General features: G+C 71.9%; 76 protein-coding genes and 1 pseudogene (1 of these 77 cut by a window edge). 56 read left to right on the top strand and 21 right to left on the bottom strand.

The window, feature by feature from the left end; genetic code table 11:
* Window positions 1–1,048 carry the 3' portion of a glycoside hydrolase family 13 protein gene (locus tag Mco01_RS12760; protein WP_204057100.1) on the top strand. It extends 536 nt beyond the left edge of the window, so 1,048 of the gene's 1,584 nt are visible here — the last part of the coding sequence; its start codon lies beyond the left edge, outside the window; it ends in the stop codon at window positions 1,046–1,048.
* A gap of 22 nt (window positions 1,049–1,070) precedes the next feature.
* Entirely contained in the window at window positions 1,071–3,098 is a 2,028-nt protein-coding gene (locus Mco01_RS12765) for a glycosyl hydrolase family 28-related protein (RefSeq protein ID WP_204057101.1), read from the top strand.
* A 90-nt stretch (window positions 3,099–3,188) separates the two neighbouring features.
* Here Mco01_RS12765 and Mco01_RS12770 read toward each other — a convergent pair whose 3' ends face one another.
* The 3 genes from Mco01_RS12770 to Mco01_RS12780 all read right to left on the bottom strand — a co-directional run bounded on the left by Mco01_RS12770 (window position 3,189) and on the right by Mco01_RS12780 (window position 4,738).
* Window positions 3,189–3,470 (bottom strand): DUF397 domain-containing protein, encoded by a 282-nt coding sequence (locus Mco01_RS12770; protein ID WP_307825574.1) that lies wholly within the window; start codon window positions 3,468–3,470, stop codon window positions 3,189–3,191.
* Window positions 3,471–3,526: 56 nt separating this feature from the next.
* Window positions 3,527–3,739, bottom strand: a complete 213-nt coding sequence (locus Mco01_RS12775) for a DUF397 domain-containing protein (protein ID WP_204057102.1) — start codon at window positions 3,737–3,739, stop codon at window positions 3,527–3,529.
* Window positions 3,740–3,877: 138 nt separating this feature from the next.
* Window positions 3,878–4,738: a helix-turn-helix domain-containing protein gene (locus Mco01_RS12780; RefSeq protein ID WP_204057103.1), complete on the bottom strand. Its 861-nt coding sequence runs from the start codon at window positions 4,736–4,738 to the stop codon at window positions 3,878–3,880.
* A 342-nt stretch (window positions 4,739–5,080) separates the two neighbouring features.
* Between Mco01_RS12780 and Mco01_RS12785 the strand changes: the two genes are divergently transcribed.
* Both Mco01_RS12785 and Mco01_RS12790 read left to right on the top strand, forming a co-directional pair.
* The gene (locus Mco01_RS12785) at window positions 5,081–5,359 is read left to right on the top strand and encodes a hypothetical protein (RefSeq protein ID WP_204057104.1); all 279 of its coding nucleotides are present in this window, start codon (window positions 5,081–5,083) and stop codon (window positions 5,357–5,359) included.
* Entirely contained in the window at window positions 5,356–5,958 is a 603-nt protein-coding gene (locus tag Mco01_RS12790) for a hypothetical protein (protein ID WP_204057105.1), read from the top strand. Before Mco01_RS12785 ends, Mco01_RS12790 begins: the two co-directional genes overlap by 4 nt.
* Before the next feature lie 14 nt (window positions 5,959–5,972).
* Here the strand turns inward: Mco01_RS12790 and mscL are convergent, their stop codons facing one another.
* Window positions 5,973–6,401 (bottom strand): large conductance mechanosensitive channel protein MscL, encoded by a 429-nt coding sequence (gene mscL / locus Mco01_RS12795; RefSeq protein ID WP_204057106.1) that lies wholly within the window; start codon window positions 6,399–6,401, stop codon window positions 5,973–5,975.
* 148 nt (window positions 6,402–6,549) lie between these two features.
* On the opposite strand from mscL, the gene Mco01_RS12800 reads away from it, so the two are divergent.
* Together Mco01_RS12800 and Mco01_RS12805 are read left to right on the top strand one after the other, a co-directional pair.
* Window positions 6,550–8,127 carry a beta-N-acetylhexosaminidase gene (locus Mco01_RS12800; protein ID WP_239103567.1) on the top strand — a complete coding sequence of 526 codons (1,578 nt, stop codon included), beginning with the start codon at window positions 6,550–6,552 and terminating at the stop codon, window positions 8,125–8,127.
* A gap of 204 nt (window positions 8,128–8,331) precedes the next feature.
* A complete protein-coding gene (locus Mco01_RS12805) occupies window positions 8,332–10,800 on the top strand; it encodes a PQQ-dependent sugar dehydrogenase (RefSeq protein ID WP_204057107.1) in 2,469 nt (822 codons plus the stop codon).
* Window positions 10,801–10,984: 184 nt separating this feature from the next.
* Here the strand turns inward: Mco01_RS12805 and Mco01_RS12810 are convergent, their stop codons facing one another.
* Window positions 10,985–12,439 (bottom strand): serine/threonine-protein kinase, encoded by a 1,455-nt coding sequence (locus Mco01_RS12810; RefSeq protein ID WP_204057108.1) that lies wholly within the window; start codon window positions 12,437–12,439, stop codon window positions 10,985–10,987.
* Entirely contained in the window at window positions 12,426–13,430 is a 1,005-nt protein-coding gene (locus Mco01_RS12815) for a LacI family DNA-binding transcriptional regulator (RefSeq protein WP_204057109.1), read from the bottom strand. Before Mco01_RS12815 ends, Mco01_RS12810 begins: the two co-directional genes overlap by 14 nt.
* A gap of 508 nt (window positions 13,431–13,938) precedes the next feature.
* Between Mco01_RS12815 and Mco01_RS12820 the strand changes: the two genes are divergently transcribed.
* Window positions 13,939–14,610 (top strand): DUF305 domain-containing protein, encoded by a 672-nt coding sequence (locus Mco01_RS12820; RefSeq protein WP_204057110.1) that lies wholly within the window; start codon window positions 13,939–13,941, stop codon window positions 14,608–14,610.
* A gap of 13 nt (window positions 14,611–14,623) precedes the next feature.
* Here the strand turns inward: Mco01_RS12820 and Mco01_RS12825 are convergent, their stop codons facing one another.
* Window positions 14,624–15,223 carry a hypothetical protein gene (locus tag Mco01_RS12825; RefSeq protein ID WP_204057111.1) on the bottom strand — a complete coding sequence of 200 codons (600 nt, stop codon included), beginning with the start codon at window positions 15,221–15,223 and terminating at the stop codon, window positions 14,624–14,626.
* Between the two features lie 115 nt (window positions 15,224–15,338).
* On the opposite strand from Mco01_RS12825, the gene Mco01_RS12830 reads away from it, so the two are divergent.
* The 8 genes from Mco01_RS12830 to Mco01_RS12865 all read left to right on the top strand — a co-directional run bounded on the left by Mco01_RS12830 (window position 15,339) and on the right by Mco01_RS12865 (window position 29,145).
* Window positions 15,339–16,022: a response regulator transcription factor gene (locus Mco01_RS12830; RefSeq protein ID WP_204057112.1), complete on the top strand. Its 684-nt coding sequence runs from the start codon at window positions 15,339–15,341 to the stop codon at window positions 16,020–16,022.
* A 49-nt stretch (window positions 16,023–16,071) separates the two neighbouring features.
* Window positions 16,072–17,406: an ATP-binding protein gene (locus Mco01_RS12835; RefSeq protein ID WP_204057113.1), complete on the top strand. Its 1,335-nt coding sequence runs from the start codon at window positions 16,072–16,074 to the stop codon at window positions 17,404–17,406.
* A gap of 63 nt (window positions 17,407–17,469) precedes the next feature.
* Window positions 17,470–20,679, top strand: a complete 3,210-nt coding sequence (locus tag Mco01_RS12840; RefSeq protein WP_204057114.1) for an ATP-binding protein — start codon at window positions 17,470–17,472, stop codon at window positions 20,677–20,679.
* A gap of 193 nt (window positions 20,680–20,872) precedes the next feature.
* Window positions 20,873–21,778 (top strand): TauD/TfdA dioxygenase family protein, encoded by a 906-nt coding sequence (locus tag Mco01_RS12845; RefSeq protein ID WP_204057115.1) that lies wholly within the window; start codon window positions 20,873–20,875, stop codon window positions 21,776–21,778.
* Between the two features lie 246 nt (window positions 21,779–22,024).
* Window positions 22,025–24,172: a glycogen debranching protein GlgX gene (glgX, locus tag Mco01_RS12850; protein WP_204057116.1), complete on the top strand. Its 2,148-nt coding sequence runs from the start codon at window positions 22,025–22,027 to the stop codon at window positions 24,170–24,172.
* A gap of 143 nt (window positions 24,173–24,315) precedes the next feature.
* Window positions 24,316–26,496 (top strand): malto-oligosyltrehalose synthase, encoded by a 2,181-nt coding sequence (gene treY / locus Mco01_RS12855; RefSeq protein WP_239103568.1) that lies wholly within the window; start codon window positions 24,316–24,318, stop codon window positions 26,494–26,496.
* Window positions 26,497–26,553: 57 nt separating this feature from the next.
* Window positions 26,554–28,257 (top strand): malto-oligosyltrehalose trehalohydrolase, encoded by a 1,704-nt coding sequence (treZ, locus tag Mco01_RS12860; protein WP_204057118.1) that lies wholly within the window; start codon window positions 26,554–26,556, stop codon window positions 28,255–28,257.
* A gap of 129 nt (window positions 28,258–28,386) precedes the next feature.
* On the top strand, window positions 28,387–29,145 hold the full coding sequence (locus Mco01_RS12865) for a sensor histidine kinase (protein WP_204057119.1): 759 nt from the start codon (window positions 28,387–28,389) through the stop codon (window positions 29,143–29,145).
* 4 nt (window positions 29,146–29,149) lie between these two features.
* On the opposite strand, the gene Mco01_RS12870 is transcribed toward Mco01_RS12865, so the two are convergent.
* Window positions 29,150–30,022 (bottom strand): helix-turn-helix domain-containing protein, encoded by an 873-nt coding sequence (locus Mco01_RS12870; protein WP_204057120.1) that lies wholly within the window; start codon window positions 30,020–30,022, stop codon window positions 29,150–29,152.
* Between the two features lie 159 nt (window positions 30,023–30,181).
* Here Mco01_RS12870 and Mco01_RS12875 point away from each other — a divergent pair, with 159 nt between their 5' ends.
* Window positions 30,182–31,057: a hypothetical protein gene (locus Mco01_RS12875; protein ID WP_204057121.1), complete on the top strand. Its 876-nt coding sequence runs from the start codon at window positions 30,182–30,184 to the stop codon at window positions 31,055–31,057.
* A 72-nt stretch (window positions 31,058–31,129) separates the two neighbouring features.
* Here Mco01_RS12875 and Mco01_RS12880 read toward each other — a convergent pair whose 3' ends face one another.
* Window positions 31,130–31,546: a winged helix-turn-helix transcriptional regulator gene (locus Mco01_RS12880; RefSeq protein WP_204057122.1), complete on the bottom strand. Its 417-nt coding sequence runs from the start codon at window positions 31,544–31,546 to the stop codon at window positions 31,130–31,132.
* A gap of 97 nt (window positions 31,547–31,643) precedes the next feature.
* Between Mco01_RS12880 and Mco01_RS12885 the strand changes: the two genes are divergently transcribed.
* The 3 genes from Mco01_RS12885 (at window position 31,644) to Mco01_RS12895 (ending at window position 34,427) form a co-directional block, all read left to right on the top strand.
* Window positions 31,644–32,576, top strand: coding sequence for an NADP-dependent oxidoreductase (locus tag Mco01_RS12885; protein ID WP_204057123.1), 933 nt, complete (start codon window positions 31,644–31,646; stop codon window positions 32,574–32,576).
* Window positions 32,577–32,613: 37 nt separating this feature from the next.
* A complete protein-coding gene (locus Mco01_RS12890; protein ID WP_204057124.1) occupies window positions 32,614–33,573 on the top strand; it encodes a hypothetical protein in 960 nt (319 codons plus the stop codon).
* A gap of 74 nt (window positions 33,574–33,647) precedes the next feature.
* A complete protein-coding gene (locus Mco01_RS12895) occupies window positions 33,648–34,427 on the top strand; it encodes an SAM-dependent methyltransferase (RefSeq protein ID WP_204057125.1) in 780 nt (259 codons plus the stop codon).
* 239 nt (window positions 34,428–34,666) lie between these two features.
* Here the strand turns inward: Mco01_RS12895 and Mco01_RS12900 are convergent, their stop codons facing one another.
* The 6 genes from Mco01_RS12900 to Mco01_RS12925 all read right to left on the bottom strand — a co-directional run bounded on the left by Mco01_RS12900 (window position 34,667) and on the right by Mco01_RS12925 (window position 40,879).
* Window positions 34,667–35,026: a hypothetical protein gene (locus Mco01_RS12900; protein ID WP_036327479.1), complete on the bottom strand. Its 360-nt coding sequence runs from the start codon at window positions 35,024–35,026 to the stop codon at window positions 34,667–34,669.
* Window positions 35,027–35,049: 23 nt separating this feature from the next.
* Window positions 35,050–35,727: a uracil-DNA glycosylase gene (locus Mco01_RS12905; protein WP_036327475.1), complete on the bottom strand. Its 678-nt coding sequence runs from the start codon at window positions 35,725–35,727 to the stop codon at window positions 35,050–35,052.
* Window positions 35,728–35,952: 225 nt separating this feature from the next.
* A complete protein-coding gene (locus tag Mco01_RS12910) occupies window positions 35,953–36,846 on the bottom strand; it encodes a carbohydrate ABC transporter permease (protein WP_204057126.1) in 894 nt (297 codons plus the stop codon).
* A complete protein-coding gene (locus Mco01_RS12915; protein ID WP_204057127.1) occupies window positions 36,843–38,279 on the bottom strand; it encodes an ABC transporter permease in 1,437 nt (478 codons plus the stop codon). The genes Mco01_RS12910 and Mco01_RS12915 overlap by 4 nt, the downstream gene beginning before the upstream one ends.
* A gap of 12 nt (window positions 38,280–38,291) precedes the next feature.
* Window positions 38,292–39,614 (bottom strand): ABC transporter substrate-binding protein, encoded by a 1,323-nt coding sequence (locus Mco01_RS12920; RefSeq protein WP_204057128.1) that lies wholly within the window; start codon window positions 39,612–39,614, stop codon window positions 38,292–38,294.
* Window positions 39,615–39,616: 2 nt separating this feature from the next.
* Window positions 39,617–40,879, bottom strand: coding sequence for an ABC transporter substrate-binding protein (locus Mco01_RS12925; RefSeq protein WP_239103569.1), 1,263 nt, complete (start codon window positions 40,877–40,879; stop codon window positions 39,617–39,619).
* Between the two features lie 132 nt (window positions 40,880–41,011).
* Here Mco01_RS12925 and Mco01_RS12930 point away from each other — a divergent pair, with 132 nt between their 5' ends.
* Both Mco01_RS12930 and Mco01_RS12935 read left to right on the top strand, forming a co-directional pair.
* On the top strand, window positions 41,012–41,518 hold the full coding sequence (locus Mco01_RS12930) for a PadR family transcriptional regulator (RefSeq protein ID WP_036327466.1): 507 nt from the start codon (window positions 41,012–41,014) through the stop codon (window positions 41,516–41,518).
* Window positions 41,519–41,589: 71 nt separating this feature from the next.
* Window positions 41,590–42,411, top strand: a complete 822-nt coding sequence (locus tag Mco01_RS12935; RefSeq protein ID WP_204057129.1) for a response regulator transcription factor — start codon at window positions 41,590–41,592, stop codon at window positions 42,409–42,411.
* Between the two features lie 6 nt (window positions 42,412–42,417).
* Here Mco01_RS12935 and Mco01_RS12940 read toward each other — a convergent pair whose 3' ends face one another.
* A complete protein-coding gene (locus Mco01_RS12940) occupies window positions 42,418–43,638 on the bottom strand; it encodes a cytochrome P450 (RefSeq protein WP_239103570.1) in 1,221 nt (406 codons plus the stop codon).
* A 205-nt stretch (window positions 43,639–43,843) separates the two neighbouring features.
* Here Mco01_RS12940 and Mco01_RS12945 point away from each other — a divergent pair, with 205 nt between their 5' ends.
* Window positions 43,844–44,590, top strand: coding sequence for an ABC transporter ATP-binding protein (locus Mco01_RS12945; RefSeq protein ID WP_204057131.1), 747 nt, complete (start codon window positions 43,844–43,846; stop codon window positions 44,588–44,590).
* 5 nt (window positions 44,591–44,595) lie between these two features.
* Window positions 44,596–46,950 carry an FtsX-like permease family protein gene (locus tag Mco01_RS12950; protein WP_239103571.1) on the top strand — a complete coding sequence of 785 codons (2,355 nt, stop codon included), beginning with the start codon at window positions 44,596–44,598 and terminating at the stop codon, window positions 46,948–46,950.
* Window positions 46,951–46,960: 10 nt separating this feature from the next.
* Here Mco01_RS12950 and treS read toward each other — a convergent pair whose 3' ends face one another.
* A complete protein-coding gene (gene treS, locus Mco01_RS12955) occupies window positions 46,961–48,673 on the bottom strand; it encodes a maltose alpha-D-glucosyltransferase (RefSeq protein ID WP_204057132.1) in 1,713 nt (570 codons plus the stop codon).
* A gap of 174 nt (window positions 48,674–48,847) precedes the next feature.
* Window positions 48,848–50,545, bottom strand: coding sequence for an asparagine synthetase B family protein (locus tag Mco01_RS12960; protein WP_204057133.1), 1,698 nt, complete (start codon window positions 50,543–50,545; stop codon window positions 48,848–48,850).
* 275 nt (window positions 50,546–50,820) lie between these two features.
* Between Mco01_RS12960 and Mco01_RS12965 the strand changes: the two genes are divergently transcribed.
* Entirely contained in the window at window positions 50,821–51,642 is an 822-nt protein-coding gene (locus Mco01_RS12965; protein WP_239103572.1) for an NPP1 family protein, read from the top strand.
* 44 nt (window positions 51,643–51,686) lie between these two features.
* Here Mco01_RS12965 and Mco01_RS12970 read toward each other — a convergent pair whose 3' ends face one another.
* Window positions 51,687–52,916: an ATP-binding protein gene (locus tag Mco01_RS12970; protein ID WP_239103573.1), complete on the bottom strand. Its 1,230-nt coding sequence runs from the start codon at window positions 52,914–52,916 to the stop codon at window positions 51,687–51,689.
* Window positions 52,917–53,201: 285 nt separating this feature from the next.
* Here Mco01_RS12970 and Mco01_RS12975 point away from each other — a divergent pair, with 285 nt between their 5' ends.
* The 7 genes from Mco01_RS12975 to Mco01_RS13005 all read left to right on the top strand — a co-directional run bounded on the left by Mco01_RS12975 (window position 53,202) and on the right by Mco01_RS13005 (window position 62,854).
* On the top strand, window positions 53,202–55,226 hold the full coding sequence (locus tag Mco01_RS12975; RefSeq protein WP_204057134.1) for a glycosyltransferase: 2,025 nt from the start codon (window positions 53,202–53,204) through the stop codon (window positions 55,224–55,226).
* 67 nt (window positions 55,227–55,293) lie between these two features.
* Entirely contained in the window at window positions 55,294–56,106 is an 813-nt protein-coding gene (locus Mco01_RS12980; RefSeq protein ID WP_204057135.1) for a DALR anticodon-binding domain-containing protein, read from the top strand.
* Between the two features lie 74 nt (window positions 56,107–56,180).
* Entirely contained in the window at window positions 56,181–57,590 is a 1,410-nt protein-coding gene (gene lysA, locus Mco01_RS12985) for a diaminopimelate decarboxylase (protein ID WP_372444829.1), read from the top strand.
* A gap of 46 nt (window positions 57,591–57,636) precedes the next feature.
* A complete protein-coding gene (locus Mco01_RS12990) occupies window positions 57,637–58,938 on the top strand; it encodes a homoserine dehydrogenase (RefSeq protein WP_239103574.1) in 1,302 nt (433 codons plus the stop codon).
* A gap of 156 nt (window positions 58,939–59,094) precedes the next feature.
* Window positions 59,095–60,012 carry a polysaccharide deacetylase family protein gene (locus Mco01_RS12995; protein WP_204057136.1) on the top strand — a complete coding sequence of 306 codons (918 nt, stop codon included), beginning with the start codon at window positions 59,095–59,097 and terminating at the stop codon, window positions 60,010–60,012.
* Between the two features lie 95 nt (window positions 60,013–60,107).
* Window positions 60,108–61,217 carry a glycosyltransferase family 2 protein gene (locus Mco01_RS13000; protein ID WP_204057137.1) on the top strand — a complete coding sequence of 370 codons (1,110 nt, stop codon included), beginning with the start codon at window positions 60,108–60,110 and terminating at the stop codon, window positions 61,215–61,217.
* Window positions 61,214–62,854: a glycosyltransferase family 2 protein gene (locus Mco01_RS13005; protein WP_204057138.1), complete on the top strand. Its 1,641-nt coding sequence runs from the start codon at window positions 61,214–61,216 to the stop codon at window positions 62,852–62,854. Before Mco01_RS13000 ends, Mco01_RS13005 begins: the two co-directional genes overlap by 4 nt.
* 63 nt (window positions 62,855–62,917) lie before the next feature.
* On the opposite strand, the gene Mco01_RS13010 is transcribed toward Mco01_RS13005, so the two are convergent.
* Window positions 62,918–64,591 carry a glycosyltransferase gene (locus tag Mco01_RS13010; protein ID WP_239103575.1) on the bottom strand — a complete coding sequence of 558 codons (1,674 nt, stop codon included), beginning with the start codon at window positions 64,589–64,591 and terminating at the stop codon, window positions 62,918–62,920.
* Between the two features lie 193 nt (window positions 64,592–64,784).
* Here Mco01_RS13010 and thrC point away from each other — a divergent pair, with 193 nt between their 5' ends.
* The 5 genes from thrC to Mco01_RS13035 all read left to right on the top strand — a co-directional run bounded on the left by thrC (window position 64,785) and on the right by Mco01_RS13035 (window position 71,412).
* Window positions 64,785–65,843 (top strand): threonine synthase, encoded by a 1,059-nt coding sequence (thrC, locus tag Mco01_RS13015; protein WP_036327441.1) that lies wholly within the window; start codon window positions 64,785–64,787, stop codon window positions 65,841–65,843.
* A gap of 73 nt (window positions 65,844–65,916) precedes the next feature.
* Window positions 65,917–66,840, top strand: a complete 924-nt coding sequence (gene thrB / locus Mco01_RS13020) for a homoserine kinase (protein WP_204057139.1) — start codon at window positions 65,917–65,919, stop codon at window positions 66,838–66,840.
* Window positions 66,841–67,253: 413 nt separating this feature from the next.
* Window positions 67,254–69,230, top strand: a complete 1,977-nt coding sequence (gene rho, locus Mco01_RS13025; protein ID WP_204057140.1) for a transcription termination factor Rho — start codon at window positions 67,254–67,256, stop codon at window positions 69,228–69,230.
* A 180-nt stretch (window positions 69,231–69,410) separates the two neighbouring features.
* The gene (locus Mco01_RS13030; protein ID WP_239103576.1) at window positions 69,411–70,739 is read left to right on the top strand and encodes a sensor histidine kinase; all 1,329 of its coding nucleotides are present in this window, start codon (window positions 69,411–69,413) and stop codon (window positions 70,737–70,739) included.
* A gap of 31 nt (window positions 70,740–70,770) precedes the next feature.
* Window positions 70,771–71,412, top strand: a complete 642-nt coding sequence (locus Mco01_RS13035; protein WP_204057141.1) for a response regulator — start codon at window positions 70,771–70,773, stop codon at window positions 71,410–71,412.
* A 110-nt stretch (window positions 71,413–71,522) separates the two neighbouring features.
* Here the strand turns inward: Mco01_RS13035 and Mco01_RS13040 are convergent, their stop codons facing one another.
* The gene (locus Mco01_RS13040; protein ID WP_204057142.1) at window positions 71,523–72,479 is read right to left on the bottom strand and encodes a hypothetical protein; all 957 of its coding nucleotides are present in this window, start codon (window positions 72,477–72,479) and stop codon (window positions 71,523–71,525) included.
* Window positions 72,480–72,931: 452 nt separating this feature from the next.
* On the opposite strand from Mco01_RS13040, the gene rpmE reads away from it, so the two are divergent.
* From rpmE to Mco01_RS39075, 20 genes and pseudogenes are all read left to right on the top strand, one after another.
* A complete protein-coding gene (rpmE, locus tag Mco01_RS13045) occupies window positions 72,932–73,150 on the top strand; it encodes a 50S ribosomal protein L31 (protein ID WP_036327430.1) in 219 nt (72 codons plus the stop codon).
* Between the two features lie 113 nt (window positions 73,151–73,263).
* Window positions 73,264–74,310 carry a peptide chain release factor 1 gene (prfA, locus tag Mco01_RS13050; RefSeq protein WP_036327428.1) on the top strand — a complete coding sequence of 349 codons (1,047 nt, stop codon included), beginning with the start codon at window positions 73,264–73,266 and terminating at the stop codon, window positions 74,308–74,310.
* Window positions 74,311–74,398: 88 nt separating this feature from the next.
* Window positions 74,399–75,253, top strand: a complete 855-nt coding sequence (gene prmC, locus Mco01_RS13055) for a peptide chain release factor N(5)-glutamine methyltransferase (RefSeq protein WP_204057143.1) — start codon at window positions 74,399–74,401, stop codon at window positions 75,251–75,253.
* A 78-nt stretch (window positions 75,254–75,331) separates the two neighbouring features.
* Window positions 75,332–75,979 carry an L-threonylcarbamoyladenylate synthase gene (locus Mco01_RS13060; RefSeq protein ID WP_204057144.1) on the top strand — a complete coding sequence of 216 codons (648 nt, stop codon included), beginning with the start codon at window positions 75,332–75,334 and terminating at the stop codon, window positions 75,977–75,979.
* Window positions 75,980–76,104: 125 nt separating this feature from the next.
* Complete coding sequence (locus tag Mco01_RS13065; protein WP_204057145.1) at window positions 76,105–78,327, top strand: hypothetical protein; 2,223 nt, start codon at window positions 76,105–76,107, stop codon at window positions 78,325–78,327.
* A 124-nt stretch (window positions 78,328–78,451) separates the two neighbouring features.
* Window positions 78,452–78,838, top strand: a complete 387-nt coding sequence (locus Mco01_RS13070; RefSeq protein WP_204057146.1) for a hypothetical protein — start codon at window positions 78,452–78,454, stop codon at window positions 78,836–78,838.
* 331 nt (window positions 78,839–79,169) lie between these two features.
* Entirely contained in the window at window positions 79,170–80,666 is a 1,497-nt protein-coding gene (locus tag Mco01_RS13075; RefSeq protein WP_204057147.1) for a glycosyltransferase family 4 protein, read from the top strand.
* A 104-nt stretch (window positions 80,667–80,770) separates the two neighbouring features.
* A complete protein-coding gene (locus Mco01_RS13080; RefSeq protein WP_204057148.1) occupies window positions 80,771–81,190 on the top strand; it encodes a Cg1360 family ATP-synthase-associated protein in 420 nt (139 codons plus the stop codon).
* Between the two features lie 66 nt (window positions 81,191–81,256).
* On the top strand, window positions 81,257–81,472 hold the full coding sequence (locus Mco01_RS13085; protein WP_204057149.1) for a hypothetical protein: 216 nt from the start codon (window positions 81,257–81,259) through the stop codon (window positions 81,470–81,472).
* 133 nt (window positions 81,473–81,605) lie between these two features.
* On the top strand, window positions 81,606–82,397 hold the full coding sequence (gene atpB, locus Mco01_RS13090) for a F0F1 ATP synthase subunit A (RefSeq protein WP_204057150.1): 792 nt from the start codon (window positions 81,606–81,608) through the stop codon (window positions 82,395–82,397).
* Window positions 82,398–82,478: 81 nt separating this feature from the next.
* Complete coding sequence (gene atpE / locus Mco01_RS13095) at window positions 82,479–82,712, top strand: ATP synthase F0 subunit C (protein ID WP_036327412.1); 234 nt, start codon at window positions 82,479–82,481, stop codon at window positions 82,710–82,712.
* 26 nt (window positions 82,713–82,738) lie between these two features.
* Window positions 82,739–83,287 carry a F0F1 ATP synthase subunit B gene (locus Mco01_RS13100; protein ID WP_204057151.1) on the top strand — a complete coding sequence of 183 codons (549 nt, stop codon included), beginning with the start codon at window positions 82,739–82,741 and terminating at the stop codon, window positions 83,285–83,287.
* Complete coding sequence (locus Mco01_RS13105; protein WP_204057152.1) at window positions 83,287–84,096, top strand: F0F1 ATP synthase subunit delta; 810 nt, start codon at window positions 83,287–83,289, stop codon at window positions 84,094–84,096. Before Mco01_RS13100 ends, Mco01_RS13105 begins: the two co-directional genes overlap by 1 nt.
* Before the next feature lie 25 nt (window positions 84,097–84,121).
* Window positions 84,122–85,771 carry a F0F1 ATP synthase subunit alpha gene (gene atpA / locus Mco01_RS13110; RefSeq protein WP_204057153.1) on the top strand — a complete coding sequence of 550 codons (1,650 nt, stop codon included), beginning with the start codon at window positions 84,122–84,124 and terminating at the stop codon, window positions 85,769–85,771.
* Between the two features lie 3 nt (window positions 85,772–85,774).
* A complete protein-coding gene (locus Mco01_RS13115) occupies window positions 85,775–86,674 on the top strand; it encodes a F0F1 ATP synthase subunit gamma (protein WP_204057154.1) in 900 nt (299 codons plus the stop codon).
* A 1-nt stretch (window position 86,675) separates the two neighbouring features.
* Entirely contained in the window at window positions 86,676–88,103 is a 1,428-nt protein-coding gene (atpD, locus tag Mco01_RS13120; RefSeq protein WP_204057155.1) for a F0F1 ATP synthase subunit beta, read from the top strand.
* Between the two features lie 88 nt (window positions 88,104–88,191).
* Entirely contained in the window at window positions 88,192–88,593 is a 402-nt protein-coding gene (locus Mco01_RS13125) for a F0F1 ATP synthase subunit epsilon (protein WP_036327401.1), read from the top strand.
* 21 nt (window positions 88,594–88,614) lie between these two features.
* Window positions 88,615–89,013: a DUF2550 domain-containing protein gene (locus tag Mco01_RS13130; protein ID WP_204057156.1), complete on the top strand. Its 399-nt coding sequence runs from the start codon at window positions 88,615–88,617 to the stop codon at window positions 89,011–89,013.
* Between the two features lie 2 nt (window positions 89,014–89,015).
* Window positions 89,016–89,072, top strand: a pseudogene (locus Mco01_RS40185) (hypothetical protein); the annotation flags it as partial.
* 322 nt (window positions 89,073–89,394) lie between these two features.
* The gene (locus Mco01_RS39075) at window positions 89,395–90,882 is read left to right on the top strand and encodes a hypothetical protein (RefSeq protein WP_239103577.1); all 1,488 of its coding nucleotides are present in this window, start codon (window positions 89,395–89,397) and stop codon (window positions 90,880–90,882) included.
* Window positions 90,883–90,925: the final 43 nt, after the last annotated feature.

A 90,925-nucleotide genomic window follows, 5' to 3' on the forward strand; every position in this document is an offset into this window, starting at 1 on the left:
CTTCAACTGGAACAACCCCGCCGTGCGCGAGGAGTTCCTCGACGTCCTGCGCTTCTGGTTCGACCGGGGCGTGGACGGCGTCCGCATCGACTCGGCGGCCGTCCTGGTCAAGGACCTCGACAGCGTCGAGGAGTCGTACACCGACCACGACGGCGTCCACGACATCTACCGCGAGTGGCGGCGGGTGTCCGACTCGTACGGCGGGCGGATCCTCATCGGCGAGGTGTGGCTGCCCGACCAGGACCGGTTCGCCAACTACCTGCGCGCCGACGAGCTCCACACCGCGTTCAACTTCGACTTCCTGTCGAGCGCGTGGGAGCCGGCCGCGCTGCGGGCCAGCATCGACCTCACGCTCGCCACGCACCTGTCGCTCGACGCGCCCGCCACCTGGGTGCTGTCCAACCACGACGTCGCCCGCCCCGTCACCCGGTACGGCCGGGCCGTCACGTCCTGGGACAACGCCGACCGCCGGGACGGCATGGCCTCCGACCTGGAGCTCGGCCGCCGGCGGGCCCGGGCCGCGGCCCTGCTCGCCATGGCCCTGCCGGGCAGCGTCTACGTGTACCAGGGGGAGGAGCTCGGCCTGAACGAGGTCGAGGACATCCCCGAGGAGCTCATCGACGACCCCATGTGGGAGCGTTCCGGGCACACGGTCCGCGGCCGCGACGGCTGCCGGGTGCCGCTGCCGTGGTCGGGCGACGAGCCGCCGTTCGGGTACAGCACCGGCAGCCCCTGGCTGCCCCAGCCCGCCTCCTGGCGGAACCTGACGGTCGAGGCGCAGCAGGAGGACCCCGAGTCCATGCTCTGCCTCTACCGGGCGGCCCTGCGCCTGCGCCGCCGCCTGCTCGGTGACGGCACGATCGCCTGGCTGCCCCTCGGCGACGAGGTGCTGGCCTTCGTCCGCGACTCGGGGCTGATCTGCGTGGTCAACCTCGGCTCCGCCCCCGTCGATCTCCCGGCGCACGACTCCGTCCTGCTGGCCAGCGGCCCGCTGGCCGACGGGCGGCTCCCCTCCGACACCGCTGTCTGGCTCACCCCCCTGTCCTGACGTCTCCTAAGGCGGTCGATCCATGAAGAAAGCCCTGTTAGCCGTGGCGTTGGCCGCCACCGGACTCGTCGCAGTGCAGGCCCCGGCGTCCGCCGCCGTCCACCCGGGCGACCGGGTGACGCGGGCGGGCGCCGCGAGCCCGGCCGTGACCCGCGCCGCCCTCGACCCCGCGCTCGTCGCGGGCCGGGGCGCGAGCGTCGACTTCGCCGAGCAGGAGGCGGAGAAGGCGGCCACGAACGGCGCGGTCATCGGCCCGGACCGCACGGCGTACACGCTCCCGGCGGAGGCGTCCGGCCGGTCGGCGGTCAAGCTGACGCCGGGGCAGTACGTCGAGTTCACGCTGCCGAGCGCGGCCAACGCGATCACCGTGCGCTACAGCATCCCCGACGCCCCGAACGGCGGCGGCATCACCGCCCCGCTGGACGTGACGGTCAACGGGCGCGACCGCGCGACGATGACCCTCACGTCGCAGTACGCCTGGCTGTACAACCAGTATCCGTTCTCGAACGACCCGAACGCCGGGCTGCTCCACCCCGACTGGTGGATCACCGAGTGCTCGTGCGTGCCCAGCGCCACCACCCCGGCCCCGGCGATCACCACGCCGTTCCGGCCGAGCCACTTCTACGACGAGCAGCGCCTGCTGCTGGGACACACGTACCGGGCCGGCGACAAGGTGCGGCTGACCGTCCCCTCCGGCAGCAAGGCCGCCTGGACGGTCGTCGACCTGCTCGACTCCCAGCTCGTCGGCCCGCCGAAGGTGAACGTCCTCGCGGCCGACGTGCTGGCGTTCGGCGCCGACCCCCTCGGCGGGCGCGACTCCGCCGACGCGTTCGACAAGGCCATCGCGTTCGCCAAGCGGGCCCACCTCAAGGTGTACGTCCCGCCGGGCACCTACCAGGTCAACCGGCACATCATCGTCGACAGGGTGACGATCGAGGGCGCCGGCAACTGGTACACGATCATCAAGGGCCGCCAGGTCGACCTGCCCACACCCGCCCCCGACGGCTCGGTCCACACCGGCGTCGGCTTCTACGGCAAGGACGCCTCGGCCGGCGGCAGCACCGACGTCCACCTGTCCGGCTTCGCGATCGAGGGCGACGTCCGCGAGCGCGTCGACACCGACCAGGTGAACGGCGTCGGCGGCGCGATGAGCGACTCGACCGTCGACGGCCTCTACATCCACCACACCAAGGTGGGCCTGTGGTTCGACGGCCCGATGAAGAACACCAGGATCACCAACAACGTCGTCGCCGACCAGATCGCCGACGGCCTCAACTTCCACACCGGAGTCACCGGCTCGGTCGTGTCGAACAACGTCATCCGCAACACGGGCGACGACGCCCTCGCCATGTGGTCGGAGAAGACCGCGGACGCGGGCAATACCTTCGACCACAACACCATCCAGACGCCCGTCCTCGCCAACGGCATCGCGATCTACGGCGGAACGGACAACACGGTCTCCGGGAACCTCGTCGCCGACCCGATCCGCGAGGGCAGCGCCATTCACGCCGGCACCCGGTTCGGCGCCGAGCCGTTCACCGGGACGCTCGCCATCAAGGACAACACCACGGTCCGGGCCGGCACGTTCGAGCTGAACTGGAAGATCGGCCTCGGCGCCATCTGGCTCTACGCCCTCGAGAAGAGCATGGACGCGAACGTCCAGGTGACCGGGGACAACTTCCTCGACAACACCTACAACGCGATCATGCTGGTCAGCGACTTCGGGGTGAAGGACCTGTACTCGATCACCAACGTCCACTTCAAGGACATCAAGGTGGACGGCACGGGCACCTCGGTCGTCAGCGCCCGCGTGAAGGGCTCGGCGTCCTTCGAGAACGTGGACGCCCGCAACGTCGGCGCGGTCGGCGTCAACAACTGCGGATCGTTCAACTTCCCGCCCACCGGGTCGGAGTTCTCCGTCCAGGACCTCGGTGGCAACGACGGCGGCGGCACCACCGGCCCCTGGCTGGCCGCCTGGGAACTGCCCAACACCATCACCTGCGACGACCGTCCGCCGGTGGTCGCGCCCCCGGCCCCGTCCCCCTGGTAGGCCCAAGGGGCTGACCACCCCGTAAGCCAGAGGGCTTCCCCGGTGTCCACATCCACCCGGGGAAGCCCTCTTTCACATGTCCGCCATCGCTCAGGGAAGGTCGAATCCCCCGTCCCTCACGCCACGGAGGAAGTCACCCCACTCCTCCGCCGTGAACGCCAGCACAGGACTCGCGTCGCCTTGCTTGCCGTCTCTGACGCCTACCCATCCGTCCTGGTAAGCCACCTCGACACAGTTGCCTCCATTACAGGCCCGCTGCCATGTCACGTCGGCGAATGGAGGTCGGTCAGCCATGGGCTCTCCCGGGTAGAAGTTCGCCTGGAGGGCGAGTATCGCCGGAAATAGTGTAACTTTGATGGCTTTGTGGTCCATATGCAGCGTTGGCTAGGTTGAGGTCGCCCGATCGACCTCAACCGTCGACGACGCCCTTAGGGGCGCTCCAGTTCTCCGGACTTGGCCGCCTTCAAAAAGGCTCTCCATTCGCTGGCGGAAAACGACAGAACCGGCCCTGACGCGTCCTTCGAGTCGCGCAGCGCCACTTCGTTGTCTCCGAAGGCGACTTGGACGCAGCTCCCGCCGTTGCAGTGGGAGGAGATGCGCCACTTCAGTGAAGAAGTGGGTGCGCCTTTCGGTGATTCCATAGGTGCTCCTAGGTCAGGTCGCAGTAGTATTCCACTCGCCTGAGAGTGACACTTGCCTTACCTGCCATAGGGACACGTGGAACGCAGGATAATGTCCGGTTTGATGTATAATTCGCCTTACTGGGGATGGATTCCCGTTCATAGGGCTAACACCTCTGCTGCGGCGATGATGCGGTTCATGGACTCCTGCGGGCTCAAAGCGGTGGCGCGCAGATGGTCGATGGCCTCGCGGTAACCGGCCACCTCGTCCGGCTTCTCCAGGTACTCCGAGCGGGTCAGCAACTCGAGGTGCACGACGAGGGGCACCGTCCGGTCGCCGATCTCGAACAGGACGAACGGGCTGTCGGCTCCCATGTAGGCTCCGGCGCTGTACGGGATCACCTGGACCGTGACGTGCGGCAGGTGGGCGAGCTCCACGACCTTCGCCAGTTGTTCCCTCAGCACCTTCGTGCCGCCGATCTGCCGGTGGAGCACGGCCTCGTCGACGAAGGTCCAGTACCGCGGCGGGTCGGAGCGGTGCAGGAGCCGTTGCCGCTGCATGCGCGCCTCCACGCGGCGCTCCCGGTAGTCGTCCCCGATGCGGGGGAGCATCCCGGCGATGAGCGCCCGGGCGTAATCCTCCGTCTGCAGCAGGCCGGGGACGTACGCCGTCTGGAACTCGGTGATCGCCACCGCCGCGGACTCGAGGTCGGCGTAGGTGTATATGGCGTCGTCGCCGAGATCGCCCCACTGCTGGCGCAGGCCGGGTTCGCGCGCCTCGCGCGCCCAGGTCATCAGTTGGTTGAGGACGCTCTCGTCGGTGACTCCGTAGATGCCGCACAGGTCGCGGACGTCGCGCTGGCTGACGCCTCGCTGGGCCGTCTCTATGCGACTGATCTTCGCGGGGCTGCAGAGAAGGCGTTCGGCCACCTGTTCCACGGTCATGCCGGAGCCATGGCGCATCTCTCGGAGGCGGTTCGCTAGCTGGCGCCGGCGAAGTGTCACGTTCGTCCCGGCCATACGCGGTCACCTTTGCCCGTGAAGCTTCGAGACCTGCAGGTTAACATGCTGACGGCATGTACCGCTGGAAAACGACAGATGGCAATTGCCAAATGTAGGTTGCCACCGGCAAAGGACGGGTACTGAACGAGACATAAGCCTCAACGTGGCGGCTCCCCCAGCCGGTTCCCGGAAGGAGGCGATGTCTCAGGGCCATTGGGTCTCGGCCCCTCCAAAACGCCGCTGGGCCGATGGTGGCACATCGACCCAGCGAGAAGACCACCCGACCTGCTGCACAGCAAGGGATGACCCATGCACTTTAACAACAAGGGCGTCCGTAATCGTCCCCGGACGGGATTACGGATGCGCATCGTCGCCCGGCTCTGGAGAATCAGTGAGGCCGCGTTCGCCGAGGTGGACGCCTTCGCCTGGGTTCAGGGCTGGCAGATCACCCGGACGTGGCACACCCACACATACCGCGACAGGCGGTTCGACGCGCTGATCTCCTGCCGGGCCTGCGCCGCGACCGGGCGCAGCCCGACCGACCGGCCGTGCGAGGAGTGCCGGGGCACCGGGCGGGTGAACCTCATGGAACCCCCGATCACGCGGCGTCCCGAGCAGCCTTCGGGAGGCCGCCCATGAGGCGCATGCTCCGGCGCAACGGCAACCTCGTCCTGCGGGTCCTCGAGAGCGAGCTGGCCCCCGTGGCCAGGCCGGGGCCGTTCGTCCTGCTGTGGCGGTGGCGCTACGAGGCCGCGCTCCTGGCGGGCGGGCCGGCGGTCGTCGTCCTCGCCGTACGGACGGTGGGGTGGGCACCCACGATCGCGGCGGGGGCCGTGACGGTCCTCGCCGTGGTCGTCTGGCCACAGGCCCGGCGGGAGGTGGAGGGGCGCTTCTGGTGCGTCGTCACCCCCCACCGGGTGCGGAAGGCGTGCGCCGAGGCCATGATCGTCACCCGCCGGGGGAAGCTTCCGATGATCCTGTGGACCAGGCCCGAGCCGTTCGGCGAGCGGCTGTGGGTCTGGTGCCGGGCGGGGATCAGCCCGGGCGACCTCCAGCAGGCGCACGACGTCATCGCCGCGGCCTGCTGGCTGGCGAAGGGCGTCCGCGTCCTCCGCCATCCCCGCCGCGCCTCGCTCGTGATCGTCGACGTGATCCGGCGGGACGAGCACCCGGCGCCGGAGGAGCCGGCGCCGGGGGACACCTGGGAGCGGTCCTCCACGTGGTTCTGGCGGCAGTGAGTGGCGGTGAACGGTCAGGCCGGCGGCCTGTCGGCGGCGGGGACGGTGGACAGCTCGACCGTGCAGAAGGCGCAGCGGCGGGCGTCGACGGGGATGTCGCTGAGGCACTCGGGGCACGTCTTCTCCGTGGCCTCCTTCTTGCTGTCGAACATGCTGAGGACCCGGGTCATGGGGAGCACGACCAGCCAGTAGACGACGGCGGCCACGATGGCGAACGACAGCAGGTGGTTGACGAAGTCGCCGTACTTGAAGACCGAGCCGTTCAGGGTGAACCTGTAGCTCGAGAAGTCCGGCTGGCGGCCACCGGTGATGGCGCCTATGAGGGGGGTGATGAGGTCGCCGACCAGGGCCTGGATGAGGCCGCTGAAGGTGGCGCCGACGACCACGGCGACGGCGAGCTCCACGAGGTTGCCGCGCAAGAGGAACTTCTTGAATCCGCTCATGGGGCAACGACCTATCCCGTTTGACCCCGCCTATGCAAGGGGGTGTTCACACCCGGGGGAGGGCTTGACGCGCGGAGTCGGGGAGCCTACGGTCTGGCTGCAAAAGTAAAGTTTCCTAATTATCCCCCGAGCAGCTAGGGGTGCCGTCGTGACCCGACGCCTCACCGCCGTCCTCGCCTCGGCGGCGCTGATCACCCTCTCGTGCGCCCAGCCCTCGACCGCCGCGGAGGGGCCGCCGCAGACGCGGGCGTCCGCCGTGAACGTTCCCGGACTGGTGCCCGAGCCCGTCTCCGTGCAGGCCGCCGGCGGGACGTACGAGATCACCGCGGCCACGCGGATCGTCGTGCCGACCGGGGACGGCTTCCGGGCGGCTTCCGGGCTGGCGGCCGTGCTGCGCCGGTCGACCGGGTTCCCGCTGCCGATCGTCAGGAGCGGAACCGGCATCGTGCTCGACGCGGGCGGCGGCGTGGGGCACGGCGACGAGGGGTACCGCCTGACCGTCTCCACGGACGGCGTCCTGATCAGGGCGGACTCGGGGGAGGGGCTCTTCCGGGGCGTGCAGACCCTCCGCCAGCTGCTGCCCGCCGCCGTGGAGAGCCGGACGCGGCAGCCGGGGCCGTGGAAGGTCGCCGGCGTCGAGATCGAGGACTACCCCCGCTTCGCCTACCGGGGCGCGATGCTGGACGTGGCCCGCCACTTCTTCGACGTCGGCGAGGTAAAGCGGTACATCGACCTCGCGGTCGCCTACAAGGTCAACGTGCTCCACCTGCACCTGAGCGACGACCAGGGCTGGCGGATCGCGATCAAGAGCTGGCCCCGCCTGACGACGGTCGGCGGGCGGACGGCCGTCGACGGGGACCCGGGCGGCTACTACACGCTGGCCGAGTACAAGGACATCGTGCGGTACGCCCGGGAGCGGTACGTCACCGTGGTGCCCGAGATCGACACGCCCGGCCACACCAACGCCGCGCTGGCGTCGTACGCGAAGCTGAACTGCGACGGCAAGGCGAGGAAGCCGTACACGGGGACGGACGTCGGCTTCAGCTCCCTGTGCACGGGCAAGGAGATCACCTACCGGTTCCTCGGCGACGTCGTCGGGGAGCTGGCGAAGATCACGCCCGGGCCGTACATCGACCTCGGCGGCGACGAGGCGCAGAGCACGCAGCACGCTGACTACGTCGCGTTCGTCGACCGGGTCCAGAAGATCGTGCACAGGTACGGCAAGAGCCTGATGGGCTGGGAGGAGATCGCCGGGGCCCACGTGAGCCCCGATTCGGTGGCCGAGCACTGGAACCCGGTCACCGGCACCCAGGAGGGCACGGAGAACGCCCGCGAGGCGGCCGCGAAGGGCGTGAAGCTGGTGATGGCGCCGGCCGACCACGCGTACCTGGACATGAAGTACACCGCCTCGACGCCGCTCGGTCAGGACTGGGCAGGGCTGGTCGAGGCGCGCGACTCCTACGACTGGGACCCGGCCCGGCTGATCACCGGCGTGGGGGAGGACGACGTCCTCGGGGTCGAGGCGCCGATCTGGACGGAGACCCTGCGCAAGCCGGCGGACCTGGAGTTCATGGCCTACCCCCGGCTGCCCGGCATCGCCGAGATCGGCTGGTCGCCCGCGTCGAGTCACTCCTGGGCCGACTACCGCACCCGCGTCGCCGCCCAGGGCCCGCGCTGGACCGCCGCCTCGGTGGACTTCTACCGGTCGCCCCAGATCCCGTTCTGAGCGCCGGAGCCCGCCCCGGTACGGCGTGCCGTACCGGGGTCGGCGCATGCCGTGACCTGCGCGAAGGGCGGAAAATTGGGCCTTGACCGGGGTGCCGGGTGCCACTTCCATTGCTCTAGTTAGGAATCTTTCCTAACTCGCATCGGATCACGCCGGCCCCACGCCCTCGCAGACAGGCGCGACGGGGCCCGGCAGAGAGGGCATATGGTGACACCTCGCACCCTCCGACGGCCCCTGGTCCTGCTGGCCTCGCTCGCCGCGCTGGCCGGCGTCCACCTCGTCGCCCTCGCCGGGCCCGCCGCGGCGGCCACCCGGTACGAGGCCGAGAACGCCACGATCTCCCAGGGCGTGGTGGAGTCGAACCACACCGGCTTCTCCGGGACCGGGTTCGTCAACGGCGACAACGTCGCCGGCAGCTACACGCAGTTCACCTTCACGGCGGCGAGCGCGGGCACGGCGACGCTCGTCCTCCGGTACGCCAACGGGACCGGGGCGGCCCGCACGGCGGACGTCGCGGTCGACGGCACGGTCGTGGCGGCCGGCCGCTCGTTCGCGGCCACGGCCGACTGGGACACCTGGGCGAGCGCGACGTTCACGGCCGACGTGGCCGCGGGCTCCCACACGCTCCGGGTCACCGCGACCGGCGCCGGCGGCAACCCGAACCTCGACTACCTGGACGTCACGGTGGCCGCTCCCTCCGCGGTGTACCAGGCGGAGAACGCGACGCTGTCGCAGGCCGACGTGGCCACCAACCACACGGGCTACACGGGCGGCGGGTTCGTCGACTACGTGAACACGACCGGCGGCTACATCGAGTGGAACGTCACCGCGGCCTCGGCGGGCGCCGCCACGGTGACCCTGCGGTACGCCAACGGGACGTCGATCGACCGGCCGTTAGCGCTCACGGTCAACGGCGCGGCGGCGGGCACCCGGTCCTACCCGGCGACGGCGAACTGGGACACCTGGGCCGACGACGCGTTCACGGTGAACCTGGCCGCCGGGGCGAACACGATCAGGGCCACGGCGACCACGGCCAACGGCGGCCCGAACGTCGACAAGATCACGATCTCGGCGGCCGGCGGCGGCGACACCCAGCCGCCCACGACGCCGGGCACCCCGTCGTGCGGCTCGATCACCACCACCGGCCTGACCCTGAGCTGGGGCGCCTCCACCGACAACGTGGGCGTGGTGGCGTACGACATCTACAACGACGGCAACAAGCTCGCCGAGGCGCCGGGCAGCCAGACCTCGACGGCGCTGACGGGTCTCACGCCGAACACCCAGTACCGCCTGTCGGTCTTCGGCCGCGACGCCGCCGGCAACGTGTCGATCGGCAGCCAGACCGTCGCCTGCACCACCCTGGCCGCCACGGACGGCCAGGCGCCCACCGCGCCCTCCGGGCTGACCGCTTCGAACGTGACGGCCAACAGCGTCAGGCTGGCGTGGACGGGGTCCACCGACAACGTGGGGGTCACCTCCTACGAGGTGCGCAGCGGCGACTCGGTCTACGCGACCGTCACCGGCACGCCGCCGGCGGCCTCGGCGACCGTCACCGGGCTCGCCTGCGCCTCGCCGTACACGCTGGCCGTGGTGGCCCTGGACGCGGCGGGCAACGTCTCCGCGGCGAGCAACGCGGTCAGCTTCACGACCTCGGCCTGCGGGAGCTCGGACGGCGGCGTGCCGTCGAGCGTCAGCACGATCTCCTCGGGCTGGACGATCCCATGGGGGCTGTACTGGATGCCCGACGGGCAGTCGGCGCTGGCCACCGAGCGGGACGACAAGGTGACCTCGGGACAGTTCAAGGTCTTCAAGGTCTCGCTCACCGGCGCGCGGACCCAGGTCGGCACCGTGCCCAACGTCGTGACGACCGGGGGCGAGGGCGGCCTGCTCGGCGTGGCCGTCGACCCGAACTGGGCCTCCAACCACTACGTGTACTTCTTCCACACGGCCTCGGAGGGCAACCGGATCGTCCGGATGACCTACAACGGCACCTCGCTGAGCGGCTACACGATCCTGGTCCAGGGGATCAAGAAGAACAAGTACCACAACGGCGGCCGGCTGGCCTTCGGCCCCGACGGCTATCTGTACGCCTCCACCGGCGACGCCCAGACGTCGAGCCTCGCGCAGGACACGACCTCGCTGAACGGCAAGATCCTGCGGATGAGGACCGACGGCACCCCGGCGCCGGGCAACCCGTTCGGGACCCTCGTCTACAGCTACGGCCACCGCAACCCGCAGGGGCTGGCCTTCGACCGCAACGGCCGCCTGTGGGAGGCCGAGTTCGGCAACAGCCAGTACGACGAGCTCAACCTGATCAAGCCGGGCGCCGACTACGGATGGCCGACCTGTGAGGGCACCTGCGGCGTCTCCGGCATGACCAACCCCAAGAAGACCTGGCCGGTCGACCAGGCCTCGCCCAGCGGCATCGCCATCGTCCGCAACGTGATCTACATGGCGGCGCTGCGCGGCGAGCGGCTCTGGCGCATCCCGATCAGCGGCGACACCGAGAACGTCGGCACGGCGACGGCCTACTACGTCGGCACCTACGGGCGCCTGCGGACCGTCGTCAAGGTCCCCGGCGCCGACCAGCTGTGGCTGACCACGACCAACTGCGACAACAACGGCAACGCGGCGAACGGGTCCGACAAGGTCTTCCGGATCTCGATCACCTGACGCGGCCGCCCCCGGTCCCGGCACGCCTGGCCGTACGGGACCGGGGGCCCGCACGTACGCCCCGGTTCTCACGCGTGCACGGAGCTCTTCGCGGGGGAGACGGGATGACACACGGGCGCTGCCGCCGGTTCCCCGGCGGCAGCGTAACAATGTTTCGGTAGCGCGTCTGGGAGCGCTCCCACTATCATGTGCCGCTCGCCTGGGCCAGGGCCGTCTCCACCTTCGTGAGGGCCGCTTCCAGCTCCTGCTTCAGCAGCGCGGGGAGCCGTCCCTCGCCGTAGCGCACCGTCAGCTTGTCCCGGACCGCGGCGACGCCCTCACCGTTCGCGACCGCGTTGCGCAGCACCTGCTTCAGGTCGAGCGCCACGTCCTCGTCGATGTCGTGCGTGGCCTCCGCGCCGTCCACCAGGGTGGCGAAGCGGGTGAGCGCCGCGTCCAGGGCGACCGGCGCCGGCGCCGTGGCCAGCGGCAACGTCGAGACGTCCGGCCTGCGGGCCGTGGAGGGCGCCTTCGCCGCCACGCCGCGCCGCTCATGGCGGATCCCGCGGGTGGGATGAGGGGTGGGCGCCCCGGACGCGTAGCCGGACGAGGAACCGGAGCCCGTGCCGGGCTCGGCGACCGCCTCGACCCGGGGGACGTCCGGAGTGATCACAGGCTGCGCCGTCTCGGCGATGGGCGACGGGCTGGGCAGCGCGACGGCGCGGTTCCCGCCCAGGTCACCGGCGTGCTGGGCGAACCACAGCAGGGCGCCGATGGCGACCGCGCCGACGGCGGCGGCCCCCCACCCGGCCCCGCGCGGCCCGGGCGGCCGCCCGCCCGACGAGAGCGCCGCCGCGACCGCCCGCGCGCTCGGCCGGTCGGCCGGGTCGGTGGCCAGGCAGCGGCGGCAGACGTCGGCCACCTCCTGCGGGAGGCCGGGCACCCCCTGCGGGCTGGGTGGGGGACCCTCGCGCCGGGCCGCCTCGATCGCCTCCCAGGTGGTCTCCGGGTACGGCGGGGCGCCGGTCAGCATCTCGAACAGCAGCACGCCGAGGGCGTACACGTCCACGGCCGGGTCCGCGGTCGTCCCCTTGAGCCGTTCAGGGGCGACGTACGGCGGGGTGCCGAAGTCGGCCACCACCTGGTCGTCCGCGTCGCCGGTGAACGCGGCGATCCCGAAGTCGAGCAGTTTGGGGCCGTCGGCGGCCAGCAGGACGTTCTCCGGCGTCACGTCGCGGTGGACGATGCCGCGGTCGTGGGCCGCCGCGAGGACCTCGGCCACCCCGGCCGCGATGGCCACCGCCTCGGGCCACGGCAACGGCCCCTGCACGATCCGGTCCGCCAGGGGCCGGCCTTCCAGCAGGCGCATCACCACGAACGCCGCGAGCCTGCCGCCGTGGGTGACGGTCTCGCCGTAGTCGTACACCTCGATGGCGTCGGGATGGATGAGCCGGGCGGTGGCCCTGGCCTCCCGGCGGATCAGCTCCCGGCCGGGGTTCTCGTCGTCGAGGGAGCCGTCCAGGACCTTGATCGCGACCATCCGCTGGAGCGCCTGGTCGAAGGCGCGCCAGATGACCGACATCCCACCCGTCGCGATCCGCTCCTTGAGCTGATAGCGACGGGTCAGGACGTCGCCTTCTTTGAGCTCAGGCCGATTCACGAACCACCAGTTCCGTGGGCAGCACGGGATTGCCCTTGGGCTTGTCCTCGTCGCCCAGCGCCATGAGCAGCAGACGGGCGGCGAGGGTCGCCATCTCCTCCACGGGCTGGCGGACCGTGGTCAACGACGGCGAGGTGTGCCGGGCGACCGGGGCGTCGTCGTAGCCGATCACGGCCACGTCGTCGGGCACCTTGCGGCCGGCGCGCCGCAGCGTCTGCATGGCCCCGGCCGCCATCACGTCCGACGCCGCGAACACGGCGTCGAGGTGCGGCGCCCGCTGGAGCAGCCACTGCATGGCGTGCGCTCCCGACGCGTGGGTGAAGTCGCCGTACGCCACCGGCATGTCGAGCACGCCGGCGTCGCGGAGCGTCTGCCGGAAGCCCTCCAGCCGGTCGCGGGCGGCCGGCAGCGTGGGCGGCCCGGCGATCGTCGCGATGGCCCTGCGGTTGTTGAGCAGCAGGTGCTCGGCCGCCTGCCGGCCTCCGTCGACGTTGTCCATGTCGACGAACGGCAGGTCGATGCCGTCCGGCGGCCGGCCGGCGCAGCGCACCGGTATGCCGGACGCGGCCAGCGTGACCGCGAGCGGGTGCCGGGCCCGCGCGCCGACCAGGAGGACGGCGTCCGCGGCGCCCGCGACCAGCGGCGGGGCGGCGATCGAGGCGGTGGCGGGGGTCGCCGTCATCAGGACCAGCGGGACCCCGTGACTCGCGAGGACCTCCTCGCAGGCCGACAGCAGTCGCGCGTAGAAGGGCTCGCTGAACAGGCGTGGACTGTGCTCGCAGACGACGGCCGCGATGATCTGCTCGGCCCGCCTGCCGGCCGAGCCCCGGGGGGCCCGGCGCCGGACGTAGCCCAGGCGCGACATCGCGTCGTGGACCTGCCGGCGGGTCGATGTGGTCACGCGTACCGAGCCGGTCAGGACCCGGGAAGCTGTTGCCGGGGAGACGCCGGCTGCGGCGGCTACCTCTGCGAGGGTGGGAAGATCGGCCATCCGGTCTCCTCGGCCCGAAGTTTCACACGGCTTGGGAGCGCTCCCAAGCGAAAGTATCACTGTTTCGCTCGTGTCAACAGAGGTTTCCTCGGTGTGAAACCTTTCGTAGAGTTTCATGGCCCAAGCGCACGGTTGGAGGCTAGAGCACGTCTCCCGCGCAGCGGAACCAGAACCCTAGATTTAATAGGTGAATAATCCCATTATGTCGGGAAATAGCTTGTTTTTCCGGTGTGATCGCTATCATCCGGGCCCGGAGTGAGGGCCGCCTCCGGCACGCGGCGCGGCGGTAGGGTCCTGGTCTGAGGGATCACCCGGAGAGCGGGCGCACCGTCTCCGACCTGCGGTCCCTCGGTACGGGCAGCCGATCCGACGGCCGGCCCCGCCCGTTCCCGCTCGGCTCGAACGTGCTCGGTCTCGGGGGTTCCCGGCCGCGCCGGGGCCTTCCCCCGCAAGAACCGGAAAGGCGCAACAAGTGACGAAACCCCTCCGCCGGACCCTTCCGACCGGTGTGACGAGCACGTTAACCGGCGTGCTCGCGATCGCCCTGCTGGCCGGCTGCGGCGGCTCGGACGGGAAGGACGCCGCCGCCCCTCCGGCGTCCCCTTCGACCGCCGTCTCCGTCGCTCCCTCGGAGGCCGTGACGTCCCCCGTCCAGGAGACGCCGGTCCAGGAGACGCCGGCGCCCGGCGCCACGACTCCCGGCGCGGCGGCTCCCGAGACGCCGGCCGCCGGATACAACGCCGCGGACGTCTCGTTCGCCCGGATGGTGATCCCCCACCACCTCCAGGCCATCGACATGGCGACGCTCGCGCAGACGCACGCGATGGACCCCTGGATCAGGGACCTGGCGTCCCGGGTCATCGACGCGCAGGACCCCGAGATCCGCACGCTCAAGGGGTGGCTCGACAAGTGGGGGGAGGAGCCGCTGCCGCGCGACCACCGGATGCCGGGGATGCAGTCGCCCGCGGAGATCGCGGCGCTCGCCAAGGCGTCGGGCAGCGCGTTCGACAAGATGTTCGTCACGATGATGATCGAGCACCACGGCGGGGCGATCCGGCTCGCCGACACCGAGCAGGCCCGCGGTGTGTACGCGGACGCCAAGCAGATGGCCGCCTCGATCTCGGCCACGCAGGCCGCCGAGGTGAAGGAGATGCGCTCCTACCTCGCCAAGCTCAAGTGAGCGAGGGCCGGGATCAGTTCTCGTAGGTGTCCAGGCGCGGCGGCAGGGCGTTCCAGGTGCAGAACGCGGACGACTCGTGGGGCGCCTGGAGGAAGGCGACCCTGAGCCAGCTGTCCGTCTCCCAGACCCTGACCTCGTAGCCGTCGTTCGGCGTCGCGGTCACCACCCGGCAGTCCCTGGCGGTGACCGCGATCGTCGCCCGGCCGCCCTTGAGCGTGAAGGTGTGCAGAGTCTCGCCGCTCGCGGCCGCCTTCGCGGTGGGCGGGGCGGCCGTACGGGACGGGCGCGGAGTCACCGTGGGCCGCGCGCTCCTGGCGGGAGAGGGGGACGGGCGGCCGCCCGGGCGCGCGGACGGCGTCGGGCGGACCGGAGGCGGGGACGGGGACGGGGGCTCGCCCGCGGGCTCCTCCGTCGCCCGGTCCGCGGCCGGAGTCCCGATGGCCGTGACCCCGGCGCCTGAAGGGCTCGCCGCGGCGACGGCGACGAGCGGGGCGAGGGGCGCCTCGTCGAGCACCGCGCTGCGCAGCACGTCGCGCACGCCCAGCCACGAGACGCCGACGGCGAGCGCGGTCGCCCCGCACCAGGCGAGTGTGTAGCCGAGAGCCCGTTTCATCGGCCGCTCACTCTAGTGGCCCCCGTGGTCATCCGCCGGGGACATCGGCGGACAAAGCTTCCTTGCCCCGGCAAAGCGGTACGAGCCGTGGTGCGTCCGTGTACGTTTCTGGGCCATGGCGACCGTTCTGCTGGTGGAGGACGACGAGTTCGTCCGTTCCGCGATCATCCGCGACCTGACCGGCCGGAGCCATGTCGTCCGCAGCGCGGGCCGCGCGCTCGACGCGCTGCGGGAGGTCGCGCATGCGGCTCCCGACGTGGTCGTGCTCGACCTCGGGCTGCCCGACCTCGACGGCGCGGAGGCGCTCAAGATGCTGCGGGCGATCTCCGACGTGCCGGTGATCGTGGCCACGGCCCGGGACGACGAGGCCGAGATCGTCCGGCTGCTTCGGGACGGCGCGGACGACTACCTGGTCAAACCGTTCTCCGGCGACCACCTGAACGCCCGGCTGGAGGCCGTGCTGCGCAGGGCCAGGGCGGCGGCGCCGTCACGGGTCGTCCGGGTGGGCGGCCTCGTCGTCGACGCGGACCGCAGGGAGGCCCGCCTCGACGGGACCGCGCTCGATCTCACCCGGCGGGAGTTCGACCTGCTCGCCTACCTGTGCGCCCGGCCGGACCGGGTGGTCTCCCGCAAGGAGCTGCTGACCGAGGTGTGGCGGCAGTCGTACGGCGACGACCAGACGATCGACGTCCACCTGTCGTGGCTGCGCCGCAAGCTGGGGGAGAGCGCGTCGCGGCCCCGCTACCTGCACACCGTCCGGGGGGTCGGCGTCCGGCTCACCGCTCCCGCGGCGCCGTGACCGCCGTACGCCGCGCGCGGCGGCCGGGCGGGGAGAGCCGGGGCGGGCCGTGAGGCGGAGCCTGGCCCTGGTGGCGGTGGCGGTCACCGCGATGGTGGCGCTGGCCTTCCTCATCCCGCTGGCCGTGGCCGTGAAGGAGATCGCGGAGACCCGGGCGCTCGCGGACGCCGAGCGGCAGGCGGGCACGATCGTCCCCGCCCTCGTCGTGACCGACGACGCCGTCGCGCTCGAGCGCGCGCTGGCCAGCACGCCCGCCGGGACCGACCGCATCGCCGTCCACCTGCCGGGCGGCGCCACCGTCGGCTCGTCGCGGGTCTCGCCGGCCGACGTGGCCGGGGCGTGGGAGCGCTCGCGGACCGTGCCGGTGCGCGACGGGTACGTGCTGCTCAGGCCGGTGGCCCTGGAGGGGTCGCGCCGCGCCGTGGTCGAGGTGTACGCCCCGGGGGACGCCGCCTCCCGTGGCGTCACCACCTCCTGGGCGGTGCTGACCGGTGTGGCGCTCACCCTGGTCGCGGGCTCGGTCGTGGTGGCCGACCGGCTGGGGGCGAGGGTCGTACGGGCCGCGCGGCGGCTTGGCGACGCGGCCGCGTCGCTCGGAGCGGGCGACCTGAGCGTGCGCATCAGGCCCGACGGCCCGCCGGAGCTGGTGGCGGCGGGCAGGGCCTTCAACACGATGGCCGACCAGGTGGCCGGGCTGCTCGCGGCGGAACGGGAGCTGGCCGCCGACCTGTCCCACCGCCTGCGCACGCCGCTGACGGCGCTGCGGCTCAACCTCGGCGGGGGGACGGGGCCGGAGGCCGAGGAGCGGCGGCTCGCGATCGACCGGCTGGAGCGGGCGGTCGACGAGATCATCGAGGCGGCCCGGCGGCCGTCCCGGCCGGCGCAGGCCCGCTGCGACGCGGCCGAGGTGCTGCGGGAGCGGCTGTCGTTCTGGTCGGCGCTGGCGGAGGACCAGGACCGGCCCTGGCAGCTGGTGGGAGCCGAGGCGCCCAGCCCCGTGCCGGTGGCCGCGGCAGAGCTGGGGGCGGCCGTCGACGTGCTGCTCGGCAACGTGTTCCGGCACACCCCGCACGGGGCGGCCTTCCGCGTCACCCTGCACCGGGGGGCCGGCATGGTGGGCGTCCTCGTCGCCGACGCCGGGCCGGGCATCGCCGACCCCGAGGGCGCGCTGAGGCGCGGGCACAGCGGCGCGGGCTCGACGGGGCTCGGCCTGGACATCGCCCGCCGCCTCGCCGAGTCGACCGGCGGCGGCGTGCGCATCGAGCCCTCCTCGCTCGGCGGCACGGGGGTCGGACTCTGGCTGAGGACAGACGGCCGAGCCGCCGCCCCGCGCGGCGGCCTGCTGCGGCGCCGCCGGGCCGGGCGCCGGCACGCCGGCCTCTGACGCCGGAGGGTCATGCCTCCCCGGGCGGATACGCTCGCGGGAGACGCGGACGAGGGAGACGTGGTGGAGTTCCGGCTTCTCGGACCGGTGACCGTCCTCGACGAGGAGGGAACGCCGCTCGACGCCGGGCCGTCCCAGCAGCGCGCAGTGCTGGCGCTGTGCCTGCTCGCCGCGCCGCGCCCGGTCAGCACGGCGGCCGTCATCGGCGCGCTGTGGCCCGGTGGCGCCCCGGGCGGCGCCGTCACCACCGTCCAGGCGTACGTGTCGAAGCTGCGCCGGGTCCTCGAACCCGGGCGGACCCGCAGGAGCGCGTCGTCCGTGCTGGTCAGCAGGCCGGGCGGGTACGCGATGGAGATCCCGGCCGGCGCGCTCGACCTGACCAGGGCGACCGCCCGGCTCGCCGAGGGCAGGCGGCTGCTGACTGCGGGCGACCACGCCGGCGGCTCCCGTGAGCTGCGGCTGGCCCTCAGCGAGTGGCGGGGAGAGCCGCTGACCGGGTTCGAAGGCGAGGCGTGGGCCCGCGACGAGATCACCCACCTCACCGAGCTGCGGCTGACGATCCTGGAGGACGCGGCCGAGGCGGACCTCGCGCGCGGGCTCGGCCCGGAGCTCGTGCCCGAGCTCGCCCGGCTCACCGGCGCCCACCCGCTGCGCGAGCGCCTGGGCCGCCTGCACGCCCACGCGCTCTATCAGGCCGGGCGGCAGGCCGAGGCGCTGGCGTTCCTGGCGGAGGGCCGCCGCGTGCTCGTGACGGAGCTGGGGCTCGACCCCGATCCCCGCTCCCGCGACCTCGAACGGCGGATCCTCGCGCAGGACCCCTCGCTCACGCCCCGGGCCCCCGCCGCGCCCATGGGGGCGGACGGCCGTCTGGTCGGACGCGCGGCCGAGCACGAGGTGCTGCGCCGGGCGGCCGGGGCGGGGGAGGACCGGATGGTCCTGCTCGCCGGGGAGCCCGGCATCGGCAAGACGGCCCTCGCCGAGGAGGCGGCCCGCCTGGCGCCCCGCTCCGCGACCGGCCGCTGCTGGGACGGCCCGGGCGCGCCGCCCTTCTGGCCCTGGGCCCAGGCCGTACGGCGGCTCACCGGGCGGCGGGGCGAGCTGGCCGAGATGCTGGGGGCGAAGGGGGAGTTCGCCCTGTACGACGCGTTCGCCCGGCTGATGGGCGACGTCGGCCGGGTCCTGGTCGTGCTCGACGACATCCAGTGGGCCGACCCGTCGTCGCTCCGGCTGCTGGAGTTCCTGGCCACGACCCGTCCGTGTCCGGGGCTGACCGTGGTCGCGACGTACCGGGACACCGAGGTGGGCGCCCCGCTGGCGCGGACCCTCGGCACGCTCGTCCGGCTCCCGCAGGTCGAGCGGGTGACGCTGGGCGGCCTGGGGGAGGACGACGTCGCCGAGTACCTGCGCAGGGCGGGCGCCGACGCCGCGCGGGCGGCGGAGGTGGCCAGGCGGACCGGCGGCAACCCGTTCTTCCTCGGCGAGGTCGCCCACCTGGGGGAGGACGCGCCCGGCGCGGTCGCCGACGTGGTCGCGGCCCGGGTGGCGGCGCTGCCGCCGGGCGCCTCCGAGGTCCTGGCGGCCGCCGCGCTGCTCGGCCGCGAGGCGGGCCTGGACGTCCTGCTCGACGTGGCCGGCGTGCCGCGCGACGCGGCGCTCGACGTGCTCGACGCCGCGGTCCGGGCACGGCTGCTCGTCGAGCGCGACCTGGTGTACCGGTTCGCCCACGACATCGTGCGCGAGGCCCTGCGCGACGGCCTCCCGCCGCTGGGCCGGCGCAGGGTCCACGCGCGGATCGCCGCCGCGCTCGAACGGCGCGGCACCCATCCCGCGGAGCTGGCCCACCACTACCGCGAGGGGCTGCCGGTCTCCGGCACGCCGGAGGTGGCGATCGCCTGCGCGCGCCGGGCCGCCGCCCACGCGACCACCCAGTTCGCCCACGAGGACGCCGCGGGGCACCTGCGGGAGGCCGTCGCGCTCGTCGACCGGCTCTCCCCGGCGGACCCGGCGCTCCACTGCGACCTGCTGCTGGACCTGGCCGACGCGCTGTCGGCGGCCGGGTCGACGGGCCGGGCGCACGCCGCGCTGGAGGAGGCGGCCGGGATCGCCGCGCGCCTCGGCGACGACGAGCGGCTCGCCCGCGCCGCCCTCGGCCGCTCCGATCCGCTCTCCTGGGCGGGGTACGAGGAGTGGGCGGCGGGCGGCTCCCTCGCCGCCGGGATCGAGGCGGCCCTGCGGGCCCAGCGGGACGACCGCTCGCCCTGGCGGGCTCAGCTCCTCGCCGCCTCCGCGGTCACCGGCTACTTCTCCCGTCCCGTCGAGGAGAGCGTCGCCCTCGCGTCCGAGGCCGTACGACTGGCCCGGCGGCGCGGCGACGACCGGGCGCTGCTGCGCGGGCTCAGCGCGTACGAGATCCTGTCGCGCGGCGTGGCAGGGCACGCCGAGCGGCAGGCCGCGATCGACGAGATGGCCGAGGTCGCGGCGCGCACGGGCGACCTGGTCGCCGAGTGGCTGGCGCGGGAGGCGGAGTACTTCGAGCTGGTCAAGCAGGGCGAGACGGTGGCGGCCGACCCCCTCCTGGAGTGGCTGGCGGACACGGCCCGCAGGGTGCGGCAGCCCGCCCTGCTCAGCCTCGCGGCCTGGCTGTCCGCCGTCCGGGCCTACCTGGGCGGCGACCTCGACCGGGCGCTCGCGGAGGCCGCGGAGTCGGCCCGGGTCCATCCCGAGGGCGGCCTCGGGCGCGACGACGCCGAGCTGCGCGCCCGCGTCTTCCGCTGCGTGGTCGCACGGGCGCGCGGCGACGCGGCGCGGGCGCTCGACCTGGCCGGCCGGGCGCTGGAGGACCGCCCCGGCCAGCCGGGCTGGCGGGTGCTGCGCTGCGCCGCACTGCTCGACCTCGGCAGGCTCGCGGAGGCCGCGGAGGCGTTCGCCGGGCTGGCCCGCGACGGCTTCGCCGACGTGGAGGGCGACCTGGCGTACCGGTTCATCCCCGACGTGCTCAGCGAGGTCTGCCTCTCCCTGGCGTCCGCGGATCCGGCGGTCCGCGCCGCCGTGGACGTCGGAAGGGCGGCCAGGGACCTCCGGGACCGGCTGGCGCCGAACGCGGGACGGCTGCTCGGGTGGTCGGTGGCCGATCTGTGCCTCGGCCGCCTGGCGCTGGCCCTCGGCGAGCGGGAGGAGGCGGCCGCCCGCCTGCGGTCGGCCCTCGGCTTCGTCCGCCGGTCCGGCGCGCTCGTGTACGAGCGGGCCGTCCTCGACCTGCTCGCCGGACCATAACCAGCAAAACCTACTTGCTTTACATGGAATACCGGGTTAGCGTCGGTCCCATGACGCCATCCGAGGGGCTCACCCGGCGCGGCCACGTGGACTTCTGCCGCGTGGCCAGCGCCCTGTGTCGCACCGCCTGATCCCCGCTCTCCCCTTCGTACGGCGAGGCCGTACTGGACGACAAAGGAAAGGCGCTCAAGACATGTCCGATGACCTGCACATCTCTCCTGTCGCCGGCCGCATCGGGGCGACCGTCTCCGGCGTGAAGCTCGGAGGCGACCTGGACGGGGCCACCCTGAAGGAGATCAGGAACGCGCTGCTCCGGTACAAGGTGATCTTCTTCCGGGGGCAGGACCACCTCGACGCCGAGGGGCAGGTGGCCTTCGCCGGGCTGCTCGGCCCGCTCACGACGGCGCACCCGACCGTGCCCTCGCTCGACGGGCACCGCAACATCCTCGACCTCGACTACCGCAGCGGCCAGAAGGTGGACCGCTGGCACACCGACGTCACGTTCGTTGACCGGCCGCCGCAGGCGTCGGTGCTGCGCGCGATCGAGGTGCCGTCCGCCGGGGGCGACACCCTGTGGGCCAACACCGTGGCCGCCTACCTCGACCTTCCGGCCGAGCTGCGCGAGCTGGTGGAACGGCTGCGTGCGGTGCACACCAACGCCTACGACTACGCCCGCATCGCGTTCGCCGACGACCCGGAGCGGGCGAAGGCGCACGCCGAGGTCTTCGCCTCCACCGTGTACGAGACCGAGCACCCGGTCGTCCGGGTCCACCCCGAGACGGGGGAGCGGTCGATCCTGCTCGGCGACTTCGCGCGGCGGATCGCCGGCCACCCCTCCGACGTGTCGGAGGCGGTCATCCGGCTGATCCAGCAGCAGGTGACCAAGGTCGAGAACACGGTCCGCTGGCACTGGGCGCCCGGCGACGTCGCGGTCTGGGACAACCGGGCGACCCAGCACCGGGTGATCCACGACTTCGGCGCCCAGCCGCGGCGGCTGCAGCGCGTGACCGTCGCCGGGGACGTTCCGGTGGGCGTCGACGGGCGCCCCTCGACCGTCCTGCGCGGAGACGCCGCGGAGTATTCCGAGGTCGCGGCCTGATTTCGGGGAGATCACAGGGGTGAACGCCCATTTGCGGCGTTCACCCCTTTCCAATACCCGCAGTTAACGTGGCGGGACTGTCGAAGGCTTTTCTGGGCAGGCACGATGTCTTGTGAACCACTGTCACCTACACGATCTTGTGAGCGGGCACCCTGGGAGGGGGCTCGGCAGCGAGCGCGACCATAGAGCCGGTGGGCGCCGGGACCTTCCCGTGTGGACCGCCGAGCCAGAGGGCGAGGAGGTCCCGTGAGGGAGATCTGGCCGGGGGACTCCTATCCCCTCGGAGCGACCTACGACGGCGCCGGCACCAACTTCGCGCTGTTCAGCGAGGTGGCCGAGCGCGTCGAGCTGTGCCTGTTCGACGACCACGGCAACGAGGAGCGGGTGGCGCTCACCGAGGTCGACGGCTTCGTCTGGCACTGCTACCTGCCCGGGGTGGGGCCCGGCCAGCGGTACGGCTACCGCGTCCACGGGCCGTACTCCCCGGGCGAGGGGCTGCGGTGCAACCCCAGCAAGCTGCTGCTCGACCCGTATGCCAAGGCGGTCGACGGCGCGGTCCAGTGGGACCAGGCCGTGTACGGCTACCGCTTCGGCGAGCCGGACAGCCGCGACGACAGTGACTCCGCGCCGTACGTCCCGCGGTCCATCGTGGTCAACCCGTTCTTCGGCTGGGGGCACGACCGGCCGCCGGCGACGCCGTACCACGACACGGTGATCTACGAGGCCCACGTGCGGGGCCTGACGATCAATCACCCGAGGATCCCGGAGCGGATCCGGGGCACCTACGCGGCGCTCGGCCACCCGGAGATCATCGACCACCTGACGAGCCTCGGCGTGACGGCGATCGAGCTCATGCCGGTGCACCAGTTCGTCACCGACCACATGCTGGAGAAGCGGGGGCTGTCGAACTACTGGGGCTACAACACCATCGGCTTCTTCGCGCCGCACAACGCGTACGCCAGCTCGCAGGAGCGCGGCGGGCAGGTGCTGGAATTCAAGGCGATGGTCAAGGCCCTCCACGAGGCCGGCATCGAGGTGATCCTCGACGTGGTCTACAACCACACGGCCGAGGGCAACCATCTGGGCCCGACCCTGTCCATGCGGGGCATCGACAACGCCAACTACTACCGGCTCGTCGAGGACGACCGCCGCTACTACATGGACACCACGGGCACCGGCAACAGCCTGCAGATGCGCAGCCCGCACTCGCTGCAGCTGATCATGGACTCGCTGCGCTACTGGGTGCGCGACATGCACGTGGACGGCTTCCGCTTCGACCTGGCCGCCTCGCTGGCGCGCGAGCTGCACGAGGTCGACCGGCTGAGCGCGTTCTTCGACCTCGTTCAGCAGGACCCGGTCCTGTCGCAGGTCAAGCTCATCGCCGAGCCGTGGGACGTCGGCCCCGGCGGCTACCAGGTCGGCAACTTCCCGGCCCGCTGGACCGAGTGGAACGGCCGCTACCGCGACACGATCCGCGACCTGTGGCGGGGCGAGCCGGCCGCGCTGCCCGAGTTCGCCTCGCGGCTGACCGGGTCGAGCGACCTCTACCAGGACGACAGCCGGCGCCCGGCCGCGTCGATCAACTTCGTCACCTGCCACGACGGGTTCACCCTGCAGGACCTCGTGTCGTACAACGACAAGCACAACGAGGCGAACGGCGAGGACAACCGCGACGGCGCCGACGACAACCGCTCCTGGAACTGCGGGGTCGAGGGCCCGGCCACCGGGCCGGTGGCCCAGCTGCGCGAGCGGCAGAAGCGCAACTTCCTGACCACGCTGTTCCTGTCGCAGGGCGTGCCGATGCTGTCCCACGGCGACGAGATCAGCCGCACCCAGGGCGGCAACAACAACTCGTACTGCCAGGACAACGACATCAGCTGGGTGGACTGGTCGGCGATCTTCGACGAGGGCGACGGCTCGGTGGACGACGCCGAGGTCAGGGAGAAGCGGCAGCTGCTCGAGTTCACCCGGCGGCTCGCCCGGCTGCGCCGCGACCACCCGGTCTTCCGCCGCCGCCGCTTCTTCTACGGCAGGCCGGTGCGGGGCTCGCACGACCAGCTCAGCGACATCGCGTGGCTCACGCCCTCCGGGACGGAGATGGCGGACGCCGACTGGCACAACGGGTACGCCAAGGCGCTCGCGGTGTTCCTGAACGGCGCCGCGATCACCGAGCCCGACCGCCGCGGCAGGCGGATCAGCGACGACTCGTTCCTGCTGCTGTTCAACGCGCACCACGAGGTGATCAAATTCACCGTGCCCAAGGACTACGGCGAGATGTGGGCGACCGAGCTGGACACGGCCACGCCGATGCCGGGCGAGTCGCGCGTGTGCCGGGCCGGCGAGGGCGTGCCGGTCGCCGGCCGCTCGGTCCGGGTCCTGCGCCGCGTCGAGTGACCCCGGGCGCCGGTTGTCCACAGGGCGGCCGATCTCGGTCGGGCGTCCGATGAAAGGCACGTAGCCTGGGCGGAGGTCCTGTCCCGCCGCGCTTTCCGGTGCGCGGGCGGGGCCGCCGGCCAGTCGACTCGAAGGGCGGTTCCGTGACATCCACCTACCGTGTCCAGCTCACGCCGGACTTCGGCTTCGCGGAGGCCGCCGACCTCGTGGACTACCTGCGGGAGCTCGGGGCCGGCCGTCTCTACCTGTCGCCGATCCTGCAGGCCGTCCGCGAGTCGCGGCACGGCTACGACGTCGTCGACCACGCCCGGATCCGCGACGAGTTCGGCGGCGAGGAGGGGCTGCGGGCGCTGGCCGCACGGGGGATGCCGCTGATCTCCGACATCGTGCCCAACCACATGACGGTCCCGCTGCCGGAGTCGGAGAACGTCCAGCTCTGGTCGGCCCTGCGCGACGGACCCGAGTCGCCGCACGCCCGCTGGTTCGACTTCCAGTGGCCGGTGGCGCTCCCCGTGCTCGGCGACGAGCCGGGCGGCCTCGTGGTCGACGGGGAGGTCCTGCGCTACTACGACCACGAGTTCCCCATCCGCCCGGGCACCGGGCACCTGCCGCTGCCGGAGCTGCTGGAGGCCCAGCACTACCGGCTGGTCAACTGGCGGGAGAGCCCGGGATACCGCCGGTTCTTCGACGTGTCGTCGCTGATGGGCCTGCGCGTGGAGGACCCGGAGGTGTTCCAGGCCACCCACGCCGTGACCTTCCGCCTCATCGACGACGGGGTCATCGAGGGCCTGCGGGTCGACCACCCCGACGGCCTGGCCGACCCCCGCGGCTACCTGCGGCGGCTGCGTCCCCACGTGCCCGGGCCGCTGTGGGTGGAGAAGATCCTCATCGACGACGAGCGGCTCCCGTCCGACTGGCCGTGCGACGGCACGACGGGATACGACGCGCTCAACATGATCACCCGGCTGCTCGTCGACCCGTCCTCGCGCGAACGGCTGATCGAGACGTTCGCCCGCCACACCGGCGTGCGGGACGGCTACGAGGACGTGCGGCACGAGTCGAAGAAGCACGTCATCGAGCTGTTCTTCCGCGGCGAGGTCGACCGGCTGACCGCGGACCTCGGCGACCCCGGCCTGCGCGACGCCGTCGCCGAGCTGCTGGCCGCCATGCCCGTCTACCGGGCGTACGTCAACCCGGGGGAGCAGCCGCCGGAGGAGTCGGTGCGGCTGATCCAGGAGGCCGCCCGCGAGGCGGCGGCGCGCACCGACCCCGACGCCGTCGCCAAGACCGCCAACCTCGTCCTGTACGGCCCGCCCGAGGCGGTGACGAGGTTCCAGCAGACCTGCGGGCCGGTGATGGCCAAGGGCGTGGAGGACACGGCGCTCTACCGCTGGTATCCGCTGGCCTGCCTCAACGAGGTGGGCGGTGAGCCCGACCGGTTCGGGGTGACGCCGGACGAGTTCCACGCCTTCGCCGCCGGGCTCCCGCCCCGGACGATGACCACGCTGTCCACCCACGACACCAAGCGCTCGGAGGACGTCCGGGCCCGCCTCGCCGTCCTGTCGGAGATGCCGGAGGAGTGGGCGCTCGCCGTCGACTCCTGGGCGGCGTCGGTGTCCTTCGACCCCCGGCTCGACTACCTCGCCTGGCAGTCGCTCATGGCGGCCTGGCCCATCTCGGTCGAGCGTTTCACCGACTACCTCCTCAAGGGGGCCCGCGAGGCCAAGACCACGATCTCCTGGATGAACCCCGACCCGGCCTACGAGGACGGCGTCAGGGAGTTCGCCCGCCGGGCGATCGAGGTGTGCGGCTACTCCGTGGCCTCGTTCACCGAGGTGGTGGACCGGTACGCCCGGGTCAACTCGCTGGGCCAGAAGGTCGTCCAGCTGCTGATGCCGGGCGTGCCCGACGTCTACCAGGGCAACGAGATCACCGACTTCTCCCTGGTGGACCCCGACAACCGGCGGCCCGTCGACTTCGAGCGGCGGCGCCGGCTGCTGGCCGCCCCCGACGACAGCTGGGACGGCCAGAAGCTGCTCGTCACCACCACCGCCCTCAAGCTGCGGCAGCGGTTCGACCCGGAGGCGGCGTACACGCCGATCGAGGCGGGGGAGCACGCGATCGCCTTCGCCCGCGGCGACCGGGCGGTCGCGGTGGCGACCCGGCTGCCGGTCGGGCTGGAGCGGCGCGGCGGCTGGGGGAGCGAGACCCTCGCGCTGCCGCCCGGCCGCTGGCGCGACCTGCTGACCGGGGCGGAGCACACCGGCCGGATCCCCATGGCCCACCTGCTGTCCCGTTACCCCATCGCGATCCTAGAAGGGTGAATATCGCCGCACATCAGGGAAAGTCGGTGGTGCACGGCTACGGCAGGGGGAGTGAGCATGTTCGAGGTCTGGGCGCCCCAGGCGACGCGCGTCGAGGTCGAGTACAGGGGCGACCGGCACGACATGACCTCGGGTGAGGGCGGCTGGTGGACCGCCCCCGGCGACGAGCACGGCCTCGACTACGCCTTCTACGTCGACGGCGACGGTCCGTTCCCCGACCCCCGCACCCGGCAGCAGCCGTACGGCGTGAACGGGCCGAGCCGGGTCCACGACCACGGCCGGTACACCTGGGGCGACCAGGACTGGCACGGCCGCGACCTGCGGGGTTCGGTCATCTACGAGCTGCACGTCGGCACCTTCAGCCCGGAGGGCACGTTCCGCGGGGCGGCCAAGAAGCTCGACCACCTGGTCGACCTGGGCGTCGATTTCGTGGAGATCATGCCGGTCGCTCCGGTGCCCGGCACCCGCAACTGGGGCTACGACGGCGTCGACCTCTACGCGGTGTTCGAGGAGTACGGCGGCCCCGACGGGCTGAAGAGCTTCGTCGACACCTGCCACCAGGCGGGCCTCGGGGTGATCCTCGACGTCGTCTACAACCACCTCGGCCCCTCCGGCAACTACCTGGCCAAGTTCGGGCCGTACTTCCACGACGCGAAGGGGTCCTACTGGGGCGACGCGGTCAACCTCGACGGCCCCGGCTCGGACGGCGTGCGGCGCTACTTCATCGAGAACGCGCTGCAGTGGCTGCGCGACTACCACGTCGACGGGCTGCGGATCGACGCCGTGCACGCGCTGCACGACAAGCGCGCCGTCCACTTCCTGGAGGAGCTGTCGGCCGAGGTCGACGCACTGTCCGCGATCGTCGGCCGGCCGCTCACGCTGATCGCCGAGTCCGACCTCAACGACCCCCGCATGGTCACCCCTCGCGAGGCGGGCGGCCTCGGCATGCACGCGAGCTGGAACGACGACGTCCACCACGCGATCCACGCCGCAGTCACCGGCGAGACCCAGGCCTACTACTGCGACTTCGGGGCACTGTCGGCCCTGGCCAAGGTGCTCACCTCGGCGTACTTCCACGACGGGACCTACTCCAGCTTCCGTGGGCGCAGCCATGGCCGGCCGGCGACGGGCGTCCCGGGCTACCGGTTCGTCTGCTGCGTGCAGAACCACGACCAGATCGGCAACCGGCCCGAGGGCGACCGGATGGAGCCCGAGCACCTCTGGGTCGCCGCCGGCCTGCTGCTGACCTCGCCGTTCACGCCGATGCTGTTCATGGGCGAGGAGTGGGGCGCGAGCACGCCGTTCTACTTCTTCACCGACCACTTCGAGCCGCATCTGGCCGAGGGTGAGGGCGAGCGGCGCCGGAAGGAGTTCGAGGGCTTCGGCTACGACTGGAAGGCCCCCGAGCCGGGCGACGAGGAGACGTTCCTGCGCTCCAAGCTCGACTGGAACGAGCTGTCGGAGGACGGCCACGCCTCGCTGCTCGGCTGGTACCGCGACCTGATCGCGCTGCGCAAGTCGCACCCCGACCTCGCCGATCCCCGACTCGACCGGGTCGGGGTCCGCGTCGACGAGGACCGCCACTTCATCGTGGTGGAGCGCGGCTCGCTGCGGGTCGTCGCCAACGTCGGCTCCCTCCCCGTCCCCGTACGGCTCTCGCCGGGCGCCACCCGGATCGTCCTCGCCTCCGACGAGGCCGTCCGCACGATCGACGGCGACGTCTACCTGCCCGCTCAGTCCCTCGCGATCGTCCAGGTGTGACCGGAGCCGTTCCGGAGCCCCGCTCGCCCCGTCATGCCGTCAGCGGTTTATCCGCGAAAGCGGGAGAAGAGGCGGGTATGTAGCTCTTTGGGGTAATTCATCGTGCCGGTCAGGGGAAGGAGCCCGGCGATGACATCACTCCGCCACCTGCGTGAGTGCCTCGGCGAACTCGATGAGCTGGAACGCAGCATCAAGCGCGGCATCGACACCATGTCGGGCCGGCTGTACCGGGCCATCGACTGGCAGCGGCGGTTCGAGGCCGACGTGTCCCACGAGCTGCGCACGCCCATCGCGGGGCTGCGGGCCCAGCTGGAGGAGGCCCGCCTGCATCCGGGCGAGATCGACGTGGACGACCTGCTCGAACGGGCGCTCGGCGACGTGGAACGACTGCAGTCACTGGTCGACGACCTCTACCTGCTGGCCCAGCTCCAGGCCGCCGCCCAGCCGGCCGAGCCGGTCCTGCTGGACCTGGGCGAGCTGGTCCGGACCGAGCTGGCCCGGCGCGCCGACCGGCTCGACGTCAAGGTGCACGCCGAGCCGGGAGTGCTGGTGCGAGGCATGGTCGCGAGGCTCCGGCGGATGATCTCGGAGCTGCTCGACAACGCGCAGCGGCACGCGAGGACCCTCGTGCTCGTCCGTGTCTGCCCCACCGGCGCGGCGGCGCAGCTCGTCGTGGCCGACGACGGGGACGGCATCGGCGAGGCGGACCGGGAGCGGATCTTCGACCGCTTCACCCGCCTGGACGCCGCCCGGTCCCGCGAGCGCGGCGGGACCGGGCTCGGCCTGGCGATCGTGCGCAACATCGTGTACGGCCACGAGGGCGACGTGCACGTGGAGCGGTCGGCGGCGGGCGGGGCGGCCTTCGTGGTCCGGCTGCCGCGAGCCTGACCGGTCATCTGCGGGGGCGGTCCTCGTCCCGTACGCGCTCCTCGCGGGAGACGGCGAGGGTGCCGAGGAGCGCGAGGGCGTCGGCCGAGGGGGATGCGGGCTCGGCCTGGTACACGATGAGCTGCTGTCCGGGGGAGCTGTTGACCGCGAACGCCTCGTAGTGGAGGTCGAGGTCGCCGACCTCGGGGTGGCGGAAGGCCTTGGCCTCGGAGGTCTTGCAGGTGAGGTCGTGGCGGCCCCACAGGCGCCGGAACGCGCTGCTCTTCATCGACAGCTCGCCCACGAGCGCCGTGAGGCGGGGATCGTCGGGCATCCGCGCGGCCGGCGGGCGCAGGGCGGCCACCACGGATTGCGCGGCGCGCTCCCAGTCGCGGTAGAAGTCGTGGGCCGCGGGGTCGAGGAACACCATCCGGGCCAGGTTGTCGGCCTCGGCGAAGCAGCCCAGGAGCATGGCGGCCAGCCGGTTGCGGGCCAGGATGTCGTACGCGTGCCCGAGGACGAAGGCCGGGTGACGTCCCAGGTCGTCCATGAGCCGCAGCAGATGGGGGCTCACCCGCTCGCCGCGCGGTCGCACGTTCCGCGTGAGGGACCGGGCCAGCATCTCCAGCTTCGCCCGCGACGGCTCGTCGAACCGGAGCGCGTGGGCCACGGCCCGCAGCGCCTCGGGCGAGGGGTTGCGCTCCCGTCCCTGCTCCAGTCTCGTGTAGTAGCCGGTGCTCAGCCCGGCCCGCATAGCCACCTCCTCGCGCCGCAGGCCCCTCACCTGGCGGCGACCCTGGGAGACGATGCCGTACTGCTCCGGCTTGGCGAGCGCGCGCCGCTCCCGCAGGAACGCGCCCAGCGCATTCTCGCCACCGGCAACGTCCGGATTCTCCATGAATCCGAGGGTAAAGCGGTCAACTTGGTTGAAGGGGTCGGGAGGGAGGGTGCGCTTCACCCAGGATGCGTACCGGTTTTCCACAGAACGCGGTTCGGCCGGGAGGGGCCAGGAGCCGGAGAGGCACTCTGGGGCCTCCAGCGAACGGAGGAGGCGCGCATGAAGATCAGCTACTCGGTTCCGGCGGAGACGACGTCCGTGTTCGTCGTGGCCGCGGACCGCACACCCACGGAGCTGTCGTCCATCGTCCCGTGGCGGATGGGACGGGCGCACCGGCGCCGCGCCATGGACGCGCTCGGCACGTCCCGGCTGGAGATCGAGGCGTACCGGCAGGGCCGGTCGCCCTGGCGCGGGACGGACCTGCCCGCCGGTCCACATGAACAGGTCCGCAGGTCCCGCTACCACGTCGTGGTGTCGAGCACCGCCCCCGTGACCGAGCAACCCGAGGCGGCACAGGCGGCCAGGGCGGCCGCCCGCGGGGTCGCCGAAGCCTATGGCGGGGTGATCGTCGATCCCCTGACGGCAGCCGTGGTGGACCACTGTCCCGACTGCCCGGGGGAGCGGCAGGAGTTCCGGATCGGCGACGACTGGCTCGGCTGGGCCGTGGACGTCGACGAGAGCCGCTCGGGCGCCGCCTGCGACCCGCTCGGCGCCGGCGTGTGCACGTGCCTGCGGGTGTCGAGCCGGGGCCTGAGCCGGTTCGGTCTCCCGGAGGTCGTCCTGGACGGCGGGCCCTGCCCGCACAGCCTGTGCGCCGTCTCGACCCTGCTCCCCGTCGCCGAGCACCTGCTTTCCGGCCATCTGGCCTGGCTCGCCCGCGAACCGCACGCCCTCCTCCGGACGATCGACCGGCGGATCCGGATGGCCGGCCGCGAGGTGGCCGAGGTCGCCGGGTCGCCCGATCCGGCGGGCGACCCGTTCCTGGTGCGGCTCACACCCGCCGCGGCCGGCCGCGCCTGCTTGAGAGTCGGTCTCCCCGCGGACGGCACAACGGGCGACCGCCCGCACCACACACCCGGCCTCCTCGCCGCCTGACGGACCTTCGGAGCGGACGAAAGGGGCCGAGGTGATCGCGCTGATCTGGTCGGGTCTCGGGCGGGGCGGTGGTCAGATCGGCGGGACGGGGCGCGGCTCCTCGGCCGCCCGGCGTTCGAACTCCTCTCGCGCCGCCATGATCTCCGAGACGTGGTCCTCCGACCAGCGCCGGATCCCCTCCATGAGGGTGACGAGGCTGTGGCCGAGGTCTGTCAGGGCGTACTCGACACGGGGCGGGATGGTGGGGTACACGGTGCGGATCACCATGCCGTCGCGTTCGAGGGCGCGCAGGGTCTGCGTCAGGCTCTTCTGCGTGATGCCGTCGAGGCGGCGCCGCAGGGCGCCGAAGCGCACCGGCCCGTCCTGGAGGGCGTCGACCAGCAGGCACGTCCACTTGTTGGCGATGGCGTCCAGGACCTTCCGCGACGCGCACTCCCTCAGGTACGCGTCGGCCGCTCCCCGGGCTCTCAGCCGTGGCATGGTTTCCATGAGGTACCTATACAACCAAAAGGTGGCTTCTTTCGATTAGATACCGGAATCGCGCACGATTGACGCCGGGACAGTTCCCTCACTCGAGGAGTACGAGATGCGAGCCATCACGCAGTCCGCCTTCGGCGACCCCTCCGTGCTGCGGGCGGAGGAGACGGACCGGCCCGAGCCCGGCCCCGGGCAGGTTCTGCTCAGAGTCGGGGCCGCCGGCTACAACCCGGTGGACGCCGTGGTGCGGTCCGGCTACTACCCGCTGCTCGGCGACCCGCCGTTCGTCCTGGGCTGGGACGCCGCGGGCACGATCGAGGAGACGGGCGCAGGCGTGTCGGCCTTCGCCCCAGGCGACGAGGTCCTGGGCCTGCTGGCCTATCCGGCCGAGGCGGGCGCCTACGCCGAGTACGCGGTCGCCTCGGCCGACGAGATCGTCCGCAGGCCTGCGGGCCTGACCGTCGAGCAGGCGGGAGCGCTCCCGCTGGCGGGCCTCACCGCCTGGCAGGCGCTCGTCGGGATCGCCCGGCTGGAGGAGGGGCAGCGCGTGCTCATCCACCGGGCCGCCGGGGGCGTCGGCCACCTGGCGGTCCAGATCGCCAAGGCGCGCGGCGCCCACGTCATCGGCACCGCCAGTGCGGCCAAGCACGACTTCCTCCGCGGCCTCGGCGCCGACGAGCTGATCGACTACACGACGGCCGACTTCGTCTCGGAGACCGGCCCGGTGGACGTGGTGTTCGACCTGGTCGGCGGGGAGTACGGCGAGCGGTCGGCCCGGGTGCTGAGGCCCGGCGGCCTGCTCGTGGGCGCGCTCCCCGCCAATCTCGGGATCACGCCCGAGGACGCCGCGGAGCGGGGAGTGCGGGTGGAGGCCGTCAGCGTCCGGCCGTCGGCCGCGGACCTCGCCCAGCTCACCGCCCTCGTCGAGGCCGGGCGGCTCACCGTCCACGTCGACCAGGTGATCCCGCTCGACGAGGTCGCCAAGGCGCACGAGCTGGGCGCGACCGGGCACGTGACCGGAAAGATCGTTCTCGTGCCCTGACACCCCTCCCGGACATGGGGAACGTTCCGGGCGGGCCGTGCGTCTGCAGATTGTGACCGACTTCGCCGCGATCGACGATGAGATCCGTCAGGCCCGCGACCGGGCCCGCCGCCGGGACCAGCTGACCCGGCAACGCGTCACCCTGCTGGGGCAGATCGACGAGGTCGGGAACCTCCTCGTCGGGCTGGAACGCCAGCTGGCCAAGGAGGACAGGGACGTCGTGAAGCTGGAGCAGGGCGGCTTCTCGGCCTTCCTGTCCGGGCTGACCGGGAACAAGGAGGAGAGGCTGGCCAGGGAGCGGGCGGAGGCGGCGGCCGCGCGGCAGCGCGTGGCCGGTCAGCGGTCCCGCCTGGAGTGGCTCACCTCCGACCTCCGGACCACCGACCAGGAACTCGCCGCGCTGGGCGCCCCGCAGCACGAGCTGGAGGTGCTGCTGGCCCGCAAGGAGCGGATGCTGGTCGAGTCGGGCGACCCCCGGGGCCGCGACCTGGCCGACCTCGCCGCCCGCCTCGCCGACACGACGGCCGACCTGCGCGAGCACCAGGAGGCCCACCAGGCCGGCATGGCCGCCAGCCAGGCGGTCGGCTACGTCCTGCGGCATCTGGGCAGCGCCCGGGGCGCCTCGACGTTCGACATGTTCGGTGCCGGAGGCGGTTTCGCGGACATGGTGGAGCACGGCCACCTGCGGCAGGCGGACGAGGCGGCCTGGCACGCCCAGCGCGAGCTCGACCGGTTCTCCCGGGAGCTGGCCGACATCGGGGTGGCCGCCTCCCCGCAGCTGCCGAAGGTGGACACCCGCTGGTTCGCGGACGTCTTCTTCGACAACATCATCACCGACGCCCTGAAGCACCAGCGGATCGCGCGCACCGCCGAGGCGGTCCGCGAGGTCGCCGAATGGGTCGGCGGCATGGTCAACCAGCTCGGCGCCCGCTGCGCGGACCTCTCCCGCCGGCAGGAACAGCTCGCCCAGCGGCGCGAGCAGCTGCTGAGCTCGTGACGGAACCGAGGATCATCGGGTTTGGTGTCCGGAAACGCCCCTCTCCGCCGGTCCGGGACGAATATGATCCGGGCATGGCGGACCGTGATCCCCCTCGGGGCATAGACGTCTCTACGCCCAACGCCGCCCGCATCTACGACTACATGCTGGGCGGGAAGGACAACTTCGCCGCCGACCGCGAGGCGGCGGAGAAGATCCTCACGATGTTCCCCGAGTCGCGCGACGGGGTGCGGCACAACCGTCGCTTCCTTGGGCAGACGGTCCGTCATCTGGCGGGGGAGACGGGCATCCGCCAGTTCCTGGACATCGGGGCGGGCCTGCCCACGCAGGACAACGTGCACGAGGCCGCCCGGTCCGTGAACCCCGCCGCCCGCACCGTCTACGTGGACAACGACCCCGTGGTGTGCGTGCACGGACGCGCGATCCTGGCCGGCTCACCGGGCGTCGCCGTGCTGGAGGGCGACCTCCGCGAGCCTGAGAAGATCGTCTCGGAGGCGGCGGCGACGGGGCTGGTCGACTGGGCGGAGCCGGTCGCCGTCCTCCTCGTGGCGGTGCTCCACTTCCTGCCCGATCCGTACGAGCAGGTCGCCCTGCTGCGCGACGCGATGGCCCCGGGCAGCCACCTCGTCATCACCCACATGACGCGCACCGAGCAGCGGGCCCTCGACACCGAGCAGGTCCAGGACGTCTACGCCGCGAGTTCGTCGAACCTCTTCCCCCGTACGGTCGCCGAGGTCGCCGGGTTCTTCGGCGACTTCGAGATGATCGACCAGAGCGGGTTCATCGAGCCGGCCCTGCAGCGGAAGTTCGCGGTCCTCGGGATGTCGGGCGTGGGGCGCAAGACCGCTCCTTGACGCGAGCGCTACCCCAGGCCCACGCCCTCGTTCAGAGCGCGACCCCGCATGGCACGGCCCGCGGGTCCACTACCAGCGCGCGCGGCCCCGTGCGGTACGCCCCGCGGGTCCACTCCCTCCGGCGCACGCGGCCCCGCGCGGTATGCCGCACGGGGCCGTGAGCAGACGCCGCGGACGCGTGCCGGCGACGGAGGAGGCCGCCCCGGCACGCGTCCGGACGAGGTACGCGGGGGGAAGGGTCAGGCGAGGTGGCCAGGGCCGTCGTGATCGTGATCGTGATCGTGGCCGTCCTCGTCCTCGTCGAGGACGCCGTCGGACGGCTCGACGCCCAGCATGGCCTCCCGGGGCTCCACCTCGGTCACGTGCTCGACCAGGCCCAGCACGTGGTCGGGCTCGATGAGCCACTGCAGCGCAGCGGCTCCGGTCTCATCGGAGTTGACCAGCTCGATCTGCTCCTGGCGCTCGGCGTCGTCCAGTTCGGTCTGGGGGTCCCGGATCTCGCTCAGCGCCGCCGCCTGCAGCGCGCCGACATCGAGGACCTCGACCACCAGGTCGACGGTGAGGCGGAGATAGCGAGCCGTGTCCGTTCCATCGCTCATGGTGGTGATCCTATCGGCAGCCATCAGGGCAGTTTCCACTCGACGGGAGCCGCGCCCTGCTGCTCCAGAAGCTGGTTGGCGCGGCTGAACGGCCGGGAGCCGAAGAAGCCGCTGCGCGCCGACAGCGGGCTCGGGTGGGCCGACTCGATGCACGGCACCTGGCCGAGCATGGGCCGAAGGTTGCGGGCGTCGCGGCCCCACAGGATCGCCACGAGCGGACCGCCGCGGGCGACCAGCGCCGTGATGGCCTGCTCGGTGACCTCCTCCCAACCCTTGCCCCGGTGGGAGGCGGGCTTGCCCGGCATGACCGTCAGCACCCTGTTGAGCAGCAGGACGCCCTGCTCCGTCCAGGGGGTGAGATCGCCGTTGGACGGCGGGGGATAGCCGAGGTCGGCCATGTACTCCTTGAAGATGTTCACCAGGCTGCCCGGCAGCGGGCGGACGTCGGGGGCGACCGAGAAGCTCAGGCCCACCGGATGCCCGGGTGTGGGGTAGGGGTCTTGGCCCACGATCAGCACCCGTACGTCGGACAGCGGCTGCTGGAACGCGCGCAGGACGTTCGGGCCGGCCGGGAGGTACTGCCGGCCCTCGGCGATCTCCTGCCGGAGGAAGTCGCCCATCGCGGCGATCCGCTCCGCGACGGGGGCGAGGGCCTCGGCCCATCCGGCTTCGACGACTTCGTGCAACGGACGTCCTGCCATGGTCGCGCACTCTATCGGCTTTTCCAGTGTCGCACGGCGTCGCTCACGAAAAGATCGGATGCCCGCCTACCCCCGTGAAGGCGGGCATCCGACGCCTCATCCCCGGAACCCCCTGAGGTTGCCGATCTCGGGACAATGCGGGTTCCAGCCGTACACAATGGGGCCTAGTCCGGATGCGCGCTTATTCCCCCGTGAAGCGCGCATCCGGACACCATTCAGGCGCTCCTACTTGACCGAGCCCGCGAGCAGGCCCTGGACGAAGTACCGCTGGAAGGCGAAGAACAGCACCAGCGGGATGATCAGCGACAGGAAGGCTCCTGGCGCGAGGATGTCCACGTTGGTGCCGAACTGCCGCATCTGGGATTGCAGGGCCTTGGTCATCGGCTGGTTGTCGGTGTCGGCGAAGACCAGCGCGACGAGCAGGTCGTTCCAGACCCACAGGAACTGGAAGATCCCGAGCGACGCGATCGCCGGCTTGGCCAGGGGGAACACGACGGTCGCGAAGATCCGCCACTCCGGGGCGCCGTCCATCCGCGCCGCCTCCAGCAGCTCACGCGGGATGCCCACGAAGAAGTTGCGGAGCAGGAAGATCGCGAACGGCAGGCCGAAGGCCACATGGAAGAGGACCACGCCCAAAATCGAGCCGAAGATCCCGAGGAACCCGTAGAGCTTGGCGATCGGGATCAGCGCGATCTGCACCGGGACCACGAGCAGGGCGATGACCACGAGGAAGACCGCGTCCCTGCCCGGGAACTCGATCCACGCGAACGCGTACGCCGCCATCGCCGCGATGCCGATCACCAGCAGCGTCGCGGGCACCGTGATCAGCACGGTGTTCCAGAACGACTGTCCGAACCCCGACGCCAGCAGGTTCGAGTAGTTCTTGAAGGTGATCTCCGCCGGCTTCGTGAGCAGCGTCCACCAGCCCGTGGAGTTGTTCGCCGTCTCGCTGCGCAGCGACACGATGAGCAGCCCGAGCGTGGGGACCAGCCAGAAGACGGCGACCAGGACCAGGAAGACCTGGACGACCCCGCCGCCCAGGCGGTCCATGATCCTGCCCGCGACGCCGCGCTGGATCGCCATCGCGTGCCGCGGCTGCTCGGCCACGGTCGTCGTCATGACTCGTCCCTCCTGAACCGGCGGATGTTGAAGATCATGAACGGCACCACCAGCAGCAGAAGGAAGATGGACAGGGCGCTGCCGAGGCCCTGGTTGCCGCCGCCGCCGAACGACACCCGCCACATCTCCAGGGCGATGACGTTCGCCTGCGGCTGCACCGAGCCGGGCGCGATGATGAAGACCAGGTCGAAGACCTTCAGCACGTTGATGACCATCGTGACGAAGACCACGAGCAGGACCGGCGCGAGCAGCGGCACGGTGATCCGGCGGAACACCTGCCACTCGGTGGCGCCGTCGATCCTCGCGGCCTCAAGCGCGTCCCGGGGGATCGCCGACAGGCCGGCCGCGATCAGCACCATGGCGAACCCGGCCCACACCCAGATGTACGCCCCGATGATCGCGGGCGTGATCAGCGCCGGGCCGAGCCAGGTCACGCCGTTGAACGGCGCCGTGAAGTTCGACTGCGGCAGCCGGATGACATAGGACCCGGCGGGCAGGCCGGAGAAGCGGAAGGTGCCGTCGTCGGCGGTCTCGGTGGTCGCCTTGACCGTGCTGCCGGAGACGGCCTCGACCGTGATCCCGGCGAGTCCCTTCTCCTGCGGGTCGACCTGGTTCAGCGTGCCGCCGCCGCCGCGTACGACGTCGAGCCAGACCGTGCCGCCGATGCCGTCGGCCGGGGCCGCCTTGGCGGGGGCGGCGTCCTTGACCACGTCCTGGCTGAGGCCGACGAGCGGGATCAGCACCGGACGCCCGGGCTGGGCCTGCTGCTTGGCCACCACCGCGCCGCCCTGGACGGTGGCGGGCGCCTGGTCGTTCTCGCGCGGCCGGGCCCCGGGGTAGCCGGTGCTGGAGGAGAACGTGTCGTGCACGGTGGTGATGATCGCGTTGGCCACGCCCTTGTCGGGGTCCTGCTCGTAGACGAGGCGGAAGATGACCCCGGCCGCGAGCAGGGACACCGCCATCGGCATGAACAGGACGAGCTTGAACGCGGTCGCCCAGCGGATGCGCTCGGTCAGCACGGCGAAGATCAGGCCGAGCGCGGTGACGACGACCGGCGCCACCACGACCCAGATGACGTTGTTCCTGATCGTGGTCAGCGTCGAGGAGTCGGTGAAGATCGACCCGTAGTTGCCGAGCCCGACGAAGCGGCTGCCGCTCGCGTCGAACAGGCTCCGGACGAGGGAGTAGACGAGCGGGTAGATCATCCACGCGGCCAGCAGGAGGACCGCGGGGAGCAGGAACATCACCGCCAGCCGCGGCGACGGGCCGAGGCGCGGGGGAGCCGCGCCCTCGGCCGGGACCGCGGCCGTCGCGGAGGCCGCGGCGGCCACGGGGGCGGTGACGCCGGCGGGAGGGGTTTCACGCGGACCGGGGGGTTCCCCGGCGGCGTCGCCGCCGCCGGGGGCCTGCGGGCCGTCCAACCGTTCGGTCACGGCCGTCCTTCCTTACTTCTCGAAGGCCTTCGCGGCGTCCGCCTCGAGCTTCTGCTGGGCGCCCTTCACGTCGGTGGGGGTGCGGAGGAAGTCCTGCAGGTCCTTCCACTCGCCCTTGCCGTCGGTGCCGCCGAAGGCGCTGGGCGCGAGGTCGGACATGTCGTAGCGCACCGACTCGCCGGCCGAGATGATCGTCTGCGCGAGCTGCTTGGTCAGGTCGTCCGGGTAGTTGTCGGGGGAGACGTTGCGGTTGGGGGACAGGTAGCCCGGCTGCTTGGCCCAGACCTCGCCGCCCTCCTTGGAGGCCAGGTACTCCAGGAGGGCCTGCGCGCCCTTGGAGTCCTTCATCACCACGGCGACGTCACCGCCGAGGATGACGGGGGCCGTGTCGCCCACCTTCGGGAACGGCATGATCTTCGCCTCCTCGCCGACCTTCGCGCCGGACTGCGGCACGGAGGCGGCGACGAAGTCGGCCTCGATGACCATGGCGGCCTTCTTCTGGCCGTACACCTGGGTGACGCAGGTCGGGAAGTCGGTCTGCAACGCGCCGGAGGGGCCGCCGAGGATGAACTCCTTCTTGCCGACGACCTGGGCCATCTTCTGCAGCGCCGTGGTGACCGAGGCGTCCGTCCAGGGGATCTCGTGCTTGGACAGCTTGTCGTAGTTGTCCGGCCCGGCGGAGGAGAGGTAGATGTTCTCGAACAGGTCGGTGAGCGTCCAGCCGGAGGCCGCGCACAGCGCGAACGGCGTGGTGCCGGAGTCCGACAGCGTCTGCGCGGTCTTGCTGACCAGGTCGTCCCACGTCGTCGCCGGCTGTGCGCCGGCGTCGTCGAAGGCCGACTGGCGGTACCAGATGAGCGACTTGTGCGCCGCCTTCACCAGCACGCCGTACACCTGGCCCTTGGCCGAGCCGAGCTCCTTCCAGTACGGGGTGTAGTTCTGGTCGATCTGCGCCTGCACCTGCGACGACAGCGGCTTGAGCGCGCCCTGGTCGGCGTACTGCTGGACGAGGCCCGGCTGGGGCAGGATCGCGACGTCCGGCGGGTTGCCGCCCTCGATGCGGGGGCCGAGGTAGGCGCCGGTGTCCTCGCCGGTGGAGGCGTAGGTGACGCTGGCGCCCGTCTTGGCCTCGAACGCCTTGAGCACCTTCTCGAAGTTGGCCTGCTCGTCGCCGGTCCACTTGGCCGCGACCTCGATCTTCACGCCGGCGAGCGGCTTGGCGCCTCCGGCGGCGGGGGCGCTGCTCGACCCGGCCTGGGTGCCCCCGCCGGACGAGGTGCCGCATGCCGCGGCCGCGACGCCGAGAAGAGCCACCGCGATGGGGAGTTTCCGCATATCTATCCTCCGGGCTGGATCACCTCGCCGAGCTGCTGCTTCAGATCGGCGACGGTCTCGTCTACTGGCTTGCTGAGGTTGAGCGCGCCGGACACGGCGCTGGAGATCACCAGGCTGACCTGGTTGTAGTCGGCCGTGACCGGCCGTGGCCGCGCCGAGAGGATGGCCTCCTTCAGCACGGGCAGATAGGGGAACCGCTTGATCAGGGCCGGGTCGTCGTACAGCTCGGCCCAGACCGGCGGGAAGGAGCCCTCGGTCAGCACCAGCCGCTGGTTGTCCCGGCCGGTGAAGTAGCGGATGAAGTCGAGGGCCGACTTCTGCCGCTTGGAGAAGGCGCTGATGGCGAGGTTCAGCCCGCCGAGCGAGCTGGACCCGGGGCCGTTCAGGCCGGGCAGGCGGGTGACCGCGAACCTGCCGGCCAGGGGGGAGTGGGTGGCCGGGCCGTACGCGTGCGGCCAGTTGCGGGCGAAGACCAGCCGGCCCTCCTGAAAGGCCAGGCGCGACTCCTCCTCCTTGTACGTCAGGGCCTCCCTGGGGATCCACCCGTCCCTGACGCCGCCGACGAGGAAGTCGAGCGCGGTCCGCGCTGTGCCGAGGTCCATGGTCACCCGGCGGGCGTCGGGGCTGATGATCGACCCGCCCGCCGACTGCACGGCCTCGGCGAAGTTCACGGTCAGTCCCTCGTACGGGAGGAACTGTCCGGCGTAGCCGCCGATCTTGTACTTCGCGCTCAGCCGCGTGGCCTCGTCGCGCAGCTCCGCCCACGTCCTGGGCGGCTTCATGTGCTCCTTCTTGAGGATGTCGGAGCGGTAGTAGAGCAGCCCCGCGTTGCTGAGGTACGGCGCGGCCCACAGCTTGTCGCGGTAGATCGCCGTGTCGGCGACCCCTTTGAGCAGCTTGTCGAGCGGGAACAGGCTGCGGTCGAGCGGCACGATCCAGCCGGCGTCGGCGAACTCGGCCGTCCAGACCACGTCGAGCCCGAGCACGTCGTACACGTCGCTGTGCGCCTGGAGGTTGGCCACCATCTGGGCGCGCTGCTCGTCGGCGGCCTCGGGGAGCTCCAGGAGGGTCACCCGTTCGGACGGGTGGGCCCGGTTCCACCGGTCGAGCAGCGGTCCGAGGTAGGCCGTGGTGTCCCGGCCGATCGCGAGCGTGATCGGGCCGGTCCCGCCCGTGCCGGGGGAGGGGGCCCCGCCGGTGTCCGCCATGCCCGAGCACCCGGCCACCAGCAGGGCGGCCAGCGCGGCGACGGCTCGGCGAACCACATGGCCTCCGTATTAAGTGCCGGTTACATACGTGTTAGGTAGGTGCATGCATGTTATGCATAGCGATAATGTGAGCGTCAACGGATGAGCCGGTAACGCTCCGGTAACCGCTTCGAGGCAGGGGGTGGGCGCGTGCGGCAGCCGCTGCTGGCGCTCCTTGCGAAGGAACCTGCCCACGGGTACGAGCTCAAACAGGCGCTGGAGACCATCTTCGGCAGCGCGTACCCGTCGCCCAACATCGGCCAGATCTACGTCACGCTGGGACGACTGGAGAAGGACGGCTTCGTCAGGTCGGTCGACGTCGAGCAGTCGAACCGGCCCAACAAGAAGGTCTACTACATCACGGCCTCCGGCCGGGAGGCGCTGGAGACCTGGGTCGACGAGCCCACCGAGGGCCCGCGGGTGCGCGACGAGTTCTTCATGAAGCTCGTGCTCGCCCCGATGACGGGCCTGTCGGACCGGATGGCCCTGGTCAATCGGCAGCGCCGCCACTACCTGGGGCTGATGCGCGACCTCGGCGAGCTCGCCGAGCGCACCGACCCCGGCAACCGGGTGGCCCTGCTCCTCATCGAGGGGGCCATGCTGCACCTGCAGGCCGACCTCGACTGGCTGGAGCGCTGCCAGGAGGAGCTTCCCTGACGGCCCGGGCGTGGGCGACACGCGGGGCGGGTATCCCCCGGGGGTAGCCGTCGCCAGTCGCAGGGTGCCCCATGCCGCAGCCGTCCGCCCGTGATTACGACCGCATGCTCGAGCTCGCCTCGGCGCTCCTCCAGTCCCCCGAGCCGAAGGCCGCGTGGACCCTGATCGGCCGGCAGCTGCTCGGCCCGCTCGTGCGCGGCGACGTGTTCACCCGCGTCGACGTCGACTACACGCGGTCGGCCGGACGGATGCTCGACATCGAGCCGGAGCCCGCGGCCCGGCAGACGCCTCCCGGGTCCGACGTGCACCGGACGATAATCGCCGAGCATCCGCTCGCGGTGCACTACGGCAGGACCGGCACGCTCGCGCCGCTGCGCGTGAGCGACCTGATGCCGTCGCGCGCCTGGCGGCGCACGGTCGCGTGCGCCACGATGCGGGAGGTGTTCGGGACCACTCACGCCCTCGGCGTTCCGCTGCGGAGCCGGCCCTTCCGCGGACTGTCCGTCCAGCTCGCGGGCGGCGACTTCTCCGAGAGGGACCTGGCGGTGGTCCGGCGGCTTCAGCCCCTGCTGGTCGCGCTCGACCGCCACGAGCGCCATCTCGCGCGCTGGCGCGACGTCTCCGGAGGCCCCGACACGGCCGACGCGGTCGCCGGCCTTCGGATCACCCCGCGGGAGCTGGTGGTCCTGACCGCGATGGCCGACGGTCTCACGGCCGCCGGCATCGCCCGCCGCCTGAACATCGCGGTCCGGACGGTCGGCAAGCACCAGGAGAACCTCTACCGGAAGCTCCGGGCCTCCGACCGCCTCGGCGCCGTGCTCACCGCCCAGCGTCTGGGGATCCTGCCGGTCCCGCGGTCCGGGGAGGGCGGGGACGCCGGACCGCGGGGATGAGGCGGGTCAGACCGCGGGGGTGAACTCCACGAGGAGCCGTTCGGGCGCGCGGGTGAAGACCCCGGTGTCCACCGGGGTGAAGCCGGGGGCCAGGCGCAGGTCGGGGGCGACGTCGAGCAGCCGGCCGACGCCGACGTTCACCTCGGCGCGGGCGAGCTGGGCCCCGACGCAGAAGTGCCGTCCGAGGGCGAAGGCGGTGTGGTTGGCCCCGGCCGTGAACGCGCGGGCCACGTCGAGGTCGGTGCGGAAGAGGTCGAACTCGTCCGGCCGGTCGTAGCGGGCGGGGTCCCGGTTGGCGGCGGCGAGCAGGCAGGTGACCGTGCTGCCGGCGGGGATCGTCCCCCCGCTCAGCTCGACGTCCGCGTCGGGCTGGCGCATCACCATCTGGACCACCGGGGAGTACCGCATCGTCTCGGCGAACGCCCGGTCGATCAGGGACCGGTCGGCGCGCACGGCGGCGAGCTGGCCGGGGTGGTCGAGCAGGTTGCGCACGAGGCACGTGATCGCCTTGTCGGTCGTCTCGCCGCCCGCGGCCAGCAGGAGGCTCACGAACGACTTGATCTCCTCGTCGCTCATCCGTACACCGTCGATCTCGGCCGTGCAGAGGGTGGACAGCAGGTCGTCGCCCGGTTCCGCCCGGCGCCGCTCGACGATGGGAAGGACGTGGGCCTCCAGCTCCTCCTTGGTTCTCAGTCCCGCCTCGGCCACCTCGGGGTCCTGGGCGAGGTTGGAGATGAAGGCGACGATGGCGGTGTACCACCGGTGGAACAGCTCGTGGTCGCCGGGCGGCAGGCCCAGCATGTCGACGATCACCCTGATCGGGAACCGGGTCGAGAAGCCCTCGACGAGGTCGACCCGGCCGTCGGCGGCGAACGCCCCGATCAGCTCGTCGCCGACGCGCTCGATGACGGGCATGAACCGGTCGGCCAGGGCGCGTCCGCGGAAGGCCGGCGTCACGAGGGCGCGTTTGGCCGCGTGCTCGCGGCCGTCCATCTGCAGGATCGTCCGGCCGTGCACCGGTTCGAGCTGCCAGTCGTAGTTCCTGTTCGTGAAGACCGGGTCCTTGAGGGCGCGCTCCACGTCGGCGTACCGGCTGATGACGTGGCTTCGCGTCGCCTCGTGCCACAGCAGCGGGAAGTCCGAGCGCAGCACCTCGTACGCGGGATAGGGGTCGGCGGCGAACTCGGGGGAGAGGATGTCCGGAGCGCCGGCGGCGTCACTGGCCACGGGGCGGGCTCCCTTCCGGGGCGTTGACGAGGGGGAGGACGGGCCGGGCGCCCGGCCCGTCCTCCGTGACCGTAAGATCCGGCGACCCCGGCGGGATATGCGGAAAACTACGTAGGACGCCCGTCGCCGCCGTTCCGCGGACGCTTGCGGAGATTCCGGTGAGCTGCGAGCATGCGGGCGTGACCGGGCGCTCAGGACCAACCGCATGACGGGGACGCCTGTGGTGCGAGCGGTCAACCTGGTCAAGATCTACCAGACCGGGGGCCTGCCGGTGCCCGCCGTACGCGGGGTGGACCTCACCGTCCAGCCGGGGGAGTTCGTCGCCATCATGGGCCCGTCCGGGTCGGGGAAGTCGACGCTCGTCCACATGCTCGGCGGTCTCGACGTCCGCACGAGCGGGGAGATCTGGCTCGACGGCAAACGGGCCGACACGCTCTCCGAGAGCGGCTGGGCCGTGCTGCGCCGGCAGAAGGTCGGCTTCGTCTTCCAGTTCTTCAACCTGGTCGCCAACATGACGGTCGCCGACAACGTGGAGCTTCCCGCCCTGCTCGGCGGCGCGTCCCCCAAGCACGCCAGGGAGCGGCGGGAGTACCTGCTCGGCGAGCTGAGCCTGACCGACCGCGCCGGGGCGTCCCCCGCCCAGTTGTCGGGCGGGGAGCAGCAGCGGGTGGCCCTCGCCCGGGCCCTGGCCAACCAGCCCCGCCTGCTGCTCGCCGACGAGCCGACCGGCAACCTCGACAGCCGCAACACCAGGGACGTCCTGCGCCTGCTGGGCCGGGTGCACGGCCAGGGGCAGACGATCGTGCTGGTCACCCACGACGCCCGGGTCGCCAGCATGGCCGACCGGGTGGTCAGCCTGCTCGACGGGCAGATCGTCGACGACGGCGCCATCGGCAGGACGCGGCGGCGCCCCGGCGGCACCGCGGGCGACGTGGTGGAACTGCGTGGCTGACCACCGTGACTGACCACCGTGGGACGGCCGGCGACCATGGGGAGGAGCGCCGGCCGGCCGCGACCACGCCGCGGGGGCGGTCCGTGACCGGCGCCTGGCACGGCGCCGCGGGCAGGTGGGTACGGGCCGACCTGCGGGCCCGCAGGGGTCAGGCCGCCCTCACGATCATGGCGGTGGCCGGGATCGTCACCGCGCTGATCGTCGCGGCCACGCTGCTGGAGGACGGCACCAACCCCTGGCGCGGCCTGTTCGAGCGCAGCCACGGCGCGCATATCTGGCTGCACACCAAGGACGTGCCCGACGTGACCGCGCTCAGGGCCCTGAACGGTGTGACCGACGTGGCCGGGCCGTACCGCAGCGCGCCGGCGACGCTCGTCGACCACGGCCGCCGGGTGCCGATCGCCCTGCAGGAGACCCCGGCGGCGTTCCCGCCCGTCGCACGGCCGCTGCTGCGCGAGGGCCGATGGCTCGACGCCCGCCGGCCGGACGCGGTGGTGGTCGAGCGGTCGTTCGCCCGGGCGCTCGGGCTGCGGCCCGGCAGCCCGTTCACCGTCACCGGCCTGAACGGCGCGACCCACACGCTGACCGTCGCCGGGCTCGCCGAGAGCGGCGACCAAGGCTTCTACCCGGAGTGGACGCCCGGCCTCGCCTGGACCCTGGGCCAGACCCTCACCCTGGTGGAGCCGGCGCAGGGCCGCACCGAGATGGTCACCGGTCTCCGCCTGGCCGACGCCGCCACGACCGACCTGGTCGTGCAGCGGGCCGTCTTCACGCTGCGCAACCAGGTCCAGCGGGTGAGCACCTGGCGGGAGGTGCGGGCGTCGATGGAGCTGGACAACCGGCTGCTCGGCCTGCTGCTCGCGCTGTTCGGCGTCGCCGGCCTGGTCGCCGCCGCGCTGGCCCTCGCCAACGCCGCCGGCGGCCGGGTGCTCACGCAGTTGCGCGACATCGCCACGCTGAAGTCGCTCGGCTTCACCCGCGGCCAAGTCACCCGGATGCTCGTCGCCGAGCACGGCACCCTGGGCCTGGTCGGCATCGTCCTCGGCCTCGTCGCCGCGCGGCTGATCACGGCCACGGCGCTGTCGGAGACCGTGGCCGTCCCGCTGTCGCCCGGCCCGCTCGCGGCGATCGCCGCCGGCACGGCCGCGATGGTGCTGGTCGCGGTGTGGCTGCCCGCCTGGCGGGGCGGGCGCACCCCGCCGATCCCCGCCGCCCCCGCGGCGCCGCCGCGCGGCCACCTGTCCCGGCTGGCCCGGGTCGCCCTGCTCGTACGGCTCCCGCCCGCGCTCGTGCTCGGGGCGCGGGACGCCTTCACCCGGCGGACGCCCGCGCTGCTCACGATCTGCGGCGTGGCCATCCCGATGATGATGATCACGATCGGGCTGGGGTGCTGGGCGACGCTGGACGACTTCGCCCGCCACCCCGAGAGCGTCGGCCAGGCCGCCGCCCTGTCCGTACGGCCGGGGAACCTCACGGCCGTGGAGGCGCACGACCGGGCGATGGCCGACCCCGACGTGGTCGCGGCCTACCCCGGGGTGGAGTTGGACGCGCTCGTGCCGTGGCAGACGCGGACCGTGCGGGCCAGGGCGCTCGGGACGTCCACCGAGCCGTACCCGTTCCCCGTGGCCGAGGGCCGGATGTTCCGCGACGCGGGCGAGGCGGTGGCCGGGCAGGGGCTGCTCGACCTGCTCGGCGTGCGCATCGGCGACCGGGTGCGGATGACGATCGGCGGCACCCCGCTCATCGTCCAGATCGTCGGCCGGGTGATCGAGCCCGAGCAGGACGGCGAGGTCCTGTCGGTCGGCATCGACAGCCTGGCGGCCAAGGACGCGGTGCCGCCGCAGTTCTACGCCCTGGCGCTGCGTTCGGGCGCCGACCCGGCCCAGGTGCGGGCCCGGCTGCAGGCCCAGGGCCTGGAGGTCTCCCAGGCGGTGAACCCGGCCGACCGGCTCTCGGTCATCCGGGTGATCATCGTGGCGCTCGTGGTCGTGCTGGCGTTGATCGGCTTGGCCAACCTGCTGACGGCGATCGCGCTGGGGCTGCGCGACCACGTGCTCGACCTGGCCGTGCTCAAGGCCATGGGTCTCACGCCCCGCCAGGTCATGGCGACGCTCGTCACCGGGACCGGGCTGCTCGTCACGGCGGGGGCGCTGCTCGGCGCCTCGGCCGGGGCGTTCTGGTCGAGGAGCCTGATCGACATGGAGGGCCGCGGCAGCGGGGTGGGCGCCGGGATCGGCCGGGCCCCGACCCCCGGCATGTTCGCCGCCGCCGTCCTGGTCGCGGTCGGGGCCGCGCTGCTGGTCGCGCTGATCCCGGCCCGGCGGGCGGCGCGGGCTCAGGTCCCGGTCACCGCCCGCTGAGCCGGGCCGGTCACTGGATCGACAGCCAGTAGAACCCGTGTGCGGGCAGCGTCAGCAGGTACGGCATGTCGCCGATCGCCGGGAACGGCACGCCGCCGCGGCACTCGACCGGGGTCATCCCGCTGAAGCGGCGCAGGTCGAGCTCGACCGGCTGGGCGAAGCGCGAGAGGTTGTTCACGCACAGCACCCGGTCGTCGTCCTCCTCGCGGATGAACGCGAGCACGCTCGGGTTCGGCGTCCACAGCTCGGTGTAGCTGCCGGTGCCGAAGATCGGGTGCTCCCGCCGGATCTGCAGCATCCGCCGGGTGAAGTGCAGCAGCGACGACTCGCTCTTCGACTGCGCCTCGACGTTGACCGACTGGTAGCCGTACACCGGGTCCATCACCACGGGCAGGTACAGCCGTCCGGGGTCGGCCTCGGAGAAGCCGGCGTTGCGGTCGGGGCTCCACTGCATCGGCGTCCGGACCGCGTCGCGGTCGTCCAGCCAGATGTTGTCGCCCATGCCGATCTCGTCGCCGTAGTACATGACGGGGGAGCCCGGCATGCTCAGCAGCAGGGCGGTGAACAGCTCGATCTGGTCCCTGTCGTTCTCCAGCAGGGGCGCCAGGCGCCGCCGGATGCCGAGGTAGGCCCGCATGCGCGGGTCCTTGGCGTACTCGGCGTGCATGTAGTCGCGCTCCTCCTCCGTCACGGTCTCGAGCGTGAGCTCGTCGTGGTTGCGGAGGAAGATGCCCCACTGAGCCGACTCGGGCAGCTTCGGCGTGCGCGACATGATCTCGGAGATCGGCTCGCGGCTCTGCCGGCGCACCGCCATGAAGATGCGCGGCATCAGCGGGAAGTGGAACGCCATGTGGCACTCGTCGCCGCCCACGGTGGGGTCGCCGAAGTACTCGACCACGTCCTCGGGCCACCCGTTGGCCTCGGCCAGCAGCACCCGGTCGGGGTAGAGGCGGTCCACCTCGGCGCGGATGCGCTTGAGGTAGTCGTGCGTCTCGGGCAGGCCGGCGCACGAGGTGCCCTCCCGCTCGAACAGGTACGGCACGGCGTCGAGCCGGAAGCCGTCCACGCCCAGGTCGAGCCAGAACCGGATGACCTCCATCATCGCGTCCTGGACGGCCGGGTTGTCGTAGTTGAGGTCGGGCTGGTGGTGGAAGAACCGGTGCCAGTAGTACTGGCCGCGCACCGAGTCGTACGTCCAGTTCGACTCCTCGGCGCCCACGAAGATCACAGGGGCCCCGGAGTAGGTGCTGGGGTCGTCGGTCCACACGTAGAAGTCGCCGTACGGGCCCTCGGGGTCCTCCCGGGACGCCTGGAACCACGGGTGCCGGTCACTGGTGTGGTTCATCACGAGGTCGGTGATGATGCGCAGGCCGCGCTCGTGCGCCGCCTCGATCGTCTTGACGAAGTCGCCCAGGTCGCCGAACTCGGGGAGGATCTTGAGGTAGTCGGCGATGTCGTAGCCGCCGTCGCGCAGCGGGGACTCGTACAGCGGCAGGAGCCACAGGCAGTCGACGCCCAGCCACTTCAGGTAGTCCATCTTCTCGATCAGCCCGCGCAGGTCGCCGGTGCCGTCGCCGTTGGAGTCCTTGAAGCCCCGGACCAGCACCTCGTAGAAGACGGCGCGCTTGTACCAGCGCGGGTCCTGCGGTGTGAATTCTGTGATCTCCTGGACGCCGCCCGGTGCCGAGGGAACCGGGTCAGGGCAGGGCGCAGCAGCGTTCATCTGGTCTCGCTTGGAAAGGAGGGGCGCGTTGTCAGGTCACACCCGAGCTTCGACGCTCACGCCATGGTGTTTGGCCTCTATTTGACCGAAAATACCACTTGAGCAGGGCTGACCGAAAACCCTGACCTACTCCTGACATGCGTTTTTTGCCTGTTTTTGAATGATCACGCGCTGCTATCTCACGGGCGCGGCGGCGGTCTGTGCGGCCCAGGGCGGCGTGAGTCCATCCAGCGTGTCCTCGTAGTCGGACAGCCACGCCCCGAAGACCACGAGCCCGCGCAGCCAGAACCGCGAGTTCCACGACCCGAACGCGGTCAGCGCGTCCGGTCCGGCCGCGACCGCGTCGAGCATCTGAGGCGACATCAGGCCGGGGACCGAGGCGGCCTTCACCAGCATCCGGTGGTTCCACTCCCGGGCGACCGGGCCGTTCGACCGCAGTGGCACGCGGCGGTGCGGGAGCGCGCCGTTCGTCGAGGGCAGCGCGGCGACCCGCGGGTCGGCGGCGCGCAGGATCTCCCGGTAGAACCGGCCGCCCTCCTTGCGGTCGACCGGTACCGACAGGGCGGCGTCGAAGAACTCCGGGTGCAGGAACGGGAAGACCGGGGTGGCCTCAGGGCCGACGAGGTTGACGGGCGAACGGGCGATGCCCCGCACCGTGCGGGTGTGCAGGACGCTCAGCGGAAGCTCGGCCCGGTGCCCGTGGAGGGCCGAGGTGGCGGCGTCGAAGGCCGACCTCACCTGGTCGTCCATCCACGAGGAGGCGGCCTCGCCCAGCACCGGGATGTGGGCGTCGCCGGTGGCCAGTGAGGCCAGCAGGGCCTCCCGCCGCGAGGCGCCCGACCCGGCGCCCACGGCGTCCGAGCTGATCAGGAAGTTCTTCATCAGGGGGCCGCCGGCCAGGCCGTCCACCACGGGCCGCCCCGCGGCGTGGACCTCCCTGGCGAAGGGGGAGTACCACGCGTGGTGGCTGGTCAGGTACTCCAGCCGCCGGGCCGCCCACAGCGCCTCGTCGGGGAACCGCGCCGGGTCCTGCGGGACGATCCGGTGCGGTATCCCCAGCTCGCGCGTGATGTAGCGGGCGAAGTCGATGTCGTTGTCGAGGCCGTCGTCCGGGCTCGTCGTCCAGGACTCCACGTCCATCCCCCGGGCCACGGCCACACTGGCCAGCAGCCGGGAGTCGTACCCGCCGCTCACCGGCACCAGCACCCGGTCGTACGGCTTCAGCGCCTCGTGCAGGAGGGCGACCAGGTCGCCGCCGGTGACGCCGCGGTCGACCGGCTCCTCGCGCACCCACCGGGGGGCCCGCCTGTCGACCCTGAGCCTGCGGCCGTCCCGCGACCAGGTCAGCGCCGTGGCGCCGGGCAGCCGCCTGACCTCGCGGTACGGCGTGTCCTCCAGCAGCGGGTAGGTCAGCTTCAGGATGGCCGCCCAGGCCGCCCAGTTCACCTCGTACGGCCTGCGGGCCAGCGCGAGCAGCGGCTCGATCAGGCTCGAGAAGTAGACGGCGTCGCCGTCGGACAGGTAGTAGACGTCGACCAGGCCGAAGCCCCCCGTGTGCAGGGTCACCGCGCCGGGGTCGACGACGAGGCCGGGCGCCTCGCAGGTCTCCGCGACCGCCAGCCAGCCGCCGGCCGCCGTCGCGCCCTCCGGCCGCCGCTCCCCCCAGGCGTACGCGACCTCCTCTGCGTCCTCCTCCGCGCGGTACGGCCGGAGCGGCGCCGAGGCGAGCAGGGCCACGTCCGGGCCATCGTGGACCGGCCGCACGGCGGGCCCCGACCGGGCCAGCAGGCCGAGCCTCGCCGGGTCGAACGGCCCGATGGCGCCGCACACGTACGGCCTGGCCTCGAAACGCGGCCACTCACCCTTGCGCACAGTCTCGCCCTCCCTCGAACGCCGCCGCCGAGTCTACGGACACCGCCGCCCCGGGGCCGCACCCGTTCGCGACCGGACCTCCCCGGCCGGTCCGGAACGGCGGACGGCCGTACCGGGGACAACGGATCGGCGCGGGTTTCGTCGGCCGTTTCCCATGGATCTCATGACATGTGAGCGGCTGTTTCTCCGGCCGTTGACCGGGTGTCCCGGCCCGTTTAGCGTGATCGGCGATCAAGGTGTGGAATCGCCTCTCCCTCCGCCCCCCAGGAGGTTCCATGCGAACCGTGTCGCCCGGAAGGCGCCCGGACAGGGCGCGCGCCAGGGGCCGGCGCCGCTTCAGGACGATGCCGGTCGTCCTGCGCGCGCTCGTGGCCGCCGTCGTGATGCTGGTCGTCTTCCCCGGCGTCGCCCACGCCGACCCGCCGGCCGCTCTCGACTGGGCGGCCCCGTGGCCGGACCGCGTCTACGAGCCGGGCTTCGACTACGACGGGGACGGCTGCTACCCCACGCCGGCCATCGGGCCTGACGGGACGATCGCCCCCGGCCTCAACCCGACCGGCGCCCTGAACGGCCACTGCCACGACCCGTGGGACCTGGACAACACCAACGCCTATTCGCGCGTCAAGTGCAACAACGGCTGGTGCGCGTACATGTACGCCCTCTATTTCGAGAAGGACCAGGCCGTCGCGGGAAGCGGTATCGGAGGGCACCGCCACGACTGGGAGCACGTGGTGGTGTGGGTGCAGGGCGACTGGGGCATGTACGTGTCCGCGTCCGCCCACGGCCAGTACCAGATCCGCGCGAGAAACGACATTCCCTGGGACGAGACCGGGAAGCACCCGCTGATCATCTATCACAAGGACGGCATCGGGACGCACTGTTTCCGCTTCGCCGGTTTCGGCGAGCAACCGGAGAACGACAAGGGGTGGTGGCAGTGGCCGCCCCTGATCGGCTGGGACGGCTACCCGCCGGGTCTGCGCGACCGGCTGATGAACGCCGACTTCGGCGCCGCCCAGCTCGGGATCCGCGACAGCTGGTTCGCCGGCGAGCTGGCCAAGGCCAAGCCCGCCGCGATCCCCTTCGACCCGTACGCCTGACGGTCCACCGGACTGGAGACGAATGCGCCGCGTCCGTACGGACGTCAGACCTGCCAGAGGGCGCTCACGGGGACGGCGCGCATGCGGGGGCCGAAGGGAAGGGTCTGGGCGCCCGTGTAGAGGACGACGCCGGCGAGGAAGTCGTCTCCCAGGCGGGCGGCGAGATGCCGCAGGCCGCGGAAGTCGTCCGGCCTGACGGTCGAGGAGGCCTTCACCTCGAGGCCGACGACCTGTCCTCGCCGGTTCTCCAGCACCGCGTCCACCTCGACCTTGTCCTTGGTCCGGTAGTGGAAGAGCTCGGCGCGCTCGTCCGACCACGTCAGCTGGCGGGCGAGCTCCATCAGGACGAAGCCTTCGAGGAGCGGTCCGAAGGGGCTCTCGGGGCGGACGAGGGACCTGGCGTCCGTCCCGAGGAGGTTCGCGGCCACGCCCGAGTCGACGAAGGCCACCTTGGAAGTGCCGACGGCGCGGTTGCCGAGGTTCCGGGAGTACGCCGGGACCCGTTTGATGAGGAAGACCTCTTCGAGCAGGCCGAGGTACCGATTGACGGTGGCGGCCGACAGCCCGATCGCGGCGCCGAGCGAGCTCCCCACCAGCAACTGGCCCGACCGGGCGGCGACGGAGCGCACCAGCGCGCGCATCTCGGCCGTCCGCTCGATCTCCGACAACCGGCTCACGTCCCGGGCGACCAGGTCCGAGACATAGGAATCGAGGAAGCGCTCGCGTCTGCGAGGGGTGGTCCGGGCCACGGCCTCGGGGAACCCGCCGCGGACGACCCGTTCGGCGTAGTCGGCGCGCGACAGCGCGGACGTGTGGCGCAGCTCGGCGCCCTCGGCGAAGATCGCGTCCACGAACCGGTCGGGGGATCCGTCGATCTCCCCCTGCGCGAACGGCCACAGCTCGATCGTCTCCATGCGGCCGGGCAGGGCGTCGGGCAGGGCCCGCAGGCCCAGCACGCGCGCGGACCCGGTCAGCAGGTAACGCCCCGGCCTCGGGTCGGTGTCGACCTGCTCCTTGATGGCCAGCATCAGCTCGGGCACGCGCTGGATCTCGTCGATCACCATGAGATCGGGAAACGCCACGAAGCCCGCCGGGTCCTCCAGCGCGGCCTGCCGCACGGCCGGGGCGTCGAGGGTGCGCCACTCCGCCGTCCGCTCCCCGGCGAGCAGGCGGACAAGCGTGCTCTTGCCGCTCTGCCGGGCCCCGTTGACCAGGACGACGCGGGTGTCGCTCAGTGCGTCCGCCGCAGGCTTCAGCGCGTGCCTGGGGACCACTCTGCCTAGAGGGGTCTGCGAGACGCTTTTCACCAGCTCAGCATGACAGGCACGCTGCCGTCCGTGAAGCGCCGGCCGCTCGTCTGCTGACGATTTGGTCGCAGGCCGCCTGATTGAGTGGTCGCACCCCTGCTGACGAATCGGTCGCATCGCCGATAAGGGGACGGCCGCTCGGCCCCGTGGCGGATGGGACGGACGAGGTGTGGCCTCTGCCTGAGATGGATCAGGGTGATCTGCGAATATTGTGACTCTCGTCCTTTCGGCCTACCGCGCGGAGTTACCCCCATGAGTGAGCGAAGCGAGCTGGCTGCCCTTCGGCAGGCGCTGGCCCGGGCCGTCGAGCAGGCGTCGGGGGCCGCGGAGCTCGCCCGCCTGCTGACCGAGCACCGGCGGCGGCTGGACGAGGCGGCCCGGTCGGAGGCGGAGGCGCTGACGCGGCTGCGGGAGGTCGAGGCCCGGCTGAAGACGGTCGAGCGCCAGAACGCCCAGCTCGCCAAGAACCTGGCCGAGCAGCGGTACCAGACCGAGGTCGCCAACTGGCGCCTGGCGTCGGTGCAGGAGAGCCGCTGGATCAAGCTCGGCGACGCGCTGCACACCAAGAACCCCGGGGCGGTGGCGAAGACGCTCAAGGCGCCCGTCAGGAAGCCCCCCGCGCCCAAGCGGTCGGAGTTCACGCCGGAGGTCCCCGCGGTGCGGGAGGCGGCCCCCGCGCCGGCCCAGGCCGACCCCCGCGCGCCGCAGGTCTCCGCGCCCATGGCCGAGGGCTTCATGGTGCCGAAGGGCCCGCTGGCGCGGCCGTACCTGACCGTCGCCGGCGTGGTCGACCGGCAGACCGAGGCGCTGCTGCGCTACGAGTGGCGGCTGGTGACCAACTTCGGGCCCGACAACTGGGAGGGCATGCTCGACCAGCAGCAGCCGCACGTGCTGCTCGTCGAGTCCGTGCGCCCCGGGCCGCGGCAGGGCAACGGAGGACGCTGGCTGGAGGCCCTGGCAGGGGAGACGCGGGCGCTGCGCGACCTGGTCGAGGGCTGCCGCAAGCGGGGGATCAAGACGGTCTTCTGGCACTCGGGCGGCCCGGTGTCGCGGGCGGTCCCCGCGGCCGAGCACTTCGAGTACGTCCTGACCACGAACGAGGCCCGCGCCCGCGAGTGGCGGGCGGCCCTGCGGCACGACCGCGTGGGCGTGCTGCCGCACGCCATCCAGCCGCGGGTGCACAACCCGGTGCCGGCGGCCGGCGGCCGCAACGGCGAGGTGGTGACGCTCGGGACGGTCTCCCCGCCGCCCGCCCCCCAGCCGGGCCCCGGCGGCGAGGCCGCGCCGAACCGTCCCTGGACGGCCCTCGCCGGGCAGGGCGACGACAAGACGTCGTACGACGACCTGCTGACGGCCTACCGGCGGCCGGCCCTGGTGATCGCGGCCGCCGACGCCGACCCCCGGGTGATCGGGGAGGTCGCCGCCTGCGGCACTCCGGTGCTCCAGGTGCGCGCGGGCGCGAAGGGCGAGGAGATCGTCGCCGCCGCCGAGATCCTCATGGCCGACCCTGAGCGCCTCGCGCGGGAGGCGCACCTCGCGTGGCGGGCCCGCACCGCCGTCACCCCGCTGTTCGACCCGATCCTCGACGTGCTCGGCGTCCCGAGCGTGCGCAACTCCGGCGCGATCACGGCGATCGGCGCCGTCGCCGGCCCGGCGGAGCTCGACCACCTGCTCGCGCAGATCGTCCGGCAGGTCCACCGGCCGGGACAGCTCGTCGTCGTCGCGGACGGCGTGGACGCCGGGCTGGTCGAGAAGACCGCGCGGCAGGCGCTCCCCGAGCTGGACGTCGTGGTGCGCGCGGCGGACGAGCCGATCACCCGGGGCGCGGGGCTCGACCGGGCGCTGCGGCTCGCCGACGGCGACCACGTGGCCGTCCTCGACTCCCGCGACCTGTACGGCGAGCACTACCTGGCCGATCTGGTGCGGCACTTCGACTCGACCGACGCCGAGGTGCTGGGGAAGGCCTCGTTCTACGCCCACCTGCCGACGACCGGCACGACGCTGCTGCGCCAGCCGGGGGCCGAGCACCGGTTCCTGCCGGAGGTCGCCGGGGGCACCCTGCTCGCGCGCCGCCAGACCCTGACCGATCTGGGCTTCGCCGACGTCTCCGAGGAGTGGGGCGAGGTCGTGATGCGTCAGTGCCGTACGGACGGCGTCCGCGTCTACTCGGCCGACCGGTTCTCCTACGTGTGCGTCCGCGACTCGGCCGAGGGCGCCCTGCTCGCCTCGTCGCGGCTGGAGGGCTACCTGCCCGCCGAGCCGCTCGCCCTGCTCTGACGGCCCGCCCTGCCCTGACGGCTCGCCCTGCTCCGGCGGGCCTCGCCCTGCTCACTAGGGTGGGCGTGTGACGCCCGCCCGCCTCACCCTGCTCCTGGGCGCGCCGCCCGTGCCCCGGGGATCGTGGGCGGAGGAGGCGGTGCTCGCCTCCGCGGCCGCGCTCCGGACCACGGCCGGGCGCGGCGCCGTCCGGGCCGCGGCCGAGCCTGACGTCGTACGGACCCCGGCCGAGCCCGGCGCCGTCCGGGCCGCGGCCGAGCCTGACGTCGTACGGACCCCGGCCGAGCCCGGCGCCGTACGGGATGCGGCGGAGAGGGCGGAGCGGATCGCGGGACGCCTGCGCGGGGAGGACGGAGTCGCGGAGGTGCGCGTCGGGCGGGACGGCTTCCTGTCGATCGTGCTGGCCGAGCCGGGCGAGATCGTCCGCGAGATCGTGGAGGGGCGGCCGGAGGACGCCGGAGCGCCCACGGCGCCGGTGGTCGCGCCCAGCGCCTGGCCCGACGCCCCGCTCACCTGGGACAACCCCGGCTTCGTCGTGCGGTACGCCCACGCCAGGGCCGTCGCCGTCCAGCGGTGGGCCGCCGACCTCGGCGTGCCGGCCGCCGGCTTCCGGCCCGGGCTTCTCACCGACCCGGGGGAGCGGGCCGTCCTGCGGCTGCTGGCCGAGCTGCCCGGCCGTGCGGCGAGCCGCGAGCCGGCCTGGGCCCTGTACGCCGAGCGGCTCGCGCTGGCCTACCACGACGCGCACGAGCGCGCCCCGGCCGTCCCGAGCGGGGACCGGCCGGCCGGGCAGGTCCACACGGCGAGGACATGGCTGGCGGCGGCCGTACGCGACGTCCTGCGCGCCCTGATCGGCCCGGGGCTGCCCGACAGGGTGTGAATCGCCCCGGGCGTCCGTCTCGCCACGTGGGCGGCTGTCTCATGAGGGGGGCGGGGTCGGATAGCCTCGTTCGGGTGAGTCGATTCGCCCACCCTGCCGGCGACATGCACGCCGCCTCCGCCATCGTCGCCGTGACCGGCGGCGCGACGCCCGAGGAGCGTCCGCCGCACACGCCCGCCGACCTGAACGCGCTCGAACCGGCGATCTGGCCCAGGACGTCCGGCCGGATCGAGGGGGCCGTGACGATCGGCGGCGTCGATGTCAGGGACCTCGCGAAGGAGTACGGCACGCCTCTGTACGTCGTCGACGAGGAGGACTTCCGCTCCCGCTGCCGCGACTACCGTACGGCGTTCCACGACGGCGAGGTCCACTACGCGGGCAAGGCGTTCCTGTGCCGCGAGGTGGCCCGCTGGATCGACCAGGAGGGCCTCGGCCTCGACGTGTGCAGCGCCGGGGAGCTGGCCGTGGCGCTGAGCGTCGGCTTCCCGCCGGCCCGCATGACGCTGCACGGCAACAACAAGTCGCTCACGGAGCTGGAGAAGGCCGTCGAGGTCGGCGTCGGGCACATCGTCGTCGACTCCTACGAGGAGATCGCCCGCCTCGGCTACCTGGCCGAGCGGCACGGCGTCCGGCCGAAGGTCATGATCCGCGTCACGGTGGGCGTCGAGGCGCACACCCACGAGTTCATCGCGACGGCCCACGACGACCAGAAGTTCGGCCTGTCGCTGAGCAGCGGGGCCGCCGCCGAGGCCGTGCGGCGGATCCTCGCGCTCCCGCAGCTGGAGCTGGTCGGCCTCCACTCGCACATCGGGTCGCAGATCACCGACACCGCCGGCTTCGAGGTCGCGGCGCGGCGCCTCGCCCGGCTGCTCGTCCAGATCAAGGAGGAGCACGGCGTCGTGCTCCCCGAGCTCGACCTCGGCGGCGGGTACGGCATCCCGTACGTCGCGGGCGACGAGGCGCCCGACATCAAGGTCATCGCGGACGGCCTGCGCGAGATCGTGACCAAGGTCTGCGAGTCGGCCGGCCTCCCCGTGCCGCATCTCACGGTGGAGCCGGGCCGCGCGATCGCCGGCCTCGCCGGGATCACGGTCTACGAGGCGGGCACCGTCAAGGACGTCGAGGGCCTGCGCACCTACGTCAGCGTCGACGGCGGCATGAGCGACAACATCCGCACCGCCCTGTACGGCGCGGACTACACGGCCGTGCTGGCCTCCCGCGACAGCGACGCCCGGCCGATGCTGTCCCGTCTGGTCGGCAAGCACTGCGAGAGCGGCGACATGGTGGTGCGCGATCTGTGGCTGCCCGCCGACCTCGTCCCCGGCGACCTGATCGCCGTGGCCGGCACCGGCGCCTACTGCCGCTCGCTGGCCAACAACTACAACTACCTGCCCAAGCCCGCCGTGGTGGCGGTGTCCAAGGGGCGGGCGCGGGTGATCGTCCGCAGGGAGACCGAGGAAGACCTGCTCAGGGGGCAGCTGTGAGCCGTCCTGGGCGCGAGCGTGTCCATGTCCCAAGCGAGGAGGGGTCGTGAGCAAACCTGCGCTCAAGGTGGCGCTGCTGGGCTGCGGCGTCGTCGGGTCGCAGGTCGTCCGGCTGCTCGACGAGCAGGCCGACGACCTGGCCGCCCGCATCGGCGCGCCGCTGGAGCTCGCGGGCGTCGCCGTCCGGAGACTGGGGCGCAGGCGTGACACGGAGATCGACCCGGCGCTGCTCACGACCGACGCCGAGGGGCTGGTGAGCCGCGACGACCTGGACATCGTCGTCGAGGTGATCGGCGGCATCGAGCCCGCGCGCTCGCTGATCCTCACCGCGATGTCGCGCGGCACGTCGGTCGTCACGGCCAACAAGGCGCTGCTCGCCGAGGACGGCGCGACCATCCACCGGGCCGCCCGCGAGAACGGCGCCGACCTGTACTTCGAGGCGAGCGTCGCCGGCGCGATCCCGCTGCTGCGCCCGCTCCGCGAGTCGATGGCCGGCGACCGGGTACGGCGGGTGCTCGGCATCGTCAACGGCACGACCAACTACATCCTCGACAAGATGGACTCCACGGGCGCCTCGTTCGGCGACGCCCTGGAGGAGGCCCAGGCCCTCGGGTACGCCGAGGCCGACCCGACCGCCGACGTCGAGGGCTTCGACGCCGCCGCGAAGGCCGCGATCCTCGCCGGGATCGCGTTCCACAGCCGGGTGACGGCGGCCGACGTGCACCGCGAGGGGATCACGGAGATCACCGCCGCCGACGTGGCCTCCGCCAAGGGCATGGGCTACGTCATCAAGCTGCTGGCCATCTGCGCCCGCTCCGACGACGGCCGGTCGGTCGGGGTCCGGGTCCACCCGGCCATGATCCCGAGGTCCCACCCGCTGGCCGGGGTCCGGGAGGCGTACAACGCCGTGTTCGTCGAGGCCGAGTCGGCCGGGCGGCTGATGTTCTACGGCGCGGGCGCGGGCGGCGCCCCGACGGCCTCGGCCGTCCTCGGGGACATCGTGGCCGTGGCGCGCAACCGCCTCGCCGGCACCCGCGGCCCCGAGGAGTCGACCTACGCCGACCTCAAGGTCCACCCGATGGGCGACACGGTCACCCGCTACCACGTGTCGGTCGACGTGGCCGACAAGCCCGGCGTCCTGGCCCGGGTGGCCGACATCTTCGCCCGGCACGACGTGTCGATCCAGACGGTGCGGCAGGAGGGGCGCGGGGACGACGCCCAGCTCGTGCTGGTCACCCACCGGGCGAGCGACGCCGCGCTGTCGGCCACGATCAAGGACCTTCGCGACCTCGACATCGTCAGGGCCGTCGCCAGCGTCATGCGCGTGGAGGGCGACGACACCCCCTGACGACACGCCCTTGACGATACCCCTGACCGCACCCCCTTACGGCACCCCTGACGCGCCTCTGACATGCCGTGTCACGATCGCCGTGATCGCAGCGACCGCGTTCCGTTATGAGGCATGAGGGCGGCACCGCACCAAGCTTTAGTAAAGTGCTGCCCCATGCCCCCTATGACGCTCCTCAAGAGCCTTGTGCCGATCTGTGCCGCCGCTGCGACGCTGGCCGCCGGGCTCATGACGCCCGCCGCCCAGGCGAGCGCGCGCGACGCCTCGGCCGTCTCCGCGGGGGCGCGGGCCGCCTCGATCCGCGCGGAGGCCGGGCGGGCCCGCCCGGCGCAGGCCGCGCCGAAGAAGAAGGCGGTCAGGAGGCCCACCGTCGTCCTCACCTTCGACGACGGGACGGCCGACCACGCGAAGGTCGCGAAGATGCTGTCGGCCCGGGGCCTGAAGGGAACGTTCTACATCAACAGCGCCCGCTTCGGGCTGCCTGGCTACCTGTCGCTGACCGACGCGAAGGCGATCGCCAAGGCGGGCCACGAGATCGGCGGTCACACCCTTCACCACGTCCACCTGCCGCTCCAGCCCGAGGACGTCCAGCAGGCGGAGATCTGCGACGACAGGCGGACGCTGCTCGACCTCGGCTTCAAGGTCAGGTCGTTCGCCTACCCCTTCGGCGAGTACGACGAGTCGAGCCGGCGCATCGCGATGTCCTGCGGCTACACGACCGCCCGCGGCGTGTACGGCCTCCGGCGGCCCGTCGGCTGCAACACCTGCCCTCTCACCGAGAAGCTCCCGCCGGCCCACCCCGACTTCGTGCGGACGACCTCCCTGACGGGCATGGCGCGCACGGCCCGCAACTTCGAGGGCTTCGTCACCCGGGCCAAGGGCCGGGACGGTCTGCTGATCTTCGTCTTCCACCACATCAGGGACCACGCCACGGACGCGTACTCCACCAGGCCGAAGGAGCTGACGGCGTTCCTCGACTGGGTCGCCAAGCAGAAGAAGGCCGGGACGATCGTGGTCAAGCCGCTGGGCGACGCGATCGGCGGCCCTGTGCGGCCCTTCCCCGCGGACGCCTAGCCCCCGGGCGCTGACTCAGGGTTTTACCAGAATCGTGTGATAACTGTTCAGGACGTTCAACGGGCCGTGCACGACCGGGAGGGAGCGGGGTCGCCATGACGACGGACGTCTGCTCGCCGCTCGGGTTCGTCCGCTCGCCGTCCGCGGGCACCGCGGTCCTGTCGTGGCCGGGCGGCCGGCCCGAGGTCGACGGCAGGCCCCTGACGCTCCCGCCCGCCGCCGAGGAGATCGCGTCCCTGCGCCCGGCGCGGGCGCTGCGCGTGGAGTGGCCGTCCGCACCCGACGGGCGCGCCCTGGCGCTCGTGACCGATCTCGCCGCCGCGGGCGTCCCGCTCACCGCGGATACCGCCCCGGCGTGGGCGCGGGAGGCCGACCCGGAGCTGACCGGCCTCGTCGAGAGCTGGGCCCCGCGGACCGGTGAGGACGTGCCCGCGTCCGTGGCCGATCTGCGGCGCGAGGAGCACAGCGTCCGCCTGCGCAGGCACGCCCTGCGCCGGCGCGGCCTCGTCCCCGGCACGCCGCGGGTCTCGGTCGTGATGGCGACGCGCCGGCCCCACCTGCTGCCCTCCGCGCTCACCCAGATCGCGCGGCAGCGCGGCGTGGACCTCGACCTGGTCCTGGCCCTGCACGGCTTCCCCCTGTCCCGCGTACGGCAGGCGGTCGACGCCTTCCCCCTGCCGGTCACCGTGCTGGAGGCCGACGCCGCGACGCCGTTCGGCGAGGTGCTGAACCAGGCGGCCGCGCGGGCGGAGGCGGGCCTGCTGGCCAAGTGGGACGACGACGACTGGTACGGCCCCGAGCACCTGAGCGACCTGCTGCTGGCCCGGGCCTACACGGGCGCCGGCGTCGTCGGCATGGCCCAGGAGTTCTTCTACCTCGAACCGCTCAAGGTCACGGTCCGCCGGACCGACTACACGAGCGAGGTGTGGACCGACCACGTCGCCGGCGGCACGATGCTCGTCGACCGGGCGCTGTTCGACGAGGTCCGCGGCTTCGGCCCGCACGCCAGGGGCGAGGACGCGCACCTGCTGCGCGCCGTCGTCGCGAGCGGCGCCGGCGTCTACCGGACGCACGGACTGGGGTACGTGCTGCGGCGCTCGCTGGGCGCGGATCACACGTGGCAGCTGCCGCTGGCCCACTTCCTGAGAGTCGCGGCATACCAGTGGCGGGGGTTCCGGCCGAGTGTGATCCTGGAAGCGCCATGACGCCACGCATCCGGAGAAACGACTACACGGTCCTCAATCCGCCCGCGCTGGGAGCGTCGTGGACGCCCCGCCTCCGGGTGAGCGTGATCGTGCCCGCGTACGGCGGCCAGGACAAGCTCGACCTGACGCTCGCCGGCCTGGCCGTCCAGACGTACCCGTCCGACCTGCTCGACGTGATCGTGGTGGACAACGGCAGCGTCCCGCCGCTCCGCCTGCCCGAGATCCGGCCGCACCGCACCCGGCTGATCGTCTGCCCGGTCCCCGGGCGGGCCAACGCGCGCAACGCGGGCCTGGCCGCGGCCACCGGCGACGTCATCCACTGGATGGACTCCGACATCGTGCCCGAGCGCGAGGAGGTGGAGGCGCACATGCGCTGGCACCACCTCGCGCCGTACCTGTCGGTCACCTCCTACCTCCGCTTCACCACCGCCCCGCTCCCGGCGGCCTCCGATGTGGCCCGGGCGGACGACCTGGCCAAGTTCTTCGAACCGGCCGAGCCGCACACGTGGATCGAGGAGCTCGTCGAGCGGTCGCAGGGCCTCACCCGGACCAGCAGGCCGTTCAGCATCCACATCGGCGGCGCGGCGTCGTTCAGCGCGAAGCTCCTGGAGCGTGCCGGGCCGATGGACCCGGAGATGATCCTCGGCCAGGACACCGAGATGGGGTACCGGCTCGCCCAGGCCGGCGGCGTGTTCATCCCCGATCCCCAGGCGCGGGCCTACCACCTCGGGCCGTCCATGCGCATGCGCGACTCCGAGTCGATCAACCGGGTCAGCCACGCGCTCGTGACCGGCCGCATCCCCACCTACCGGTGGCTGCGCACGCACCCGCGCCGGCAGTGGAAGGTTCCCGCGCTGGAGGTCGTCGTCGACGCGGCCGCCGGGGGGTACGACGACGTCCGCGGCTCCGTCGACGCCGTCCTCGCCGGGACGCTGACGGACCTGGAGGTCCTGCTCACCGGTCCGTGGGACGCGATCAACCCGGAGCAGCGCACCCCGCTCACCGACCCCCGCCTCGACCTGTCGCTGCTGCGCGCCCACTACGCCCACGAGGGCCGCGTACGGCTGGTCGCGGAGGCGCCGGACACGGTCGCGCCGTTCCGGCTGCGCCTGCCCGCCGGGTGGGCGCCCGGCGAGGACAGCCTGGCCCGGCTGCTCGCGCTGGCCCGCAACGAGACGCTCGGGCTGGTCAGCGTCCTGCTGGACGAGGACAGCGAGGACGTCGTCGTCGCCCGTCTGGAACGCACCGAGGCCTTCGCCCGCGCCGACATGCTCGTGGCGGAGGGCGAGGACGTCGACGACGCGGTCGACGAGATCTTCGGGACGTTCTGGGTCGACGGCGAGACCTACGGGTTCGTCCGCCGGTCCGACGCCGGTCCGTTCATGAGCGTGCGAGACGCGTACAAGGCCAGGATCGAGGCCCAGGCCGAGGTCGAGCGCCTCACCAAGGAGGTCGAGCGGCTCCGCGGCCAGGTCGACAGGTGGCGCGGCGAGGCCGCCCGCTGGCGCAAGTCGGCCGTCGAGTTCCGCCGCGAGATCGGCGGCCTCCGGCGGGAGATCTCGGCGCTGCGCCGGGAGCAGGGCCTCAAGGGCCTGGCCAGGGGACTGGCCCGGCCCTTCACGTTCAAGAGGTCCTGAGCCCGCCCGGTTCGGGGCTGCGGCGGGTGGCCGCTCGCCCGAGGCCGCGGGTGCGGCGGCGGCTCAGGAGCGGCGGAACAGGCCGCGCCGTCCGCGCCGTTCCGGTTCCGGCGCCTGCCCGGTCCCGCCCCCGTCGGCGTCGTTCCGACCGCCCGCAGCCCGGTTCGCCGCGCCGTTCCGGTCGGCGGGCGCCCGGCCCTCCGCGCCGTTCGCCCGATCGCCCGCCCGGCCCTCCGCGCCGCCCGTACGGGGACGGTCGCCCGTCGCGGCGCCCGGGGCCGCCGGCCGGTCCCCGGAGGCGGCGGCGCGGGCCGGGCCGTCCTTCCGGGAGGCGCGGAAGTCGCCGGGCGCGGCCCTGCGGACGCCGTGCGTCTGCGCGATCACGTCCTCGGACGCCTCGCCCGGCCGGGCCAGCAGGCGCGCCCGGGCCGCCGCCTCGGTGCGCTCCAGGAGGGCCGTGCGCCCGTCGGAGTCCTCCGCCACCAGCAGTCCCAGCCGCTCCTCGGCCATGGCCGCCGTCATGCGGGCGAGGGCGTCGCCCGACGGGGCGAGGGCGAGCGGCGCCGTGTAGCGGAACGGGACCGGCGCGGCGGTCGGCGCCGCCTCCTCGGCGAAGCGGACCCGCCCGTCGGGCCCGTAGACGTCCCGGACGAGTGCGAGGTCGAACTCCGGCGTCCCCGGGGCGGGCCGCACCCCGTCCAGCGCCGTCCAGGGCGCCAGGAGCGTGACCGCGACGTCGGACGGCGCGCCGCCCAGCACCCCGTCCACCGCGGCCCGGATCTCCGCCTCGCCGGCGCCGGCCACGTCCAGCACGACCTCGACGTACGGCACGAGCCAGCGCCGGGCCGGGTTCTTGCGCAGGTCGCGGCGGAGCGGCACCTTGTGGGCCAGGTGGGTCTCCACGAGCCGTACGACGGCCTCCCGGTGCTCGCCCCGCTGCGCGGGAAGGCCGAGGTGGACGGCCCGCGCCTCCATGTCCGGCACGAACACGGCCCCCGCCTGGGCCAGCCGGTACGCGAACTCGGTGTCCTGGCCGCGGACCACGTCCGGGTCGAACCCGCGCACCTCGTCGAGCAGCGCGCGCCGCAGGGACACGGTGGGCCCGGTGCAGACCTGGTAGGGGTTGCGGCTGGCCCGCAGGCCGTCGAGCCGGCGGATCGTCTCCTCCGTCGAGCTGGACACCAGGTCGCCGGGCGGGAAGAGCGCGTCGAGCGTGCCGGTCACGACCGCCTCGTGGACCGCCTCCGGCGTCGGCAGGGGACCGTCGGCGAACTTCTTCCCGCCGATCGTCACCACGTAGTCGGTGAGGTGGTGCCAGCGGAACAGGGCCTCCAGGTGCTCCCGGTCGATCACCATGTCCGCGTCCAGCCGCTGCACGATCTCGCCCTCGGCGGCGGCGATGCCGGCGTTCACGGCGTGTCCGGCGCCCCACCCGCCGGACGGGCTGACGATGAGCCGGGTGTTCGGGGGACGCAGGGCGGGCAGCCGCAGGGGCGGGTCGCTGAGGTCGTCGACGACGACGACCTCGGTGAGCGACGACGGGTACGTCTGGGCGGCCAGCGCCGCGAGCGTCAGGTCGAGCGCCCGCTGGCGGCCGTGGGCGGGGATGACGACGGTCGCCGTCAGGGAGGGGGTCCATGCCCCCAGGGGTGCGGGCGTGAGCGGGGAGTGGTCGTTGTGCCGGATCCTCGGCCGGCTCGCCCCTCCCGCGGAACCGCCCGTCACACTGACCGTCACGTTGCCGCTCCTCAACCGTCGACGCGGGTGCAAGAACCGGCCAACCCTAGCGAAAGATTCCGGGAGATGACCGCAGAGGATGCCCAAAATGTCCAGCTGATGGACATCGGATCCCGCATTTCAAGCGGTTGGCCGTAGACTCGGTGCCCTGCAGCCTGGTGACACGCGCGACGCGCGCGTGGGAGGAGCGATCATGTTCAGGGCTTGGCGTGGTCTCATCGAGGAGTACCGTGACCGCCTCCCGGTCTCCGCGACGACGCCCGTGGTGACCCTGCTCGAGGGCGGCACGCCACTCGTGCCCGCCAGGCGCGTCTCCCAGCTCACGGGCTGCGAGGTGTTCCTCAAGGTCGAGGGGCTCAACCCGACCGGCAGCTTCAAGGACCGCGGCATGACCGTGGCCATCAGCAAGGCCGTGGAGGACGGCGCCAAGGCCGTCATCTGCGCGTCCACCGGCAACACCAGCGCCTCGGCCGCCGCCTACGCCGTACGGGCCGGGCTGGCCTGCGCCGTCCTGGTGCCACGCGGCAAGATCGCGATGGGCAAGCTGGCGCAGGCGCTGGTCCACGGCGCGAAGCTGCTCCAGGTCGAGGGGTCGTTCGACGACTGCCTGGAGATGACCAGGAAGCTCGCGGAGAACTACCCCATCGCGCTCGTCAACTCCGTCAACCCGCATCGGCTGCAGGGCCAGAAGACGGCGGCGTTCGAGATCGTCGACGCGCTCGGCGACGCCCCCGACGTCCACTGCATCCCGGTCGGCAACGCCGGCAACATCTCCGCGTACTGGATGGGCTACAGGGAGTACGCCGACGACGGGGTGGCCACCCGGCGGCCCCGCATGCTCGGCTTCCAGGCGAGCGGGGCCGCGCCCCTGGTGGGCGGGTCCCCGGTCACCCATCCGCAGACGATCGCGACGGCGATCCGCATCGGCAACCCGGCGTCCTGGCGGCTCGCGGAGGCCGCCCGCGACGAGTCCGGCGGCGCCATCCAGGCCGTGACCGACCGCCAGATCGCCGCCGCGTACCGGTTGCTCGCGCAGGAGGAGGGCGTCTTCGTCGAGCTCGCCTCGGCCGCGAGCGTGGCCGGCCTGCTCCAGGCGCACGAGCAGGGACTGGTGGAGCAGGGGCTGCGCGTGGTCTGCACGGTCACCGGCAACGGCCTGAAGGACCCCGACTGGGCCATCTCCGGGGCCCCCGCCCCTGTGACGATCCCGGTCGACGCCTACGCGGCAGCCTCCGCCCTCGAACTGGCCTGACGGCGGCCCCGCCGCACTCCCCGTGACCGCGCGCCGGGGTGCCCCGGCCGACGACCGTGAAGTCAGGTGACCGATGACGCACAGTGACGGCGTTCTCGTCCGTGTGCCCGCGACCAGCGCCAACCTCGGCCCCGGCTTCGACAGCCTCGGCCTCGCGCTCGACTTCCACGACGAGGTGGAGGCCGCCCTGCTCGACGTGCCGGAGGTGCGGATCGAGATCGAGGGCGAGGGCGCGGGCGAGCTCGACCCGGGCGAGGGCCATCTGATCGTCCGCACGATGCGCGCCGCGTTCGAGCGGATGGGCGCGCCGCAGCCGGCCGGGATCGCGCTGCGCTGCCGCAACCGGATCCCGCACGCCCGGGGCCTCGGCTCGTCGTCCGCGGCCATCTGCGCCGGCATCCTCGCCGCCCGCGCCCTCGCGTCCGGCGGCGCCGTCCCCATGGGCGACGAGGAGGCGTTCGCGCTCGCGACGGAGATCGAGGGACACCCCGACAACGTGGCGCCGTGCCTCGCCGGCGGTCTCACCATCGCGTGGACGCACCGCTCCGGAGCAGCGAGTATGGTGAAACTGACGCCACACGAGGACGTCCGGCCGGTCGTTCTGGTACCGGGGTTCCGGCTGTCCACGGAGGAGGCGCGGGGGCTGCTGCCGAAGGACGTACCGCATTCCGACGCGGCGGCCAACGCGGGACGGGCGGCGCTGCTCGTCGCGGCTCTCACGCAGAGACCGGAACCCGATCTCCTGCTCGCCGCGACGGAGGACCGTCTGCACCAGGACTACCGCGCCCCCGCCATGCCGCGGACCGCCGACCTGGTACGACGTCTGCGGACGGCGGGCGTCGCCGCAGTCGTCTCGGGGGCCGGTCCCACGGTTCTCGCGTTCGCCACGCGGGACACCGAGGATTTGATCGCACCAGAAGTGGGTAATGACTGGCACATCCAGCCAATGAACGTCGACCCGCTTGGTGCGTACGTTCGGTTTCCCGAGACACGCTGATGTTTCTTCGACCTTCAGGGAATAGCTGTGCGCGCTGGTGATGTTAGGCTGATAGCCGCACCAGGTGCCCCCGTGTTGGGTGCGTGCTTGTCATTCGCACATCGCTGCTCTTCGCTTCGCGTCGTCCGACGCGGGCAAGGCGATTTCCCCGAAACCGTTACCTCCAGTCCTTCCATCCCCGGATGGCGCGGCGGGAGGCGGCGTTCTCGGCGACATGCGCGTTCGAACCACCAAGACATCTGGTCGGTGGCGGCAATCCGGGGGTTGTCCCCCGGGCACCTACCGCTCGCGGATCCCGAGGGTCATCGACACATGAGATTCGCGAAGCCCGACCCGGTCTGTCCCGCCGGGTCGCATCACCGGGACGCCTGGACGCACGATTCCGGCGCCCGACCCCTGGGAAGGACCCTTAGTTGAGCGACACCACCGAACTCCTCTCCGACGGCCAGGCCGCCGGCGACACCCCCACTTCCGCCCCGGCCCGACCGCGTCGTCGCTCCGGCACCGGCCTCGCCGGCATGGTGCTTCCCGAGCTTCAGGCGATGGCCACCAGCCTTGGCATCACCGGGACCGGGCGGATGCGGAAGAGCCAGCTCATCGCGGCGATCCAGGAGAAGCAGGGCGGCGTGGCCGAGGCCCCCGCCGAGCCGAAGACGGCCGCCGCGGCCCCCGCCGTCGCGGAGCGCCCCGCCCGTGGCCGCAGGGAACGTTCCCGCGCCACGGCCGCCGCGAGCGCGCCCGCCATCGAGCAGACCGTCGCCGCCGAGCCCGCTCCGATCCGGGAGGAGCGCCCGTCGATCGAGGCCGCGGCGCCCGCCGCCGCAGCGCCGGCCGTCACGGAGGCCCCGGTCGTCACCGACCAGCAGGGCGACGCCGGCCAGGGCGACAGCCGCGCCGACGGCCGTCCCGAGCGCGGCGACCGCCGCGAGCGGCGCACCCGCGGGGAGCGCGGCGACAGGGGAGAGCGCCGCGACCGCGCCGACCAGCGCGCGGCCGACCCGGGCGACGGCCAGGGCCGTCAGCAGGGCCGCGGCGACAACAGGTCCGACGGGCGTCCCGACAATCGCGGCGACCGCGACAACCGGGGCGACCGCGGCGACGGCCGCGCCGACAACCGGCCGGACAACCGCACCGACGGCAAGGGCGGCGACCAGCAGGGCGACGACGCCCGCGGCCGCCGCGGCCGGTTCCGCGAGCGCAACCGCCGCGGCCGCGACCGCTTCGACAGCAACGAGCCCGTGATCGGCGAGGACGACGTCCTCATCCCGATCGCCGGCATCCTCGACATCCTCGACAACTACGCGTTCGTCCGGACCAGCGGCTACCTGCCGGGCTCCAACGACGTCTACGTCTCGCTCGCGCAGATCCGCCGCAACGGCCTGCGCAAGGGCGACGTCATCACCGGCGCCGTCCGGCAGCCGAGGGACGGCGAGCGGCGCGAGAAGTTCAACGCCCTCGTCCGCCTCGACACGGTCAACGGCATGGACCCGGAGCAGGCTCGTCAGCGGCCCGACTTCAACAAGCTCACGCCGCTCTACCCGCAGGAGCGCCTGCGCCTGGAGACCGAGCCGAACGTCCTGACCACGCGGATCATCGACCTCGTCTCGCCGATCGGCAAGGGGCAGCGCGGCCTCATCGTGTCGCCGCCCAAGGCCGGCAAGACGATGGTGCTGCAGGCCATCGCCAACGCGATCACCCGCAACAACCCCGAGTGCCACCTGATGGTCGTCCTCGTCGACGAGCGTCCTGAAGAGGTCACCGACATGCAGCGGTCGGTCAAGGGCGAGGTCATCCACTCGACCTTCGACCGCCCGGCCGAGGACCACACCACCGTCGCGGAGCTCGCCATCGAGCGGGCCAAGCGCCTGGTGGAGCTGGGCCACGACGTGGTCGTCCTGCTCGACTCGATCACCCGCCTCGGCCGCGCGTACAACCTCGCGGCGCCCGCGAGCGGCCGCATCCTGTCCGGTGGTGTCGACTCGACCGCGCTCTACCCGCCGAAGCGGTTCTTCGGCGCCGCGCGCAACATCGAGAACGGCGGCTCGCTGACGATCCTGGCCACCGCCCTGGTCGAGACCGGCTCGAAGATGGACGAGGTCATCTTCGAGGAGTTCAAGGGCACCGGCAACATGGAGCTCAAGCTCAACCGCTCCCTGGCCGACAAGCGCATCTTCCCCGCGGTGGACGTCGACGCGTCCGGCACCCGCAAGGAGGAGATCCTGATGGCCAAGGAGGAGCTGTCCATCGTGTGGAAGCTCCGCCGCGTCCTCCACGCCCTCGACATGCAGCAGGCGCTGGAGCTCCTTCTCGAGAAGATGAAGGAGACGAAGTCCAACGCGGAGTTCCTGCTCCAGGTCCAGAAGACGACGGTCAGCAGCGACCGCGACTAGTCGTCCTCGTTCACGCCGAAGCCCCGGACGGTCCGCCGCCCGGGGCTTCGGCGCGTACGGGGACGCGTTTCGGGTTAGCCCCACCTGCGGGACGGCCGTTCGCCCCATTCACCCCGGCCCGAAGTGTTGGCAGTCTTGTCCCGAGCCGTCACGCCGTACGGAAGCGAGGGAACGGTGACGATGACCGCCGAGACGGCGTCCCCCGACCGGCCGGCCCCCGAGCCGGACGACCGCCCGCTGCGCGAACGGGTGCCGCTCGGCCCCAAGGGCCCGATCGGGGTCGCCCTCGACCCGATGACCTGGCGGGCCGTGCCGTACCTGTTCCTCAGCCTGTTCCTCGGCCTCGCGTGGCTCGCCGTCCTGTCGGTCGCCGTGCCCGTGTCGGTCGCGATGGTCGTCGTGTGGGTGGGGCTCCCGCTGATCGTCGTCACGATCCTGATGTGGCGCGGCGCGGCCATGCTCGAACGGCGGATCCTGCGCCTGGCCTTCGGCGTGCGGATCCCCGACCCGTACCGGAGGCGGCCGGAGGGAGGGTTCGTCCGCCACCTCGACTGGTTGTTCGGCGACCCCGCGACCTGGAAGGACCTCGGCTACCTGCTCCTGCTGACGCCGCTCGGGGCGCTGGAGTTCTTCGTCTCGCTGCTGCTGTGGACGAGCGGCCTCGCCCTGCTGTCCGGCCCGCTCGTCACGGCCCTCGGCTGGCGGACGACGATGGGCGTCCGGCTGGGGTACGGCTCGGTCGCCGAGTCGGTGCCCTGGGCGCTCGTCGGCGCGGCGATCCTGGTGGTCGCCCTCTACGCCGTGCGGGGCATGACGTGGCTGCACACCATGCTCGCGAACCTGCTGCTCGGCGTGGACGAGCAGGACCATCTGCGGGCCCAGACGGAGTACCTGCGGGCCAGCAGGGCCCGGGGCGTGCACACCGCCGAGACCGAACGGCGGCGGATCGAGCGCGACCTGCACGACGGCGCGCAGCAGCGGCTGCTGGCGGTGGCCCTCGACCTGGGCCGGGCCCGCGCCAAGTTCGACGAGGACCCCGAGGCGGCCCGCGACCTGCTGGCCAGCGCGCACGCCGGCACCAAGGAGGCCATCGCCGAGCTGCGCGACCTCGCCCGCGGGATCTACCCCGCCATCCTCACCGACCGGGGGCTCGACGCCGCGCTGTCCTCGCTCGCGGCGCGGGCGCCCGTACGCGTCGAGCTGTCCGTGGAGATCGCCGAACGGCCGCCCCCGGCCGTGGAGAGCATCGCGTACTTCATCGTGTCCGAGACGCTGACCAACATGGCCAAGCACTCCCGCGCCTCCGAGGCGTCGGTGTCGGTCCGCAGGGAGGGCGTCCAGATCGTGGTGGAGGTCGCCGACAACGGCGTGGGCGGCGCGAGAGCCGTACCGGGCGGGGGACTGGCCGGGCTCGCCGACCGCGCCGCCACGATCGACGGGGTCCTGATCGTCGACAGTCCGCCCGGCGGTCCCACCCGTATTCGCGCCTCGCTGCCCTGCACGTGGTAGGACGGGCTCCCGCCGACCTAGGGTGTGGCGCATGCGCGTAGCGATCGCGGAGGACTCCGTACTGCTCAGGGAGGGCATGGCCCGGCTCCTGGCCGACGGCGGGATCGAGACGGTCGCCGCGGTCGGGGACGGCCCCGCCCTGGTCGCCGCGGTCGCCGAGCACGCCCCTGACCTCGCGATCGTGGACGTGCGCATGCCGCCGACGCACACCGACGAGGGGCTGCGCGCGGCCATCGAGGTGCGCGCCCGCCGTCCCGGCTTCCCGATCCTCGTGCTGTCGCAGTACGTGGAGGAGCGGTACGCGACCGACCTGCTCGGGGGAGGGGCCGCCGCCGTCGGCTACCTGCTGAAGGAGCGGGTCGCGGACGTCTCCGACTTCCTCGACGCGGTCCGCCGGGTGGCGGCCGGGGGGACGGTCATCGACCCCGACGTCGTCGTGCAGCTGCTGAGCCGCCGCCGGGCCGGGCTCGACACGCTCAGCGTCCGCGAGCGGCAGGTGCTGTCGCTGATGGCGGAGGGCCGGTCGAACGCCGCGATCGCGTCCGGGCTCGTCGTCAGCGAGGGTGCGGTGGAGAAGCACATCACGGCGATCTTCGTGAAGCTCGGCCTCGACCCCGCGCCCGACGCCCACCGGCGGGTCCTCGCCGTCCTCGCCTACCTCGGCCGTCGCTGACCCGCTCGCCGGCACGACAAAGGCCCGCGCGGATCGCTCCGCGCGGGCCTTCGGGTGCGTCGTCTGTACGGCTTGCGCCAGGGGTTGGTGGGGCGAGCCGCACAGCTCCGCTACTTGACGTCCACGAACTTCTTGTTCGAGAGCGAGCGGTAGGTGTTGCTCGTGGCGGATGCCGTGGTCCGCCAGTAACCGTCGTACTTCGGCTTCACACTCTTGCTGTACTTACCGGTGGAAGTGGCGTGGACGGTGCTCACGAACTTCCACGTCTTGGTGCCCTTCTTCATGAAGTACAGCCTGAGGGTCTTCTTCGACCAGGCCTTCGTACCCCGGTAGACCTTGCCGTACAGCTTCGTGGTCTTGCCCTTCTTCACCTTCGCCGGGGAGGCGTACAGGGTGATCTTGGACTTGGCCATGGAGCTGCTCTTCTTGACCTGGAAGCCCCGGACGAAGCTGTACTTCTTGGTGCCCCGCTGGACGGTGATCTTCAGCTGCCAGTCGCCGGCCGTGGTGCTGTAGTCGAAGGACGTCGAGTCGTGGTAGGAGTCGTCGGCCTCGAGACCCGTGGTCAGCGCGTAGTAGTCGTCGCTGTCCTCGGACTCCAGCCGGACGTCGGTGACCTTCTCGTCGCCGTACTTCTCCAGCTTGAAGGCGGCGTAGACGTCCACATCCTTGCCCGACTTCAGGTACACCGGGTCCGGGTCGACGTTGGCGCCCGTGACCCGGGTCGCCGCGGCGACGGCAAGGGTGGTCCAGTTGCTGTACGTCGGGGTGGCACCGGAGGCGGCGTCGCCCTGGGTGATGCCGATCTGGTACTTCCAGTCCCCGGGCTTGTCGCTGGACGCGACGGGGATGTAACCCGAGACGTCAGCCTTGTTGTCACTCGGAACGCTGCTGACTGTACCGAGCTGAGTGGGGATCTCCGCCGTGTGCGCGGACGAGTCGGTCTCGTCGACCTTCAAGTAGCGCACGGTCACCTTCGCCGGGTGGTCCTTGTCGGCGTAGGCGCCGGACACGTGCACCTTAAAGGTGATCTTGTCGCTGCCGGTGGGCGGGATGAACTTGTCCACGAAATCGACGCCACTGGCAGAGGCGTCGGCGTACGCGGGGGAAGCTACGGTGATGGCCGCTCCTGCGGCAAAGACAGCCGCCCCCGTCGCGGCCGCCAAGGCGAGCCGCAAGCCCTTCCTCATGGTTACCCCTAACATTGGTAAAATTGAGGGAAAAGTCGGGTTTGAACACCGGAGCCTAGTGGGGCGGGTGTGACTAGTCCACTTGCCTGTAAACGTTCGCCCGATTTGTGTGGAGTTCCGCTAACGTTCGTCTCTTCTGGGCTGCGGGACCTGGCCGCTGTCCACACCGGGGAATAGGGCGTGGCCGGGGAAGGTTGCAGGATCTGGCACACTGGTAGCCGAACCGCAGCGGTACCGGTTCCCGCAGGCGCGTCAGGGTGTGCCGACGCGCCGAGGCCCTTCGAGCCGACAAGCGACCCGGCGACCGCACCGAGCGTTAGGACTGAGACATGAAGCCCGACATCCACCCGGAGTACGTGGTCACCGAGGTGACCTGCACCTGCGGGAACACCTTCACCACGCGCAGCACCGCCAAGAACGGCGTGATCCACGCCGACGTGTGCTCCGCCTGCCACCCGTTCTACACGGGCAAGCAGAAGATCCTCGACACCGGTGGCCGGGTGGCGCGCTTCGAGGCGCGTTTCGGCAAGAAGGCCCAGAGCAAGTAGCTCCTCCGCGACGCCGGCCCGGCGGCGCCCCTCGGTTCAGAGGCGGCGTTCCCGGGTCGGCGTTCTTGGTGATTGCGGCCTGTTTCCGAGGATCATGAGATAAGGAGCTCGCGGTGAACCTCGACGAGATCATGAGCGAGTACGCCGACCTGGAACTGCGGCTCGCCGACCCCGCGGTGCACGCCGACCAGTCCAGGGCGCGGGCGTACGGCAAGCGGTACGCCGTGCTCACGCCCATCGTCGCGACCTACCGCGAGCTTGAGTCCGTACGGCAGGACCTGGCGACCGCGCGCGAGCTCGCGTCGGAGGACGCGGCGTTCGCCGAGGAGGCGGCCGACCTGGAGAGCCGGATCCCGGCCCTGGAGGAGCGGCTCACGCACCTGCTCGTCCCGCGCGACCCGAACGACGACAAGGACATCATCATGGAGATCAAGGCGGGTGAGGGCGGCCAGGAGTCGGCCCTGTTCGCCGGTGACCTCCTGCGGATGTACCTCAGGTACGCCGAGCGGGCCGGCTACAAGACCGAGATCATCGACGCCCAGCACTCCGACCTGGGCGGCTACAAGGACGTCACGGTCGCGATCAAGGGCAAGGAGGGCGCCTGGTCGCGGCTCAAGTTCGAGGGCGGCGTCCACCGGGTGCAGCGGGTCCCCGTGACCGAGTCGCAGGGCCGCATCCACACCTCGGCGGCCGGCGTGCTCGTCTACCCCGAGGCCGAGGACGTCGACGTCCAGATCGACCCGAACGACCTGCGGATCGACGTGTTCCGGTCGAGCGGCCCCGGCGGCCAGAGCGTCAACACGACCGACTCGGCCGTGCGGATCACGCACCTGCCGACCGGCGTCGTCGTCTCCTGCCAGAACGAGAAGAGCCAGCTCCAGAACAAGGAGTCGGCGCTGCGCATCCTGCGCGCGCGGCTGCTCGTGATGGCGCAGGAGGAGGCCGACGCCGCCGCGATGGCCGAGCGCAAGTCGCAGGTGCGGACGGTCGACCGCTCCGAGCGCGTCCGGACCTACAACTTCCCGGAGAACCGCATCTCCGATCACCGGGTCGGTTACAAGGCCTACAACCTCGACCAAGTCCTGGACGGCGATCTCGACGCGGTGATACAGGCTTTGCTCGACGCCGAACTCGCGGAGAAGCTCGCCGCCCACACGTGAGCCGGCGAGCCGGCCACCCGGCCGTACGCCCCCGAGAGCTCAGCCCGCAGGACCACCGACAAGCGACCGCGACCGCCGTAAGAGACCGATGACCTTCCTGCTCGACGAGATCGCCCACGCGACCGCCCGGCTGGCCGAGGCGGGCGTGCCGTCGCCGCGCACCGACGCCGAGGAGATCGCGGCGTTCGTGCACGGCGTGGCCCGGTCGCGGCTCCACATGGTGAAGGACGCCGATTTCGACGCCCGCTTCTGGGAGGGGATCGCCCGCCGGGAGGCGCGCGAGCCGCTCCAGCACATCACCGGGCGCGCCTACTTCCGCTACCTGTCGCTGGAGGTCGGCCCCGGCGTCTTCGTGCCGCGGCCCGAGACCGAGGTCGTCGCCGGCTGGGCCATCGACCGGCTCCGCGAGATGGACGTCGCTCAGCCCGTGGTCGTCGACCTCGGCACCGGCTCGGGCGCCATCGCGCTGTCGATCGCCCAGGAGGTCGCCCTCGCCCAGGTGCACGCCGTGGAGATCGACCCCGTCGCCTACAGCTGGGCCAGGCGCAACATCCTCGAACACGGCCAGGGCCGCACGTCCCTCCACCCCGAGGACCTCGCCGATTGCCTCCCCGAGCTGAACGGCCGCGTCGATCTCGTGATCTCCAACCCGCCGTACATCCCGCCGGGCGCGATCCCGCGCGACCCCGAGGTGCGCGACTACGATCCGTCGCGCGCGTTGTACGGGTCGGGGGAGGACGGGCTCGACGAGGTCAGGGCCGTCGAACGGACGGCCAGGCGGCTGCTGCGGCCCGGGGGCTTCGTCGCCGTCGAGCACGCCGACCAGCAGGGGAACGCCGTCTACTGGCTGTTCTCCGAGGACAGGGGCTGGCGCGACGCGCGTCTGCGGCAGGACCTGACCGGCCGGGACCGGTACGTCACCGCCCGCCTCGACCAGGACTGACCGCCCGAGGCTGTTTCCGACGGCCGGATGCCCGGCGACGCGTGCGGGCCGCGCGGGAGGCCGTGGAAGGATGAGGCTGTGAGCCAACGGTATGACTGCGCCGACCACGACCAGCGGACCGCGGGGCTGGCCGAGGCCGCCTCCGCCGTACGCCGGGGCGACCTGGTCGTGATCCCCACCGACACGGTGTACGGGATCGGCGCCGACGCGTTCACCCACTCGGCCGTGAACGCCCTGCTGGAGGCCAAGGGCCGCGGCAGGGAGACGCCCGTCCCCGTGCTCGTCGGCACCGTCAGGGCCGCCAACGCGCTCGTGGAGAGCCTCGGGACATACGGCCAGGACCTCGTCGACGCCTTCTGGCCCGGGCCGCTCACGCTCGTCCTGAAGGCCAACCGGTCGTTGTCGTGGGACCTCGGCGAGAGCAAGGGCACGGTCGCGATCCGCATGCCGCTGCACCCCGTGGCGCTCGACCTGCTGAAGGAGACCGGCCCGATGGCCGTCTCCAGCGCCAACCGGTCCGGCGCCCCAGCGGCGACGACCGTCGACGAGGCCCAGGAGCAGCTGGGCGACTCGGTGTCCGTCTACCTCGACGCGGGCCCGTGCACCGACAACGCGCCGTCCACGATCGTCGACCTCACGACGGCGGTCCCGCGGGTCCTGCGCAAGGGCGCGATCCCCGTCGACAAGCTCCGCGGCGTCGTGGGGTACCTGGCCACCGAGGACTAGCCGGCCGTCCCCGTTCCCACGGGTCGGGGGCAGGGCACATTCATGCCGTCTGGCTATCGGGCTTCTCGAAGGCTGTCGCCCCAGCTACCGTGAAGTGCGCCGATATCTCTGTGGAGGCGCGCCCAATGGCCAAGCTCGACGGGATGGATCCGAAGCTCGTCCGCGAGTTGCTGTCGGAGGTCCAGCACGCCGCGAGGCAGATGGACATGATCGAGGCCCGCGTCACGCAGCTCACCCGTGGAGCCGGGGTCGCCGTCCACGCCACCCATCGGCCGTCCCAGGTGGCGGACGCCTGCACGACCATGGTCAAGGACGTCGACCGCCGCCTCGTTCTCCTGGAGAAGAAGGAGAAGCAGCAGGGCGGCGGCACGGCGCCGACGGGCAAGACGTCCACGTTCTCTCCGGAGCAGGACACCACCCGGCCCCCGGACGATCCCGCCCCCAAGGCTTCGGACCACAAGCCCGACCACAAGGCCGACGCGGACGGGAAGACCGGCGGGAAGGCCGATGGCGCGTCCGCGTCGCAGGGGTCGTCCGCGCACAAGCCGGAACACAAGCCCGAGCACAAGCCGGAGGCGCACCACGCCTCGACCGCGCAGCAGAAGAACGACGCCCCCAAGCCGGAGTCGTCCTCGCACGACCCGGTCCACAAGACCCACGGGGCCACCGACGGCGGCCACGCGACCTCCGGCGGCACCCACGGTGTGGCCGAGGGGACCCTCGCCGACCGCACGCGCGGCACCGTAGAGGGCACGCTGGCGGAAGTCCCCCGCCACGACACCCACACCGGCACCCACACCGGCACCTCGAACGGCACCGCCACCGGTTCCACCGATACAGGTTCGGCCACCGGCACGGGCTCGGCCACCGGCACCGGCCAGCCCTCCGGGACCGCGACCGGCACCGGCACCTCCGACGGCGGCGCCGGCACGGGCCAGCCCGGGGGCGCCGGAGCCGCTGCGGGCGGGACCGGAACCGGCACGGGCGGCGATGCGGCAGGCACCGCCACCGGCGACGGCACGGCGAACGGCACGGGGACCGGGACCGGGCATGCGTCCGACGGTTCGGCGACAGGCGGCACAGGCACCGGGACGGGCCAGCCGACCGACAACGGCACCGGGACAGGCGACGGCACCGCGACAGGCACGGGTCAGCCGACCGACAACGGCACCGCGACAGGCGACGGCGCAGCGACGGGCTCGTCCAACGGACATGCGGCGTCGGACGGCTCGGCGCCGCTCGGCGACCAGCCGTCGAACGGGCGGGACGACTCACAGATCATCGACACGCCGGGGAAGGACCACCCCGACGACATCGACCAGAGGGCCGGACGTCAGGTGATCGTGGTCGACGGCGTGAAGGTCGTCAGCACCCCGCTCAACCAGCCCAGCGCCGACTACATCGCCGATCTGAACCAGCACATGCAGGACATCCAGCCGATCGACATGCCGACCGTGCACGCACACGCGGGCAGTGCGGGCGGAGGCGCGACGGGTCCCCATCCCGACGGACCGCCCGGATACGTCGAGCCGCTCGAACCCGGCCATCCAGTCGCCGACCACCCCTCCACATCCGGAAGCGGAACGGGCACAGGCACAGGCACAGGCACGCACACCGGTACCTCAACCGGCACCGCCACCGGCACCGCCACCGGCACCGCTACAGGCACTGCTACGGGCACCGGCGCCCATTCCGGCGAGGCCGCGACGGGCTCGCACTCCGGCGCCGCGACAGGGACGGGCACGGGGACGGGCGCCGGATCCCCTGCCGGCCTCGCCCCGGAGGATCCCGAGGGCGCCTACGTCGGCACGCCGGAGGACAACCTCACCGAGGATCCGTACGCCACGGGCAACGCCGACGCCGTGCCGGGCACCCCTGAGCACCATGCGCCGTTCCACGCCTCGCACACCGCCTCAACCACCAGTGGTCACCCGGTGGACACCGGCGCCTCGGCGAACGGCACGTCCAACGGCACGTCAAACGGGGCCGCCGCACACGCCGGCACGAACGGCACCGGCGGGTACGCCGGGGACGCCCCCGCCGACCAGGGGGACAGCCCGCGCTCGGACCAGAACGGCGGGGGAGCGGTACCCGATCCGCGGGCGCTCGCGGCGGCCCAGCCGGGCGACGTCCTCACCTATCCCGCCCGGCACGACGGCGACGCGGTGCTGCGGATGCTCGTCGACCACCATCGGGAGATCGAGCCCGTCGACATGCCGAGCGTCAGCGTGCCGAAGGGCGAGTGGGGCACCGGCCAGTGGGTGCCGAGGGACATCGGGCCGGACGGACCGTCCGGCAGCGTCGATCCCGGCGAGCCCGACGCCCCGATCCCGCCGCCGGGAGGCTGAGCGTGAACGCCCCCCACGAACCCGTAGCGGTCGCGGACGCCCGTACCGCCGCGCCCCACGGGACGACAGGCCCCGGTTTCGGGCCGCCTCTAAATCGACCGGCCGAGATCTGCGAGGTGCGATCGTGACGTACGTCGACCCGCCGGCGCCGACGCCGCTGCAGCCGGGCGAGACGCCGCCCGCGCCGTCCGGCACCGACCTGCTGACGCCGGGCGGGCAGCCGACGGGCTGGGTGTTCAACCCCGAGTACCAGAGGCTCGTCGATCTCTGGCTCCAGGTCGTCCCGCTGATGGACCAGCTCACCCGCTCGCTCGACAAGCCGCACGAGCAGGCGAAGAGCAAGGACGTCTGGGACGCGCCGGTCGCCGGGCGCTACGTGCAGGACCTGGCCGAGTATCGGGCCCGGCTGGGGATGTACCGGCAGGCGGTGCTCACGGCGATCAGCGATCAGGCGGCGGACACGCCTCGCTGGGTGCCGAGCCGCACCGGCGCGCCGCACGCGTTCTCCTGATCGGACGGAGATTCGGGCACGCCGTACGACCGAAACCACGGCGCTCCCGAGGCGGAAGAGCGGGAACGTCCGGGCGTCCGCCACCCCGCGGGCGCCGGCGGAACGTCGCGCGGATCCGGCCCGGCGCCCCCGGTGCCGCCCATCCGTGCCCGAAATGGAGGAGATCAGGTCCGTCGTCCTGCAGGCCACGGGGCAGCTGAGTGCGATAGCGTCGGTTCTCGAACGGGTAAAGGGGCTGACCGCGACGCATCCGGCATATCCCCGCGAGGAATAGGGCGGTCTGTGCTGTTTTCCCGTCACAACAGGCTTGCCTATCCAGGAAACTAGGTCCGTGCGGGAATATCTGCTCTTGGCACTCGTGGCGGCAACGGTGACGTACCTGCTGGTGCCGCCGGTCAGGGCCTTCGCGCTGCGCATCGGCGCGGCCCCGGAGGTGCGGGAGCGGGACGTGCACAAGGTGCCGACCCCCCGGCTGGGCGGGCTCGCGATGTTCGGCGGGCTGGTCGCCGGCATCATCACGGCGACGCACCTGCCGTACGTGGGCGGGGCCTTCGGCAACGGGCAGAGCGGGCAGACCGCGTTCGCCATCCTCTCGGCGGCCACCCTCATCGTGGTGACCGGCTTCCTGGACGACTGGCTGGGGATGGACGCCCTCGTCAAGCTGGGCGGCCAGGTCGCCGCGGGCGGCCTGCTGGTCTACTTCGGGATGTACCTGCCGTTCCTGCCGCTGCCGCAGTTCATGGGCGGCGCGACCGGCCTCGACAGCACCCTGCGCACCGTCATCACGATCCTGATCGTCGTCGTCGTGATCAACGCGGTGAACTTCGTGGACGGCCTCGACGGCCTGGCCGCCGGCATCGTGGGCATCGCCGCCATGGCGACCTTCGCGTACTCCATCGCGCTGTCGCAGACGAGCAACGGTTCGCGCATCAACGTGACGGCGGCCATCGCCGCCATCCTCATAGGGATGTGTCTGGGCTTCCTCCCTCACAACTTCAACCCAGCCAAGATCTTCATGGGCGACACCGGCGCCATGCTCATCGGGCTGCTGCTGGCCACCTCGCTCATCACCATCACGTCGTCGGTCGAGCCGAGCGCCGTGAAGATCAACAAGTTCCCCGTCATCCTGCCGCTCGTGCTGCCGATCGCCGTCATGATCCTGCCGCTGGCCGACCTGATCATGGCCGTCGTCCGCCGCACCTCGGCCGGCTTGTCGCCGTTCGCCCCCGACCGCGGCCACCTGCACCACCGCCTGCTCGACATCGGCCACTCGCACCGGCGCAGCGTCCTGATCATGTACGCGTGGACGTTCCTGTTCGCCTTCACGATCGTCGGCCTGTCGATCGGGGGCGTGCCGCTGATCCTCTTCCCGCTCACGGTCCTGCTCGCGGTGGCGGTGCTGGTCATGATGGCGCTGCCCCGCTGGCGCTCCCGGCGGGACGCCCTCCGCTACCGGAAGGTCGGCGCGCACGCGGCCGGACGCCCGGCATCCGGCCCCGGCTCCGCCGAACCGGGGGCGACGGAGGCCGAGGCCACCGACGTGATCCCCGCGGTGCCCACCATGTCCCAGCCGTCCCCGGCCTCTCCCGGGCCGGCCGCGCGCCCGCCGGCCGCCCGTCACCCGTACGCCGACCAGCCCGTGTGGCCGGGCGCCCCCGCCCAGCCGGGTCAGCCGGGCCGGCCCGATCAGGCCGGTCACCCTGGTCAGAGCGGCCAGGACGAGCAGTTCGGCACACCCGGCCACCCCGTCCTCCCCTCGCCCTCGCTGCCTCCCGAGCAGCGCCGGGGGGACGCGGCAACCCGTCAGCCCACCCGAAACGGCAGGTAAAGGTCGCACTCCGGAGCTTGTGATAGCTTTCACTAGCAGGGGTGAGGACGACGCCGCCCCCTGAGGTAGCAATCGCTCGCTTGACAATCGACTATGGAGTATCGATGCAGGCCAACGACGTGCGCGTGCTGAAGGGCGCCGCCGTGCCGACCCTCGTTGTCGGTCTCGTCGCGGTGATCGTCGCGGCGGTGCTGAGCGGAGCCGGGGGTGCGCTGGGCGCCGGCATCGGCGTCGTCCTGGTGGCCGCCTTCTTCACCGTGAGCCTCGTGGTGGTGTCCTGGGCCGGCCGGATCTCGCCGATGGCGATGATGACCGCCGCGGTCGTCGGATACATCGTCAAAGTGCTCGCGATCATGGCCGCGCTGAACGCCTTCGACGGGACCACCGTGTTCGACTCCAGGGTGTTCGCCCTGGCGACGATCCTGTGCACGCTGACGTGGACCGTCGGCGAGATGCGCGGGTTCATGAAGCTCAAGCTGCTGTACGTCGAGCCCGACGCCGAGGTCCCCGGACGGGGACGGTGACGCCGGGGCACGCGGGGCAGCCCGATATGACTAGTCCGCATGGCTCCTGCTATCGTCGTGCTCGCGATGAGCGAACAGGAGCGCAGGCCCGAGACCGACGGCCGCGACTTCGCCGACGCCGCCTGGTCCGTCCCGAGCTATCTGCTGTCAGGGATTCTGGTGTGGGGCGGCCTCGGCTGGTTGCTGAGCCGGTGGACCGGCGTGTATGCGTTCATCCCCATAGGCGTAATTGTTGGGGTCGTACTGGCGGGCTACCTCGTCTATTGGAAGTACTGCCGCTGAGAACCGGCCCGGTTCCCACGCTCTTCTATTGATCGATCACTCTGAAGGGAACGCCCGTGCGCGAGCGTAGCGAACGGACGAACAAGCACATGCTTCGGGCATTCGGCCCCGAGCGGGTAGGCGAGGTGACCAGGTGACCCCCCTTGTGCTCGTCGCCGAGGACAACTTCCAGGCGCCGGGGCCGTCCATCTTCGATTTCCCGCCCCTGTACGACGGCGCGCCGGCCTGGCTGACCAAGCCCGTGGTGTTCGCCCTGATTGGCGCCATCCTGGTCTGCGCGCTCGCGTGGAGCGCCTTCGCCAATCCCAAGCTCGTGCCCCGGGGAATGCAGAACATCGGCGAGATGGGCTACCAGTTCGTCCGTGACCAGGTCGCCCGCCCCTTTCTCGGCAAGGACGCCGAGCGGTGGATGCCGATGCTCCTCAGCATGTTCTTCCTCATCCTGTTGTGGAACCTCTTCGGCGTCGTCCCGCTGATCCAGATTCCGGTGCCCTCGCACATCGCCTTCGCGATCGTGTTCGCGGTCACGGTCTACGTGATCAAGATCTACCTCGGCATCAAGCACCAGGGGCTGGGCGGCTACTTCAAGAACATGATGTTCCCGCCGGGACTGCCGAAGCCGATCTACATCCTGTTGTCCCCGCTGGAGCTCGTGTCGAACCTGATCCTGGCGCCGTTCACGCACGCTGTCCGGCTCTTCGCGAACATGTTCGCGGGCCACATGATCCTGGCGTTCTTCAGCGCCGTCGGTTTCTGGTTCCTCTTCGAGAAGCTGACGCCTCTCGGCTCGGGACTCGGCGTGGTCGGCGTGATCATGGCGATCGTGATGACCGGCTTCGAGATGTTCATCCAGTTCCTGCAGGCGTTCCTCTTCACGCTGCTCGCCGCCATGTACATCGGCGGCTCGCTCCACCCCGAGCACTGAGCACCGCAGAGCATCGAGTCCCCACTGACGTAGACCAGACCGGTGAAGCACTCACCGGCCAACCAGTAAAGGAATCAAGCAATGAGCGTTCTCGCTGAGGTCTCCGGCAACGTCACCGCCATCGGTTACGGCCTTGCCGCCATCGGCCCCGGCATCGGCGTGGGAATCATCTTCGGTCAGGGCGTGCAGGCCATCGCCCGCCAGCCGGAGGCGTACGGGCTCATCCGCCAGAACATGCTCCTCGGCTTCGTTCTCACCGAGGCGCTGGCCCTCATCGGCCTCGTCGCACCGTTCATCTTCCAAGGCATCAAGTAAGACGACCATAAGGAAGGCTGCACCCCATGACTCTGGCAGCTACGGTCCTGGCGGCCGAGGGAGCGGAGAACCCGCTCATCCCGCACGCCTACGAACTGGTCGTCGGCAGCTTCGCCTTCCTCGTCGTCTTCATTGTCGTCGGAAAGATCCTCACCCCGCGCATCCAGAAGACGCTGGCCGAGCGGACCGAGGCTATCGAGGGCGGCATCAAGAAGGCCGAGGACGCCCAGGCCGAAGCCCAGCGCACTCTGGAGCAGTACCGCGCCCAGCTCGCGGAGGCCCGCCAGGAGGCGGCCCGCCTGCGTGAGGAGGCGCGCGAGCAGGGCGCGCAGATCAAGGCGGAGCTCCGCGAGGAGGCCCAGGCCGAGGCCCGGCGCATCGTCGAGGCGGCCCACACGCAGATCGAGGCCGACCGCCAGCAGGCGCTGGCCCAGCTGCGGAACGAGATCGGCCGGCTGTCGACCGAGCTCGCCTCCCGCATCGTCGGCGAGTCCCTGGAGGACGAGGCCCGCCAGCGGCGCATCGTCGACAGGTTCCTCGACGAGATCGAGGCCCGGCCGGAGGCGGTCCGCTGATGCGCGGCCTGAGCAGGACGGCGATGTCCGAGGTCGAGCAGCGGTTCAACGCCGTCGCGGCGTCGGCGGATCTCGGCACCCTCGCCGACGACCTCTTCGCCGTCGCCGATCTGTTGGACCGGGAGCACGGGCTGCGGCGGGGTCTGTCCGACCCCGCCCGGCCCGCCGACCAGAAGGAGCAGGTCCTCCGCGGGCTGCTCGACGGCCGGATCTCGGCCGCCGCGATCGAGATCGCGGCCACCGCGGTCCGGGCGACCTGGTCCCGCGCCGGTGACCTCCCCGACGCCCTCGAGCGCGTGGGCGTCATGGCCGCGGCCGCCGAGGCAGAGTCCGACGGCCGCCTCGACGACGTCGAGGACGAGCTGTTCCGGTTCGGCCGCATCCTGGCCGCCAACCCCGCCCTGCGCCGTGTCCTGAGCGACGCCGCGATCCCCGGGGAGCGCAAGCGGGAGCTGCTCGCCGCGCTTCTCGACGGCAGGGCGGCCCCCACCACGATCCGCCTCGTGACGCAGGTCGTCGTGCACCCCAGAGGACGTAGCCTTGAGACGGCCCTGGAGGAGTACGGCTGGATCGTGGCCCGGGCGCGCGAGCGCCTCGTGGGCGTCGTGCGGAGCGCGGTTCCGCTGGGCGAGGAGCAGAAGCAGCGGCTCGCGGCCTGGCTGCGAGCCACCTACGGGCGAGACGTCCACCTGAACGTCGAGGTGGACCCGAGGGTGCTCGGTGGTTTCTCCGTGCGGGTGGGGGACGACTACATCGACACCACGATCGCCGGACGTATCGAAGAAGTCCGCCGCCGGTTGGCCGGCTGAAGGCGAATAGGGAGACAGAGAAGAGATGGCGGAGCTTACGATCCGGCCGGACGAGATCCGGGAGGCGCTTGAGCGCTTCGTCCAGGCGTACGAGCCGGAAGGTGCCGCGCGCGAGGAGATCGGGACCGTCGTCGACGCCGGCGACGGCATCGCCCATGTCTCCGGCCTGCCCTCGACGATGGCCAACGAGCTGATCGAGTTCGAGAACGGCACGCGCGGCCTCGCGCTGAACCTGGACGTGCGCGAGATCGGCACGGTCGTCCTCGGCGACTTCAGCGGCATCGAGGAGGGGCAGCGGGTCCGGCGCACCGGCGAGGTCCTGTCGGTCCCCGTCGGCGACGACTTCCTCGGCCGCGTGATCGACCCCCTCGGCAACCCCCTGGACGGCAAGGGCGCGATCGAGGCCGAGGCCCGCCGCGCGCTCGAGCTGCAGGCCCCCTCCGTGGTCCAGCGCCAGCCGGTGAAGGAGCCGCTGCAGACCGGCCTCAAGGCGATCGACGCCATGACGCCGATCGGCCGCGGCCAGCGCCAGCTGATCATCGGCGACCGCGGCACCGGCAAGACCGCGATCGCGGTGGACACCATCCTCAACCAGAAGGAGAACTGGCTCTCCGGCGACCCCACGCGTCAGGTGCGCTGCATCTACGTCGCCGTCGGCCAGAAGGGCTCCACGATCGCGCAGGTGCGCGGCCGTCTGGAGGAGGCCGGCGCGATGGAGTACACCACCATCGTCGCCGCCCCGGCCTCCGACCCGGCGGGTTACAAGTACATCGCCCCCTACACCGGCTCCGCCCTCGGGCAGCACTGGATGTACCAGGGCAAGCACGTCCTGATCGTCTTCGACGACCTGACCAAGCAGGCCGACGCCTACCGCGCCGTGTCCCTGCTGCTGCGCCGCCCGCCGGGCCGCGAGGCCTTCCCGGGCGACGTGTTCTACCTGCACTCCCGCCTGCTGGAGCGCTGCGCCAAGCTGTCGAACGAGATGGGCGCCGGCTCGATGACCGGTCTGCCGATCATCGAGACCAAGGGCAACGACGTCTCGGCGTTCATCCCGACCAACGTCATCTCGATCACCGACGGCCAGTGCTTCCTGGAGACCGACCTGTTCAACGCCGGCGTCCGCCCGGCGATCAACGTCGGCATCTCGGTGTCCCGCGTCGGCGGCTCGGCGCAGATCAAGGCCATGAAGAAGGTGGCCGGCACGCTGCGTCTGTCGCTGTCGCAGTACCGCGACCTGGAGGCCTTCGCGGCCTTCGCCTCCGACCTGGACGCGGCCTCCCGCGCCCAGCTGGAGCGCGGCGCCCGCCTGGTCGAGCTGCTCAAGCAGCCGCAGTACAGCCCCTTCCCCGTGGAGAAGCAGGTCGTGTCGGTGTGGGCCGGCACCACCGGCGAGCTCGACGACGTCCCGATCGAGGACATCCGGCGCTTCGAGGCCGAGTTCCTCGACTACCTGCAGAGCACGCAGAAGGGCGTCTTCGACAGCATCCGCGAGACCAGGGACCTGTCGGACGACACGGTGACCGCCCTCAAGGACGCCGTCACGGAGTTCAAGAAGGGCTTCACCACCTCCAGCGGCGAGCTGCTGGTCAGGGACGAGCCGGTGGAGGCGCTCGACGCCGCCGAGGTCGGCCAGGAGAAGGTCGTCAGGCACGTCCGCAAGACCGAGGCGAAGTAACGCATGGGTGCCCAGCTGAGACTGCTGCGGCGGCGGATCAGGTCGGTCAAGTCCACCGCGAAGATCACCCGCGCGCAGGAGCTGATCGCCTCGTCGCGCATCGTCAAGGCGCAGCAGCGGATGCAGGCGGCCGTGCCGTACGAGCGTGAGATCACACACGCGGTGTCGGCCGTCCTGTCGAACACGGCGAGCGTCGACCACCCGCTGACCGTGGCCAAGGAGCAGCCGGCCACGGCGGGCGTCCTGATCGTCACCAGCGACCGCGGCTTCGCGGGCGGCTACAACGCCAACGTGCTGCGCGAGGCGGAGGCGCTCAAGGGTCACCTGACCGAGCGCGGCCTGGCCGTCCGGCCGTACGTCGTCGGACGCAAGGGCCTCACCTGGCACAAGTTCCGCGGCCGGGAGCTGTTCGGCGAGTGGGACGGCTTCTCCGACAACCCGTCGTACGCGCACGCCAAGGACATCGCCGGCGCGCTGATCGACTCGTTCAAGGAAGAGGACGGGATCGACGAGATCCACGTCGTCTCCACCGGGTTCGTCTCCATGCTGACCCAGAACGTGATCGTCAGGCGGATCCTGCCGCTCGAGGTCGAGGAGGCGCCGGAGCCGGCGGACGGCCCCATGCCGTACTACGAGTTCGAGCCGGCCGCGGGCGAGGTCCTCGACGCGCTGCTGCCGCGCTACATCGAGTCGCGCATCTACAACGCGCTGCTGCAGGCGGCCGCGTCGGAGCACGCCGCGCGGCGGCGGGCCATGAAGTCGGCCACGGACAACGCCAACGAGCTCATCGGCGTGTTCACCCGGCAGATGAACCAGGCTCGCCAGGCCGAGATCACCCAGGAAATCAGCGAGATCGTCGGTGGCGCCAACGCGCTGGCTGACGCCGCAGCGGGGAAAGAGTGAAATGACCGCACAGACTGTTGAGACCAACGTGGGCCGCGTGGCCCGCGTCACCGGTCCGGTCGTCGACGTGGAGTTCCCCGTCGAGGCCATGCCGGACATCTACAACGCGCTCACCGTCGACGTCACGCTCGGCGGGGAGACCAAGACCCTGACCCTCGAGGTCGCCCAGCACCTCGGCGACAACATCGTCCGGGCCATCTCCATGCAGCCCACCGACGGCGTCGTCCGCGGCGCGGCCGTCAGCGACAGCGGCGCCGCGATCTCGGTGCCGGTCGGCGACGCGGTCAAGGGCCACGTGTGGAACGCCCTGGGCGAGCCGCTCGACGCGCCGAAGGCGTCCATCGAGGTCAACGAGCGCTGGCCGATCCACCGGCCGGCCCCGGCCTTCGACCAGCTCGAGGCCCGCACCGAGATGCTGCCCACCGGCATCAAGGTCATCGACCTGCTCACGCCGTACGTGAAGGGCGGCAAGATCGGCCTGTTCGGCGGCGCGGGCGTCGGCAAGACCGTTCTGATCCAGGAGATGATCCGCCGCGTCGCGCTGAAGTTCTCGGGCACCTCGGTGTTCGCGGGCGTCGGCGAGCGCACCCGTGAGGGCAACGACCTGTGGCTGGAGATGGAGGAGGCGGACGTCCTCAAGGACACCGCGCTCGTCTTCGGCCAGATGGACGAGCCCCCGGGCACCCGTCTGCGGGTGGCGCTGTCGGCTCTGACGATGGCGGAGTACTTCCGCGACGTGCAGAAGCAGGACGTGCTGCTGTTCATCGACAACATCTTCCGCTTCACCCAGGCGGGCTCGGAGGTGTCCACGCTGCTCGGCCGCATGCCGTCCGCCGTGGGTTACCAGCCGACCCTCGCCGACGAGATGGGCGTGCTCCAGGAGCGCATCACCTCGACCCGCGGACACTCGATCACCTCCATGCAGGCGATCTACGTCCCCGCGGACGACATCACCGACCCGGCCCCGCACAACGCGTTCGCGCACCTCGACGCGCAGACCGTTCTGTCCCGGCCGATCTCGGAGAAGGGCATCTACCCCGCGGTGGACCCGCTCGACTCCTCCTCGCGGATCCTCGACCCGCAGATCATCGGTGACGAGCACTACGCGGTCGCCCAGGAGACCAAGCGGATCCTGCAGAAGTACAAGGAACTGCAGGACATCATCGCCATCCTGGGCATCGACGAGCTCTCCGAAGAGGACAAGGTCACCGTTCAGCGGGCGCGCCGCATCGAGCGGTTCCTGTCGCACCCGATGTACGCGGCCGAGGCCTTCACGGGCCAGCCGGGCGAGTTCGTCCCGCTCGACGAGACGATCGCGTCCTTCAAGGGTCTGTGCGCCGGCGAGTACGACCACCTGCCCGAGCAGGCGTTCTTCATGGTCGGCGGCATCGAGCAGGCCATCGCGAAGGCCAAGGAACTCGAGCGCTGAGGCCCGTCTCGACGTCCCGTACGGCCCCGCGCATCTGACGCGGGCCGTACGGGCGTCCCGGGCGTCTCCTTGGAAGGGGAGCTGAGAAGTGGCAAAGCTTCGCGTGGGCGTGGTGTCGCCGGAGCGCGAGATCTGGACCGGCGAGGCCGACATGGTCATTGCCAAGACCGTGGACGGCGAGATCGGTATTATGCCGGGACACGCTCCTGTTCTCGGTGTCCTCGTCGAGGGCGGGGTGCTGCGCGTCAAGCGCGGTGCCGAGGCCGACCTCGTGGCCGCGGTCCACGGCGGGTTCATCTCCGTCGCCGACAACGACGTGTCGATCCTGGCGGAGGCGGCCGAGCTCGGCTCCGAGGTCGACGTCGCCGCGGCGAAGGACGCGCTGCAGCGTGCTCAGGCCTCGATCGAGGCCGACCAGGAGGACGCGGACGCGCGGCTGGAGGCCAAGCGTGCGGCGGCCCGGCTGCGTGCGGCCGGCGAAGAGGTCTGACTCTCGACAAGGAGGGCGGCGATGGCGGCGCTTGACATACTCGCGGGCGTCGTCGCCCTGGCCGCGTTCCTCGTGGTGCGCGGAGTCGCCCTGGCCCGGAGCCGGGGCACGGTCGTCTGTCGCGTACGAGACGGCCATGGAGGCTGGAAGAGCGGGGTCGCCCGCTACGTAGGGGGAGAGCTCCACTGGATCCCCTTTCTGGGACTGCGACTGAGGCCGCGCCACGCGATCGCGAGGCGCGGCCTCACCGTTTCCAGCCGCAGAATGCTGGGGATCGACGAGGGCCCCGCCGGCTACTGGACCGTCGTCTGCTCCGCCGAGCGCGGCCCGCTGTCCCTCGCGATGAGCGAGGACGCCCTCACCGGCTTCCTCGCCTGGCTCGAATCCGCCCCGCCCAGCGCCCACCTCGACGCCGCCTAGGCCTGTATCGAAGTTTCAGCAAACGGCAGTTGATCGACGGGATCCGCTGGCGCGTGCGCGTAGGGGCGCCCTGGCGCGACGTGCCCGCCTGTTACGGATCCTGGCCGGCGGTGTACGCCCTGGCCGGCCCGGCGGCCGATTTCGGCGTCCCACCCGGGAAGCCCATGTGCCCGGGAGGCGCCGGGACTTACCGTGCCGGCCCTGCGGACCGGCACGCCGTCGTCCCGGGCAGGCCGCGTCGTCGCAGGGTAGGGCCCCGGATGGCATCCCGTGCGTCCCGTATGACCGGCATGTCGTTGCCTGCTCCCGACCGGCGTGCAAAGCTCCAGCGACCTTCACCGCCGGACGCATTCCGCGTCCGCCTCTCCCCGGAGTTTCTGCGTGAACTTCAGCCGCCCTCGCCGCTGGGCGAGTCTCGTGACGGCGACCGTGGTCGCCGTCACCACCGCCGTCGTCGGCGTCGCCTCCCCGGCGTTCGCCGAGCCACACGCCGACGCCAAGCAGTGCGACAACAACAGCGGTATCTACTACCAATCCATCGGGTCTCCCTACGGGAGCCAGGAGATCTACGGCACGAAGCCGCGGCTCTACTCGGCCGGCAACAACGCGTCCATTTACGGTGAGGCGTACCTCAAGGCCGGTGACTACCTCAGCATCGACCGCACGAACGACATCGTGCCGCTGTCGTCCGACATCCATTATCGCCAGTACACGACGTCGGAGCTGGCCGGGAAACTCGGCGGCGACTTCACCTGGCACTATTGTGAGAAGATCACGCCGGATGGCCTCGTGGAGTACGACCGTGCCCCATTCGACGGCTGGTACTACACCCGGTCGATCGACGGTGCCCATCGAGGCGTCCGGCTGTGCATCACCCGGCCGAGCGTCTCGGACAAGGCGGTCTGCGTCGGCGAGAACACCAGCCCGGGAGGGTGGTACGTCGACAACGACGACGATTCGAATGACTGGTTCTACATTCCGCCTGGCTCGACCACCCCGGACGAGCCGGACCCTCCGTCCACCAGCACCAGCTCGCTGGTCGCGTTCCAGGCGAATACCGGCTTCCTGTTCACCCGGGACGCCAACGGCGCGATGGTCGACACCCGGTACGGCATGATGCGCGGCACCAGCCCGGCCACGTCGAACGGACAGGTGGCGTTCCAGGCCAACACCGGTTTCCTGTTCACCCGGGCGACCAACGGGGCGATGCACGACACCCAGCTCGGGATGATGGCCGGGACCAGCCCGTCCATCTCCGGCGGGCAGATCGCCTTCCAGGCCAACACCAGTCTGCTGTTCACTCGGAACATGTCCACCGGCAAGACGGTCGATCTGCGCCTGGGCTTGATGGCCGGCACCAGCCCGTCGATCGCCGGTGACACCGGCAGCTGGCGGATCGCCTTCCAGGCCAACGACGGCTTCCTCTACTACCGGGACTCCGGCGGCGCCACGGTGAACACCGGCTTCGGCATGATGCGCGGCACCAGCCCGTCGATCGCGAAACTGTCCGACGGCCGCTACGTGATCGCCTTCCAGGCCAACACCGGTCTGCTGTGGGTCCTGAACAGCAACGGCACGGGCACAGATCTACGCCTGGGCCTCATGACCGACACCAGCCCCGCGATCTCGGCGTCGGGCACCTCCTGGACGATCGCGTTCCAGGCCAACACCGGCTTCCTCTTCACCCGCAACAGTGCCGGCAGCACGGTCGACACCCGGTACGGGATGATGGCGCACACCAGCCCCTCGATCCGCGGGTCCCGGATCGTGTTCCAGGCCAATGACGGCTTCCTCTACTACCGCGACGGCACCTCGGCCGCCGTCAACACCGCGTACGGCATGATGGCCGGAACGAACCCGGCAGCCTGAGAGAGAAGCCGCCGCCCAGACGGGGCGGCGGCTTCCTGGCGAA

The organism is Microbispora corallina (genome assembly GCF_016863035.1).
In the GTDB taxonomy this organism is placed as follows: Bacteria; Actinomycetota; Actinomycetes; order Streptosporangiales; family Streptosporangiaceae; genus Microbispora; species Microbispora corallina.

Bases quoted from the DNA above. Each gene is read 5' to 3' on its own strand.
- Mco01_RS12765 (WP_204057101.1), top strand. From the start codon at position 1,071: ATGAAGAAAGCCCTGTTAGCCGTGGCGTTGGCCGCCACCGGACTCGTC.
- Mco01_RS12770 (WP_307825574.1), bottom strand. From the start codon at position 3,470: ATGGACCACAAAGCCATCAAAGTTACACTATTTCCGGCGATACTCGCC.
- Mco01_RS12775 (WP_204057102.1), bottom strand. From the start codon at position 3,739: ATGGAATCACCGAAAGGCGCACCCACTTCTTCACTGAAGTGGCGCATC.
- Mco01_RS12780 (WP_204057103.1), bottom strand. From the start codon at position 4,738: ATGGCCGGGACGAACGTGACACTTCGCCGGCGCCAGCTAGCGAACCGC.
- Mco01_RS12785 (WP_204057104.1), top strand. From the start codon at position 5,081: ATGCGCATCGTCGCCCGGCTCTGGAGAATCAGTGAGGCCGCGTTCGCC.
- Mco01_RS12790 (WP_204057105.1), top strand. From the start codon at position 5,356: ATGAGGCGCATGCTCCGGCGCAACGGCAACCTCGTCCTGCGGGTCCTC.
- mscL (WP_204057106.1), bottom strand. From the start codon at position 6,401: ATGAGCGGATTCAAGAAGTTCCTCTTGCGCGGCAACCTCGTGGAGCTC.
- Mco01_RS12805 (WP_204057107.1), top strand. From the start codon at position 8,332: ATGGTGACACCTCGCACCCTCCGACGGCCCCTGGTCCTGCTGGCCTCG.
- Mco01_RS12815 (WP_204057109.1), bottom strand. From the start codon at position 13,430: ATGGCCGATCTTCCCACCCTCGCAGAGGTAGCCGCCGCAGCCGGCGTC.
- Mco01_RS12825 (WP_204057111.1), bottom strand. From the start codon at position 15,223: ATGAAACGGGCTCTCGGCTACACACTCGCCTGGTGCGGGGCGACCGCG.
- Mco01_RS12830 (WP_204057112.1), top strand. From the start codon at position 15,339: ATGGCGACCGTTCTGCTGGTGGAGGACGACGAGTTCGTCCGTTCCGCG.
- Mco01_RS12845 (WP_204057115.1), top strand. From the start codon at position 20,873: ATGTCCGATGACCTGCACATCTCTCCTGTCGCCGGCCGCATCGGGGCG.
- treZ (WP_204057118.1), top strand. From the start codon at position 26,554: ATGTTCGAGGTCTGGGCGCCCCAGGCGACGCGCGTCGAGGTCGAGTAC.
- Mco01_RS12865 (WP_204057119.1), top strand. From the start codon at position 28,387: ATGACATCACTCCGCCACCTGCGTGAGTGCCTCGGCGAACTCGATGAG.
- Mco01_RS12870 (WP_204057120.1), bottom strand. From the start codon at position 30,022: ATGGAGAATCCGGACGTTGCCGGTGGCGAGAATGCGCTGGGCGCGTTC.
- Mco01_RS12875 (WP_204057121.1), top strand. From the start codon at position 30,182: ATGAAGATCAGCTACTCGGTTCCGGCGGAGACGACGTCCGTGTTCGTC.
- Mco01_RS12880 (WP_204057122.1), bottom strand. From the start codon at position 31,546: ATGGAAACCATGCCACGGCTGAGAGCCCGGGGAGCGGCCGACGCGTAC.
- Mco01_RS12885 (WP_204057123.1), top strand. From the start codon at position 31,644: ATGCGAGCCATCACGCAGTCCGCCTTCGGCGACCCCTCCGTGCTGCGG.
- Mco01_RS12895 (WP_204057125.1), top strand. From the start codon at position 33,648: ATGGCGGACCGTGATCCCCCTCGGGGCATAGACGTCTCTACGCCCAAC.
- Mco01_RS12900 (WP_036327479.1), bottom strand. From the start codon at position 35,026: ATGAGCGATGGAACGGACACGGCTCGCTATCTCCGCCTCACCGTCGAC.
- Mco01_RS12905 (WP_036327475.1), bottom strand. From the start codon at position 35,727: ATGGCAGGACGTCCGTTGCACGAAGTCGTCGAAGCCGGATGGGCCGAG.
- Mco01_RS12910 (WP_204057126.1), bottom strand. From the start codon at position 36,846: ATGACGACGACCGTGGCCGAGCAGCCGCGGCACGCGATGGCGATCCAG.
- Mco01_RS12920 (WP_204057128.1), bottom strand. From the start codon at position 39,614: ATGCGGAAACTCCCCATCGCGGTGGCTCTTCTCGGCGTCGCGGCCGCG.
- Mco01_RS12935 (WP_204057129.1), top strand. From the start codon at position 41,590: ATGCCGCAGCCGTCCGCCCGTGATTACGACCGCATGCTCGAGCTCGCC.
- Mco01_RS12945 (WP_204057131.1), top strand. From the start codon at position 43,844: ATGACGGGGACGCCTGTGGTGCGAGCGGTCAACCTGGTCAAGATCTAC.
- treS (WP_204057132.1), bottom strand. From the start codon at position 48,673: ATGAACGCTGCTGCGCCCTGCCCTGACCCGGTTCCCTCGGCACCGGGC.
- Mco01_RS12965 (WP_239103572.1), top strand. From the start codon at position 50,821: ATGCGAACCGTGTCGCCCGGAAGGCGCCCGGACAGGGCGCGCGCCAGG.
- Mco01_RS12975 (WP_204057134.1), top strand. From the start codon at position 53,202: ATGAGTGAGCGAAGCGAGCTGGCTGCCCTTCGGCAGGCGCTGGCCCGG.
- Mco01_RS12995 (WP_204057136.1), top strand. From the start codon at position 59,095: ATGCCCCCTATGACGCTCCTCAAGAGCCTTGTGCCGATCTGTGCCGCC.
- Mco01_RS13000 (WP_204057137.1), top strand. From the start codon at position 60,108: ATGACGACGGACGTCTGCTCGCCGCTCGGGTTCGTCCGCTCGCCGTCC.
- Mco01_RS13005 (WP_204057138.1), top strand. From the start codon at position 61,214: ATGACGCCACGCATCCGGAGAAACGACTACACGGTCCTCAATCCGCCC.
- thrC (WP_036327441.1), top strand. From the start codon at position 64,785: ATGTTCAGGGCTTGGCGTGGTCTCATCGAGGAGTACCGTGACCGCCTC.
- thrB (WP_204057139.1), top strand. From the start codon at position 65,917: ATGACGCACAGTGACGGCGTTCTCGTCCGTGTGCCCGCGACCAGCGCC.
- Mco01_RS13030 (WP_239103576.1), top strand. From the start codon at position 69,411: ATGACCGCCGAGACGGCGTCCCCCGACCGGCCGGCCCCCGAGCCGGAC.
- Mco01_RS13035 (WP_204057141.1), top strand. From the start codon at position 70,771: ATGCGCGTAGCGATCGCGGAGGACTCCGTACTGCTCAGGGAGGGCATG.
- rpmE (WP_036327430.1), top strand. From the start codon at position 72,932: ATGAAGCCCGACATCCACCCGGAGTACGTGGTCACCGAGGTGACCTGC.
- prmC (WP_204057143.1), top strand. From the start codon at position 74,399: ATGACCTTCCTGCTCGACGAGATCGCCCACGCGACCGCCCGGCTGGCC.
- Mco01_RS13065 (WP_204057145.1), top strand. From the start codon at position 76,105: ATGGCCAAGCTCGACGGGATGGATCCGAAGCTCGTCCGCGAGTTGCTG.
- Mco01_RS13080 (WP_204057148.1), top strand. From the start codon at position 80,771: ATGCAGGCCAACGACGTGCGCGTGCTGAAGGGCGCCGCCGTGCCGACC.
- Mco01_RS13085 (WP_204057149.1), top strand. From the start codon at position 81,257: ATGAGCGAACAGGAGCGCAGGCCCGAGACCGACGGCCGCGACTTCGCC.
- atpE (WP_036327412.1), top strand. From the start codon at position 82,479: ATGAGCGTTCTCGCTGAGGTCTCCGGCAACGTCACCGCCATCGGTTAC.
- Mco01_RS13100 (WP_204057151.1), top strand. From the start codon at position 82,739: ATGACTCTGGCAGCTACGGTCCTGGCGGCCGAGGGAGCGGAGAACCCG.
- Mco01_RS13105 (WP_204057152.1), top strand. From the start codon at position 83,287: ATGCGCGGCCTGAGCAGGACGGCGATGTCCGAGGTCGAGCAGCGGTTC.
- atpA (WP_204057153.1), top strand. From the start codon at position 84,122: ATGGCGGAGCTTACGATCCGGCCGGACGAGATCCGGGAGGCGCTTGAG.
- Mco01_RS13115 (WP_204057154.1), top strand. From the start codon at position 85,775: ATGGGTGCCCAGCTGAGACTGCTGCGGCGGCGGATCAGGTCGGTCAAG.
- atpD (WP_204057155.1), top strand. From the start codon at position 86,676: ATGACCGCACAGACTGTTGAGACCAACGTGGGCCGCGTGGCCCGCGTC.
- Mco01_RS13130 (WP_204057156.1), top strand. From the start codon at position 88,615: ATGGCGGCGCTTGACATACTCGCGGGCGTCGTCGCCCTGGCCGCGTTC.